This is a genomic window from Nocardia sp. NPDC059195, assembly GCF_042754695.1.
In the GTDB taxonomy this organism is placed as follows: domain Bacteria; phylum Actinomycetota; class Actinomycetes; order Mycobacteriales; family Mycobacteriaceae; genus Nocardia.
The window spans coordinates 1-93,576 of the sequence record NZ_JBHZBG010000013.1 but is presented as its reverse complement, the minus strand read 5'-3'; the positions used below and the strand labels follow the sequence as shown (position 1 = coordinate 93,576).

84 protein-coding genes and 1 pseudogene are annotated in these 93,576 nt (G+C 66.8%); 37 read left to right on the top strand and 48 right to left on the bottom strand.

What is annotated here, in order from left to right:
* Window positions 1–327 precede the first annotated feature (327 nt).
* The 3 genes from ACFXKN_RS18605 to ACFXKN_RS18595 all read left to right on the top strand — a co-directional run bounded on the left by ACFXKN_RS18605 (window position 328) and on the right by ACFXKN_RS18595 (window position 4,436).
* Window positions 328–1,680 carry a wax ester/triacylglycerol synthase family O-acyltransferase gene (locus tag ACFXKN_RS18605; RefSeq protein ID WP_379433459.1) on the top strand — a complete coding sequence of 451 codons (1,353 nt, stop codon included), beginning with the start codon at window positions 328–330 and terminating at the stop codon, window positions 1,678–1,680.
* A 44-nt stretch (window positions 1,681–1,724) separates the two neighbouring features.
* Window positions 1,725–2,843, top strand: a complete 1,119-nt coding sequence (locus tag ACFXKN_RS18600) for an NAD(P)H-dependent flavin oxidoreductase (protein ID WP_378947504.1) — start codon at window positions 1,725–1,727, stop codon at window positions 2,841–2,843.
* Between the two features lie 153 nt (window positions 2,844–2,996).
* Window positions 2,997–4,436: a threonine/serine exporter ThrE family protein gene (locus ACFXKN_RS18595; protein WP_379433458.1), complete on the top strand. Its 1,440-nt coding sequence runs from the start codon at window positions 2,997–2,999 to the stop codon at window positions 4,434–4,436.
* Window positions 4,437–4,445: 9 nt separating this feature from the next.
* Here ACFXKN_RS18595 and ACFXKN_RS18590 read toward each other — a convergent pair whose 3' ends face one another.
* Window positions 4,446–5,219: a GntR family transcriptional regulator gene (locus ACFXKN_RS18590; protein WP_378947498.1), complete on the bottom strand. Its 774-nt coding sequence runs from the start codon at window positions 5,217–5,219 to the stop codon at window positions 4,446–4,448.
* Window positions 5,220–5,516: 297 nt separating this feature from the next.
* On the opposite strand from ACFXKN_RS18590, the gene ACFXKN_RS18585 reads away from it, so the two are divergent.
* Window positions 5,517–6,353, top strand: a complete 837-nt coding sequence (locus ACFXKN_RS18585; protein ID WP_379433457.1) for a hypothetical protein — start codon at window positions 5,517–5,519, stop codon at window positions 6,351–6,353.
* A gap of 145 nt (window positions 6,354–6,498) precedes the next feature.
* Here the strand turns inward: ACFXKN_RS18585 and ACFXKN_RS18580 are convergent, their stop codons facing one another.
* The gene (locus ACFXKN_RS18580) at window positions 6,499–8,871 is read right to left on the bottom strand and encodes a flippase-like domain-containing protein (RefSeq protein ID WP_379433456.1); all 2,373 of its coding nucleotides are present in this window, start codon (window positions 8,869–8,871) and stop codon (window positions 6,499–6,501) included.
* Window positions 8,872–9,033: 162 nt separating this feature from the next.
* On the opposite strand from ACFXKN_RS18580, the gene ACFXKN_RS18575 reads away from it, so the two are divergent.
* Window positions 9,034–9,960, top strand: a complete 927-nt coding sequence (locus tag ACFXKN_RS18575; RefSeq protein WP_379433455.1) for an NAD-dependent epimerase/dehydratase family protein — start codon at window positions 9,034–9,036, stop codon at window positions 9,958–9,960.
* A gap of 15 nt (window positions 9,961–9,975) precedes the next feature.
* Here the strand turns inward: ACFXKN_RS18575 and ACFXKN_RS18570 are convergent, their stop codons facing one another.
* From ACFXKN_RS18570 to ACFXKN_RS18555, 4 genes are all read right to left on the bottom strand, one after another.
* Window positions 9,976–10,917: an MBL fold metallo-hydrolase gene (locus ACFXKN_RS18570; RefSeq protein WP_379433454.1), complete on the bottom strand. Its 942-nt coding sequence runs from the start codon at window positions 10,915–10,917 to the stop codon at window positions 9,976–9,978.
* A 320-nt stretch (window positions 10,918–11,237) separates the two neighbouring features.
* Window positions 11,238–11,624, bottom strand: coding sequence for an RNA-binding S4 domain-containing protein (locus tag ACFXKN_RS18565; protein ID WP_379433453.1), 387 nt, complete (start codon window positions 11,622–11,624; stop codon window positions 11,238–11,240).
* Between the two features lie 3 nt (window positions 11,625–11,627).
* Window positions 11,628–12,194, bottom strand: a complete 567-nt coding sequence (locus tag ACFXKN_RS18560) for a C40 family peptidase (RefSeq protein ID WP_378948202.1) — start codon at window positions 12,192–12,194, stop codon at window positions 11,628–11,630.
* 330 nt (window positions 12,195–12,524) lie between these two features.
* On the bottom strand, window positions 12,525–12,776 hold the full coding sequence (locus ACFXKN_RS18555; RefSeq protein WP_379433452.1) for a hypothetical protein: 252 nt from the start codon (window positions 12,774–12,776) through the stop codon (window positions 12,525–12,527).
* 109 nt (window positions 12,777–12,885) lie between these two features.
* Between ACFXKN_RS18555 and ACFXKN_RS18550 the strand changes: the two genes are divergently transcribed.
* The 6 genes from ACFXKN_RS18550 to ACFXKN_RS18525 all read left to right on the top strand — a co-directional run bounded on the left by ACFXKN_RS18550 (window position 12,886) and on the right by ACFXKN_RS18525 (window position 19,538).
* A complete protein-coding gene (locus ACFXKN_RS18550) occupies window positions 12,886–14,067 on the top strand; it encodes an AAA family ATPase (protein WP_378947475.1) in 1,182 nt (393 codons plus the stop codon).
* 258 nt (window positions 14,068–14,325) lie between these two features.
* Complete coding sequence (locus ACFXKN_RS18545) at window positions 14,326–15,276, top strand: alpha/beta fold hydrolase (RefSeq protein WP_378947472.1); 951 nt, start codon at window positions 14,326–14,328, stop codon at window positions 15,274–15,276.
* Between the two features lie 192 nt (window positions 15,277–15,468).
* The gene (locus ACFXKN_RS18540) at window positions 15,469–15,759 is read left to right on the top strand and encodes a hypothetical protein (RefSeq protein WP_378915991.1); all 291 of its coding nucleotides are present in this window, start codon (window positions 15,469–15,471) and stop codon (window positions 15,757–15,759) included.
* A gap of 237 nt (window positions 15,760–15,996) precedes the next feature.
* Window positions 15,997–16,836, top strand: coding sequence for a hypothetical protein (locus ACFXKN_RS18535; RefSeq protein WP_378948197.1), 840 nt, complete (start codon window positions 15,997–15,999; stop codon window positions 16,834–16,836).
* 30 nt (window positions 16,837–16,866) lie between these two features.
* Complete coding sequence (locus ACFXKN_RS18530; protein WP_378947469.1) at window positions 16,867–18,789, top strand: fumarate reductase/succinate dehydrogenase flavoprotein subunit; 1,923 nt, start codon at window positions 16,867–16,869, stop codon at window positions 18,787–18,789.
* A gap of 2 nt (window positions 18,790–18,791) precedes the next feature.
* Window positions 18,792–19,538, top strand: a complete 747-nt coding sequence (locus ACFXKN_RS18525) for a succinate dehydrogenase/fumarate reductase iron-sulfur subunit (RefSeq protein WP_378947466.1) — start codon at window positions 18,792–18,794, stop codon at window positions 19,536–19,538.
* A 321-nt stretch (window positions 19,539–19,859) separates the two neighbouring features.
* Here the strand turns inward: ACFXKN_RS18525 and ACFXKN_RS18520 are convergent, their stop codons facing one another.
* The 3 genes from ACFXKN_RS18520 to ACFXKN_RS18510 are packed head-to-tail and all read right to left on the bottom strand — an operon-like array spanning window position 19,860 to window position 21,168.
* The gene (locus ACFXKN_RS18520; RefSeq protein WP_378947463.1) at window positions 19,860–20,069 is read right to left on the bottom strand and encodes a DUF397 domain-containing protein; all 210 of its coding nucleotides are present in this window, start codon (window positions 20,067–20,069) and stop codon (window positions 19,860–19,862) included.
* Window positions 20,066–20,266 carry a DUF397 domain-containing protein gene (locus ACFXKN_RS18515; protein WP_378947460.1) on the bottom strand — a complete coding sequence of 67 codons (201 nt, stop codon included), beginning with the start codon at window positions 20,264–20,266 and terminating at the stop codon, window positions 20,066–20,068. Before ACFXKN_RS18515 ends, ACFXKN_RS18520 begins: the two co-directional genes overlap by 4 nt.
* Window positions 20,263–21,168, bottom strand: coding sequence for a helix-turn-helix domain-containing protein (locus tag ACFXKN_RS18510; protein WP_378947457.1), 906 nt, complete (start codon window positions 21,166–21,168; stop codon window positions 20,263–20,265). The genes ACFXKN_RS18515 and ACFXKN_RS18510 overlap by 4 nt, the downstream gene beginning before the upstream one ends.
* A 182-nt stretch (window positions 21,169–21,350) precedes the next feature.
* On the opposite strand from ACFXKN_RS18510, the gene ACFXKN_RS18505 reads away from it, so the two are divergent.
* Window positions 21,351–21,557 (top strand): hypothetical protein, encoded by a 207-nt coding sequence (locus ACFXKN_RS18505; protein ID WP_056824023.1) that lies wholly within the window; start codon window positions 21,351–21,353, stop codon window positions 21,555–21,557.
* A gap of 12 nt (window positions 21,558–21,569) precedes the next feature.
* Here ACFXKN_RS18505 and ACFXKN_RS18500 read toward each other — a convergent pair whose 3' ends face one another.
* Both ACFXKN_RS18500 and ACFXKN_RS18495 read right to left on the bottom strand, forming a co-directional pair.
* Window positions 21,570–22,517 (bottom strand): DNA-3-methyladenine glycosylase family protein, encoded by a 948-nt coding sequence (locus ACFXKN_RS18500; protein ID WP_379433451.1) that lies wholly within the window; start codon window positions 22,515–22,517, stop codon window positions 21,570–21,572.
* A 27-nt stretch (window positions 22,518–22,544) separates the two neighbouring features.
* Window positions 22,545–25,442, bottom strand: coding sequence for an FAD-binding and (Fe-S)-binding domain-containing protein (locus ACFXKN_RS18495; RefSeq protein WP_379433450.1), 2,898 nt, complete (start codon window positions 25,440–25,442; stop codon window positions 22,545–22,547).
* A gap of 195 nt (window positions 25,443–25,637) precedes the next feature.
* Between ACFXKN_RS18495 and ACFXKN_RS18490 the strand changes: the two genes are divergently transcribed.
* The 3 genes from ACFXKN_RS18490 (at window position 25,638) to ACFXKN_RS18480 (ending at window position 28,282) form a co-directional block, all read left to right on the top strand.
* Window positions 25,638–27,521, top strand: coding sequence for an ABC transporter ATP-binding protein (locus ACFXKN_RS18490; RefSeq protein WP_378947448.1), 1,884 nt, complete (start codon window positions 25,638–25,640; stop codon window positions 27,519–27,521).
* Between the two features lie 99 nt (window positions 27,522–27,620).
* Window positions 27,621–27,863, top strand: a complete 243-nt coding sequence (locus tag ACFXKN_RS18485) for an Arc family DNA-binding protein (protein WP_378947444.1) — start codon at window positions 27,621–27,623, stop codon at window positions 27,861–27,863.
* Entirely contained in the window at window positions 27,860–28,282 is a 423-nt protein-coding gene (locus tag ACFXKN_RS18480) for a type II toxin-antitoxin system VapC family toxin (RefSeq protein ID WP_378947440.1), read from the top strand. Before ACFXKN_RS18485 ends, ACFXKN_RS18480 begins: the two co-directional genes overlap by 4 nt.
* Window positions 28,283–28,452: 170 nt before the next feature.
* Here the strand turns inward: ACFXKN_RS18480 and ACFXKN_RS18475 are convergent, their stop codons facing one another.
* Window positions 28,453–29,448, bottom strand: a complete 996-nt coding sequence (locus tag ACFXKN_RS18475) for an acryloyl-CoA reductase (RefSeq protein WP_378947437.1) — start codon at window positions 29,446–29,448, stop codon at window positions 28,453–28,455.
* A gap of 107 nt (window positions 29,449–29,555) precedes the next feature.
* Window positions 29,556–30,623, bottom strand: coding sequence for a DNA polymerase IV (locus ACFXKN_RS18470; protein WP_378947434.1), 1,068 nt, complete (start codon window positions 30,621–30,623; stop codon window positions 29,556–29,558).
* Between the two features lie 104 nt (window positions 30,624–30,727).
* Between ACFXKN_RS18470 and ACFXKN_RS18465 the strand changes: the two are divergent.
* A pseudogene (locus tag ACFXKN_RS18465) lies at window positions 30,728–31,135 on the top strand (PaaI family thioesterase); the annotation flags it as partial.
* Between the two features lie 228 nt (window positions 31,136–31,363).
* Here the strand turns inward: ACFXKN_RS18465 and lon are convergent.
* On the bottom strand, window positions 31,364–33,931 hold the full coding sequence (lon, locus tag ACFXKN_RS18460; protein ID WP_378947431.1) for an endopeptidase La: 2,568 nt from the start codon (window positions 33,929–33,931) through the stop codon (window positions 31,364–31,366).
* A 187-nt stretch (window positions 33,932–34,118) separates the two neighbouring features.
* Between lon and ACFXKN_RS18455 the strand changes: the two genes are divergently transcribed.
* Together ACFXKN_RS18455 and ACFXKN_RS18450 are read left to right on the top strand one after the other, a co-directional pair.
* Window positions 34,119–34,526 (top strand): YciI family protein, encoded by a 408-nt coding sequence (locus ACFXKN_RS18455; RefSeq protein WP_378947427.1) that lies wholly within the window; start codon window positions 34,119–34,121, stop codon window positions 34,524–34,526.
* Complete coding sequence (locus tag ACFXKN_RS18450; protein ID WP_378947424.1) at window positions 34,523–35,671, top strand: RNA polymerase sigma factor; 1,149 nt, start codon at window positions 34,523–34,525, stop codon at window positions 35,669–35,671. The genes ACFXKN_RS18455 and ACFXKN_RS18450 overlap by 4 nt, the downstream gene beginning before the upstream one ends.
* A 6-nt stretch (window positions 35,672–35,677) precedes the next feature.
* Here ACFXKN_RS18450 and ACFXKN_RS18445 read toward each other — a convergent pair whose 3' ends face one another.
* The 4 genes from ACFXKN_RS18445 to ACFXKN_RS18430 all read right to left on the bottom strand — a co-directional run bounded on the left by ACFXKN_RS18445 (window position 35,678) and on the right by ACFXKN_RS18430 (window position 38,990).
* Window positions 35,678–36,772 carry an oxygenase MpaB family protein gene (locus ACFXKN_RS18445; RefSeq protein ID WP_378947419.1) on the bottom strand — a complete coding sequence of 365 codons (1,095 nt, stop codon included), beginning with the start codon at window positions 36,770–36,772 and terminating at the stop codon, window positions 35,678–35,680.
* Window positions 36,773–36,939: 167 nt separating this feature from the next.
* Window positions 36,940–38,013: a DUF3068 domain-containing protein gene (locus ACFXKN_RS18440; protein ID WP_378947416.1), complete on the bottom strand. Its 1,074-nt coding sequence runs from the start codon at window positions 38,011–38,013 to the stop codon at window positions 36,940–36,942.
* Window positions 38,010–38,180 carry a DUF2613 domain-containing protein gene (locus ACFXKN_RS18435; protein WP_378947413.1) on the bottom strand — a complete coding sequence of 57 codons (171 nt, stop codon included), beginning with the start codon at window positions 38,178–38,180 and terminating at the stop codon, window positions 38,010–38,012. Before ACFXKN_RS18435 ends, ACFXKN_RS18440 begins: the two co-directional genes overlap by 4 nt.
* Before the next feature lie 30 nt (window positions 38,181–38,210).
* Window positions 38,211–38,990, bottom strand: a complete 780-nt coding sequence (locus tag ACFXKN_RS18430; protein WP_378947410.1) for a hypothetical protein — start codon at window positions 38,988–38,990, stop codon at window positions 38,211–38,213.
* Window positions 38,991–39,073: 83 nt separating this feature from the next.
* Here ACFXKN_RS18430 and ACFXKN_RS18425 point away from each other — a divergent pair, with 83 nt between their 5' ends.
* Complete coding sequence (locus ACFXKN_RS18425; protein ID WP_378947407.1) at window positions 39,074–39,691, top strand: TetR/AcrR family transcriptional regulator; 618 nt, start codon at window positions 39,074–39,076, stop codon at window positions 39,689–39,691.
* Window positions 39,692–40,006: 315 nt separating this feature from the next.
* On the opposite strand, the gene ACFXKN_RS18420 is transcribed toward ACFXKN_RS18425, so the two are convergent.
* The 4 genes from ACFXKN_RS18420 to ACFXKN_RS18405 all read right to left on the bottom strand — a co-directional run bounded on the left by ACFXKN_RS18420 (window position 40,007) and on the right by ACFXKN_RS18405 (window position 47,403).
* Window positions 40,007–41,755: a serine/threonine protein kinase gene (locus ACFXKN_RS18420; protein ID WP_378947404.1), complete on the bottom strand. Its 1,749-nt coding sequence runs from the start codon at window positions 41,753–41,755 to the stop codon at window positions 40,007–40,009.
* Window positions 41,756–41,774: 19 nt separating this feature from the next.
* Window positions 41,775–44,612: a hypothetical protein gene (locus ACFXKN_RS18415; protein WP_379433449.1), complete on the bottom strand. Its 2,838-nt coding sequence runs from the start codon at window positions 44,610–44,612 to the stop codon at window positions 41,775–41,777.
* Complete coding sequence (locus ACFXKN_RS18410) at window positions 44,612–46,408, bottom strand: HSP90 family protein (RefSeq protein ID WP_379433448.1); 1,797 nt, start codon at window positions 46,406–46,408, stop codon at window positions 44,612–44,614. The genes ACFXKN_RS18415 and ACFXKN_RS18410 overlap by 1 nt, the downstream gene beginning before the upstream one ends.
* Window positions 46,409–46,527: 119 nt before the next feature.
* Complete coding sequence (locus ACFXKN_RS18405) at window positions 46,528–47,403, bottom strand: 3-hydroxyacyl-CoA dehydrogenase family protein (RefSeq protein ID WP_379433447.1); 876 nt, start codon at window positions 47,401–47,403, stop codon at window positions 46,528–46,530.
* Window positions 47,404–47,602: 199 nt separating this feature from the next.
* On the opposite strand from ACFXKN_RS18405, the gene ACFXKN_RS18400 reads away from it, so the two are divergent.
* From ACFXKN_RS18400 to ACFXKN_RS18375, 6 genes are all read left to right on the top strand, one after another.
* Complete coding sequence (locus ACFXKN_RS18400) at window positions 47,603–48,958, top strand: hypothetical protein (RefSeq protein WP_378947391.1); 1,356 nt, start codon at window positions 47,603–47,605, stop codon at window positions 48,956–48,958.
* A gap of 153 nt (window positions 48,959–49,111) precedes the next feature.
* Window positions 49,112–49,903 carry a TIGR03084 family metal-binding protein gene (locus ACFXKN_RS18395; RefSeq protein WP_378947388.1) on the top strand — a complete coding sequence of 264 codons (792 nt, stop codon included), beginning with the start codon at window positions 49,112–49,114 and terminating at the stop codon, window positions 49,901–49,903.
* Between the two features lie 334 nt (window positions 49,904–50,237).
* Window positions 50,238–50,915: a hypothetical protein gene (locus ACFXKN_RS18390; RefSeq protein ID WP_378947385.1), complete on the top strand. Its 678-nt coding sequence runs from the start codon at window positions 50,238–50,240 to the stop codon at window positions 50,913–50,915.
* Window positions 50,912–52,129 (top strand): L-2-hydroxyglutarate oxidase, encoded by a 1,218-nt coding sequence (lhgO, locus tag ACFXKN_RS18385; protein ID WP_378947382.1) that lies wholly within the window; start codon window positions 50,912–50,914, stop codon window positions 52,127–52,129. The genes ACFXKN_RS18390 and lhgO overlap by 4 nt, the downstream gene beginning before the upstream one ends.
* Window positions 52,130–52,199: 70 nt before the next feature.
* Window positions 52,200–52,673 carry an SRPBCC family protein gene (locus ACFXKN_RS18380; protein ID WP_378947377.1) on the top strand — a complete coding sequence of 158 codons (474 nt, stop codon included), beginning with the start codon at window positions 52,200–52,202 and terminating at the stop codon, window positions 52,671–52,673.
* A 10-nt stretch (window positions 52,674–52,683) separates the two neighbouring features.
* Window positions 52,684–53,268 carry a ribonuclease H gene (locus tag ACFXKN_RS18375; RefSeq protein ID WP_378947374.1) on the top strand — a complete coding sequence of 195 codons (585 nt, stop codon included), beginning with the start codon at window positions 52,684–52,686 and terminating at the stop codon, window positions 53,266–53,268.
* 89 nt (window positions 53,269–53,357) lie between these two features.
* Here ACFXKN_RS18375 and ACFXKN_RS18370 read toward each other — a convergent pair whose 3' ends face one another.
* From ACFXKN_RS18370 to ACFXKN_RS18330, 9 genes are all read right to left on the bottom strand, one after another.
* Window positions 53,358–54,122, bottom strand: coding sequence for a hypothetical protein (locus ACFXKN_RS18370; protein ID WP_379433446.1), 765 nt, complete (start codon window positions 54,120–54,122; stop codon window positions 53,358–53,360).
* Between the two features lie 129 nt (window positions 54,123–54,251).
* A complete protein-coding gene (locus tag ACFXKN_RS18365; protein WP_379433445.1) occupies window positions 54,252–55,430 on the bottom strand; it encodes an MlaD family protein in 1,179 nt (392 codons plus the stop codon).
* The gene (locus tag ACFXKN_RS18360) at window positions 55,427–56,515 is read right to left on the bottom strand and encodes an MCE family protein (protein WP_378947363.1); all 1,089 of its coding nucleotides are present in this window, start codon (window positions 56,513–56,515) and stop codon (window positions 55,427–55,429) included. Before ACFXKN_RS18360 ends, ACFXKN_RS18365 begins: the two co-directional genes overlap by 4 nt.
* Window positions 56,516–56,523: 8 nt before the next feature.
* On the bottom strand, window positions 56,524–57,624 hold the full coding sequence (locus tag ACFXKN_RS18355) for an MlaD family protein (RefSeq protein WP_379433444.1): 1,101 nt from the start codon (window positions 57,622–57,624) through the stop codon (window positions 56,524–56,526).
* Window positions 57,621–58,616: an MCE family protein gene (locus tag ACFXKN_RS18350; protein WP_379433443.1), complete on the bottom strand. Its 996-nt coding sequence runs from the start codon at window positions 58,614–58,616 to the stop codon at window positions 57,621–57,623. Before ACFXKN_RS18350 ends, ACFXKN_RS18355 begins: the two co-directional genes overlap by 4 nt.
* Entirely contained in the window at window positions 58,613–59,638 is a 1,026-nt protein-coding gene (locus tag ACFXKN_RS18345) for an MCE family protein (RefSeq protein ID WP_378947354.1), read from the bottom strand. Before ACFXKN_RS18345 ends, ACFXKN_RS18350 begins: the two co-directional genes overlap by 4 nt.
* On the bottom strand, window positions 59,635–61,131 hold the full coding sequence (locus tag ACFXKN_RS18340; protein WP_379433442.1) for an MCE family protein: 1,497 nt from the start codon (window positions 61,129–61,131) through the stop codon (window positions 59,635–59,637). The genes ACFXKN_RS18345 and ACFXKN_RS18340 overlap by 4 nt, the downstream gene beginning before the upstream one ends.
* Window positions 61,132–61,138: 7 nt before the next feature.
* Window positions 61,139–62,002: an MlaE family ABC transporter permease gene (locus ACFXKN_RS18335; RefSeq protein WP_379433441.1), complete on the bottom strand. Its 864-nt coding sequence runs from the start codon at window positions 62,000–62,002 to the stop codon at window positions 61,139–61,141.
* Window positions 62,003–62,005: 3 nt separating this feature from the next.
* A complete protein-coding gene (locus ACFXKN_RS18330) occupies window positions 62,006–62,860 on the bottom strand; it encodes an MlaE family ABC transporter permease (RefSeq protein WP_378947345.1) in 855 nt (284 codons plus the stop codon).
* A 490-nt stretch (window positions 62,861–63,350) separates the two neighbouring features.
* On the opposite strand from ACFXKN_RS18330, the gene ACFXKN_RS18325 reads away from it, so the two are divergent.
* Entirely contained in the window at window positions 63,351–64,019 is a 669-nt protein-coding gene (locus ACFXKN_RS18325) for a S1 family peptidase (RefSeq protein ID WP_378947342.1), read from the top strand.
* Between the two features lie 60 nt (window positions 64,020–64,079).
* Here the strand turns inward: ACFXKN_RS18325 and ACFXKN_RS18320 are convergent, their stop codons facing one another.
* Together ACFXKN_RS18320 and ACFXKN_RS18315 are read right to left on the bottom strand one after the other, a co-directional pair.
* Window positions 64,080–65,531: an MFS transporter gene (locus ACFXKN_RS18320; protein ID WP_378947339.1), complete on the bottom strand. Its 1,452-nt coding sequence runs from the start codon at window positions 65,529–65,531 to the stop codon at window positions 64,080–64,082.
* A 34-nt stretch (window positions 65,532–65,565) separates the two neighbouring features.
* Window positions 65,566–66,165 carry a hypothetical protein gene (locus tag ACFXKN_RS18315; protein ID WP_378947332.1) on the bottom strand — a complete coding sequence of 200 codons (600 nt, stop codon included), beginning with the start codon at window positions 66,163–66,165 and terminating at the stop codon, window positions 65,566–65,568.
* 256 nt (window positions 66,166–66,421) lie between these two features.
* Here ACFXKN_RS18315 and ACFXKN_RS18310 point away from each other — a divergent pair, with 256 nt between their 5' ends.
* The 7 genes from ACFXKN_RS18310 (at window position 66,422) to ACFXKN_RS18280 (ending at window position 74,584) form a co-directional block, all read left to right on the top strand.
* Window positions 66,422–67,582, top strand: a complete 1,161-nt coding sequence (locus tag ACFXKN_RS18310; protein WP_378948194.1) for a serine hydrolase domain-containing protein — start codon at window positions 66,422–66,424, stop codon at window positions 67,580–67,582.
* A 36-nt stretch (window positions 67,583–67,618) separates the two neighbouring features.
* Window positions 67,619–68,956 carry a cytochrome P450 gene (locus tag ACFXKN_RS18305; RefSeq protein ID WP_379433440.1) on the top strand — a complete coding sequence of 446 codons (1,338 nt, stop codon included), beginning with the start codon at window positions 67,619–67,621 and terminating at the stop codon, window positions 68,954–68,956.
* 317 nt (window positions 68,957–69,273) lie between these two features.
* Window positions 69,274–70,164, top strand: a complete 891-nt coding sequence (locus ACFXKN_RS18300; RefSeq protein WP_379433439.1) for a L,D-transpeptidase — start codon at window positions 69,274–69,276, stop codon at window positions 70,162–70,164.
* A gap of 150 nt (window positions 70,165–70,314) precedes the next feature.
* Entirely contained in the window at window positions 70,315–71,226 is a 912-nt protein-coding gene (locus ACFXKN_RS18295; protein ID WP_379433438.1) for a carbohydrate ABC transporter permease, read from the top strand.
* Window positions 71,223–72,089, top strand: a complete 867-nt coding sequence (locus tag ACFXKN_RS18290; protein ID WP_379433437.1) for a carbohydrate ABC transporter permease — start codon at window positions 71,223–71,225, stop codon at window positions 72,087–72,089. The genes ACFXKN_RS18295 and ACFXKN_RS18290 overlap by 4 nt, the downstream gene beginning before the upstream one ends.
* A 21-nt stretch (window positions 72,090–72,110) precedes the next feature.
* Window positions 72,111–73,439 (top strand): ABC transporter substrate-binding protein, encoded by a 1,329-nt coding sequence (locus ACFXKN_RS18285; RefSeq protein ID WP_379433436.1) that lies wholly within the window; start codon window positions 72,111–72,113, stop codon window positions 73,437–73,439.
* Window positions 73,440–73,507: 68 nt separating this feature from the next.
* Complete coding sequence (locus tag ACFXKN_RS18280; protein WP_379433435.1) at window positions 73,508–74,584, top strand: ABC transporter ATP-binding protein; 1,077 nt, start codon at window positions 73,508–73,510, stop codon at window positions 74,582–74,584.
* 4 nt (window positions 74,585–74,588) lie between these two features.
* Here the strand turns inward: ACFXKN_RS18280 and ACFXKN_RS18275 are convergent, their stop codons facing one another.
* The 5 genes from ACFXKN_RS18275 to ACFXKN_RS18255 all read right to left on the bottom strand — a co-directional run bounded on the left by ACFXKN_RS18275 (window position 74,589) and on the right by ACFXKN_RS18255 (window position 80,033).
* On the bottom strand, window positions 74,589–75,782 hold the full coding sequence (locus tag ACFXKN_RS18275; RefSeq protein WP_379433434.1) for a Fic family protein: 1,194 nt from the start codon (window positions 75,780–75,782) through the stop codon (window positions 74,589–74,591).
* Window positions 75,783–75,920: 138 nt separating this feature from the next.
* On the bottom strand, window positions 75,921–76,673 hold the full coding sequence (locus ACFXKN_RS18270; protein ID WP_379433433.1) for an MBL fold metallo-hydrolase: 753 nt from the start codon (window positions 76,671–76,673) through the stop codon (window positions 75,921–75,923).
* 71 nt (window positions 76,674–76,744) lie between these two features.
* Window positions 76,745–78,760 carry a M13 family metallopeptidase gene (locus tag ACFXKN_RS18265; RefSeq protein WP_379433432.1) on the bottom strand — a complete coding sequence of 672 codons (2,016 nt, stop codon included), beginning with the start codon at window positions 78,758–78,760 and terminating at the stop codon, window positions 76,745–76,747.
* 42 nt (window positions 78,761–78,802) lie between these two features.
* Window positions 78,803–79,168, bottom strand: a complete 366-nt coding sequence (locus ACFXKN_RS18260; protein WP_379433431.1) for a DUF397 domain-containing protein — start codon at window positions 79,166–79,168, stop codon at window positions 78,803–78,805.
* A gap of 10 nt (window positions 79,169–79,178) precedes the next feature.
* Complete coding sequence (locus ACFXKN_RS18255; RefSeq protein WP_379433430.1) at window positions 79,179–80,033, bottom strand: helix-turn-helix domain-containing protein; 855 nt, start codon at window positions 80,031–80,033, stop codon at window positions 79,179–79,181.
* 221 nt (window positions 80,034–80,254) lie between these two features.
* Here ACFXKN_RS18255 and ACFXKN_RS18250 point away from each other — a divergent pair, with 221 nt between their 5' ends.
* Complete coding sequence (locus ACFXKN_RS18250) at window positions 80,255–80,785, top strand: hypothetical protein (protein WP_378947289.1); 531 nt, start codon at window positions 80,255–80,257, stop codon at window positions 80,783–80,785.
* Between the two features lie 2 nt (window positions 80,786–80,787).
* On the opposite strand, the gene ACFXKN_RS18245 is transcribed toward ACFXKN_RS18250, so the two are convergent.
* Complete coding sequence (locus tag ACFXKN_RS18245; protein WP_378922077.1) at window positions 80,788–81,507, bottom strand: pirin family protein; 720 nt, start codon at window positions 81,505–81,507, stop codon at window positions 80,788–80,790.
* 247 nt (window positions 81,508–81,754) lie between these two features.
* On the opposite strand from ACFXKN_RS18245, the gene ACFXKN_RS18240 reads away from it, so the two are divergent.
* Entirely contained in the window at window positions 81,755–83,068 is a 1,314-nt protein-coding gene (locus tag ACFXKN_RS18240; RefSeq protein ID WP_378947286.1) for an MFS transporter, read from the top strand.
* Here the strand turns inward: ACFXKN_RS18240 and ACFXKN_RS18235 are convergent.
* Window positions 83,037–83,270 (bottom strand): hypothetical protein, encoded by a 234-nt coding sequence (locus tag ACFXKN_RS18235; protein ID WP_378947281.1) that lies wholly within the window; start codon window positions 83,268–83,270, stop codon window positions 83,037–83,039. The two genes, ACFXKN_RS18240 and ACFXKN_RS18235, sit on opposite strands and share 32 nt — an antisense overlap.
* A gap of 127 nt (window positions 83,271–83,397) precedes the next feature.
* Between ACFXKN_RS18235 and ACFXKN_RS18230 the strand changes: the two genes are divergently transcribed.
* Window positions 83,398–84,918, top strand: coding sequence for a DUF4185 domain-containing protein (locus ACFXKN_RS18230; RefSeq protein WP_379433429.1), 1,521 nt, complete (start codon window positions 83,398–83,400; stop codon window positions 84,916–84,918).
* Here ACFXKN_RS18230 and ACFXKN_RS18225 read toward each other — a convergent pair.
* The 7 genes from ACFXKN_RS18225 to ACFXKN_RS18195 all read right to left on the bottom strand — a co-directional run bounded on the left by ACFXKN_RS18225 (window position 84,887) and on the right by ACFXKN_RS18195 (window position 90,897).
* Entirely contained in the window at window positions 84,887–85,777 is an 891-nt protein-coding gene (locus ACFXKN_RS18225; RefSeq protein WP_379433428.1) for a biotin-dependent carboxyltransferase family protein, read from the bottom strand. The two genes, ACFXKN_RS18230 and ACFXKN_RS18225, sit on opposite strands and share 32 nt — an antisense overlap.
* 69 nt (window positions 85,778–85,846) lie before the next feature.
* Window positions 85,847–86,521 (bottom strand): allophanate hydrolase subunit 1, encoded by a 675-nt coding sequence (locus tag ACFXKN_RS18220; protein ID WP_378922046.1) that lies wholly within the window; start codon window positions 86,519–86,521, stop codon window positions 85,847–85,849.
* Between the two features lie 15 nt (window positions 86,522–86,536).
* Complete coding sequence (locus ACFXKN_RS18215; protein WP_379433427.1) at window positions 86,537–87,286, bottom strand: LamB/YcsF family protein; 750 nt, start codon at window positions 87,284–87,286, stop codon at window positions 86,537–86,539.
* Between the two features lie 99 nt (window positions 87,287–87,385).
* A complete protein-coding gene (locus ACFXKN_RS18210) occupies window positions 87,386–88,609 on the bottom strand; it encodes a sulfate/molybdate ABC transporter ATP-binding protein (RefSeq protein ID WP_379433490.1) in 1,224 nt (407 codons plus the stop codon).
* 209 nt (window positions 88,610–88,818) lie between these two features.
* Complete coding sequence (locus ACFXKN_RS18205) at window positions 88,819–89,673, bottom strand: ABC transporter permease (RefSeq protein ID WP_378947269.1); 855 nt, start codon at window positions 89,671–89,673, stop codon at window positions 88,819–88,821.
* Between the two features lie 76 nt (window positions 89,674–89,749).
* The gene (gene modA / locus ACFXKN_RS18200) at window positions 89,750–90,502 is read right to left on the bottom strand and encodes a molybdate ABC transporter substrate-binding protein (protein WP_378947265.1); all 753 of its coding nucleotides are present in this window, start codon (window positions 90,500–90,502) and stop codon (window positions 89,750–89,752) included.
* Window positions 90,499–90,897 (bottom strand): molybdopterin-binding protein, encoded by a 399-nt coding sequence (locus ACFXKN_RS18195; protein WP_378947261.1) that lies wholly within the window; start codon window positions 90,895–90,897, stop codon window positions 90,499–90,501. The genes modA and ACFXKN_RS18195 overlap by 4 nt, the downstream gene beginning before the upstream one ends.
* Window positions 90,898–91,035: 138 nt before the next feature.
* Here ACFXKN_RS18195 and ACFXKN_RS18190 point away from each other — a divergent pair, with 138 nt between their 5' ends.
* Complete coding sequence (locus ACFXKN_RS18190; protein ID WP_378947258.1) at window positions 91,036–91,851, top strand: hypothetical protein; 816 nt, start codon at window positions 91,036–91,038, stop codon at window positions 91,849–91,851.
* Here ACFXKN_RS18190 and ACFXKN_RS18185 read toward each other — a convergent pair whose 3' ends face one another.
* Window positions 91,852–93,315: a CCA tRNA nucleotidyltransferase gene (locus ACFXKN_RS18185; protein ID WP_379433426.1), complete on the bottom strand. Its 1,464-nt coding sequence runs from the start codon at window positions 93,313–93,315 to the stop codon at window positions 91,852–91,854.
* Between the last annotated feature and the right edge of the window lie 261 nt (window positions 93,316–93,576).

The following is a 93,576-nucleotide window of genomic DNA, read 5'->3' as shown; positions in this document are numbered from 1 at the left end:
ACCCACCCCCCTATCCCCTCCCGGCGCCCGGCGGGCCCCCCGCGCTAATAAACCCCGTTATTGTTCTCCCCCCCTCAAATTTAGGGGCGCGGCCCCGGGGGTGGGGGGCCCCGCTTCGTTCTCTTCACCTCCAGCATCCAGTACTGTTCCGCGAATTGAACATTCGGTGAACACCATGGATCTCGTGATGGTCTGGGCGTTCAGCTGACGCGATACCGAACGGCCGGGTAGCTTGGGTGTACGGCACGCAGGGGTGCCGTACCCGACAGCGTGGTCGATCGTCTGAACACTGAGCACCGACCCACTCTCGTCAGGGGGCGATCTGTCATGGATCTCATCGCGCCGTTGGATGCGCTGTTCCTGCTCGCGGAATCTCGTGAGCACCCGATGCACGTCGGCTCATTGCAGTTGTTCGAACCGCCGGAGGACGCGGGGCCCGAATATCTGCGCGAGTTCCGCGACACCTTGTTGGCCGACAAGACCGTTCGGCCCACTTTCAGTAAGCGACCTGCCACCTGGCTGGGCGCACCACAGATGGCATGGACCCAGGATGACGACGTCGACCTGGACTATCACGTGCAACGCAGCGCCCTACCCGGGCCGGGCCAATTCGACCAGCTGCTCGACCACGCGTCGACCTTGCACAGCTCGCTGCTCGACCGGCACCGCCCGATGTGGGAACTGCACTTCGTCGAGGGCCTGGCCGATGGACGCTTCGCGCTCTATTCGAAGATGCATCACGCACTGGTGGACGGTGTTTCGGCCCAGCGCCTCATGCGACGCACGCTCACCACTGATCCGTTCGCGACCGAGCTCATGCGGCCGTGGAACCTGCCGCGCAAGATCGGTCCCGCCCGCCCCGGCAAATCCCGGCTGGGCGGGCTGATCGACTCGGTCACCTCGGCGCGCTCGTCGACCACCGCGTTGATCAAGGCGACCCGCACCGGTCTGCTGCAACAGCAGCTCACCCTGCCGTTCGAGGCGCCGCGCACGCTGTTCAATGTGCCGATCGGCGGTGCCCGCAAGTGCGCGGTGCGCAGCTGGTCGATGGATCGGGTCAAGCAGGTGAAGAAGGCGACCGGCGCCACCGTCAACGATGTGGTGCTGGCGATGTCGGCGGGCGCGTTGCGGGCATATCTGCTGGAGCGCAATGCTTTACCGGACAAGCCGATGATCGCGCTGGTGCCGATGTCGTTGCGCGAGGAAGACGATGTCGACACCCAAGGCGTGAAAATCGCGGCGCTGCTGTGCAATCTGGGCACCGATGTCGCGGATCCGCTGGAACGTCTTCGGGTGGTAAGCGACTCGACGCGCCGCAACAAAGAGGTGTACCGCTCGCTCACGCCCACGCAGACGCTGGCGATGGCCGGGGTGATGTTGAGTCCGCTCGCGGCGATGCTGCTGCCCGGGTTCGCCTCGGTGGCGACGCCGCCGTTCAATATCGTCATCTCGAATGTGCCCGGTGCGCGCGAGTCGCTGTACTGGAACGGCTCGCGCCTGGACGCCACCTATCCCCTGTCGATCCCGCTCGACGGGCAGGCCGTGAACATCACGCTCACCTCGAACGGCGACAACCTCGATTTCGGCCTGGTCGGCTGCCGCCGCACGCTGCCCGACCTGCATCGACTGCTCGATCACCTCGAGGATTCGCTGGCCGCGCTGGAGGATGCCGCGCTGTAGAAATCGGGCATTTTCGACCAAACTAGAACATGTTACAGTTCGGTATGCGTACCGAATTCTGCGAACAGCTCGGCATCGAGTTCCCCATCTTCGCCTTCACCCACTGCCGCGATGTTGTGGCAGCGGTGAGCAACGCGGGCGGTTTGGGGGTACTCGGCGCGGTCGGCTTCACCGCCGAGCAGCTCGAGGTGGAGCTGGCCTGGCTCGACGAGCACGTCACCGGAATCTACGGGGTCGACCTGGTGATCCCGTCGAAGTACGAGGGCAAGGGCGTCGACGGACTCAGCCCCGAACAGCTGGAAAAGCAGCTGGCGCAGATGGTTCCGCAGGGTCATCGCGACTTCGCCCAGCAGATCCTCACCGATCACAACGTGCCCGCGCTGCCCGACGGCGAGCACCACAACGAGCTGCTCGGCTGGACCGCCACCACCGCGGGCCCGCAGGTCGACGTCATCCTGAACCACCCCAAGGCCAAGCTCGTCGCCAACGCGCTCGGCACCCCGCCCGATGACGTCGTCAAGCGCATCCAGGATTCCGGCCGGGTGATCGGCGCGCTGTGCGGCTCGGTCAAGCACGCGATGAACCACAAGGCGGCCGGCCTCGACTTCGTGGTGGTCCAGGGCACCGAGGGCGGCGGGCACTGCGGTGAGGTGTCCTCGCTGGTGCTGTGGCCGCAGGTGATCGACGCGATCGGCGATGTGCCGGTGCTGGCCGCCGGTGGCATCGGCAACGGCGCGCAGGTCGCGGCGGCGCTGGCGATGGGCGCGGCGGGCGCGTGGACCGGGTCGCTGTGGCTCACCGTCGAGGAGGCCAATGTGCCGCCCGCCCAGATGGACACCTACCTCGAGGCGACCAGCCACGACACCATCCGCTCGCGGTCCTGGACCGGCAAGCCGTGCCGCATGCTGCGCAACGACTGGACCGACGCCTGGGAGTCCACCGAGACCCCCGACCCGCTGCCGATGCCGCTGCAGATGATGGTCGCCCTCGACGGCGTCAAGCGCGGGCACCGCTACCCGGAGGCCGCCAAGGACGTGAACTTCAACCCGGTCGGCCAGGTGGTCGGCATGATGAACAAGGTCGAACGCAGCGCCGACGTGGTCAACCGCCTCGTCGAGGAATACGTCACCGCCTACGACCGCCTCACCCGACTCAACGGCTAGCCCGCCTCCCCGCGAACTTTAGCCAGGGCTCAGGTGCGGGGGTAGTTGGCGACGCGGCAAGCTTCCCAGCACTACACTCGGCGTATCTGACCTGCGGGGCGGTGTTCTGTACACCGCCCGCAGCATTGCCCAACGGTTGCGGACGGCGGTGGCATGGGTTCGGAGGAATACGCGAGCAAGACCTGGCAGGTGGCCAGGAACCGAGTGGCCCATGCCATCGCCAAGATCCGCGAGGGATACGCGAAGGCCCCGCCCCGGCCCACCGAGCACGAACCCGTCGACCCGCCCGTGCCCGCCGACCTGCTGAATCTGCTGTGCCGTATCGGCGTGGCGCTGGTCGGCGCGGACGAGACCTCCGCGCGGGTGCAGGCCATCCTCGACAAGCTGTCTCGGCGCTACGGCACCGACAACATCCACTTCATGGTGTTGCCCACCGCGGTATTCGTCCGGGTACGTGCCGACGAGAGCTCCGCGGTCGACATGCTCGACGCCCGCGTGGGCACCCTGCCGCTCGACCAGATCGATGGCCTCTACCGGCTCATCGACCAGATCGAGCAGGACGCGCCGCCGCCGAGCCAGGCATCGAGGGATCTCGACAAGATCCTCACCCAGAAACCCGGCAGTCCGCCGTGGCTGATCCTGCTCGGGCAGGTTGTGCTGACCGTCGGCGTCGGCATGATGCTCAATCCGGGGGCGCGGGCGCTGGTCGGCTATGTGGTGCTCGGCTTGGTCGTCGGCGCGCTGACCCAGCTGGCCGACAAGGTGAAGCTGCTGTCGCTGGCGTTGCCGGTGGTCGCGTCGGTGGTGGTCGCGGTGCTCGCGTACGGCTTTCCCGGCGCGCTCGCCGGCGGGCAGCCGCAGCAGTTGCTGGTTCCCGCGGTCGCGACGCTGCTGCCCGGCGCGATGCTCACCAACGGCACGATCGAGTTGGCGACCGGGTCGATGGTGGCCGGTGCCAGCCGCGTCGTCTACGGCATCAACATGCTGTTCCTGCTCGCGCTGGGTTCGTATGTGGGGATCAGCCTGCTCGGACCGCTGTCGGATCCGCCGGTGAGTAGTGCCCAATTGGGTTGGTGGGCACCGCTACTCGGGGTGCTGCTGATCGGTTACGGGCATTCGTGGCGGTCGAGCGCGCCCCAGAACTCCGTGGGCTGGTTGCTGCTGGTCCTCTACATCACCTTCGCGGCCCAGGTCCTCGGCAAGCACGTGTCCGGTCCGCTGACGGGCACGTTCCTCGGCGGGCTCGTCGCCGTGAACGCGGCGTATCTGATCCAGAGCCGCAAGCACGCGCCACCGACCCAGGTGGCGTTCCTGCCCGCGTTCTGGATGCTGGTACCGGGTGGGATCAGCCTCACCGGGGTCTCCGACCTGGTCACGCACTCTATTTCGGGGGTGTCGAGCGGCGGGCTGGAGGTACTGGTGTCGGCGCTGCTCTCGGTGATGTCGATCGCGCTGGGCGTGCTGGTCGGGTCTGGTCTGGCGACCGCGCACACGCCGCGGGTCAGGACGATCATCGACACTGTTGTGCCACACCATCTGCCGTGGCAGCACGCCGCGGGCGCGACAACGAAGAAGCCCGACTCAGACAGCTAGCAGCGTAGTTCAGACAGCCGAGCTCAGTGGCACGGTGTGGATCGGTGTCTCGCCGACGAGTTGACCGAAACGGGCGATCACCTTCTCGTGGTACAGCGCGAACAGGTCACCGAACAGGGCGAGTTGGGCGTCGCTCGGCGCGGATTCGGCGTCCCAGACCGCGAGCAGCGCCCGCCAGACGAGCACGTGCAGATCGGGGGCGACGGCGAAGTAGGCGGCGACCGCCTCCGGCACCTCGACGACCATATCGGCGATCGAATTCAGCACCGCGCGTTGCATACTCATCTCGAGCACGCCGAGGAGCTTGCGCACCAGCGCGATCTCGGCGGCGATGATGCGCGCGTGGTCGGGCACCGCGTGGCGCGCCATCGTCTCCAGCTCGTCGACGGCGGCGGCGAGCTCGGCCGGATCGAGCACCTTCTCCCCCGCGGTGTAGGCGAGCAGCGCCTCGCCCACGATGCCGCGCTCCACCTCGACGATGTCGGTGAACATCTCGGCGGCGACCGCGGGCGCGGTGATCGAGAACCGGAACAGGTGCCGGTAGACGTCCATGCCGCCCTCGACCCGCACATCGCGGATGGTGAACCCCTTGCCGCGCCGCGCCTCGACGAATCCGTAGGACTCGAGTCTGCCGAGGATGAGCTGGGCGGTGGCGCGGTTCATCCCGAACTCGTCGGCGACCTGGCGCACCGACGGCATCAGCTCGCCAGGTCGGTACTCGCCGGTGGCTACCCGGCGTGCCAGCTCATCGGCAACGTCGGCGACCACCGTCCGGGATCCCATCGAAAACACCTTTCGGTCATCATCTGGCTACGTCCCAGACAGTTTAGGTGGTGGAACCCCACCCCGCACACACCTGCGCACGCTGTGGGGTGGTTCACGTCACAGGCTGTTCATCCCCCGGAACCGACCGAACAGCCCGTTCGGCAAGCGGTGGGCAACCCGGTGAATGCCGGGGCACGCAAACCCCGAACCACAGATATTTCGCCGGGCAACGCGCACATCTGGATCAGACAGCATTGTGCGACACCGTGATTGAATACGCAGGCAACTGCGCAGCTAAACATTGTGGGAGGAATTGTGAGAACCACTCGGCTCGCCGCGAGCGCGGTCGCCGCACTCGCCGTGATCGCAGGCTTGTCCGGCTGTGGCAACGACAAGGAAGATCATTCGGCGCACCCGTCGAGCACCGCCGCGGCGACGACCACGGCGGGGAAGACCTCCGCGGCGAAGCTGACCGGCACCTCGGCGGCACCACTGCCTTCGCCGAGCCCAACCCATCCGCCGCACCCCGCGCCCCCGCCGCTGCAAGACGTCAACTGTGGCCAGGTGACCGGCGGCAACGGCGCCACCGCCGATGTGATCGTGTTCGCCTCCGACGCGGGCCGGGCCGGCTGCACCGAGGCTTTCAACGTCGTCGCCGACTATCTCGAAGTGCCGCGCACCGGCGATGCGGCGAATGTCGACGGCTGGGTCTGCGAACCACAGCCCGACGCGTCGGTGAAACACATCTGCGTCAATCAAGGCCTGACCATCGGCCTGCGCGGTGACGCGGCACCGGCCGACCCACCGTCACCCGCGCCCAGCCCGATTCGCACGGTCGACCCGACCAAACCCCCGGTCACCACCACCAGCAGCGTTCCGCCCGAACCGGACCCAGGCACCACGGTCGAGGACGTGAACTGCGGCCCGGTCACCGACGCGGGCGGGCACGCGCGCACCGTGATCGCGGTGGGCAACTCCGCGGGTCGCCCCGGCTGCACCGAGGCGATCACTGTGGCCACCACCTACGCCACCACGATCGGTCCCTCCGACGCGATGGTCGTCGACGGCTGGCAGTGCAACGCCCAGCCCGACGCCGCCACCCCATCGGTGTGCTCGAAGGACGGCCTCGTGATCGCATTGCGGGCGAACTGAGCGCTCGGCCGCAATTCAGGAAGTCTTGTAGTCGCGGCCCGCCCGATTCTGGACTGACTGAAGGGTGCGACGAAGGAGTGCCCGTAGGGAGGGAAGAATCGGGGCCCGAAGGGCCGCGATCCGAGCGCGCCAGCGCTCCAACAATTCAGATCATGTCTTTCTTATCTAGCCAACGCATGACCGGCCAGCCTAAAGCGACTGGGATCCAACAGGTCAGCACTCGGTAGAGCAGTACCGCGGGGACCGCGATCTCGGCTGGAACGCCGAAGGCCGCGAGACCACCGATCAGCGCCGCCTCGACCGCGCCGACGCCACCGGGTGTCGGCGCGGCCGAGGCCAGCGTGCCGCCGATCATGGTGACGATGGTGACGGCCACGAAATCCGTGCCACCGCCGAAGGCTTCGACGGCCGTCCACAGCGCCAGCGCCTGCCCGAGGGTGATCGCGCCGCAGCCGCCGACGATGACCACGAATCGCCTCGGATCCTTCGCGAGGTCGGCGAGTTCGCCCAGCACTTCCTTGACCTGCGGGCGTATCGAGTGATTCACCCAGCGACGCAGCGTCGGCACGAACATGAACGCGCCGATCAACCCGACACCGACGCCCGCGATCAGGTACAGCACCGTCGCGTCGGGCACGATGTGGGCCAGGTTGCTCGATGTTCCGGCCACCACGCTGAACACCACGAGCAGCACCAGGTGGGTGAGCACCTGCATCGACTGCTGCATCGCCACCGCGGCCGTCGCGCGCAGCGTCGACATGCCCGCCTTCTGCAGGAACCGCACGCTCAGCGCCAACCCGCCGACGCCCGCGGGCGTGGTCGTCGCCACGAAGGTGTTGGCCAGCTGCTCCACGAGCAGATAGCGCAGTTTGATCAGCCCGTCCGCGCAAGCACCCAGCGCGGCGGCGGCGCCGACGTAGGTCAGCCCCGAGACGGCAAGACCCGCGAGCGCCCACCACCAGTTGAGCGTGCGCAACTGACTGAAGAACGTCGGAACCTGGCTGAAGAACGGATACGCCACATAGACCAGCGCCATGAGCAGGACGAGCTGGATGAGCTGGTTGCGCGTGAAGCGGGTGATCTGTTCGGACTGGATGCGGTCGTGGCCGGTTTGCCTGCGCACCTCCTCGTGGGCGGTGGCCATCACCTTGGTCCACTGCGGCACCGACTTCCGGATGCCGATCGACATGGCCGATTTCGTCAGGCGCCTGGCCGCGTAGGCGACCTTGTCCTCGCCGAGCGCCTCGATCGCCGCCGAGACCGCCTCATGTTTGCCGTAGAGCGAGGTCGTGGTCACCAGCAGCTGGGCGATATCGGTCTGGCACTGCGCCTGCGCCGTACCGAATTCGGCGGCGGCGAAACCGCCGAACAGGGTGTCGCCCTGGCTGACTCGCACGAAGTCGGGTTGCAGATCGCCGAGGCTGATCTGGTTCTCGTGCAGGCGAAGCAGCGAACGCCACACCCCGGGCAGTACCTGCGCGGACAATGTCGCGATCTGCGTACCGCGAGGCATGGTGTGCGCGTACAGCATCCAGCCGCGATTCAAGCCCGCCACCGCGACCTGATGACTGTCGGCCATCCCGAGGTCACCGATCGCGATGCCGAGCAGCGCCCGATGTTCCACCGCGCGGTGCATCGATCCGTGCAGCGGTGCGGTCTCGCTGGAGCGGAAGGTGATCCAGCGCCACACCTGCCGGATCGCGCCGAAGCTGCGCTGATTCTTGCCGTACAGCTCGACGACGATCTCGTCTTCTGGCCCGTCGACCTCGGTGGCTAGCAGCAGTGGTCCGCGCCCGGCAGGCCGGTCGACCCGGAAGGCTTTCACGGTGTATCCCCGCCCGGCCAGCACCCGGACCGCGGCGTCGAGGGGCACCTCGAGCGCGGGCGTACCGACCAGCCAGACGATCACCGCGCCGACCAGCCAGCCGACCGCCAAGCCGAGCATCGCCCGCGCGGGCACCACCGAGCTGACGAACAGGTGGATCGGCGCGAACATCAGCAACAGAAACCACATCCAGCGCCGTGGCCGCACCGGCAGCCACGGGCTCGACACGGTGAGCATGGCCGCGAGCATCGCGATCCAGCGTGGATCGTCGAGGAATTGCGACAGGAAGGTGTCGAAGCGGTCCGGGACCGGCAGGTGCCATTTCGGCGTGGAGATGCCGGCACCGGTGATCGACAGGGCGAGCGCGGCGAGCAGGCCCGCCGCCGCGTACCCGGCGAGCAGCTTCCACTGCGCGCGCAGCACGAGTTCGATGAGGATGGCGAACGGCAGTGCCAGGATGAGCATTCCGTAGATCAGGTAGACCATGGTCGCCTGGTCCTGGCTGAGGAACCCGACGATATTGGCGACCGAGCGTTCCAGTGCCAGCCATTCCGGCCGGGTGATCAGCGAGCCCGCGACCACGACGGCAACGCCTATCCCCGCCAGCACTACCCGGACGATGTCACTGGTTCGCCGGATCAGCGGTTGCAGGAGTTTCCCCGTGACCGGGATCTCCCGACCGTCGACTCGCATGAGCCGCACGATACACACCGACACGCCGCAGACCCGCCGTGACATCACCCAATCAGCACGGTCGTTCCCACATGGCGTGAAGCCGATCACAGGCCGTCACAAACACTGGCGATACCCCGTCCAGAGGGTAGGGAAACACCCACTCAGCCGGAAGGAACGATCATGCAGGTTCTGCTCGCAGGTGCCACCGGTGCCATCGGACGCCCGCTGATCCGCGCGTTGACCGCGAATGGCCATACGGTGTCGGCGCTCGTCCGCGATCCGGGTGCGTTCCCGCTCGTGCGCGAGCTCGGCGTCACCCCGGTCACCGCCGATGTGCTCGATCGCGAGGGACTGCTGCGCGCTGTCGACGGTCTGCGCGCCGATGCCGTGATCCATCAGGCCACCGCCTTGCGCGATGCGAAGGTGCAGCGCCGGATTCCGGCCGACGATCCGACCGGGCTGCTGCGCACGGTCGGCACGGCCAACTTGCTCGACGCCGCGGCGGTGGTCGGTGCCGGGCGGTTCGTCACCCAGTCGCTGATCCTCGGCTACGGGTACCACGATCACGGTGACCGGCTAGTCACCGAGCGCGATCGGTTCGGGGTGTACGGCGGCGGGGTGGCCGACGAGGTGGTTCGCGCGTGCGTTTCCGGCGAAAGTCAGGTCTTCGACGCACCCGGCGTCGACGGAATCGCGTTGCGGTACGGACTCTTCTACGGTCCCGGTGCGTTCAGCGATCTGTTCGCGGACATGATGCGCAAGCACAGTCCGGTCGGGCCGTTGGGCGCCGGCGGAGTCAATACCTGGGTCCATGTCGATGACGCGGCCGCCGCGACCGTCGCCGCACTCGAACGCGGCGCACCCGGGCGCGCCTACAACATCGCCGACGACAACCCGATCACCTGGCGGGAGTTCTTCGCGGAGGTGTCCCGTAGCCAGCAGACCCCACGCCCGATCCGCTTGCCCGCGTGGATGATCCGACTGGCCGTCCCCTATATCGGCGCGCTCATGTCCGAGACCTCGATGCGAATCTCCAGCCGGCTCGCCCATGATGAATTGGATTGGCGGCCACGGTATTCCAGCGTCGCCGCCGGTCTCGCGGGCTGACGTTCCGGGCGGTGATCATGGTGCGGTTCGGGCAGTGACGGCGGCGCGGTCGTGGCCGGGGATCACTTCGATCTCGGCAGGCAGGGCGTGCAGGCGGTGGATGGTTTCGAAGGCCCGGTCGCGGTCGGCGTCGAGTAGTTCGCCGAGCAGCGGCGCCTTTTCGCGGAGGAGGTCGATTTGCAGGGTGCTCCAGACCGCGTCGCCCGCGAGCAGAACGCGGGAGCCGTCGTCGACGGCGAGGAGGATGCCGACACTGCCGGGGGTGTGTCCGGCCAGGTCGACGATCAGGACGGAGCCGTCGCCGAACAGGTCGTGGCTGCGGGCGAAGGTGAGGACCGGCGGGCCGTCGAGTTCGTAGAGGTCGAAGGCGCGGCCGCGCAGTGGTCCGCGGGCGACGCCGAGCGGTGCGTGCGAACCGGCCATCGCCCAGCTGTATTCGGCGGCGGGCACCCGGATCGGGATCAGGCCGGGCAGCTCGTACAGCCCGGCGACGTGGTCCCAGTGCAGGTGTGTCGGGAGCACGAAGTCGATGTCGTTTCCGGTGAGGTCGTGCGCGGCCAGCACTTCGCTCAGACCCCGCACCGGACTGTCGGGACCCACCAGCAGCGGCACCGGAAACGGCAACTCGGGCAGTACCCGCTCGTGCACGCCCGCGCAGATCGCGGGGTCGACCAGGAAGGTGGCGTCCGGGTGGCGGATGAGGAACGTCGACATGGTGAGCTCCGTCGACCGCAGCGTCCACACCCCCTCGGCGACGATCGTCGTTGGCGCGGACAGCTCGGCCTGCGCCAGCGCGGTCAGACCAACGGTGTTACGCGCGGGAGGAACGGGAGCGACCTCTAGCCCGTCCAGAAAAGCGGTATCGGCACCGCGTGGCCAGAGCAGCCGCGGCCCCGTGGCGACGGCAGCAACACAGCAGGCGAGAACAGTCGATAACATCGTCGTGCGCTCACCCATACGTGCCACCGTAGGCGATCGCCCACACCCCGACCACCGGACCAGGTTCACCTGCCGCAAACCGACACCGATCGGCTAACCCAGAACAACATCTGACGACCTATCCGGGCCGGGTAACCCCTGATATGTCTCTACCCAAAGGGGCCCGCCCCGATCTGGACTGACCGGAGGGTGCGACGAAGGAGTACCCGGAGGGAGGGAAGATCGGGGCCTCAGGGGCCCCGCTCGAGCGCGCCAGCGCTCCAAAAACACAGCCACCAAACGACCCGGGGCGGGCAACCCTGATATGTCTCTACCCAGAGGAGCCAGCGCCCGATAACTCAGTCCGACCGACCCATCAACCGATCAGTCTCGCGCCGTTCGCGTTTCGTGGGGCGACCGGCACCACGCTCACGCTGGGGCAGCGTGGCCAACACTTCCTTCGGAGGCGGCGGCGGGCTGCGGTCGATCAGGCACTGAGCGGCGACCGGCGGGCCGACTCGCTTGTGAATGATCCGCTCGACCACGACGATGCGCTCGAGACCGGCATGTCGAACCCTGATCTCGTCACCGGGGCGGACGGTCAGCGCCGGTTTCGCGGTGACCCCATTAACGCGAACATGCCCGGCGCGACAAGCGACTGCCGCGGCCGAGCGTGTTTTGAATAGGCGCACCGCCCAGATCCACGCATCGACGCGGGCCTGGGTTTCGGAGCGCTGGGGGGTCACCCCTTAGACAATACGGCGAGCCGTGACGACGTCGTCGGCGCTGAGGTGGGTGTAGGACACCGGGGTGCCCGACTGCACGGCGTTGAGAAGCTGACCGTTGCCCGCGTAGATACCGACGTGGCCACCACCGTTGGTGATGACGATGTCACCGGCCTGGAGGTTGTCGAAGGAAACGGGAGCGCCGACATGCGACTGCTCGAAGCTGGTACGCGGCAGTTCGACACCGGCCTGGCGGTATGCCCACTGCACGAGACCGGAGCAGTCGAAGCTCGCCGGGCCAGCGGCACCCCAGTTGTACTGTGCGCCCAGCTTGCCGCGAGCGGCGTCGAGGGCGATGTTGCCCGCGGACTGCTGCTGCGGCTGGGAGAACGGGTTATCGAAGTTCACGCTCGGGAGCTGCGGTGCGGCCTGGCCCTGAGGGGCGACCATCGCCTGCAGCTGCTTCTCGACCTGCTGTGCCGGCTGCTCGAGCTCTGGCGGCAGATCGAAGTTACCGAGACCGGGGATGTTGATCGTGGCGGCCTGCGAAATCGCGGGCATCGCACCGGTTGTAGCGGCCACCGCGCCCATGACGAGGGCACCCTTGACGGAATTCGGCAGTCGAGAATCCCGCTGCAAGCTGTGTTTACCCACCGAGACGAGTCTCCGATCTTGCTACTCTCCCGCCGCTTCGACGCGAATCGCTTGGCGATCACGACTATTCGGCGGTGACCCAATGGCGCCGCTTCTCTGACGAACCGACAGACTCCACTAAGTCACGAGAAGATTACGGCCTGTGATGAGCGCTGTCCAGCGAAGCACGCAAGTTGTTTTCTTCCGACCGGAAAAGCCCAGAACAAGGGCCATGGCACCGGCGTGTCGGTGCGGGTAACGATTTCATCGTCCCGGCCGCACGGTGCGTTACCGATCGCGCAGCGCGCGCTCGAGTTGGTCGATGCGCGTTCGGGCGTCGGCCAGGTCGATCTCGAGCCTGCCCAGCATGATCAGCACCGGCCCCATCGCCAGGGCGGCGACCGTCTCCGGGTCCAGGTCGTCGAAGCCCGCGTCGAGCGTGGCCAGCAGGTCACGCCGGATCGTGTCGGCTAGGTGCGCGCCCTGCGGCAGCGGCCAGCTCGCGACGATCTCCGCGGTGGTCTGAGGTTGCTCGAACATCGGGCTCCATTCCGGCTTCGACAGCAATTCTCGGTTTCGCTAGCAGTATCTAGGACACAGCCGAGAGTTGCCGAGATTCTCCCGTGCACACGCGCTACGGTTATCCGGCATGGACCCCGTGCGCAATCCGTATGCACCCGGCGCCGGTCAGCGTCCGCCCGAATTGGCCGGACGCGACAAACAACTCGCGGCGTTCGACATCGTCCTCGAGCGCATCGCCCGCGGCAGGCCGGAGCGCAGCGTGATGCTCACGGGTCTGCGCGGTGTCGGAAAGACCGTGCTGCTCAATCAACTTCGCTCCGCCGCCATCTCGCGCGGCTGGGGCACCGGCAAGATCGAGGCGCGGCCCGACCAGGATCTGCGCAGGCCGCTGTCCTCGGCGCTGCATATGGCGGTGCGCGCGATCGCGATGTCGGCCCGCAATTCCGAACAGGTCGACGATTTCCTCGGCATCCTCAAGGCCTTCGCCCTGCGCGCCACCGCGGACAAGGGCATGCGCGAACGGTGGCAGCCCGGCATCGACGTGCCCGCGGTGACCGGCCGTGCCGACTCGGGCGATATCGAGATCGATCTGATCGAGCTGTTCAAAGAGGCTGCCGCACTTGCCTCCGACATCGGTGTCGGCATTGCCATCTTCATCGACGAAATGCAAGACCTCGGCCCCGCCGACGTGTCCGCGATCTGCGGCGCCTGTCACGAATTGAGTCAGGACGGCGCCCCGCTGATCGTCGTCGGCGCCGGCTTACCTCATCTGCCCGCGGTGCTCTCGGCCTCGAAAAGCTACTCGGAGCGACTGTTCAGTTATCACCGCATCGATCGACTCGACCGCGAGTCGGCCGACCTGGCACTGATCGCCCCCGCCGAACGCGAGGACGTGAAGTTCACCGAAACCGCGCTCGATTCGCTCTACCAAAGAGCCGACGGCTACCCGTATTTCGTACAGGCCTATGGCAAGGCCGCCTGGGATCAGGCACCCGAGAGCCCGATCACCGCCGAAGACGTCGCGGTGGCCTCCCCCGCGGCCGAAGAGGAACTGGCGGTCGGCTTCTTCGGCTCCCGCTACGAACGCGCGACCCCCGCCGAACGCGAGTACATGCGCGCCATGGCCGACCTGGCCGGCGACGATGCCCCGGTCGCCACGTCGGCGGTGGCCGCCGAGCTCGGCCGCAAACCCGCCTCGGTCTCCCCCGCGCGCGACGGCCTGATCAAGAAGGGCCTGATCTACTCGGCCGAACGCGGCACGATCGGCTTCACCGTCCCCCACTTCGGCCGCTACCTCCGGAGCGTATGAGCGTATTCGGGTTTCTAGGACATCACCTAGAGAGTCGAAGAAAGTCAGGTAGACGCACCATTCGGCAGCAATCTACAAATTTCTAGTACGAGCGCTAGATAGCCGAAGACTTTCCTGGGTAACGGTGCGGGCCTGCCCGGGATCGTTTGCGCATCGGGTGGATAACGCGAGGGTTGACCGGTTAACACGCTGGAAACCTTCTCCGAAAAGCCCAGCAGGACGCTTCAGGTGCGTCCCGCCGGACCGGAGGAGGCCGCAATGTCGAAGACCTTCCCTTTCACCGACACCGATGGTCACCGCTACACCGTCGTCGCCGATGACGGTGTGCCGATCGCGGTGCGCAGCTTCGGCGCCACCGATGCGGCCCTGACCGTCGTTTTCGTCCACGGCCACTGCCTGCACACCGAATCCTGGTCATTCCTGCGCGAGCACCTGCTGCGCGACTGGGACGCCGGCACCCGCATGGTCTTCTACGACCACCGCGGCCACGGCGAATCCGGGCACGCCCACCACGCCACCTACACGATCGACCAGCTCGCCACCGATCTCGACGCGGTGCTGCGCGCGGTCGCACCGACCGGGCCCGTAGTGCTGGTCGGTCACTCGATGGGCGCGATGGTGGTGCTCGCCTACGCCCGCCACTATCCGGCGGCCATCGGTCACCGGGTCGCCGGGATCGGCCTGATCGCCGGCGCCGCCGGCGGTATCACCGAGGTCGGCCTCGGCCGACTCCTCAACCGGCACGCGGTGGCCTCGCTGCAGCGCGCCGTCGTGCACGCACCCCGGGTGATGCAGGCCTCGAAGCGTTTCTCCCGCTGGATCTTCGGACCGCTGATCCGCGAGGCGAGCACGGGCACCCGGCGGATGAATCCGCGCGTGACGGCCATCGCCACCGCGGTGCTCAACGAGACCGCGCTGCTGACCATGTCCGGCTTCCTGAGCTCGCTGCTCGACTTCGACGAGGCGAACACGCTCGCCCGCTTCGGCGACCTGCCCGCTCTCGTACTGGCGGGCTCGGCCGATCTCATGGTGCCGTTCGCGCACTCGGTGGTGCTGGCTTCACAGCTGGCGGGTGCGGAGCTGGTGCGGATCGAGGGCGCGGGTCACAGTGTCATCCTCGAACGCGCGGAGGAGGTCGCCGACTCGATCACCGCGCTGGTCGACCGGGCGAGGACCGGCGTCCGCGCCCGCTACGCCGTCGCGGGGTGAGCCCAGCAGTTACCGGACGGCAATTCAGCGGTCTCCCGCAACTTCGGGCGTAAACCGAAAAGATCCGTTATTGTGGTGGAGATCACGTTGTGTGGTGAGTCACACGGCTCGGTGCAGTGCGGCCCGGGGACTTTTCGGGCGTACCCGTGATCCGGCGAGTCGGTATGCCCGCCATATACACAGGAGGTAACGATGACACGCAGCGATATCGCGGAACTGCGCTACGCGGTCGGCCAACTCCGGCAATCGATCGGTGCACTGCGCTCCAACTACGGCGACGCGGCCACCATCCGTCGCCTGGAGAACGACCTCGAGCGGCTCGTCATCGACGCCGAGGATTTCGAGCAGGCACCACCGCCGGAACTCGCCATCCCCCGTAGGTCGGAGCCGATCTACGTTCCCGACAGCAAGTCCGACGAAGCAGCATGGATGGGCGCCCAGGACGAAGGCCTCGGCTTCCACTCCCGGCCGAGAACAAAGTAGAACCTGATCACCGGCGCGGCGGCCCTGCCAACAGGGTCGCCGCGCCGACCCATGCGCCACCTACGTCAGCGTCACAGACGTCATGGCTGTGATCGAGATCACCGGCGTGTGCGGGGACCGAGTGCGTGAGACCCACGGCGAGCGGCGCGAACACAGGCGTATGGTGCTCCACATCACAATCCATCGCGGTGGGTAATGATCACCGCCGCAGACCCGAAGATCAGCGAGGCATCCACCGTGAGTGCCGCACCGACCGCCTCCCCCGCTTCACACTCCGCGGGCACCGGCGTCTTCAGCAAAACGCGTGCCCGTATTTCCGCGCGCACCCTTCGCACCGACCGCTGGTGGCTACCGCCGCTGTTCACCGCGCTCGGACTATTCGCGTTCGTCGTCTACGCGACGATCAGATCCTTTGTCCGGACGGCCTATTGGGTGCCCGAGTTCCACTATCTGACCCCGTTCTACTCGCCGTGTCTGAGCGACTCGTGCGTACCGGGATCGGCGCATTTCGGTACCCCGTTCCCCGAGCTGCCGATGTGGATCCCACTGGGCTTCGTGGTGCTGCCGTTCCTGCTCGGCTTCCGGCTGACCTGCTACTACTACCGCAAGGCCTACTACCGCTCGGTGTGGTTCTCCCCGCCCGCCTGCGCGGTGGCCGAGCCGCACGCGCGCTACAGCGGTGAGTCGCGGCTGCCGTTGATCATCCAGAACGCGCACCGCTACTTCTTCTACGTCGCGCTGGTGGTCACGTTGATCAACACCTACGACGCGATCACCGCATTCCACGGCAGCAGTGGTGGTTTCGGCTTCGGTCTGGGCAATATCGTCCTGCTCGTCAACGTGATCGGGCTCTGGGCCTACACCCTGTCGTGTCACTCGTGCAGGCACATCGCGGGCGGGCGGCTCAAGAACTTCTCCGCCCACCCGGTGCGGTACTGGTACTGGACCCAGATCTCCAAGCTCAACACCCGCCACATGGCGCTGGCCTGGACCACCCTCGGCACCCTCGTGCTCACCGACTTCTACGTGATGTTGGTTGCGAGCCACACCATTTCGGACCTGCGGTTCGTCAACTGAGCCGCGACAACGCGAGGAGCTTGAATTTCAATGCCAGACGTGGAACGGCACGACTACGACGTCGTGGTGATCGGAGCGGGCGGCGCGGGTCTGCGAGCCGTGATCGAGGCACGCGAACAAGGGCTTTCGGTGGCGGTGGTGTGTAAGTCGTTGTTCGGCAAGGCACACACCGTGATGGCCGAGGGTGGTTGCGCGGCGTCGATGGGCAATGCCAACGAGAAGGACAACTGGCAGACGCACTTCAAAGACACCATGCGCGGGGGCAAGTTCCTCAACAACTGGCGCATGGCCGAACTCCATGCCCAGGAGGCACCCGATCGGGTGTGGGAGCTGGAAACCTATGGGGCGCTGTTCGATCGAACCGCCGATGGGCGAATCAGCCAGCGCAACTTCGGCGGCCACACCTATCCTCGGCTCGCGCACGTCGGCGACCGGACCGGCCTCGAACTGATCCGCACGATGCAGCAGAAGATCGTCTCGTTGCAGCAGGAGGACTACGCGGCGACCGGCGACTACGAGGCCAGGATCAAGGTCTTCGCCGAATGCACGATCACCGAATTGCTCACCGACGCAGGGGCGATCGCCGGTGCGTTCGGCTATTGGCGTGAATCCGGTGGTCTCGTGCTGTTCAAGGCACCCGCGATCGTGTTGGCCACCGGCGGAATCGGCAAGTCCTACACGGTGACCTCGAACTCATGGGAGTACACCGGCGACGGTCACGCGCTGGCCCTTCGCTCCGGCGCGACGCTGATCAATATGGAGTTCCTCCAGTTCCATCCCACCGGCATGGTCTGGCCGCCGAGCGTGAAGGGCATCCTCGTCACCGAGGGTGTGCGCGGCGACGGCGGCGTGCTGAAGAACTCCGAGGGCAAGCGGTTCATGTTCGACTACATCCCGCCGGTGTTCAAGGGCCAGTATGCCGAGACCGAGGAAGAAGCCGATCAGTGGTTGCGCGACAACGATTCCGCGCGCCGCACCCCTGACCTACTCCCCCGCGACGAGGTCGCCAGGGCGATCAACGAAGAGGTGAAGGCGGGCCGCGGCACCGAGCACGGCGGCGTCTATCTCGACATCGCCTCCCGGATGCCCGCCGACGAGATCGTGCGCAGGCTGCCGTCGATGCACCATCAGTTCAAGGAACTGGCCGATGTCGACATCACGGCCGAACCGATGGAAGTCGGCCCCACCTGCCACTACGTGATGGGCGGGATCGAGGTGAACCCCGATTCCGGCGCCGCGGTCGTACCCGGATTGTTCGCTGCCGGTGAGTGTTCCGGTGGCATGCACGGCTCGAACCGGCTCGGCGGCAACTCGCTGTCGGATCTGCTGGTGTTCGGCCGCAGGGCCGGGCTCGGCGCATCGGCGTACGTCCAGCAGCTGACCGACAAACCGACACCGTCCGAGACCGATATCGCGGCGGCGACGAAAATCGCACTGGCCCCGTTCGATTCACCCGCAGACGGCCCCGGCGAGAATCCGTACACCCTGCACTCCGAACTCCAGCAGACGATGAACGACCTGGTCGGCATCATCCGCAAGGAACACGAGGTACGCGCGGCGATCGACAAACTCACCGAGCTGCGCGCCCGCTACGCCAACGTGGCAGTGCAGGGCAAACGACCGTTCAACCCCGGCTGGCACCTGGCCCTCGACCTGGCCAACATGCTGATCGTCAGCGAATGCGTTGCCAAGGCAGCGCTGTTGCGCACCGAGAGCCGCGGCGGCCACACCCGCGACGATCACCCCGGCATGAACCCGGACTGGCGCAACACGCTGCTGGTCTGCGCCGTCGATCCGGCGTCGGAAGCCCAGATCCCCGACGTGACCGTCACCCCGGCCGATCAGACGCCGATGCGCGATGACCTACTCGCCCTGTTCGAACTGAGCGAGCTCGAAAAGTACTACACCGAGCAAGAATTGGCTGCGCACCCGGCAGCCGAGGGAAAGGCGTAACCATGGGATACGACGCCCGGTTCCGGGTCTGGCGCGGAGACATCGACGACGGCGGCCTCGAGGACTACACGGTGGCGGTGAACGAGGGCGAAGTGGTGCTCGACATCATCCATCGCCTCCAAGCCACCCAGACCCCCGACCTCGCCGTGCGCTGGAATTGCAAAGCGGGCAAGTGCGGTTCGTGTTCGGCGGAGGTGAACGGCCGCCCGCGCCTGCTGTGCATGACGCGCATGTCCACGTTCACGCCGGAGGAGGTCATCACCGTCACCCCGATGCGGACCTTCCCGATCATCAAGGATCTGGTCACCGACGTCTCGTTCAACTACGAGAAGGCCAGGGAGATACCGTCATTCGCGCCGCCGGCCGGTCTCGCGCCGGGCGACTACCGGATGAAGCAGGTCGACGTGGAGCGCTCGCAGGAGTTCCGCAAGTGCATCGAGTGCTTCCTGTGCCAGGACACCTGCCATGTGGTGCGCGATCACGAGGAGAACAAGCCGGCCTTCGCGGGCCCGCGCTACCTGATGCGCATCGCGGAGTTGGAGATGCACCCACTCGACACTCGCGATCGACGCGAAATGGCCCAGGAGGAAGCAGGTTTGGGCTATTGCAATATCACCAAGTGCTGCACCGATGTGTGCCCCGAACACATCAAGATCACCGACAACGCGTTGATTCCACTGAAAGAACGGGTGGTGGATCGTCGATATGACCCGATTGTCTGGCTCGGGAATAAATTGTTCAGGCGGTAGGAACTGATGACGCTGCGGGGTGCGAAACCCCGCAGCGTCTGCTGCCTACAAGACAGCTACAGTCCCCACAGCGACTAATCCGACCAGTAATCCGATGAACAGCGCCGACAGCAAAGAGCTGGTGAGTACGTAGATTCCGATCGCCGATACCGCGAACAGCAGTATCACGATCAGGCGTTCCACCCCGTCCTCAGGCGCTAGCCTCCGGTACCGGGGTGGCATTTTCTTCAACCCTCGGTCCATATACCTGGGCTACCCGACCCGGCTCCGCATCAAACCTCGGTCTATGCCGAATATCTATCGTTCTGTGATCTAGCGTGATCAAGGACGGTCGAACTCGCCGTCGTGCACGCCCGCGGTGAAGGCCGTCCATTCACTCGGGGTGAAGATCAGCACCGGACCCTCGGGATTCCTGCTGTCGCGCAGGGCAACGTACCCCTCGGGCAGCATGGCGACCTCCACGCTGCCGTCGGTGGTGCCCGCCCGCAGCCAGGTGGCATCGGTGGTGTCGATGTCGCGCTTGGTGTTCACGCGAACGCGCCGTTGTCGATGCCGCGGGTGAAGTCGTCCCAGCTCGCGCCGTCGAAGACCAGGGCGGGACCGGCGGGATTCTTGCTGTCGCGCACCCCTACGTGCCCGCCGAACAGGAAAGCAACTTCGACGCAATCCTTGCCCGCACCACTGCGTGTGCTCTTGAACCAGTGTGCGTCGACGAGATCGAAACTCATGCCACATACTCCTTCGCGACCTGCCGCAACAGGTCTCTACTCGGTGGGATATCCAGCGCATGACGCTGGAGGCATTCGTGAGCCTGGTCGTACCTTCGAACATCTGCGTGTCGTTCCAGGTAGAGGTCGCCGGTAAAGCCTTCGGCGTACACCACCGGTGGTTCGATCGGTTTCCCCTTGCTGTCGGTGCCGAACTCGAGAACCGTGAAAGGTCCGGTACAGACCCCGAGCGGAACACCGGCGGCAAACGGCAGGATGCGCAGTGACACGTTACTTCGAGTACTCGCGTCGGCAAGGTGTCGCAGCTGCGCAGCCATCACCTTTGCATCACCGACGACGGTACGCAATACCGATTCGTGCAGAACCACATCGATCTCGGCGGGCGAATGCTTGCGGGTGATCAAGGCCTGGCGTTGCAGCCGCAGCGCGACGCGGCGATCGAGCTCGTCGACCGAATCCTTGGGAAAGCCCAAATGATTCAGTGCCCGTGCGTATTCCGCGGTCTGCAGCAGACCGGGAACCAGCGCGGACTGATAGGCACGCAACCGATGCGCCGATGCCTCCAAACCCACATAGATATCGAAGTTTTCGGGAATCAGATCCCCGTAGGCGTGCCACCAGCTCTTGACAGCGGCCTGCTGCGCGAGACCGGCGAGACCGTCGGCGAGATCGTCGGGAATGCCGTAGATCCGGCACAGTTCGTGGATGTCGATGGTCCGGATGCGGTCGGCTTGGCCCTTCTCCAGTCGCTGGAGGGTGCTGGCGCCCCACTCCATCAGCCGGGCCGCCTCGGCGATGGTGAGCCCGGCCTGGGTGCGCCAGTCACGCAGGTAGCGGCCGAGCTGGCGGCGCGGCAGGGTCGAGGAGGCACCCGCGTGCCCGTACGTTCCGTTCGATGCCACAGCCCCGCTCCTTCTGTGTCGCACACCGCCACCCGCTCCAAGCCCCGCAGCGGCGGTAGAATTCGTCCACTGTGGGGAATCCTGCACTCCCCCTTGGATGTCGTGCTGGGAATTCGAGGTAAATCTATCCGATCGCGCGTGTACTCACCGTTAGCCGGGTGTTAGCGTGCTCTGCTTGGTTCATGCAATTGAGCGAAGTGAACATGCGCGTCGCCACAGCACTGCTGAGTTGCTCCACCGACCCGGGCCCGATGGAGCCCGAACAAGCCCATGCCGCAATGCAATTGCACCTCGACTGCACGGTCGAAGAGTGCCGGGTACGCCGACGGGCGCGCAACACCCTCGTCGAAGCGGGCCGCTGCGTACTGGACGCGCGCGCCACGCGGTAGGGCAGGCGCGCCTCAGTGGTGGCGATGATCGGTGATCGGGTCGCGCGGGCCGAACTTCGGTTTGCGCGCCTGCCCGCTGAGTCCGAGCAGGCGCACCGCGCGGTAGCGGTGGGGTTGTAGCGGTCGCAGGTATTCGATCATCGCGTCGTCGTCGATCGGGTGGCCGAGCAGGCTCCAGCCGACGACGGCGGCGAGGTGGTAGTCGCCGACCGAGAGGGCATCGGCGTCGCCGAAGGCGCGTTGCGCGGTCTCGGCCACCGTCCACACCCCGATGCCGGGCAGGCTGCGCAAACGTCGCGCCGCCTCGATCGGGTCGAGGGTGGCGGTGCGTTCGATCGAGTCGGCGACTCTGGCGGCGCGCACGATGGTCTGCGCGCGCTGCGGGCCGACATTGGCACGGTGGTATTTCCACGACGGGATCAGTCGCCAGGTGTCGGCGTCCGGTGCCACCATCAGGCCGGTCGGTGCCGGGCCAGGGGCCTTCGTCCCGAATTCGCGGACCAGGGTGCGCCACGCCGCGAACGAGGACTTCGTGTGCACCTTCTGTTCGAGGATGGCCGGGATCAGCGACTCGATCACCAGGCCGGTCTTCAGCATGCGCAGGCCGGGGACCGTGCGATGGGCTTCGACCAGCTTGGGGTGTTCGGGGGCGAAGTCGTCGAGGTTTTCCTCGAGGCAGAGCATGCGGTCGAGACCGGCCAGGAACTCCTCGGCTCCCGGGCCCCAGGCGCGGGCGGTGGCGCCGTCGCGGCCGTCCTGGGAGAGGCGGTAGGTGACCACGCCGGTCGGCATGCGCGAGGCGTGCCAGTGGGCGCCGTCGGGGCCGACGTGGTGGCAGGGGTCGCCGCCGCCGCGGCGCAGTGGTGACACGGTGATGCCGACGTCGAAGGGCCTGCTCGACCGGACGGTTCTGGACAGCCCGGCCGAGGCCAGGTCCGGGTCCAGGGTCTGATCACGCACCCGACCATTGTGCGCCTGTGATCGGCGTCAACCGATAGCCGGTCCGGTCTGGCAATCGAGCAGGTACCTGGCCAGATGCAGACCGGGTGTGCCGGCGAGTTGGTCGGCTTGGGTTCGGCAGGAGAAGCCGTCGGCAAGGAAGACAGCGTTCGGTGGGGCATTTCTCAGCGCGGGGAGTAGGGCGTTTTCGGCTACCGCGACCGAGATGTCGTAGTGGCCGCGCTGCATGCCGAAGTTGCCTGCCAGGCCGCAGCACCCTGCCAGTTCCCCGACGGTGACGCCCATCGCGGCCAGGATTCGGCGTTCGGCGTCGAAGCCGCCTACGGCGTGCTGGTGGCAGTGCGGTTGGACGACGACGGTGTCCTGCGGGCGCCGGGGTGGTTGCCACGCGGGGTGCTCCAGCAGGAACTCGGCGAGGGTACGAATCGAGGCGGCGACCTGGTGTGCCCGCGGGTCGTCGGGGAGTAGTTCGGGGAGGTCCGCGCGGAGGGTGGCGGTGCAGGAGGGTTCGAGGCCGATGATCAACCCGCATGCTGCTACGTGCTCGGACAGTGCGTCGAGGGTGGCGCGCAGGCGGGTGCGGGCGCCGTCGAGTTGGCCGGTGCTGATCCAGGTGAGGCCGCAGCAGACGCGATCTTTCGGGATGCTGACCCGGTAGCCGAGCTGTTCGATCAGTTGGGTCGCGGCTATGGCATTTTCGGGGTCGAACGTGTCGGTGAAGGTGTCGATCCAGAGCATCACTTCACCTGCGCGCAGATCGTCGGCTGTCGCCGGTGTGCGGGCCGACCCCGTCTCGACAGGCGCGTCGGCTCCGTTGCGGCCCAGGACTTTCGATAGCTCCTCGGCACGTTCAGCACCGCCGAGCTCGGCCCAGATCCGGCGCAGCGGCTTCGGGGCGAGCCGCGGTGCCGCGCGCCTCGGGTCGATTCCGGCTAGTCGCATGCCTGTTCGACGGAGGCGGGGACGGGTGGCCAACGCGTTGGCAAGGCGGGGGAAGTGTTGGGCGATGGCGAGCCAGCGTGGGAGTCGGCCGAGGACATAGTGATCCAGGGGGCGTAGGCGGCCTTCGTAGCGGCGGTACAGCGCCTCGGATTTGTAGGTGGCCATGTCGACGCCAGCTGGGCAGTCGGAGGCGCAGGCCTTGCAGGACAGGCAGAGGTCGAGCGATTCTTCGACTGCTGGTGCGCGCCAGTCGAGTTCGCCGCGGACGACCTCCTGGAGCACTCTGGCACGGGCCCGCGTGGTGTCCTTCTCGTCGGCGGTGGCCAGATACGAGGGGCACATGAAGCCGCCGGAACCACGAGTATCCGCACGGCACTTGCCGATTCCTACACATCTGTGCACAGCTGTGGATAAATCGCCGGAGTCTGTGGACAGGGCGAAACCCCGCGACGGGACCGGCGCCAGTGCGGCTACTCGCAGGTCGGCGTCGACGGGGTTCGGGGCGACGAGGACGCCGGGGTTGAGGATGTCGCCGGGATCGAACAGGGACTTGAAGCCCGCGAAGGCCGCACGCGCGGCCGGTGAGTACATGACTTCGAGCAGTTCGGATCTGGCGCGGCCGTCACCGTGTTCGCCCGACAACGATCCACCATGCCGCACAACGAGTTCGGCGGCGTCGAAGAGGAAGGTGCGGAATCGCTGGGGTGCGTCGGCGATCGGGAAGTCGAGGCGGACGTGGATACAGCCGTCGCCGATGTGCCCATACAGCAGCCCACTCACATCGTATTCGCTGGTGAGCGTGGCGAATTCGCGGAGATATGCCCCGAGATTCGCCGGTGGAACTGCGGCATCCTCCCAACCGGGCCACGCCGGTTTCCCGTCGGGGGTTCTCCCGGCCAGACCGGCGCCGTCGGCACGGATGCGCCAGAGTGCTGCTGTGACAACGGGATCGGTGACAATCCGGTGGTCATCGGCGTTGCTCACCGTGCACAGTCGCCGGGCCACGGCCAGCGCCTCGGCCGGGGTCGCTCCCGCGGTTTCGACGAACAGCCATCCGCGACCCCGCGGCAACTCTGGCACTGTCCCTCGGTGTGCGCGGACCACGTCGACGAGGCCGGCATCGATACCCTCCACCGCGATCGGCGCGCACCCGGCCACCGCCGCGATATCGTCTGCGGCCGAGGCGATATCGGGGTAGCCGAGCACCGTGAGCACGGTCGCGGCGGGCACCGGCGTGAGCGCGACCTCCGCTTCCAGGAGTAGTCCACAGGTACCTTCGGAGCCAACGAATGCCTTCGCGGCCGACGAACCACGTTCCGGCAGCAAGTGTTCCAGGCCGTAGCCGGATGCCTGACGATCGAACCGCCCCAGTTCGGTGCGCAGCACAGCCAGGTTCGCGGTGGTGAACTTCGCCAGGCCGGGCACCGCCGTCAGGTCGGCACCCAGCGTTCGCCGCGCCCCCGTGCCGTCGAGAATGCGCAGCTCACGCACGGTATCGGCGGTGCGCCCCCAGGCCAGCGCGTGCGGTCCGCACGCATTGTTGCCGATCATCCCGCCCAGCGTGCAGCGGTCCTGCGTCGACGGATCCGGCCCGAACCGCAACCCATGCGGCCGTAGCCGCCGTTGCAGATCCGACAGCACCACCCCCGGCTGCACAATCGCCGTTCGCGCCTCGACGTCCACCGCGCGCACCGCGTTCATGTGCCTGCTGAAATCCAGCACGATGCCGGGTCCGATGGCATTGCCCGCGACCGAGGTGCCAGCGCCGCGAGCGGTGATCGACAGCCCGTTCTCGCGCGCGAAGGTCACCGCGGCGGCGACGTCGTCATCGGCGCGCGCGAACACCACCATGGCGGGCCGGACGCGGTAGTTGGACGCGTCGGCGGAGTACTCGACGCGCCTGCGCACCGACGCGTCGACCGTGCAGCCGACCTGCCTGCGCAGTGCGTCCGCCAGCAGTTCCGCGCTCCGGTCGTCGTCCACGGAAACCAGCCTATTCGCGTCACCGAGCAGATCGCCTCAGCCGTCCGCGCGACTGCCGTTGGGTGTGATTCGGCGGCTGGTTTCGCTGTGCGCGTAAAGCGGGGTCAGCGGAAAGCATTTGCGATCAACCTTTGTTGAGGTTTTAGTGTCGGTGGGCAGGAGTTCAATGGGCTCCGAAGCCTTGAGGAGAGTGCAGTGAGTATCGAATCCGTGGCCTACAGCCAGATGTACCGGCGTGCGAACGCGCCGGAAGAGCAGCGCCCGTTCAGCACGGTGACAGCGCGGCGGATCCTGCGGTTCGCGCAGCATCATCGGCGCCGGATCGGCGGGTTCCTGATGCTCAGCGTGGTGGCCGCGGTGCTCGGGGTGGCTACCCCGGTGCTGGCGGGGCGCGTTGTCAACGGGATCGTCGAAGGTTCGGCGGCGCGGACCGTGGTGCTGCTCGCGCTCGCCATCGCCGGTCTCGCGGTGCTCGATGCCGCCCTCGGCATCGCCATTCGCTGGCTGTCGGCGCGGATCGGTGAGGGTCTGATCCTGGATCTGCGCACCGCCGTGTTCGATCACGTCCAGAAGATGCCGGTCGCGTTCTTCACCCGCACCAGGACAGGTGCACTGGTGAGTCGGCTCAACAGCGATGTGATCGGCGCGCAGCGCGCGTTCAGCGACACCCTCTCCGGCGTGATCACCAACCTCGTCACCCTGCTGCTCACGCTCGCCGTGATGCTCAGCATCTCCTGGCAGATCACCCTGCTCGCCCTCGTACTGCTGCCGGTGTTCGTCATCCCGGCCCAGCGAGCAGGCAACAAGCTCGCCGCCATGCAGCGCGAAGCCGCCCAGCTCAATGCCGCCATGAGCACCCAGATGACCGAGCGCTTCTCCGCGCCGGGCGCCACCCTGGTGAAGCTGTTCGGCAGGCCGAAGCAGGAGTCGTCGGAGTTCGCGGTGCGCGCCACCCGCGTGCGTGACATCGGCGTGCGTACCGCCATGCTGCAGACCACCTTCGTCACCTCGCTCACCTTGGTCTCCGCGCTCGCGCTCGCCTTGGTCTACGGCCTCGGCGGCTGGTACGCGCTGCGGGGCAGTCTCGACGCGGGCTCGGTGGTCGCGCTCTCGCTGCTGCTCACCCGCCTGTACACCCCGCTCACCGCGCTGGCCAGCGCCCGCCTGGAGATCATGTCGGCGCTGGTGAGTTTCGAGCGCGTCTTCGAGGTGCTCGACCTGAAGCCGCTGATCGAGGACGCGCCGCACGCCACCCCGGTGCCCGACGGCCCGGTCGCGGTGGAACTGGACGCGGTGAACTTCGGTTACCCGTCGGCCGACAAGGTCTCGCTCGCCTCGCTGGAAGACGTCGCGACCTTGGACCGCCGTGGCGGCGTCGAGGTGCTGCACGAGGTATCGCTACGCGCCGAACCCGGCCAGCTCATCGCCTTGGTCGGCTCCTCAGGTGCGGGCAAATCCACTATCGCCCAGCTGGTTTCACGTCTCTACGATGTCGACTCCGGCGCGGTCCGTCTCAACGGCTCCGACGTGCGCGACCTGACCACCGAATCCATCCAGCGCACCGTCGGCCTGGTCACCCAGGACGGCCACCTGTTCCACGACACCATCCGCGCGAACCTCCTGCTGGCCCGGCCGGAGGCCACCGAGGAACAACTGTGGGACGCCCTCGGCCGTGCCCGCCTCGGCGACCTGGTCGACTCGCTCTCCGACGGTCTGGACACCGTCGTCGGCGAACGCGGCTACCGCCTCTCCGGCGGCGAACGCCAACGCCTCACCATCGCCCGCCTGCTCCTCAAGCAACCACGGGTGGTCATCCTCGACGAGGCGACCGCCTCGCTCGACTCCACCTCCGAAGCCGCCGTCCAGGAGGCCCTCACCGAAGCCCTGACCGGCCGCACCGCCCTGGTCATCGCACACCGTCTCTCCACGATTCGCGCCGCCGACCAAATCCTGGTCCTCGAAGACGGCCGCATCATCGAGCGCGGCACCCACGCCACCCTCCTCAACGCCGACGGCCGCTACGCCGAGCTCTACCGAACCCAGTTCGCCGACGACCCGGTGGTCCCGGCGGTCGTATGAACAAAGAACCTGGTCAAGCCGCTTCCCAACTGCTAGCATTGCTGTCATTGCTAGCAGTTGGGGAACTGATTCGGGGGGTGCGTTATGGAGGTTTCGACCGTGGCAACAGTGACCGTGCGGGGATTGGACGACGAACTACACGCCAGACTTCGCTTGCGTGCGGCCCACAACGGCCGCTCGATGGAGGCCGAGGTGCGGGCGATTCTGCAGGAGCAACTCGCCGAACCGGACGAATACGGGTGGGGGAGTCGGATCCACGCACGATTCGCCGACATCGGCGGCGCGGAACTCGATATTCCGCCACGTACCGACCATCCGCGAGCGGTCGAGTTCGGCGAATGATCGTCCTCGACACCAACGTCCTGTCGGAACTGGCACGTCCGAAACCAGAACCCAGGGTTCTCGCCTGGCTTGATCGGCTCCGAGCGAGCGAGATCGCAACCACTGCTGTCACCGCCGCGGAAATGTGGGTAGGCGTCAGCCTGCTGCCCGACGGACGCCGCAAAACCGAGCTGGCCGTCCTGGTCGACGAAATCCTCAACCAGGACCTGCGAGCGCGGGTCCACCCCTTCGACCTACCCGCAGCAGCTCGCTACGCCCACATCGCGTCGACCTGCCACCGAGCCGGCCGCCCCATCGGCTTGGCCGACGGTCAGATCGCCGCGATCTGCTTAGCCCGCGGCGCTACCCTGGCCACCCGCAATACCAAGGATTTCCTCGATACCGGGGTCGACCTCATCGATCCGTGGGAACAGAGCTAGCCGCTGCATCCGCGGACTACTTTTCCTGTTCGGGGCCCTTCCTGTCGAAGTAGGTCGTTCTCGGCGCGCCTCCGCCGATGGACTGACCGAAGGGTGCGACGAAGGAGTGCCCGTAGGGAGGGAAGAGGCGGAGTTAAGCGCCGAGAACCGCGGCGCCAGCCGCAAAAAACTCAGAACTCGTTGGCTATGCCGATCACGGTGCGGCCGGAGTGGGTGCCGGCCTTGATGGACTGTAGGACGGTGCCGACCTCGGTGATCGGGGTGAAGGACTCGATGGTCGAGAGGTGTTGTGGGCGAAGCTCTTTGCCCAGGGAGGTCCACAGGGAGCGGCGCTTCTCGATCGGGAGCTGGACCGAGTCGATGCCGAGCAGGCTGACGCCGCGCAGGATGAACGGGAGCACGGTGGTGGGGAGTTCGGCGCCGCCGGTGAGGCCGCTCGCCGCTACCGCGCCGCCGTAGCCGATGGCGCTGAGGACGTGGGCCAGCGAGGCGCCGCCGACGCTGTCGACCGCGGACGCCCAGTTCGCCTTGTTGAGCGGGCGGGGCTTGGCGTCGGGGTCGAGGGGGAGCCGGCCGATGACCTCGTTGGCGCCGAGTTCGGCGAGCAGGTCGCTCGCGTCGGTTTTGCCGGTGGAGGCGATGACCTCGAAGCCGAGGCCGGAGAGGATGTCGATGGCGACGGTACCGACACCACCGGTCGCGCCGGTGACCAGAACGGCGCCGTCGTCGGGGGTCAGGCCGTGATCGAGCAGGGCCCGCACGCTCATCGCGGCAGTGAAGCCCGCGGTGCCGATGGTGGCGGCGTCACGGGTGTCGAGGCCATCGAGCTTCACCACCCATTCAGCGGGCACCCTGGTGTATTCGGCGAAGCCACCGTTGCGGGAAACACCCAGGTCGTAACCGTGCGCAATGACCTGATCGCCGGGGGCGAAGTCATCGGAATCCGAGAAGACCACCTCGCCGGTGAGGTCGATACCGGGCACGATGGGATAGTTGCGCACCACCCCACCGCGCGGCGTAATCGCCAGCAGGTCTTTGTAATTCGCGCTCGAATAGTGGACCTTGATCGTCACGTCGCCGGTACCGAGGAAATCATCCCCCACCGTTTCGCGGGCGAGAACGATCCCGCCGTCAGCTTCCCGGGCCACCATCGCTGAGAACTCCATGCCCTGAGCATACGAGCCACCCCGGCCACGACAACCCAGACACAGACAGCCGTCCACGTGCCCGCAGGTCATCGCACCAGAAGCTGCCGCAACCCGAAACCGGGTGATCAAGTGTCCAGTAGCTCCAGGCGGACGCCGAGGAGGCGGACCGGGCGGTCGAGCTCGAAGCGGGCGATGATCGCGAGGGCGGTGTCGACGATGGTGGTGATGTCGTCGGTGGGGGTGGGGAGTTTTTGCTGTTTGCTGCGGGTGTAGAAGGTTTTGGTGCGGACGGTGACCGAGACTCGGGTGCTGATGCGGTGGTGGTCGCGCATTTCCTCGGCGACCTCGGTGGCGATGCGGGCGACCTCGCGGTGGATTTCTTCGGGGTCGGTGAGGTCGTGGGGGAAGGTTTCGGATTTGCTGCGGCCCACCGGGATTCGTGGGGTGGTCGAGAGTTCGGTGTCGCCTTTGCCGTGGCCGAGAACCCACAGGTAGGGGCCGGTGTTCGGGCCGAATTCGGCGGCCAGGCGCTGGCGATCGGCGGACATGAGGTCGGCGATCGTGGTGATGTCGAGGTCGGCCAGGCGTTTGGCGATGCGGGCTCCGACGCCCCAGAGCGCGTCGGTGGGGCGGTGGCCCATGAGTTCGGTCCAGTTGGCGGCGGTCAGTTCGAAAATCCCAGCGGCCGCGCCCTCGTCGTGTTCGGGTTCGGCGGAGGTCTTGCCGGTGGACTTGGCGAAACCGGTGGCGAGTTTCGCGGTGAGCTTGTTGTCGCCGATGCCGACCGCACAGGTGAGCCCGAGTTCGCTGATGGCGGTACGGATTTCGGCGGCGAGTGGCCACGGATCGGCATCGGTGGCGACGAAGGCCTCGTCCATCCCCCAGACCTCGACCGCACCCGCCACCCGGCCCAGTGTCGCCATGATCTCCTCGGAGGCCACCTCGTAGGCGGCCATGTCGACCGGCAGGAAAACGCCCTCCGGACACTTGCGCTGCGCCATCTTCAACGCCATCCCCGCATGCACACCGAAGGCCCTCGCGGGATAAGAAGCACAGGTCACGACCTTGCGAGGCTGTTCGGGATCGCCTTCTCCGCCGACGATAACCGGCTGACCGCGCAGCTCAGGGCGACGCCGGAATTCCACCGCCGCCTGGAATTGGTCGAGATCGACATGCAGGAGCCACCGAGGCACTGTTCCGTCATACCGCATGGCACCGACAATCCGGCGTAACCGGGCGTGGCAATATCCGTAGCGCGCCAACCGATCACGACTGAGCTCGAAGAACGGAACACCCGATGCCGACCGAAGCCACCACCCTCGACCTCGACCTGGCGCGCCAGGTGCTCGCCGCGCAGCCTTTCGCCCGTCTGGTCGGCACCGAGCTCACCGAATTCGGTGATGGCGCAGCCACTCTCGTCATCGATATCCAGCCGGAACACGGCCAGCAGTTCGGCTTCGTGCACGGCGGGGTGCTGGCCTACGCCGCCGACAACGCCCTCACCTTCGCCGCGGGCACAGTCCTCGGCCCCAACGTCCTCACCGGCGGCTTCACCATCACCTACCTGCGCCCCGCCCAGGGCGAGCGCCTGCGCGTGCACGCCACCGTCCTCGGCGCCACCCGCCGCCAGGCCGTCACCCACTGCGACGTCTACGCCGAAACCGAGGGCGAGGAACCCATCCTCTGCGCGGTCGCCCAGGGCACCACCCGCCGCGTCGAAAAGGACCTCGCCCCCTCCAACGAGGAAGACGCGGACGTCGAATTCGACGACGATGCCGAATTCGACGACGACCAGGACAACTACGACACCGACCAACTGGCCGTCATCACCGTCGACGGGCCGGTACTACCGCCGACCGTCAGCCGCTAGACCGGCGATCCCGCGCTACGACGAACGGGCCGCGCTCGGTGCGCGGCCCGTTCCCGGTACCTGTCAGGCGCTGACGGCGAAGGTCTTGCTGTCGGCGGCGGGTTCGGCGATGGGTTCGATGGCGTAAGCCAGGATGTCTGCCACGTCACCGACGGGGCGGACTTCCAGGGCAGCCAGGACCTCGGCCGGGACCTCGTCCAGATCTGGTTCGTTGCGGGCCGGGATGAAGACGGTCTTCAGGCCGGCTCGCTGGGCGGCGAGGAGCTTCTGTTTCACGCCGCCGATCGGCAGGACGCTGCCGTTGAGGGTGACCTCGCCGGTCATGCCGACATCGCCGCGGACCGGGCGGCCGAGCGCCAGCGAGACCAGGGCGGTGACCATGGTGACGCCTGCCGAGGGGCCGTCCTTGGGGACTGCGCCCGCGGGGAAGTGGATGTGGATATTGCGGTCAAGGACCTTGGGTTCGATGCCGATTTCCTCCAGGTGCGAGCGCACGTAGGTGAGGGCGATCTGGGCGGACTCCTTCATGACGTCGCCGAGTTGGCCGGTGAGCGTGAGGGAGCGCTCACCCTCGGCGCCGTTGGCCTCGATGTAGAGGACATCGCCGCCTGCTCCGGTTACCGCGAGGCCCGTAGCCACACCGGGGACGGAGGTGCGTTCCATCGAGTCCGGGGTGAAGCGGGGGCGGCCGAGGTAGTCGGCGAGGTTGTCGATGTCGACGGTCAAGTTCGTCACCTGACCGGCCGGTTGTGGGCCGGACTCGATGTCGATGACGTTGTCGTACCCGAGTTCCGGGTCGTAGCCGAGCACCGCACCCTCGCCGAGCGAGCCGTTGTCGACCAGCGCCGTGTCCTTGTCGAGCGCCGCAGCGTTGCCGAGCTCAGCGCCGTTGCCGAGCCCAGCAGCGCTGCCCAGCCCGGCGCCGTTGCCGGGCGCAGCATCCTTGTCGACACGGGCGGAGTCGCCCGCCACCAGGCGAGTTGCCGCCTTACGCAAGGCTTTTGCCACCAGGCGCTCCATCTGACGAACCCCGGCCTCGCGGGTGTAGTTGGCGGCGATCTCGCGCAGTGCCGCGTCGGTGATCGAAACCTCTTCCGCGGTCAGCGCATTGCGTTCCAGCTGGCGGGGGACCAGGAAGTCGCGGGCGATGGCCACCTTGTCGGCCTCGGTGTAACCGTCGACGGTGATGAGCTCCATGCGGTCGAGCAGGGGACCGGGGATGGTGTCCATGACATTGGCGGTCGCGATGAACAGCACATTCGACAGATCGAGGTCCAGGTCGAGGTAGTGGTCGCGGAAGGTGTGGTTCTGCGCGGGGTCGAGGACCTCGAGCAATGCCGCCGCCGGATCACCACGGAAGTCGGAACCGACCTTATCGATCTCGTCCAGCAGGACAACGGGATTCATCGAACCCGCCTCCTTCACCGCGCGCACGATCCGGCCCGGCAACGCGCCGACGTAGGTGCGGCGGTGGCCACGGATCTCGGCCTCGTCGCGCACGCCGCCGAGGGCGACGCGAACGAACTTGCGGCCCAAAGCCTTTGCGACCGACTCACCCAGCGAGGTTTTACCGACACCAGGCGGACCGACTAGTACGAGCACCGCACCGGAACCGCGTCCACCGACGACCTCGAGACCACGCGCGGCCCGACGCGAACGCACGGCCAGGTACTCGACCATGCGGTCCTTCACCTCGTCGAGACCGTGATGATCGGCGTCGAGCACCGCGCGAGCGGCCGAAACATCGGTGCTGTCTTCGGTTTTCACCGACCACGGCAGATCGAGCACGGTGTCGAGCCAGGTGCGGATCCAGCCCGATTCCGGGCTCTGATCGCTGGCGCGCTCCAACCGGCCGACCTCGCGCAGCGCCTCGGCGCGGACGTTCTCTGGCAGGTCAGCGTTCTCCACGCGGGTGCGGTAATCGTCGGCACCGTCGGGTTCGTCCTCGCCGAGTTCCTTGCGAATGGCGTTGAGCTGCTGGCGCAGCAGGAACTCGCGCTGGCTCTTCTCCATGCCGTCGCGGACGTCTTCGGAGATCTTGTCGGTGACCTCGACCTCGGCGATGTGGTCTTTGATCCACTCGAGCTGACGGGTCAGCCGCACGACGACGTCGGGGGTCTCGAGCAGCTCGCGCTTCTGCTCATCGGACAGGTACGGCGCGTAGCCCGCGGTGTCGGCGATGGCCTCCACGTCGTCGAGCTGGTTGACGATGTCGATGATCTGCCAGGCCTCGCGCCGCTGCAGGACGGCGACGACCAGCTTCTTGTACTCGGCGGCGAGTTCGGTGGTGTGCTGGTCGGGTTCGACCGACTCGACGAGTTCGGCCTCCACCCACAGCGCGGCGCCGGGCCCGGTGACCCCGTGCCCGATCCGCGCCCTGCGCTCGGCCTTCAACACGGCCGCCGGCGCGCCACCGCGCATCCGGCCGACCTGTTCGATGGTGGCGACGACGCCGTAGGACGCGTACCCCTCGTCGAGGCGCGGCGCGACCAGCACCGAGCCGGTTTTGGCGGCCTGCGCGGCGTCGATGGCGGCCTGCGCGGATTCGTCCAGTTCGATGGGCACGACCATGCCCGGCAGCACGATCGGATCGGTCAGGAACAGCACCGGCAGGTTCTGAGCTGAAGTCATGTCGACCCTTCCAAAGTTGAGCTTTGTTGACTCAACATGGACCCCCCACTGTTTGTTCCTGCAGGTAGCGCCGTTCACTCACGGCGAAAAAATTCTCCGAAATTCTTTCGCCGCGGATGTCGAGAACGCGCGAACGGCTCCGTCCCAGGGGTACAACCCACGAAGAACACGAACCGAGGAGAACATCATGGCCAAGTACCTGCTGCTCAAGCACTACCGTGGCGCGCCCGCATCGGTCAACGACGCGCCGATGGATCAGTGGACGCCGGATGAGGTGTCCGCGCATGTGCAGTACATGGTGGATTTCGCCGATCGACTGCGCTCGACCGGCGAGTTCGTCGACGGTCAGGCACTGTCCACCCAGGGCACGTGGGTCCGCTCGGACGGCGAGGGGCGCCCGCCGGTCACCGACGGGCCGTTCGCGGAGACCAAGGACCTGATCGCCGGGTGGATGGTCATCGACGTCGAGACCTATGACCGGGCGCTCGAACTGGCCGGGGAGCTGTCGGCGGCACCAGGCGCAGGGGGCAAGCCGGTGCAGGAATGGCTCGAACTGCGGCCGTTCTACGCGGAATTGCCCACGGTGACCGAATGAACGACGCGCTACTGCGCGAACTCGTCCCCGCGGTGATCGCGATTCTCGTCCGCCGCGGGGCCGAGTTCGCCGCGGCCGAGGACGCGGTGCAGGAGGCGCTGATCCGAGCGCTGGAAACCTGGCCCGAGGATCCACCGCGCGATGCGAAGGGCTGGCTCGTCTCCGTCGCCTGGCGAAGGTTCATCGATGCGGCACGGGCCGAAACATCCAGGCGAGGCAGGGAATTCGCCGTCGATGCCGAGCCCGAAGCCGGCCCCGTACCCGCCATGGACGACACCCTGTGGCTGTATTTCCTGTGCGCGCACCCCTCGCTGTCTCCCGGCTCGGCGGTCGCGTTGACGTTGCGCGCGGTCGGCGGCCTGACGACCCGGCAGATAGCGACGGCGTACCTTGTTCCGGAATCGACTATGGCGCAACGGATCAGCCGAGCCAAGAAGCGCATCACCGGCTTACCGCTCGATCGGCCCAGCGAGCCGACGACCGTGCTGCGCGTGCTCTATCTCGTCTTCAACGAGGGCTACAGCGGTGACGTAGACCTGGCCGCCGAAGCCATCCGGCTCACCCGCCAGCTCGCCGCCTGGACCGACGAACCCGAGGTGTCGGGGCTGCTCGCGCTGATGCTGTTGCACCACGCTCGCCGTGCGTCGCGCACCGAGGACGGTCGTCTGGTACCGCTCGCGAAACAAGACCGCTCCCGGTGGGACACAACACTTATCGCCGAAGGGGTGACGATCCTGCAGGCCGCGCTGACTCGCGACCGGCTGGGCGAATACCAGGCCCAAGCCGCGATCGCCGCCCTGCACGCAGACGCCCCGAGCACCGCCGAAACGGACTGGATACAGATCGTGGAGTGGTACGACGAACTACTGCGACTCACCGACAGCCCGATCGTGCGCCTCAACCGCGCGGTCGCGGTCGGCGAGGCCGACGGCCCCCGAGCCGGCCTGGCCGCACTGGCCGACCTGGACCCAGAACTGCCTCGCCACACCGCATCCCGCGCCTACCTACTCGAACGCGCGGGCGACCTCGAGCAGGCTGCCACCCTGTACGCCGAGGCGTCACACGCCGCCACCACCGTGCCAGAGCGCGACCACCTCACCCGCGAGGCGGCCCGAGTACGGCAATCCCATCAGGGCTCCAGATAGTCGCCCTCACCCACGCGCGATGGGAATCATGCCGCCGATGTGTTCCTGCGACTCGATCAGACCCTCGTCCGAAGGCTTGGCGCCTGCCTCGAAAACGCGCTGGTGCTGCTTGGCGCGCAGATCCTGGTGGGCCTGCTCCGGAATGTCGTAGCCGTAGCGGGCCTGGGCCTCGCGCGGAGTCATGGTGGTCTGCTCGACGGCGGGGATGCCGAGGGCGACCGGCGCGAGCACCGCGGTGGTCGTGGGCGCCATCAACCCGATGAACCAGAACTTCAGGGCCGGAACACGGTCGAGCAGGGTGTGCAGCACCGTCAGCGGGGCATTGATCGCCATGTCGGTGCCGCGGCCCTGGGTCAGGCCGAACATCTTTCGCACGTAGGCGGGGTAGGTCGAGATAACACCCTTGCGCAGCAGCCAGATGACGGGCGCCATGGCCAGCCGGGTCCGGCGCGGCAGGTCCGGCGGCAGCGCCACGTCGAGCTGAAGGATGTAGTCGACCATGTCCTGAGCATCCTCGGAGGCGGCCAGGCGCGGACGCCACGACTCGAAGAACTCGATCACCTCAGCGCGCGAACGCGGGACGGTGGCCGGGTCGATCGTCTGGAGCTCGGCGGCCAGCGCGCAGTCGGCCCAGAACTGGTTCTCCTCGGCCTCGCTCAACCGGCCGGGACCGAACTTCTCGTAGCAGTACAGGATCGAGTGCCACGCGGTGACATGGATCCACAGTTGCGAGTCGGGCCGGTTCGCGTCGTAGGTGCCGCCGGTGACCGGGTCGTTGCCGATTGCCTTGGTGTGGATCTTCACCAGCACATCGGCCGCCTTGGCGGTTGGCTCGGTGGCGCCGAACGCCACGAGCGCGAAGTAGTGGATGGTGCGTGCGTATCGCGTATGGGTGCGGGTACGAACGCCGCCGGACTGCACCACAGCGGCGGCGAGATTGGGGTCGAGGTGCTCGATGGTGACCGCCCGTGCGAACCCGAGGACATAGGAGGTCGGGTAGCTCCACACCTTCCACGTCACCGACCCGGGCCCGAAGAATCCGTTGTCGGCTGGGGCCTCGAACTGATTGGCGATCTGATCCCGAGATTTGATGCCGAACATGAGCCAGCTCCGTCCTACAACGATGTAGATTCTGCCCCCTTAGTGTAACTCCAAGTTGCAGGAAGGGCACCGACTCCACGCATCGATGTTTCGAAGACCTGCCCGGAAAACAGCTCGGCCTCCCCGGGTTGAGGACCGGGGAGGCCGAGTGCGTTGGGACAGTTGGTCTACAGGTTCGAGGAACGAATCCGCTCCGTCGGGGGATCGAACGGGCGGCCCGAGGTGGAGCCGGCGCTCATGAATCCCAGGACAGCGCCGCCGATCAGGAAGAGAGCGGCGAGGATGCCCAGGATGATCGGCAGGGTCTTGCCGAACAGGTCGAGCTTGTCGAGGCTCTCCTGAGTGATAGCGAGCTGGGCCTCGATGGTCTCTTCGTCGAAGACGAGGTTCGACTTCAGCACAGAGACGTCGACCTGCTCGGCGCTACGGCCGTAGTACATGTGGATCTTCTCGCCACCCTTGAGGACCGCGCCGGTCCTCGGCTCCACCCACACGTCGCGGGTGTTGGTGTAGAAGCGGGTCATGGTGACCGGCTCGGTGCCCTCGAGGCCCCACTTGGCGGCGGGCAGGGCGAGCTGATAGGACGGGTGCTTGACGACGTCCCACATGTTCGTCACCGGGATGTCCTGGCGGAAGTGGTAGACCGGCACGCCGTTGATCTCCGACTCCTCGATGAAATCGATGTCGTAGGTGGCGCGGGCGTTGAGGTCGAAGTACGGGTACGACTTCTTCTCGGTGCCGATCGGGAAGCGGTACTGCAGGCCGCGCCGCTGCGACTCGGTGGGGATCGCGGCGCCCGACTTGGGATCCTGAGCCACGGCGATCGAACCGTTGGGCGAGGCGTCGATCGGCTCGCCGGTGACGCGGTCGATGGTGACGCGGTCGACCGAGGCGGTGAGCAGGCCTTCCTTGGGATCCATGTCGGCGCGAAGCAGGGTCTGGCCGGCCTGGATGGTCATCTCATCGGCGTCCGAGGGCTCTTCGACCGTCAGGAAACGCTGCGAAACGAGCGGCACATTGGTGTTCACCGTGGCCGAGCCCTCGGGCGAGGTGAGCGACTTCGCGTCGAGCACAAGGCTTTCCTCGCCGGGCACGCTCTTGGCGATGGTGGTGACGCGCAGATCGAGCGGGGTCTTGCCGACCTTGCCGACCGTGTAGGTGGGGATCATGATGGCGGCCGCGAGCAGCAGCGCGCCGAGACCGACGAGGATGCAGGCGATGAGCCTGCGCACGTTGCTCATCGCGAGCCGTACTGCACGTCGCCGAGCAGCGACGAGCCCGGGTCACCGGACTCCTCGGGCGCCGGGATCGAATTCTGTTGCGCGCCCGCGGTGATGCCGAGTACGGCAATCACCCCGAGGACCGCGCCGGTCAGGCCGCTGACCAGGCCGGGGACGACAAACTTCATAGATCGAACTCCAATTGCGTGGTGCGAGACTCAGCCGACAGTGAAGAACCCGAGGGTCGGGGCGAACGAGCAGGTGCGGTCACCATCGGCGGTGGCCGTGGTGAGCGAACCGGTGATCACGGCAGCGACCCGGCCGGGACCGGTGTCGGCGATAGCGGTGAGGGTGGCCGGGCCGTCGGCGTTGATACCCGCCTCCGTGGTGAGCGGCTGGGTGCCGGTGCGGCGGTTGTCGAGGTTGACCCACTGCACCGTCATCGGCGGATTCTGCACGACCGTAGCGGTTTTCGTGCCGAGCGCGGTGAAGACGAAGCCGGTCTGGCCCGCGGCCGGTCCGGGCGGCGGCAGCTCGGCGGGGCCGGGTACGGCCAGCGCGGTGCCGACGGAATCCGACGTCGGGCCGATGCAGCCCTTGCCGATGGTCGGGTACAGGAACTGCGCGATGCGCGGACCGTCCGAAGGCGGCAGTTCGGGACCGCCGCCGCCACTGCCGTCGAGGAAGGTGATGACCTTTTCGAGGGTGGCCTTGACCTGCGCGGGGATGCCGGGCGTGGCCAGCAGCACACGAGCCTGGGCCAGGATCGCGGCCTGTCCGCTGTCGGCGATGGGGGCGGGAGCGGAGATGGCGCCTACGATCGTCGGTGCCAGCGCGGCCAGCGTCCCGGAGGGGACGTTCTCCGCGATGGCGGGGACACTCGGCTGCGTCGCGGCGGACTGCGGGGCAGCCATCACCTGCGTGGGTGCCACGAGTGCCGCACCCGCCGCTAGTACGAGGGCGGACAATGCGGTCCGCGATGCTCGGGTGCTCAGCACTGGTCGGCCGTCCTTTGTTCGGTGGATAGATGAAGCGACCCGAAAAGGTACATGTTATTTCGGGTTTCGGATACTTTGGAGAGGTGACTACAGCGGACAGGCGGTATGGGGGTCGTACGGTCGTCGCGCGAAAAGCCGAGCGACGACTGCGATTCCTGGAAGCAGCGACGCGAATTTTCGCGGAACGCGGGTACGCCACGTGCTCGCTCGCCGAGGTGTGCGCGGCGGCCGGGCTGTCCAAGCGGCAGTTCTACGAGGAGTTCGAGACCCGCGAAGACGTGCTGGTAGCGGCCTACGACCGGATCCAGGACGACGCGGCGGCCGCGGTGGGCACCGCGCTGATCGCGCTCGGCTCGACCGATCCACAGCTCGCGCTGCGGGCTGGTTTCGGCGCCTACCTGGAGTCGCTCGGCTCGGACCCCTATCGCGCGCAGGTGGCGCTGATCGAGGTCGTCGGAGTGAGCGATCGGATGGAGAACCATCGCCGGACTCGCAGGCACGCCTGGTCGGCGCTGATCGAGGGGGGCTTGGAGCAGGTCGGCGTGCGGTTGCGTGGCGATGCCGAGCTGACCACCGGGTTGATCACGGGCGCGGTCAACGGCGTGGCGCACGAGTGGCTGCTGCGCGAGTCGCGCCCGCCCGTCGACGAGCTGGTCGATCTGCTCACCGGCGCGGCCCTGGCGCTGGTCACTTTCGACTGACATCAGGGCAGCCTTCGGGAGGGTGGCAACCACGCGCACCTGCCGCCTGCTCAATCGACTCCCTTTCCCGACATTGTGAGACCGATCGGCTTCACAGTGTGGGCGAGAGTTTGACATATTAGTGACCCAGATCGCAATGCGAGAATTTCTGAGACCGGTGTCACCTGGGGTGATGCGGTATCGGCGGCCATTCCCCAGTTCCTCTCCACGGGCTGACGCGGGCGATCAATCCTGGACAAATGACCGGCTGCGTCCGTACCAGGGTAACCATAGGCAATCCGGCGGCAACCTGTTCCAGTTCGGTCGGAGTGCATGTCAGCCTTTACGCAGGGAGCCGGCGATGGTGCCACCGAGGTAGCCGGGAGTTCGATAGGCGAGCGTGCCGTCGGATTGCAGGGTGACCGTCGAGGTGGCGCCCTGGTCGATGCAGCCGCTCCCCGCGGTGAGCCTGGCTCGGAAGGTGAGGTGGTTGGTGGTGGCCTCGGTCAGGGTTTCCGCACGGTCGCAGCGGTCGCGGGAGAAGGTGCCGGTATTGGCGGAGGTAGCGACTTCCTGACCGACGGCGCCGGGGGTGATGGTGAGCTCGATGTCGAACTGGACGGGGCCGTCGTTGGCACGCCCCTGCCACGTGCCGACGAACTCCGACGGGACCGTCGCGCTGGCGGGAGCCTCGGTGGTCGAGGTGGTGGCGGAGGGGACGGTGGCCGAGTCGGTTCCGGCGAGAGTGGTCGTCGCAGTGGACTCCGTGCCCAGTTGGGTGCCGATGAGATAGGCACCGCAGGCCACCGCCACCGCGACCGTCGCGGATGCGGCGATCAGGAGGGTGCGGGTGCGCCGCGATGCGCCGGCGGGCTGCGGGCGGCCGGTGGACGCGGGCTTGTGCGCGACCACAAAGGGCGGCGGAGTGAACTCGCTGCCCATCGCGGCGGAATTCTGTCCCGCGTGGGTGGCGACTTGCCAGGGCAGCTCGGTGGGACCGGGGGTGAATCCGCCGGACTGTATATAGGGACTCGGCACCGATCCACTGGCCGCGGTCGGCCGGCTCGGTGTCGAGGAGCCGGTCCGAGCGGTTTGCGTCGGGCTCGTGCTGGGCAGGTTCGGTGCCGAGACGGCTGTCGACCAGCCTGGTGCTGAGGTAACCGCAGCGTCGGGATACGAGGCACCGGGCGGGTCGGCGGGGCCGGAATCCAGATCGAGCAGGCGGACGGCACCGGCACTGATGTGCGCGACTACTTGTGGTGGTAGCCAACCGGAGCGTTCGGGAGCACCGATGCTCGCCAGCTCCGAAAGGACTTGTTGCGGTGTCGGTCTGGCGGCAGGATCCTTGGCCAGGCAGGAGGAGACGAGTGGTCGCAGGGACGGGGGGATGGCCTCGATGCGGGGTTCCTCGTAGACGATGCGCCACAGCATCTGCATGACCTCGGCGGTGCCGAAGGGGCCGTGGCCCGCGGCGGCGAAGGTGAGGACGCCGCCGAGAGCGAAGACATCGCATGCGGGACTCAGGGTTTCGCCGCTCACCTGCTCGGGGCACATGAAACCCGGTGAACCGAGGAACTTTCCGGTGGTGGTGAGTGCGGAATCCGCGATCACTCGGGCGATGCCGAAATCGATCACCTTCGGTCCGTCGATCGCGAGCATCACGTTCGACGGCTTCAGGTCGCGGTGCACGATGCCTGCCGCGTGCACCGCGACGAGCGCTTCGGCGAGCCCGTACGCCAACGCTGACAGCGCGGGCTCGCCGAACGGTCCGAACTCGGTCACCGCGTCCGTCAACGAGATCCCGGCGACGTAACCGGTGGCCAGCCACGGCGCTTCGGCATCGACATCGGCGTCGAGAACCGGCGCGGTGAACGCACCGCCGACGCGCTGGGCGGCCGCGACCTCCCGACGGAACCTCGCGCGAAACTCACGATCGATCAGATCGGGGCGGATCACCTTCACCGCGACGGTGCGCCCACCCGGATTCCGGCCCAGATACACCTTGCCCATGCCCCCGGCACCGAGGACGCCCAGCAGTCGGTAGTCGCCGATCCGCCGAGGATCGTTCGGGTCGAGCGGTCGCATCGCGGGTGGTTCCTTCGGATCAGGTGAGCTGAGCTCGGGTTTCGGCCAGTAGCTCCGACAGCATCGGTCCGGCGGCGTGATCGTCGGCCAGTTCGGCGACGGCCTCGGCGAGGATCTTCTCGGCGTCGGCGGGGCGGTTCAGCTCGATCAGGAGGACGGCGCGCTCGTAGTCGGCCCGGGTGGCCTGGTCGGTGGCATCGATGGCGCGGAAGCCGTCGGCAGCGGCGTCGGCGCGCGGGAGAGCGTCGGCGGGGCGTTCGGCTCGACGCAGGATTCGGGCGGCGTTGTGGTTGTGCCGGGCTGTGTGCCAGGTCAGCAGTTCTGGGTCGGGGTCGGTGGCGGCGAGCTGCGTGATCGCGTCGTCGGCTACCGCGATGGCGGCTACCGCGGCGGCGGTGTCGCCGGTCCAGTGCAGCGACAGCGCGGCGCTGTAGCGGCAGTAGGTGACGCGAATCGGGTCATCACCGAATTTCTCGGCGGCCTCGGCGGCCAGCGCGTAGCGCTCGGCGGCCTCGGCGTCGCGATCGAGTCGGTCCAGCAGATCGGCGGTTTCGGCGAGGGCATAGGCCTCGCCGCCGAAATTTCCGGTGGCGCGGTCGAATTCGATGATCTCGTCGAGAACGGTGAGAGCCTGTTCGTCCTCGTCGAGCTCGCGGTGCAGATCGACCAGCAGGAAGCGGCAGCTCTGGGCCTGCGCTCCGGCACCGGCGCGTTCCAAACCAGCGATCGCCTCTTCGGCCTGTTCTGCGGCGTCGAGGAATTGGCCGTTGGCGCGGTAGGCGACGGCCAGATCCCACTGCACGTACGGCACCTGCGCACTGCCCGCCGCAGTGGCGATCGCGATCGCGGTCAACAGCTCGCTGACCGCCTCCTCCTCTCTGTTCAGGTGGATGAGCAAGGACCCGCGCCTGGCGTGCAGAACAATCCGCAGGCCCTCGGGGAGGTCGGCGTCAGCCTGGCCCACCGCCTCATCGATCATCGTCAGCGCCGCTGCCGCATCGCCTGCGTCGCTGTGAATTCCGGCGAGGTACTGGGCCGTGTCGGCCAACCGCCACCCACGACCGGCCCGTCGATACGCCGCGACGGCTGCCTCTCCGGCGGTCACGGCTTCGGCGAATTCAGCGTTGTTCTGGTGCAGATACATTCGGTGCCTCGCGGCATCGCCGAGCAGGGCGTCGTCGCCCGCTTCGGCGGCGTCGACCGCGGCCCGATCGAGCAAGGCCGGCAGCTCGGCCGCGTCGTCATCCAACAGCAGGCCGCGATCGAGCAGTGCGAACAATCCGCCGGAAAGGTGCAGCGTCGCAGTAGCTCTGATGTGCGGATCGGCGGACTTCGCCAGGTGCGACACAGAATCACGCAGCAGGCCAAGGGCTTCCGTCGCGTCACCATGCCTGCAGAACAAAAGGCCGAGGCGACTTAGATCCGTCTGGCGGCGATCTTCCTCGCCTGCCGCGGCGAAATACTCTGCCGCCCGGCGCAAGAGCGACTCGGCACGATCGTGATCGGTCGCCAGCAAGGCGGCTCCCGCCAGGACGGAGGCGTGTCGACCCGCCAGGCCCGGATCCGTCGGCTCCGGCTCGGACTCCAGCCGCTGCGCCAAGGCTCGCAGCTCGGCCAGCGCGTGCTGCTTGTTCGCGTGCTCGGCGCGTTCGATCAGTTCGGTGGTGGTGAGCTCGGGGATCTCGACGACCGTCATGGTCGGACCCGGCTCGACCGGCACCCGGTGCGCGGTGGCCGCGGACAAGGGCAAGTAGTCGACGATCGGCCGGCTCGTCAGCTTCGCCTCGACCAGCGCGGTCTGGTGATCGGTGCCGTTGCGCTGGTCGAAGCGGGCGGCGATGGCGAGTGCTTCGTCAGTGAGCTCTGCTCGCAGTGCGCGCGCGGTGGATTCGGCGGCGGGGCGGTCGGCGTCGGCCGGGCGGCGGATCGCGGTATCGCCGTTACCGGTGTCTACGAGGGTGCGCAGGAGTAGCGCCGCGGAGCCGAGGAAGGTGAGCGCGTCTCTCGGGCTCGGTGCGCGATCGAGCCAGGAGAAGTGACGATCCAGCAGTTCCAGGCCGCGCACCTGATTGCCCGACAGCGCGCAGAACTCCAGGTGGTCGCCGATCGCGGCGAGGTCTTGGGGTTTGGTGCGTAGGACACGGTAGGAGCGGCGATGCGCGCTGCGCGCCTCATCGAGTTGCCCGGTGCGCAGGTAGGGCAGCAGTAGTGCGGTCAGGATCAGCTGCGGTTGCTCGGAACAGCCGAGTTCACCAGCGAGGACCGGGGCGGCCAGCTCGACGGCTTCGATGTCGCGGCCCTGGCTCGCCAGCCAGGCGACGCGGTTGGTCGGATCGCAGCCTTCGCAGTCGGAATTCTCGTCACGCGGTGTGGTGCACCATCTTTCGTACCACTCGGTGGCAGCGGCGAGGTCGCCGACGTGGACGGCCACGCGGTGCCTGCGGCCGTAGACCGCGTTCAGGCTCTGCCCCTCGACCCGGTAGCGCCGTTCCATCTGATCGAGGGCGGCCAGCGCCCGATCCATCGGCACCTCCGGGAATTTCGTCATCGCGCCCACCGCGGTCTTGAACTTCCACCGCAGCGAGGGCGCCACCCACGACTCATGGGTGCCGGGGTCGCGATCGTATTCGGCCAGGCAACGGGCGAACGGCACGAACAACTTGGCCGGGCTCATCCCGTGGCCGTACGCGTCGACCATCGCCATCCGAACGTGGAACGCGAGCGCGGTGTGCGCACCCGCCTCCGCATGCCGCAGAACCTGTTCCAGCAGTGCGTCTTTAGCGTCGCCGTAGGGCATGTCGTACGCCTGGAAGAGCAGCCTTTGCAGGTCGTCGGGCGTGTTGGCGGCGTCCGGCATCAGAGCTCTCCCCGCGGATCGTGAACCGCCCAGTCGAGCAACCCGACAAACGATTTGTTCAGCAGCGCGGTGTCGACCGGCCGCATCGGATGCTGACCGAGCAGCAGCGCCTGGCTGTAGAGGGCCTCGACCGCCGTCGTCACCAAGCGGGCATCGGCGAGCCCGGTGATACGGCGTACCAACGGGTTCCGGTAGTTGAGTACCAGCTGCGGACGGTCGCCGGCCTGGTCGGTATCGAAAGCGCCGAGAACGTCGGCCCACAGTTCGTCGGCGACCTCGCGGGTGGCGCGCAGTTCGGCGCGGTGCTGGGCGTCGCGGTCGAGCAGGTACAGCGCGGCCAGCGACGGCGGATCGAAAGTACGCAGCACGACTTCGCATTCCAGGCGGTCGAGCACGCGCTGGGCGGTGCTCAGGAATGGACGAAGCGCGAGCTCGGTGGCCGGATCGACGAGGTCGAAATGGGTGGCCAGTTCGGCGGGATCCAAACGGAGCACCCGAATTTCGGGATCGATCGCGGGCAGGCGCTCGAGAATGTCGGTGATGTAGGAGTAGCCGCCGTTCACCAGGCCGATGCCCGCAGCGCTCGCCACCGCGGCGAGCTGGCGGAACTCCTCCACCGACGGGGTGTAGCGCACGGCGCCGAAGCGGCGGCGGAATTCGGCGAGCGGGATCTGGCCCGCGTTGGTCTCCACCGGCAGCCAGCGGTCGACCAGGCGCAGCATGTCGTCGTCGTGCAGGGCGAGGGCCTTCACGCCGAGATCATGGATGCGCAGGAAGCGGTGCAGCGCGGACGGATCGGAGGTGGACAGTTCCACCAGCCAGTCCCTGATCCGGTTGCCGAGCGCTTCCCTCGTGCTCTCCAGCAGGTCATCCTCGTAAAGGGCTTCGCGGCTCGCGGTGGGGCGCAGTTCGGTGGTATCGACCACGCAGCGGACGAAGAAGGCCCACTCCGGCAGCAGTCCGGTGACGCTCTCCGCCAACAGCATTCGCTTCAGATACACCCGATGCCCGGTCTTGCCCGCCGGGTTGACCGGCTGCGGGAGCACGAAAGCCACACCGGTGACGCCGGATTCGGCACAGGCGAGATCGAAGGTGGCGAACGGGGTGAACCCGAAGGTGTCCTCGGCGTACGCGGCGAGTGCGTTCGAGCGATCGGAGGGAGTGGGATGGGTTGCGCGCCAAGGTACTTCCGGCTCGGTGATCGACTGTCCGTCGACGGTGACCTCGAAGGGCAGCAGGCTACCGAACAGCCGCGCCAGTTCGACCACGGTCGTCGGGGTGAGCCACTGCTCGGCGCCGCGGCGGGGTGCGAGGATCACGGTGGTGCCGGGTTCGTCGCGTTCGGATGCGGCAGGCTCGACGCGGTAGCGCCCGTCGGCGAAACCGGTCCAGCGCACGGTCGCGCCACCGCGTGCCGACCGGGTGAGAACCTGGGCCTCGTCGGCGACCAGGAAGCACGACAGCAGGCCGATGCCGAACTGGCCGAGGAACTCGTGCCGGGCGAAGCCGAGATCGTCGCGCTTGCCGCTGCGGCCGATGGTGGCGAGGAAGGTGTGCACTTCGGCTTCGGTCAGGCCGACACCGCTGTCGTGGACGCGGATGGTGCCGTCACCGGTGCTCGCGGGTGTCTCGATCCGCACCTGCGCGCGAGCCTGCGGGTCGATGGCGCGGCGGGCGGTGATCGCGTCGACCGCGTTCTGCAGCAACTCGCGGACGTAGACCCGTGGACTGCCGTACAGGTGATGACTGAGCAGGTCGACGATGCCGCGTAAGTCGACCTGGAATACCTGCTCCACCGGGTTCCCTCCCCAAAACACTGACCACCTGCCTGGTCACTGTAACTGGATCTCCGCCGGCTGGCGCCGCAGTTCTCGGGCACTCGACTCCAAGGCCGACAGGCGGCGCGTTTCAGGGCTCAGCCCTGACCCGGCCCCGGGTAGTCGTCATAGAATCCCTCGCCGGTCTTCACCCCGAGCTTGCCCGCGTCGACATATTTCCGCAGCAGCTCGACCGGGCCCTTCGGCAGGTTCGGGTTCTCCTGCTCGTAGTGCTGCTCGATATCGAGCACCACATCCAGACCCACCTGGTCCATCATCCGGAACGGACCCGCCTCGGTGCCGAAATTCCGCGAGAACATCTCATCGATGTCAGTCGGTGTCGATACACCCTCGTAGACCACCTCGAGCGACTCGCGCTTGATGGCGGCCCAGATGCGGTTGAAGATGAAGCCGGTCGATTCCTTCCGTACCAGGAACGGGTGCAGTCCGTACTCCGGGAAGGTCTTCATGACGAAGTCGAGGGTCTCCTCGGAGGTGTTGCCGTCCGACATCACGTCGAGCGCCGTCGACTGCGGCGGCATGTAGAAGTGGGTGTTGAGCATCCGGTCGTTGGTCTTCAGGCCCTGGGTGAACAACCGGCTCGCGTACGACGACGAGTTCGAGGCGACGATCGCGTCGGCGTCGGTGTCATTGTCGAGCTGGGCGAAGACCTTCTTCTTCAGATCGAGGACCTCAGGGACTGCCTCGACCACCAGCCACGCGCCCTTCACGCCGATGGCTTGGTCGGGCACATACTCGGCGGTGCCCAATGTGCCGTTCGGCACCGTGGCGGCCACCTCGGGCAGCTGATTCTCCACGAAGCCAACGGCCGCGTTGCCGACCTCGCCGTTGGGATCGATGATGCGGACCTCGCCACCCCTGGTGGCGAACATCAGCGCGATCCGTCTGCCCAACGTGCCACCGCCGAGCACAGCGACCGGACGCTCGAAGTGATTTTTCGGAACAATGCTCACAGCGACTCCCTTTGCACAGGCGACGGGGAAGAATTCGGTGACGCATACGACAGCCTCGCCAGCGTAGCGCCGACGGCGGATCACCAGGCCCCCGGACGCCCCGACTTGCGTTGACACCCCGTCACGCCCGGGCAGAATATGGTTGCCTTATCCTCACGTTCTGCACATTCTTCGCGCGTCAGCACTAGGGGGCTCCTCGATGACCACACTGGCCTCCGGACTGTTCATCGACTGGGAACAGCTGACGGGGCAGTCGAAATTCGTCGTCGAGCTGGTCAGTTTTCCGATCTTCAGCGCGCTCGCAGGCTGGCTCACCAACTGGACCGGCGTGCTGATGCTGTTCTGGCCGCTGTACTTCAAGGGCTTCCGGGTTCCGCTGCTGCACGTGCTGTATCCCTATCTACCGCGACGCGTCCAGGTGCTGCCGACGTTCTCCGGCGACGGCCGCATGCTCGGCTTCCAGGGCTTCATCCCGGCACGCGCGGAGAAGATGGCGAGCATCTGCGTCGACTCGGCGCTGCTGCGGATCGGCAGCCCGCGCGACTTCATCCACGAACTCGACCTCGACGGGATCGGCGACTATCTCGCCGAACGGGCGCGCGACCAGGTGCAGCCGATCGTCGACGAGATCATGTACCGGGAGAATCCCGACCTGTGGCGCTCGCTCCCTCGGCAGGTGAAACAGGCCGTCTACCAGCGGGTGGACCGGAACCTACCCTCGCTGTGCCGGCGCGCGTTCGAGAGCCTGGGCGACAATATCGACCAACTGCTCGACGTGAAGAACTTCGTGATCAGGTACCTGGAGAAGAACCCGGCCATCCTCAAGGACCTGACCACCACCATCGCCGCGCCCGAGCTCAAGTTCATGGCGCGAATCGGCCTGCTCGGTGCGCCGTTCGGCCTGATCCTGGCGCTGTACCTGCACGTGCACTCGCAGATTCCCTACTTCGGCGCGATTCCGGCCTGGGTGATCGTGCTGTTCTCCTCGGCGATGATCGGTGTGACGGTGAACGTCATCGCGATCAAGATGGTGTTCGAACCCGGCGACCCGCAGCCGCGCTACAAATATCTGTGGCGCCAGGCGCTGCTGGCCAAGCGTCAGCCCCAGGCCGCCACCGACCTCGCGCATATCCTGGCCTACCAGGTACTCACCGTGGAGAACCTGTCCATCGAGCTCTTGGAAGGACCGAACGGGGACAAGACCCGCCAGCTCATCGAACGGGTGGTGGCGGAGGAGATCCACAAGCAACTCGGTGCGACCGCGTTCATGGTGCGAGCCGCGCTGGGCAAGAAGCAGTTCGAGAATCTGGCGGTCTCGGGCGCCGGTGCCGGGCTGGTTTCGGCGCGCACGATGATCTCCGACCAGCAGTTCGTGCTGGAACAGGCGAAGAAGATCGACGACTTCGCCGCGCGCAAGCTACGGACACTCACGCCCGGCGAGTTCATGGAGATGTTCTACGCGTCGGTTGAACAGGACGCGTGGTTGCTGTACCTGCACGGTGGGGCGCTCGGTATCGGCGTGGGCGCACTCCACCTACTGACCTTCGGCTGGTAGCAGTATCTTTTCGCGCTGGCGCGCGGTTCTCGGCCTATTAACCTCAAGAACAAATAACAAGCACGCGTGCTTGCATTTTTTGACGGTCGCTGCGACTCTTGGTGACGACGGCGCACCGCTACCGGGTCGCGCCATGATCGGCAAGGGAACTCCATGGCTGACCTCGCAGCGCTGCTCGACGATTTCGCCGCCGAATGCGCGGATCTGGAAAACCTGGTCGCACCGCTGACCCCCGAGCAGTGGAAGACGCCGACGCCCGCGCCACGCTGGGATATCGCCACCCAGATCGCCCACCTGACCTGGACCGACGAGGTATCGGTGATCGCCGCGACCGACGGCGATGCCTTCACCGCGTTCCTCACCGAGGCCGCGTCGCGGGCATTCACCCTCGTCGACGACGGTGCCGAGGAAATCGCTCAGACACCCCCCGCCGACCTGCTGGTGCGCTGGCGCGCAGGCCGCGAGCAGCTCATCGCCGGACTGGCCGCCGTCCCCGCGGGCACCAAACTGCCGTGGTTCGGCCCGCCGATGAGCGCCGCGTCGATGATCTCGGCCCGCATCATGGAAACCTGGGCCCACGGCCAAGACGTCGCCGACGCGCTCGGCGTCACCCGCGTCCCCACGGCCCGCCTGCGCACCGTCGCCCACATCAGCGTCCGCGCCAGGAACTACGCCTACCTGGTCAACGGCGAATCCGGCCCCGCCGAGGAATTCCGCGTAGAACTCACCGCCCCCGACGGCACCCCCTGGACCTGGGGCCCCGAAGACGCTCCCCAGCGCGTCACCGGCCCCGCCATCGACTTCTGCCTGGTAGCCACCCAACGCCGCCACCGCGAAGACACCGCCCTGACAACCACGGGCCCCGACGCCGACCACTGGCTCGCCATCGCCCAAGCCTTCGCAGGCCCGCCCGGCTCCGGCCGCACAGTGGGCCAGTTCGCCTGAGCCGGGGGTACGAACAGGCGAGCGTCAGTCTCAGAGCGCCATTCGTGCCGACTGCCCCGGACTTCATTGGCCGGGGTTGACCGCCGTGGCAGTCGTGAATGACGCTCGCCTGCTCCCTTCAGGTACCCGCTGGGCGGTGTGAGAAACACTTACCCATGCGAAAACCCGCCCCGACTAGGAGTGATACAGCATCGTTTCGGATGTGGCTCTGATCTCACGACGGTGGAGCGGTTACTGTGCGGCCTACCACGTAACGTGGAAACAGCACGTGGCTTTCAACGATGCGGGCCCGTTCAACTCGGGTATACCCACAGCCACAGGAGGGAACCGCATCGTGACCGCACATCGACCCGCTCAGCTCGTGCGCCTGTCCGCGATCGTCTTCTCCGGCGCCGCCAGCCTATGCCTCACCGTGGCCGCGGGCGCCTACATCGTCAATCACATGCCACCGCCGCCCGCGCGGGAATACGCGGGACCGGTCGCGACGCCGAACCCCGGCCTGCACCGGCCCTTCTCGGTCGAGGACTCCGCCCCACGCGCCTACGGCGTCGAGTTGGCGATGTCCTCCGGGCCGACGCTGGCCACCGAGCGCTCGGCATCCGCCGCCACGCGCACGCCGATCACCACGCTGCAGTCCGGAGTCGGTGTGCGACCGGGCAATTCGCCGCTGGCCGGGCGGGTGGGGATCGGCGGCACCTATGTCGGCGCGCAGGTGGCACCGCCGCGCAACGAAGGCTTGGCGTTCACCGTCGACACGAACCTCGTGACGGTGGCGGCGAAATACCTCGGCCTGACCGTGGATCCGGCCGCGGTGACCGCACTGCACACCGAGTTCGACGCGCGCCGTGGAGAATTGGTGTTCGTGCTGTCGGACCCCGGCCTCGGCAACCACACGCTGCGGGTCGAGGGAGCACCGTCGGACACCGAGACTCCGGCACCGGCCGAGGTCGATAATGAAGCCGAGGCACCGCGGTCGTCCACCGAGGAACTGCCGACTACCGTCGGCGTGTGACTCCTCGCGACACCCCCAGCGGTGCGTACGACTTCTGTGTGGTCGGCGGCGGCATCGTCGGCGTGGCCACCGCGCATCGACTGCTGACCGAGTATCCCGAGGCGAGCCTGGTACTCATCGAGAAGGAAGCCTCGCTCGGCACCCATCAGACCGGGCACAACAGCGGCGTCATCCATTCCGGGATCTATTACCCCCCGGACAGTTTGAAGGCACGGCTGTGCCGGGCCGGTGCCGAGTGGACCAAGGAATTCGCCGCGGCCCATGATATTCCGTTCCGCGAATGCGGAAAGTTGCTGGTAGCCACCGATTCCGCGGAACACGAACGAATGCTCGCGCTGTACGAGCGCTCGATCGCCAACGGCGTGGAGGTCGAGGCGATCGACGCGGCCGAGCTGCGGCGACGCGAACCCCGGATCACCGGTGTCGGCGCACTGTTCGTGCCCGCCACCGGCATCATCGATTACACGAAGATCACCGCCGCACTCGCCGCTCAGGTCGAGGCGATGGGCGGGGAGATCCTGCTCGACACCCCTGTCGACGCGATCACCGAGAACGTCTCAGCTGTCACGGTTTCGGGCCCGACGGGCTCGGTCACCGCGGGCACGCTGATCGTCTGCGCGGGTTTGCAAGCCGACCGGATGGCACGAAAGGCAGGGATACACACCGACTTTCGCATCGTCCCGTTCCGTGGGGAGTACTATCGGCTCCCCGCCGAACGGTCGGATCTGGTGCGCACGCTGATCTACCCGGTGCCCGACCCCGCGCTGCCGTTCCTCGGCGTTCACCTCAGTCCCACCATCGACGGCGAACTCACCGTCGGCCCGAACGCGGTGCTCGGACTGTCGAGAGAGGGTTACCGCAAGGGCAGCGTGAACCGGCGGGACGCTATCGACGTGCTGAGCTTCGCCGGCGTGCGGCGGGTGGCCCGCGACCACCTCGCCACCGGGGTGCGCGAGCTCCGTAATTCGGTGTTCAAGCGCGGCTATCTCGCCGAATGCCGCAAATACTGCCCCGAACTCACCACCGGCGACCTGCTACCGCACCGGGCGGGCATCAGGGCCCAGGCGGTGCTGCGCGACGGGACGCTGGTGCACGATTTCCTCATCGAACGCACGCCGCGCTCGATCCATGTGCTCAACGCACCCTCCCCGGCCGCCACGTCGGCGATGCCGATCGCGGAATACCTGGTCGAACAACTCTATTCCGCCAATTAAATAGGAGATTTGTAGTACTTTTGACTCCTGTACGCGTTGGGTGACAACCCATCCGGAGCAGGGAGGGCCGATGGGCCACATCAGGTTTGCGTGTGACGTCGGCGCACCGGTCGACGCCGCCTTCGCCTACGCCGAGGATTTCCGCCACGGGCCGCAGTGGATGTTCGGTGTCACCGGTGTCGAGCCGCTCGGCGAGCCGGACCAGGGATTGGGCGCCGCCTTCGCGGTGAAAGTCCGGTTGTTCGGACTGATTCCGCTGCGATCATCGGTGGAGATCACCGAATACCGGCGCAATGCCGTTATCGGGTATACCCTGCGTGGGCGGGTATACGGAACCGTTACCCTGCGATTCGATCCACTCGGCTACGAACGGTCGGTGCTGACCTCCGAAGCCGACTATCCACCACCACGCGGCATGTTCGGCCGCCTGTGCCACGGCCTCGTCGACGCGGCCGCGAAATCGGCACTGCGCCGAACGGAATCGCGGTTGCGAAGGGAGATAGAGGCATTCCACGGTACCGATCTTGTCGGCCGCATCGCCTAGGGTGGCGGTCATGATCATCGTGAGCACCGACGGGTCCTGCCTGCGCAATCCCGGTGGTGCCATCGGCTGGGCATGGGTGAATCATTCCGGGCCCGCCGACAGCGGCGGCGCGGCCAGCGGCACCAACCAGATCGCCGAACTCCGCGGCGTACTGGAAGCCATCCTGGCCCACCCCGGCGCCGAACCGATGCTCATCGAGAGCGACTCCCAGTACGCCATCAAGTGCGCCTCGGAATGGATCACCAGCTGGCGACGCAATGGCTGGCGCACCTCCACCGGCGGCGCGGTGAAGAACGTGGAGATCATCAAACAGATCGACCGAGCCATCACCGGCCGCGAAGGACCGGTGCGTTTCCGCTGGGTGCGCGGTCACGTGGGCAACTACTTCAACGAACAAGCCGACAAACTGGCAGGCGAGGCCGCGCGGGCAGTCCGCGACAACCCGGCTCTCGGCCGCGAGGCGGCGCCCATCGAGCAGGAACAAGCGAGGCTTCGGCGCCGCGAACCCGTGGCGCCTGCCCTCACGAACACGGTCTCCACAGGGAAGTCGGTCGCAGAGCACGCGCCGGTGGCAGGGACTCTCACCCTGTTCTAGGTGCGGTGCGACCGGAGTGGGACCGCGCAACGAAACGCCGCGGGCGATGAATCTGCCCGCGGCGTTTCGGTTTGCTCGGTTCCCGGTACTCAGTTCCCTGGTGTCGGGGCAGGGGCCGGGGCAGGCGCGGGGGCCGGAACCGCCGCACCGGGTGCCGTACCGCCCGCGGCGCCGCCGCCGCCGTTCTTGAGCAGCGGCGAGTCCAGCTTGCTGACCAGCCACTTGTCGCCGGAACGCTCGAGGCTCATCTCGATCGCGAACATCATCCGGTCGGGCTCGGTCTGGGTGAAGTTGGTGCGGTACTGGGTCATGGTGACCATGGCCTTGACGTCGTCGGTGCTGCCCGACATGTACGCGCACTGCACGTCTTCGCCGGTCGACTTGACCTGGGCCTGCACCATGGCGCCCTTGAGCGCCTCGCTGGCATCGCTGAACTCCTTGAGGTAGTCGCCCGTGGCGCCCGCCTTCATCGACTCGATGTAGCCGTCGAGATCCTTGGAGTAGTCGTAGTTGGCCAGGATGGCGCCGTAGTCGCAGGCGGCCTTGGTGGACTCGGCGATGGCGTCGAGCTTCTCGGCCTTGTTGTTGTTCTGCAGGAAGAACACCACACCCGCGGTGATCGCGCCGACAGCGACCACACCGGCCACACCTGCGGCGATCCAGCCCGTCGAGCTCGATGTCGCGCTCGGGGCAGCGGCCGGCGCCGGCGCCTCGGTCACGGTCTGTGCTTTGACAGTCGGCTGATCGACCTCGGGAGTCGCCGCCGCACCCTTCACGGTGTCGTCGGCCTTGGCCAGATCGGGCTTGTCTGCCGCGGCAGCATCGGACTTGCTCTGGGCATCGTCGCTGGTCATCGAATCAATCCTGCTCTTTCCCGGCGCACATATCGCACCGATTTTCCGATTATGGTCCGTGAGCCGGGCCACACGTCTTCCCCGCGAGTATGCCCGGTCGAGCTGTGAACAGCCTGGCCGGGCATCACCTCACTTGGCGGGAATCGGCGTCCGCTCCTTCGGGTCGACACCCGGAGGCATCTGCGCGCCGTTATTGGGCACGTTCGGGCGCGGGGCGTTGGCCGAACCACGGATCTGCAGGTCGGAGGTCGGGTTGGTGCAGTAATTCCACTTCGGAATGCTGCCGTCCTGGACCTCTTCGTTGCGCCGGTACTCGGTGTCGTAGTTACACGTCGGACGCGGCCAGACGTCGAGGATGGTGTGGAATTCGCCGTCGTGCGCCGGGGCGCCGATCGCCCCGAGTCCCAGCGCCAGCGACGGGAACAGCAGCCGCATGGCAGGCGTACGCAACTGCGCCGCCCTGGTGATGGCCACGAAGTTGGCCGCCAGCGAACTGATCGGATCGGCCGTCGAATCCAGCACCGCGCCAAGGGTTTCGAACTGAGCGGGCGCGTTGTCGAGCACGCTCTGCAGCTCGGCGTTGGCATTGTTGAACTGCGTGAGCAGTGCACCCGAATTGCTGGTGAGCGTCTGCAGGTCCGGCTGGGCGTTCGAGGTGGTCTCGGCGATCACCCGCAGGTTGGCGATGAGGTTCACCGTCTGCGGAAGCAGATTGTCCAGACCCGCGACCACCAGGCTGACGCCGTTGATCAGGCCACGCAGCTGGTCGGGACCGGCACCGAGCGCGATGTCGAGCTCGTCGAGGATGACGCTGAACTGCTTCGGATCCACCGAGCCGATCAGCGCGCTCGTGTCGTCGAGCACGGCCCACACGGGAACCGGCGTCTGGATCTGCTCCGGGTTGAATTTGATCACCGCACCGTCACTGAGGAACGGGCCGACATCGCTGCGAGGACGGAAGTCGATGTACTGCTCGCCCGCCGCCGACAGCGCCGCCACCTGGATCATGGTGTCGACCGGGATCTTGAAGTCCTTGTCGATCTGCGCCTTGGCGGCGATGGCCTCGCCGTCGTTGATCAGTTCGATCGAGGTGACCTTGCCGATCCGGAATCCGCGCATGGTCACGTCGTTGCCCGGCTGCAGACCGCCGGAGCGGTCCAGGTTGACGGTGACGTCGTACTCGGACCGCAGCGGATTGACCCGCATCACGTTGACCAGCAGGTACGTCCCGCCGAGCAACAACACGACTACCAGCGCGCAGTTCGCCAGCAAGATCTTGCTGCCCGCGAACTTCTTCAGCCTGCTCATCGGTGGCCTCCCACTCGGCCCTGAACGACCTGCAGCACCTGAATGAAGCTGCCGACGAAATCGTTCACATCTTTCATGTCCCAGAGCTTGCTGTTCGCCGGGTCGGTCAGCAGACCCACGTCGAGGTTGGTCAGCGTCGCGTACGGCGCCAGACCCTTACCCTGGAAGGTCTGGTTGGCGCCGGGCCGGATCGCGTGCAACTGGTCCATCACATAACCGAAGTCGCCGCCGGTCGCGGCCAGCGCGTTCATCAGGTTGTCGAGATTGGTGAGCAGTTCGGACAGCTGATCACCGGTGGTGTTGGAGTAGTCACCGATGGCAGCGGTGGCCGTGGCCAGCTTGGTGAGCAGATCACCGATCGCCCGGTTGTTCTCGGCGATCGCGCCGATGGCCTGGGGGAGTGTGTCGGCCACCTGGCCGAGCTGACCCTTGTTGGTCTCGATGGTGTTGGCGAGGGTGTTGAACTCGGTGAGCACCGAGTCGACCTTGGCGCTGTTGGCGTTGAGTTCGCCGATGACGCCGGTCATCTCGTAGATCAGATGCCCCAGCTCACCGCCGTGCCCGTTGAGGATCGAGCCGAGTTCGGTACCGAGCCTGCTCAAGCTGGCGACACCGCCACCGTTGAACAGCATCGACACCGAGATCAGCAGCTCTTCCACCGTGGCGCCGGCCGAGGTGGCGTCCAGCCCGAGGGTCGCGCCCGCCGGCAGGGTCTCCGCGCTGGTGATGTTCTTCGGCTGGTTCAGCGAGATGAAGACGTCACCGAGCGGGGTGGCCTGGCGCAGCTCCGCGGTACTGCCCTTCGGCAGCTTGAAATCGGTGCTGATCTCCATATCGACCAAGGCGGTGAAGTCCTTGGTCTTGATCGACGACACCACGCCGACATCAGAACCACCGACCTTCACCTTGGCCTGGTCGGGCAGGTTCAGCGCGTTGTCGAACTTCGCGTGCAGGGTGTAGGTCTCGCCGCCGGTGCCCGGCTTGGGCAGCGGCAGATCCTCTACGGTGAAGCCACAGCCGGTCGTGATCGTGACCGTGGCCAATGCGGCCGCGGAGAGCAGCGCGCGGCGGGCCTTCATCGTCATTCGCTGGTTCATTTCGTCAGTCCGAGCAGTGCGGCGGTGAGCCCGTAGTCGGGGCCGAAATCCTGGACGTTTCCGGAGCGGCAACCATCGGCCCGCATCTGGATCCGCTCACAGAACACGCTGACGATCTCGCCCGAGAGAGCGGTACCGATCAGCGCGTGCAGGCGGACGAAGCCCTTTTCCTTGTTGATGGCACCGTCGATGTTCTGCATGAGCAGCGGCACCACGTCGACGATCTCGACCAATGCGCCCGAGTTGGCCCGCAACTGGTTGGTGACGGAGGTCAAGCCGGTGAGCGAGGCCGCCAGTTCTTCCTGATGCCCGGCGAAGGTCGTCGAGGTGTTGTTCAGGAACTGGTTGAGCTGGTCGAGCGTGGCCTGCAGACCGGGTGCCTGCTCGGCGAGCAGGCCCGACATGGCGGTCATTCGGTCGCTGAAGTCGCGCACCGACTGATCGTTGTCGGCCAGCATCGTCGTCAGCTCGTTGAGCTTGATGATGATGTTGGAGATGGCGTCCTTGTTGTCGACACCGACCTTCAACGCACCCGAGAGCGCGTCGAGGGTTTCCCTGATCTTCTGGCCGTTGCCGTTGAGCACCGGGTAGAGCACCCGGCCCGACAGCGGGCCGAGACCCTCCTGGCCGGGTTCGGGCTTCAGGGCGGCGGCGAACTGGTCGATGGTCTTGATCATCGTGTCCAGCTCGACCGGTGTCCTGGTCCGCGCCTTGGGCAGGTGATCGCCGGACTTCAGTGTCTCACCGCCGGTGAAAGGCGGGCTGATCTCGATGTGCCGGTTGGTGACGATCGACGGCGAGATGATCGCGGCGATCGCTTCCTTCGGAATCTTCGTGCCCGCGTCGATGGTCATGTGGACCTCGACGTAGGTGCCCTTCGGCACGATCTTGTCGACCTCGCCCACCGCGAGGCCGAGGACCATGACCTCGTTGCCCTCGAACATGCCCGCGATGTTCTCGAAGTCGGCGGTGATCTTGGTCGAGCGGCCGAGCGCGTCGTCGAACTGGCTCGGCAGCAGTGAGCAGCTACCGAGGGCCAGCGCGGTGGTGGCGATCATCATCGTCCGCGCGATGCGGAGCTTGTTGGTCAGTTTCATCCTTGGCACCCCTGGATCACCTGAACGAAGCACAGCCAGTTGTCCGGGAACAACCACGGCAGTGCGACCGAACCGTAGTTACCGTTGCCGAGCGCGTTGTTGAAGTAGCGCGCGGTGGGCTGACCGATCTGCAGCAGCTTGTCGAGATTGTCCTTGTTCTTCTGCAGGCCCTCGGCCATGGTGTTGAGCTGGCTGATGGTGCCGCCGAACTGGTCGCCGTTCTGGGCGCCGATCTCCTCCAGCTGACGGGTCAGCGTGGCGACGTTGTCCAGCAGCTGGCGCAGCAGACTCTGCCGTTCCATCACCCGGTTGGCGATGGCCTCGCCCTGGGTGATGACGAGCAGGATCGAGTTGCGGTTGTCGGCGAGCAGCTGCGTGACCCGGTTGAGGTCCTTGAGCAGGCTGTCGACCTCGCCCTTGCGCTGGTCGACGACCTTGGCGACCGCGCCGACGCTGTCGAGCGCCTGGGCAACCAGCTCCGGCGAATCGCCGAGCTGGGAGTTGATGGTGTTGAGCGAGGCGGCGAGCTTCTTGGTGTCGAGCGCCTCGAACTTCGGCGTACCGACCTGCACCACATCGGCGATGTCGTACGGCACGTCGGTGTTGCTGCGCGGGATCGTCTTGTCCTTCAGGCCCGATCCGTCGCCGGGCGTCAGGTCGACGTAGCGCGCGCCGAGCAGGGTCGCCATCTTGATCGCGGCGTGCGCGTCGGGACCGAGCTTCACCGAGCTGTCCACGTCGAGGGTGATCACCACGTGATCGCCCGCGAGCTTCGCACCGGAGACCGTACCGACCTGCACACCGGAGACCGCGACCTTGTCACCGGTCTTGATTCCCGCGGCCTGCACGAATTCGGCGTCGATGGACTGCTTTCCGAGCCCGATCAACTGGAAGATGCCCGAACCGACCAGCAGCAGCACGATGCACAGCGCACCGACCACACCCAGCCAGAAGTTGCGGTTACCGACGAAGGCTGACTTGATCTTGCTCATCTGCACACCTCGGAGTGGCCGTTGCCACCGATCTGGCTGAACAGACCGCGCGGGAACAGAACCCCGTACAGCGAGATGTCCAGACCACACAGGTAGGCGTTGGCGTGGGTGCCTTCCGATGTCATCCGGCCGAGGTCGGCGAGCATCGAAGGCATGTCGATCGCGACCTGGTCGAGCTTGGCGCCGTTGGCCAGCAGCAGATTCAGCGCCGCGGTGGTCGAGTTCTGGGTCGCCGCCAGCTTCGGCTGGATCTTGGTCATCATCCCGACCAGGGCGGTCGTCGAATCGGCGAGGGTAACCGTGGACGCCTGCAGCGACTGCCCCTGGTCGTAGAGTCCGCCGATCAACGCCCTCGTCTGGGTAACCAGGGTCTCCAATTCATCCCCTCGCTTTGCCAACCCGGCCATCACACCGGACAGGTTGGTGATCACGTCGGACAAGATCGCGTCGCGACGCTGGAAATCGGTGGCCAGCTGGGCCGCCTGAATGATGAACGCCGACAGCGAAACCCCGTCGCCCTGCAGCGCCTGGATCAGGGTCTCCGACATCGCGTTGACCTCGGCGGGCTCGAGCGCCTGGAACAGCGGCTGGAAACCGTTGAGCAGGGCCGAGATATCGAACGAGGGCTCGGTGCGCTCGAGCGGAATGGTGGAACCGCTCTTGAGTGCCTCCGGGCTCGGTGCCGCGCCCGGGGTCAGCGCGACGTAGCGCTGACCGATCAGGTTCTGGTACCTGACCAGGGCCTTGGTGTCGTTGAACAGTGTCTGGTCGCTCTGCACGATGAACGACACCTTGGCGTCGTTCTTGCCGTCGAGCTCGATGTTCTCGACCTTGCCGACGCGCACGCCGGCCATCCGGACATCGTCGCCGGGCCGCAGCCCGAGGACGTCAGTGAAGATCGCGGTGTACTTGCGGGTGTCACCGTCGACCGTGCGGGCCAGTGTGTTCCACACGACCACGGTGACCAGCAGTGAGACGAGCGCGAAGATACTGAACCCGATCAGTGGCTTGCGGATACTCATGCGCCACCCCCGTTTTCGGACACTTGCAGGGTTCCGCCCTTCAAAATCGGACCGAGCAGCAGATATTCGGACGCGTTCGGCTTGCGACCGAGCAGCTGAGTCATCGCCGCGTCACCGGTGTAGGAGATCGGTGTGGCGGCAGGCACCGTCGCCGGAGCGGGCGCCGCGGCCGGAGCGGCCGCGGGAGCGGGCGCACCACCCAGCCCGGGCAGACCCGGAATCTGGATCGACGGGACGAGGCCCTCGAGCGGCGTGCCTTGGAACGGCTTGATCTCGGTGCCGTTGGCCGTGTGCATCGGCGCGACACCGGGACTGGTCAGACCCGGAATATCGGGCATGCCGGGCAGCGAGACCAGCGGCGGTAGGCCTGCGGCCGCGTCGAGCTTGCGCGGACGCAGGTTGTCCGGAATCGGCGGCAGGGAGACCTCAGCCGGTGCGGTGAAGCAGCTCGGGCCGAGCAGGTCGCCGTAGCGCGGGCAGTCGGCGGCGGTGTTGGGCTTGTACGGCGTCAGCGTGATGCCGGCGTTCCACACCATCTGCTTACCGCTCGGGCCACCGTGGAAGGTGGTGTTGAGCTGAGCCAGCGAGGGACCGAAGACCTGGAAGGTCCTGGTGATCGACGCGGGGTCGGCGGCCAGCGCACCCAGGGTGGCGTTCATGCCGACCGTAGCTTCCTTGCCCACATCGGGATTCGATGCGAACAGGTCGTTCACCCGGTCAGTGGTGGCGCTCGCACCGGCCAGCAGCGCGATCAGCTGTTCACGCTTGGTGGCGATGGTGTTCGCGGTCTGCACCGAGGAGCCGAGCACGTTGAGCAGTTCCGGCGCCGACTGGTTGAGCGCGTGCGCCGAGTTGGCGAAGTTGTCGAGCATGCCGCCCAGGTTCGGGCCCGCGTCAGCGACCGTGGTGAGCCAGTGGTCGAGGCGCTGGATGGTCGAGCCGGGGACCCGGCCGCTGCCGTCGAGTGCCTGGGTGAGCGTGCCGAGCACGCGTCCCAGCTGCACCGGGTCGACCTCGTTGAGGATGTCGCGCACCGTGGTGAGCGTGTCCTGCAGCGCGATCGTGCCCTGGCTGCGGTCCTCGGCGATCTGCGAACCTTCCTTCAGGTGCTGGCTGTTCGCGCCGTTGTAGACCAGCTCGACGGAGGTGACCGCGAACAGGTTGGACGGCACCACGCGTGCGGTGACGGTGTTCGGGATGCCGTCGGCGAACTCGGGCTTGAGCTCGATGTTCACCTTCTGCTCGCCGCTCTTGCGGATATCGACGTTCTTCACGACGCCGACGAGCAGGCCGCGGAACTTCACGTCGGCATTGGACGGTAGGCCGTCACCGGTGGTCGACAGGTTCGCGACCACATTGACCTTCGGGACGAAATATCCCTGGTACCTGGCGGTGAGGAAGCCGAGGATGATCGCGAAGACGATCAGACCGGAGATACCCGCCACGTACAGCTGTTTCATGGTGGGCCCGCGCCCACTCGGATCGATGATCATCGCGCCCCTACCCCGAGATCCTGATGCCGGGGTCGATGCCCCAGATCGCCAATGTCATGACGAGGTCGGCGAACACGACCAGGATGATGCACATCTTGATCGCGCGGCCGGCCGCAACGCCGACGCCTTCGGGACCACCCGAGGCGAAGAAGCCGTAGTAGCACTGGATGAACGTCGTGATCATGACGAAGATAATCGCCTTGAGCAGCGAGTAGAGCACGTCCACCGGTACCAGGAATTGGTAGAAGTAGTGCGAGTAGGTGCCCGATGCGGTACCGCCGATCAACTGCACGGTGACCGAGCAGGACAGGTATGCCATCGCCAAGCCGAGGCAGTACAGCGGCACGATCGCCATCACCGCGGCCATCATCCTGGTGCTGACCAGGTAGGGCAGCGGGCGGATGGCGATCGATTCGAGCGCGTCGATCTCCTCGGAGATGCGCATGGCGCCCAGCTGAGCGGTGAATCGACAGCCTGCCTGGGTGGCGAAGGCCAGTGCCGCCAGCAGCGGGCCGATCTCACGGGTGGTGGCGAAGGCCGAGATCGCGCCCGTGAGGGGGCTCAACCCGAGCAGGTTCAGCGAGGTGTGGCCCTGAATAGCAACCAGCATGCCGCCGAAGGCACTGATGATCAGGATGACGCCGATGGTGCCACCACCGACGACGATATTGCCGTTACCCCAGGAGACGTCGGAAAGCAGACGCCAGATCTCCCTCGGGTACTGCTTGAAGGCCAGCGGGATGGAGCCGACCGAACGCAGGAAGAAGAAGACTTGGTGGCCCAGGCGCGCGAGCAGGCCGCCGGGCGCCTTGCCCGCCTTCTTGAGCGTGTTCAGCGGCCGCAATAGCGGCGGTACGTAAGTAGATGACATGGCTCAGACCACCTGGGGAGGGAAGACGACGGCGTAGATCTGGGTGATCACCACGTTGACACCGAGCAGCATGACGGTGGAGCTGACCACCGCGGAGTTCACCGCGTTGGCGACGCCGCCGGGGCCACCGCGCGCGTTGAGGCCGCAGTCGCAGGCGATGATCGAGGCGATCAGACCGAAGATGACCGACTTCAGCAGCGCCACCGCCAGGTCGCGGGTGACCGCGAACGAAGCGAAGGTGCTCATGTAGGAGCCGGGCGTACCGCCCTGGGCGAAGATGTTGAACATGTAGCCGGTGAGGAAGCCGACGAAGACAACGAAGCCGCAGAGCAGGAAGCTGACCAGCATCGCGGCGCCGAGGCGGGGAGCCACCAGGCGGCGCAGCGGGTCGACACCCATGACCTTCATCGCGTCGATCTCTTCACGGATGGTGCGCGAGCCGAGGTCGGCGCAGATGGCCGAACCGACGGCACCCGCGATCATCAGCGCGGTAACCAGTGGGGCGCCCTGCTGAATGATGCCGAGGCCGTTGGCCGCGCCGATGAACGAAGTGGCACCGACCTGACCCGCGACCGCGCCGACCTGGATGGAAACGATCACCGCGATCGGGATGGCGACCAGCAGTGTCGGCGCCGCGGCGACACTGGACATGAACGCGGACTGCCGAACGAACTCATCGAAAGGAAAACGCCGACGGAAGATCGCGACGAACAACTCCGTGATCGCTTCGATACCCATCGTGATCTGTCGACCGAAGGTTTCCAGCGACTTCTTCGGATGGTCGTCCCAAAGGCCCTTCGTCCAGTCGGCAGCCTCACTGACTCGTGAACGTGTGGGCGGACTCTCGGTCGACTGCACTGCATAACCCCTCTCGACGCCGGACCCTCAACGCCCCGGCGACTTGTTTGCTTGACGCACCTTACTACGGAGTAGCCCAGAACACATCACCGACATGTGAGCGCAGTCATAGATAGAGGTCACTGTCCGAAACGGCTATGAAACCGGCCATAGCGGACCCTACAGTCCGTAATTCCGGGATTCCAGGGATTACGCGCGAAGGCCTATTCCCGCACGGTTTCCCCGTACCAGCGGTCGCGGTAAAGGAATATTGCGGAAGTTTGTCATTCATAACGAAACCCTCTTCGAATTATCCGAACACATCACGCGAGAAACACGAACGACGCGCTGCGGCAAGATTGCAATAGGGAATCGCTATGACAGCGCCTGCTCGGCGGCGCGCGCGACTCGCCCAGCAAACGCACCGGTCCGGAGGCGCGCCCGGGACCGAATACAGGCACGATAGACAGACCGTATTGATATCGTCCGAACTTCCGACATCTGGAGGGACATGTTCAGCAAACTCGCCAAGGTGGCCAACACCGCCTTCGCTCTAGCCCTCGGTGCAGCTCTGCTCGGCACCGGTGCGGCACACGCGCAAGCAGGCCCCCCGGTGATCGGCGGCGGCTCCGGCATCGTGATCGACAACGCGTTCGAGTGCACCGTCACCACGGTCGGACACGACGGCGCAGGCAGGCTGGTCGGCCTGACAGCGGGTCACTGCGGCGACGCCGGGGCCACCGTCAGCGCGGAGGTGGATCGCGGCTACGGCGAGATCGGCCGGTTCGTACACAGCGATGCCGAACTCGACTACGCGGTCATCGAGTTCACGCCCGGCCGGATCACCCCGGTCAACCGGATCGGCAACGTCACCATCACCGGTATCGGCGGGCCAGCGCAGTTCCCGACGATCGTCTGCAAGGAAGGCCGGACCACCGGCAACACCTGCGGCATCACCTGGGGCGACGTCTTCGCGACCAACACCGAGACCTGGTCGCAGATGTGCGTGGTCGAGGGCGATTCCGGCGCGCCGGTCGTGGTCGGCTCCACCCTGGTCGGCATGGTCAACGCCTACCTGGCCCTGGCCTGTGTCGGGCCAGAGGTCGGGACGAACATGAACTCGATCATGGACGACATCAACGCCCGCGGCGGTGTCGGTACGGGTTTCCACCCGATCTAGCGCCTTTCAACTCCCCGGATGTCGAGCGGGTCGCGTGGTTGTCCACGCGGCCCGATTTTGTTATGTGGCAAGTGATTTCGGCGCGATCGCGGGTCCGTCGGCGCCCGCGCAGTGCGGCAGGCAGTCGACACGTTCGGGCTGTGGCGGCTGACGCGGCACGCGAAGCAGAACCGCGGCGATCCCCGCGCCGATCAGGAGCAGCAGCGCGCACCAGCGCATCGCGGTGTCGAAGCCGGCGGCGAAGGCCACCGGATTGTCGAACGCACCGGACAACCCGGCCAGCCCGGGCAACGCCGCCACGGCGAGTAGCTGTGCCGTTCGCGCGACGGCGTTGTTCACCCCGGACGCGATGCCTGCCTCGCCCGCGCGCACCGCGGCGAGCACCGCGCCGGTCAACGGCGCTACCAGCACCGACAGCCCGAGCCCGAAGACGAATACGCCGGGCAGCACATCGGTGAGATAGACCGCGCCGGGTCCGATCCGCTGCAGCGCGAACACCCCGCCCGCGGCCAGCAGCGGACCGATCGTCATCGGAATCCGCGGCCCGTGCCGCTGCGCCCACCGTCCCGCCGGTGCCGAGAGCACCAGCATCAGCAGCGTGACGGGCAGTCCCGCGGCGCCCGACGCCATCGGCGAGTACCCGGCGACCAGCTGCAATTGCAGGACCAGCAGGAAGAAGACGCCACCGAGCGCGGCATACACGAGCAACGTCACCAGATTCGCCGCCGTGAACACCCGCGACCGGAACAGCGACGGCGGTACCAGCGGATTCCGGCTGCGCAGTTCCACCAGCACGAAACACACCAGCGCGGCCACCCCGACCGCGACCAGCACGACCCGGGAATCGATGAGCCCCAGCGTGAGGGCGCCGAGCCCGAGGGCGACGATCACCGCGCCGGGCACGTCGATCCGCGCGGGCGCCTCCGGATCACGACTCTCCGGCACGTATTTGAGCGTGACGACGGCGACGACCAGCGCGAGCGGCACATTGAGCAGGAAGATCGCCCGCCAGCCGACCAGATCGATCAGCCCACCACCGAGCAACGGCCCGAACGCACCGGCCACCCCGCCGAGACCGGACCACAGTCCGATCGCACTGCCCTGATCGCCTCGATCGATCGACGCCGAGATCAGCGCCAGACTCCCCGGTGTGAGCAGCGCGCCTGCCACGCCCTGCAGCAACCGCGCGCCGACGAGCATCTCGATGTTCACCGCGACCGCGCACAACAGCGAGGTGATCGCGAATCCGATGATCCCCCAGATGAATACCCGGCGCCGGCCGAGCCGGTCGCCGAGCGAACCGCCGAGCAGGATGAACGAGGCGAGGGTGAGGGTGTAGCCGTTGACGGTCCACTGCAACCCGGCGACATCGGTGTGCAGTGATTCGCCGATGCGTGGCAGCGCCACGGAGACGACGGTGGCGTCCAGCGACGCCATCGAGGAGCCGAGGATGGTGGCGAGCAGAATCCACCGGCCCGTGGCCGAGTTCAGCCGAACCGTCTGGGGCACCACCCCAAACTAGCCGCCACCGGCGTCTTTCGTCGGACTACAGGCTCTCCACGCAGACGACGACACGGCGCTCGGCGTATTTGAAGCCCGAATCGGCGGCGTCGGGGCAGTCGTCGACGCTGTCGGAGTCCTTGTTGATCGTGATCACCTTGACCGGTTCGGTCCCGCCCTCGCTGCACTCGATGCGCTTGGGTTCGTCGCCGCCCACGTCGATGCAGCCGCCGATGACCCAGTCGATGTCGAGGCACAGCGCGCCGGTCTCGATGCCGTTGAGCGTCTCGGCGTAGAAGTTGTCGCGGTCGCCGACGCAGCCGTTGCTGGTCTTGGCCTTGGCGATGACCTTGTAGTTCGACGAGCGGCTACCGCACGCGGCCTTCTCGATGGTCGCGTCGTTGACCGTGCCGCCGAGCGACACGCAGTCCCCGATATTGGCCTGGAAGTCGGTCTTGCCGCCCTTGCTCGACGTCGGCGCCGGCTTGGTGGTGGTCGACTTGCCCGGCTTGGTGGTCGGCGTCGCGGTGCTGGTGGCGGGGACGACGTCGATCGCGGGCTGGGCGTAGCCGTCGATCTTGCCACCGCAGGCGGTCGCGACCAGCGCGGTTACCGTGATGGCGAGCGCGCCGACGAACCGTCCCACTACCTTGCGCCGACCCGATCGAGCATGCGACCGCGACGGTGCGGAGGGTCGGCTCTGGTGCAAATCTGCGAACACCCATTGTGAATACACCACCGGAGCCACCCCCGTCGACTCGAGTCCGATCGCCGGGTCACTGCGATACCCTTGGGATTCCGGTCGCCACGTGCGGCGCAGGCCCCCGATCGTGTATCAGGAGGTCACCGTGAGTAGTACTCCAGCACCAGTACCGACCGGCGATTTCGCGGCGCCACGGCAGATGGTGGTCGATCCGCGCTTCATCCGTCTCGCCGATCATTTCTTCGGGATGTTCGCCCAGCCCAATCGCGGTGGCGGTGCGCTGGCCATCTATCTGGACGGCAGCCCGGTCGTCGATATCTGGGCCGGCTGGGCGGCCAAGGATCAGCGCTGGACCGGCGAGAACGTCGCGCTCACCTTCTCCACCGGCAAGGGCGTCGCCGCCACCGTGCTGCATCGGGTGGCCGAGCGCGGGCTCATCGATTACGAGGAGCCGGTGGCCACCTACTGGCCGGAGTTCGGGGCGCACGGCAAGGACGACATCACCGTGCGTGACGTGCTGTCCCATCGCGCGGGCCTGCACCGGGTGCGCGGGCTGGTGCCCGGTCGCGAGGGCATTCTCGACTACGACGCGGTGGTGACCGCCCTCGCCGAGAGTCCCGCCGACCCGCGCCGTCTCCGTACCTCGGGCTATCACGCGATCACCTTCGGCTGGCTGGTGGCCGAGATCGTGCAGCGGGTCACCGGCGATCCGTTCACCGAGGTACTGCGCCGAGAAGTGGCGCGGCCCTTGGGAATCGACGAGTTCTGGTTCCAGGTGCCGCCGGGCGAGCGGTATCGGATCGCGAAGATCTTTCCGCATCTGGCGCCACCGGGAATCCGCTGGAACACCGCGTCGTCGGTGCTGTCGTGGGTGCGGCCCGCGCGCGGGCTGGCCGAGGCGGGCATGCCGGAGGGTTTCGACGAACTCGTCCGCGATCCACGGGTGCACGATGCGGTGATGCCCGGCTGGAACGGGGTGTTCTCGGCGCGGGCGCTGGCCAGGATGTACGGCGCACTCGCCAACGACGGGCAGGTGGGCGAGGTGCGGTTCCTGCGGCCGGAGACGATCGAGACGATCAACCGGACCCAGCAGACCAGCAGCCGCGACTATGTCCTCGGACTACCGCTGCGATTCACTCTCGGCTATCACCGGCCGGTGCTGATGACCAAGCAGCAACCGCGCAATGCCTTCGGTCACTACGGTGTCGGCGGTTCCGGTGCGTACGCCGATCCCGATCTGGGAATGTCGATCGCGTTCGTCACCAATCGGCTGGGCGGGGCCCTCACCGCGCTCGGTGACGCACGCTTGGCCAAGTTGGCGGCGATCGCGCAGGGGACCGTGCGCACGGCCCGTTCCTGATCGAACCACCGGGAGGAGCCCGCCGTAGTAAAGGACATGAGTTCGCTGAACCCCGCGCCCGCCGCGCCGCGCTTGTCGTTGCTGCACGGCCTCGCCGCTGGGCGGGATTTCGGCGGTTACCTGCGACGACGCGCTGCCCGCAGTGATCCGTTCGCGGTCGGGTTCCCCGGGTTTCCGGCGGTGCTGTTCACCGGAACGGCCGAGGGGGCGCGCGAATTGTTCCGGGCGCCGGTCGCTCTGCTCGAGCCGCCGCTGCCCAATCCGATCGAGCCGATGGTCGGGGCAGCGTCGCTGATTCTCAGTTCCGGGACACGGCATCGCACGGATCGCGCGCTGCTGGCGCCCGCGTTGCACGGTGCGCGGGTGCGGTCGATGGAGAAGGTGATCCGGGATGTGACGCTGAACGAGATCCGTTGTGGCGCAGACGGTCCCTGGCGAATCGGCACTCGGATCGATGCGCTCAGGGCCGCGCGCACGATCACCCTGCGGGTCATCCTCGCCACGGTGTTCGGGTCCGATTCCGATCGTGAGGCCGAATACGGCGGTGTGGTAACCGATTTCCTCGCCACGTTCACCACCCCACTCATGGTGGCGCCCGTATTACGCCGTGGCATAGGTGGTTTCGGTCCGTGGGAGCGGTTCACCGCGGCGCGGGCGCGGCTGGACGAGCTGCTCCTGGCCGACATCACCCGACGACGCCGCACCGGCCCCGCCGGCGGCGACCTGCTCGACCTCCTGCTCACCACCCGCTACGACGACGGCAGCAGCCCTACCGACACCGAACTGTGCGAACAGCTACGCACGCTGCTCGTCGCGGGTCACGAAACCACCGCGACCACCCTGACCTGGGCGCTCTACCACCTGCACCGCGAACCCGGCCTGCTCACCCGCCTGCTCGCCGAGCTACCGACCGCAGGCGAGGACCCCGCCGAACAGGCCCGGCTACCGCTGCTCGACGCCGTCTGCCAGGAAACCCTGCGCCTGCACCCCCCGGTACCGATCGTGTTGCGCACACTGACGGAGCCGCTGCGCTGGCGCGGAGTCGACGTGGCGGCGGGCGCCACCATCGGCCTTGCCGTGGGCGTACTCCACCGCCAGCCCGCCACCTGGCCCGCACCGCACCTGTTCCACCCCGACCGATTCCTCGATCGCACCGTCACCCCGTTCGAGTTCGCGCCGTTCGGCGGCGGTCACCGGCGATGCATCGGCTCGACGCTGGCCGACCACGAGCTGCGGATCGTGCTCGCGACGCTGCTGACCGAGGTCCGGTTGACCCTCGAGCCCGCACTGGCACTCGGTCGCCGACCCCGCACGGTGCCCCGCAATATCGCGACCGCGCCGGATCGGGCGATCCACTTCACACGGACCGGGTGATCTGCCTCACGTGACGTTTGAGAGTCACACCCCTGTGCTTCCCGGCTGTTCGTGCGCACCGCTATCGACTCGCCGCTGTGAGCGCGGCGTTTGACGAAAGCCGATGAATAACACCGCGTTATGTGACGCGCGGCACATAGTTGCCGCTCTGTTATCACCGCGCAACGCGGCTGGCACCTGTCACCTGGTGCGGGTAGTAATGGAGGGTCAGGGTCGGGGAAGTCGTTACCCCGTAGAGACCCGTTGCGGCCTCTGCGTCAAAGAGAACGAGCGTCACTGAGTAGATCTCGCGCGCCGCACGCGGAACGAGAGATGGAATGGACGAGAAACCTATGCACTACCAGGCAAATATGCGGCAATCGCACTGGCTTCGCCGGGGTCTGCTGCTGTCGGCAGCGATCGCAGCGACCGGCGCGTTGATCGCCGTGCCCGCGCAGGCTCAGCCGAATCTGCCGTTCTTCGACGGCGGTTCCAGCCAGCCCGCGGTGAACGAGCCCGCGCAGCAGGCGCCCTTCGCGCCGCCGAACATCAACATCGCCGACGGCGAGACCGTCGGCGTCGCGCAGCCGATCATCATCACCTTCAAGGAGCCGGTCGAGGACCGCGCCGCCGCCGAGCGGGCCATCAAGGTCACCTCGAGCACGAACGCGCCGGGCTACTTCTACTGGACCTCCAGCAAGCAGGTCCGCTGGAAGCCCGCCGAGTTCTGGCCCGCCAACACCAACGTGACCGTGGTCGCGGGTGGCACCACCAGCGCGTTCCACATCGGTGACGCGTTCGTCGCCACCGTCGACGACGCCACCAAGATGATCGTCGTGACGATCAACGGTGAGGTCGTGCGCGAGATGCCGACCTCGCTCGGCAAGCCCGGCTACGAGACCCCCAACGGCACCTACATCGTGGGTGAGCGGCTCGAGAAGATGACGATGGACTCGTCGACGTACGGCGTGCCGGTCACCGATCCCGAGGGCTACAAGCTCGAGGTCGAATACGCGACCCGCCTGTCCAACAGCGGCATCTTCGTGCACGCCGCCCCGTGGTCGGTCGGTCAGCAGGGCTACTCCAATGCCAGCCACGGCTGCCTCAATGTGAGTACCGCCGACGGTAAGTGGTTCCTGGAGAACACCCGTCGCGGTGACGCGGTCATCATCACCGGCACCAAGGGCGGAACCCTCAGTGCGGGCGACGGTCTCGGCGACTGGAACTGAGCAAAACCCGCTGAACAAAACCCGAACAATACGATCAATCCCGGTCGTGTTGTTCGGGTTTTTGCTGTAATCGGTGCTGTGTGCCCGATGTTCAGGAAATCGGCGGGCAGGGTTAACCAACGGTTCGCCATGCGCCGTAAAGCTGCCGCGGTGCGAAAGAGTCCAGAGCGGGTGCTCCCCGGGAGAAGCCGTCGGTGGCAGGACTACGCACTGTTCGCCGTACTCGTGGTGCCGAACCTGGCGCTGCTCACCCTGTTCGTTTACCGGCCGCTTGCCGATAACATCCGGCTATCGTTCACCGACTGGAACATCGCCGATCCGGTGGCGAAATCGGTCGGGTTCGACAACTACATCGAATGGTGGCAGCGCGACGACTCATGGAAGGTCGTCAGCAATACGGTGATCTTCACCGTGTCGGCTGTCGTGGTGAGTATGGCGCTCGGTCTCGCACTCGCCATGTTGCTCGATCGAAAACTGTTCGGACGCAATGTAGTCCGCTCGGCTATTTTCGCGCCATTCGTGATTTCGGGCGCGGCGATCGGCGTAGCTTTTCAATTCATCTTCGATCCGAGTTTCGGTCTGGTACAAGACGTCTTGCACCGGCTCGGCGTCGACAATGTGCCGGATTTCTATCAGGACCCGGATTGGGCCCTGTTCATGGTGACGCTCACCTACATCTGGAAGAACCTCGGCTACGCCTTCGTGATCTATCTGGCCGCGCTGCAAGGTGTGCGCGCCGAATTGCTCGAAGCGGCCGAAATGGATGGCGCGAGCAGTTGGACCAGATTCACGAAAGTCCTTCTGCCCCAACTGCGCCCGACGACATTCTTTCTGTCGATCACCGTGCTGCTCAACTCGCTGCAGGTCTTCGACATCATCAATGTGATGACGCGCGGCGGACCGCTCGGCAACGGCACGACGACGATGGTGTTCCAGGTGTACGAGGAGTCGTTCCGCAATTTCCGGGCCGGCTACGGCGCCACCGTGGCCACGATCATGTTCGTGGTGCTGCTGGTGGTCACGTTGGTCCAGGTGCGTGTGATGGATCGAGGTGAGCGATGAAACATGTAGGGCCCGAGACGCTTTCGTACAAGCGACGCGAACGCGCCGTCACCCTGCTCGGCTATGCGGCGATGGTGTGCGTGTTGATCATCGTCGGGGTCCCGCTGTTCTGGATCCTGATCACCTCGCTCAAGGACCGCTCCGACATCTACACCCAGCCCGCGGTCTACTGGCCGCACAGCTGGCATCCGGAGAACTACACCCACGCCACCACCACGGTGCCGTTCTGGACGTTCCTGCGGAACTCGCTGATCGTCACCGGCGTGGTGTCGGCGGTGAAGTTCGCGCTCGGTGTGTTCAGCGCGTACGGGCTGGTGTTCCTGCGCTTCCCCGGCAAGAACATCGTGTTCCTGGTGATCATCGCGGCGCTGATGGTGCCCAACCAGATCACAGTGATCTCCAACTACGCCTTCATCGCGCAGCTGGGCTGGCGAAACACCTTCCAGGGCATCATCATTCCGCTCTGCGGCGTCGCCTTCGGCACCTTCCTGATGCGCAACCACTTCCTGTCGCTGCCCGGTGAGGTCATCGAGGCGGCGCGGATGGACGGCGCGAACTGGTGGCGGCTGCTCACCAAGGTGGTACTGCCGATGTCGGGGCCGACGATGGTGGCGTTCGCGGTGGTGACGCTGGTCAACGAGTGGAACGAGTACCTCTGGCCGTTCCTGATGGCCGATTCCGCCGACGTCGCGACACTGCCGGTCGGCCTCACCCTGCTGCAGAACACCGAGAACCCCAGCGTCACCAACTGGGGGCCGGTGATGGCGGGCACCGTGCTCACGATGCTGCCGATCCTCATCGTCTTCCTTGCCCTGCAACGTCACATGATCAAGGGCCTCACCTCCGGTGCGGTCAAGGGCTAAATCTCGAACAGGAGTTCGCCAGTGTCCAACTCACGATTCCCGGCGCTGAGTCGCCGTGGCTTCCTCGGCCTGACCGGCGGCGTTGCCGCTGCCGCAGCCCTGACCGCGTGCGCGGGCACCGGCGGCGGGTCCGGCGATTCCGGCGACGCCAACACCATCACCTTCTGGTCCAATCACCCCGGCACCTCCAAGGAGCTGGAGCTGGAGCTGATCAACCGCTTCCAGGCCAAATACCCGGATCTGACGGTGAACCTGGTCGACGCGGGCAAGAACTACGAGGAGGTGGCGCAGAAGTTCAACGCCGCGCTCACCGGTGGTGAACTGCCCGATGTTGTTGTGCTGTCGGATGTCTGGTGGTTCAACTACGCGCTGAGCAAGGCCATCGAGCCGCTCGACGGGCACTTCGGTGCCGCCGGTGTGCAGCTGGGCGACTACGTCGACTCGCTCGCCGCCGACTACCTGTTCGACGGCAAGCACTACGCGCTGCCGTACGCCCGCTCGACGCCGCTGTTCTACTACAACAAGAACGTCTGGGCGAAGGCCGGTCTGCCCGACCGCGGCCCGAACTCGTGGCAGGAATTCGACGAGTGGGGCCCGAAGCTGCAGTCCCTCGTCGGCGCCGACAAGTTCGCGCACGCCTGGGGTGACGCCAAGAACTACCTCGGCTGGACCTTCCAGGGCCCGAACTGGACCTTCGGCGGCGCCTACTCCGATCAGTGGCAGCTGAAGTTCACCGATCCGGGCTCGATCGCCGCGGCCACCTACCTGCGCGACTCGATCAACGTCAAGAAGTACGCCGCGATCCGCCCGCAGATCGCGGTCGACTTCGGCACCGGCGTCGCCGCCTCGACCATCGCCTCCACCGGCGATCTCAAGGGCATCAAGAAGAACGCCGACGGCAAGTTCGAGGTCGGCACCGCGTTCCTGCCGCACCCGAACGGTCCCGGCGTCACCACCGGCGGTGCGGGCCTCGCCGTGCCGTCGCGCATCTCGGATGCGCGAAAGGTGAACGCGCTCAAGTTCATCGAGTTCATCACCAACGCGGCCAACACCGCGTACTTCACGCAGAACACGGGCTACATGCCGGTGCGCAAGTCGGCCGTGACCGACCCCAGCGAGATCGACTTCCTGGCGAAGAACCCGAACTCCAAGGTCGCGATCGACCAGCTGTCGGTGGCGAAGTCACAGGACTACGCCCGCGTGTTCGTGCCCGGCGCCGACCAGATCATCGGCACCGGCTACGAGCAGATCGGCCTCCAGAACGCCGATCCGGCAAAGGTTCTCGCGAAGGTCGCCGCCGACGTGCAGGCGATCATCGACCGGCAGATCACGCCCAAGCTGCCCAAGTAGTTCCCCGCGGGCCGGTGGTCGCTTGTGATCGCCGGCCCGTTTCGCTTTCCCTCGTAGGAGAATTCGCCATGGCGACAGTGCAGTTCGACGGTGTGACCCATCGCTATCCCGGCGCCGACGCCCCCGCCGTCGACGCACTCGACATCGACATCGCCGATGGTGAATTCCTCGTGCTGGTCGGCCCTTCCGGCTGTGGCAAATCGACGAGCCTGCGCATGCTGGCCGGGTTGGAATCCGTCGAGGCGGGCACGATTCGGATCGGGGAGCGCGATGTCACCCACCTGCCGCCGCGCGCCCGCGACGTGGCGATGGTGTTCCAGAGCTATGCGCTGTACCCGAATATGACCGTCGCCGAGAACATGGGCTTCGCGCTGCGCAATGCGGGAATGTCGAAGTCCGACACGCTGGTTCGGGTGAAGGAAGCCGCGGCGATGCTCGAACTCGAGCCGCTGCTCGATCGCAAACCGGCCAAGCTCTCCGGCGGCCAGCGTCAGCGCGTCGCCATGGGCCGCGCCATCGTGCGCCGCCCGCAGGTGTTCTGCATGGACGAGCCGCTGTCCAACCTGGACGCGAAGCTGCGGGTGAGCACCCGTTCCCAGATCGCCGCGTTGCAGCAGCGTCTCGGCACGACCACGGTCTACGTGACGCACGACCAGGTCGAGGCGATGACGATGGGTCACCGTGTCGCGGTGCTTCGCGAGGGCACCTTGCAGCAGATCGCTTCTCCGCGTGAGCTTTACGACAACCCGTTGAACACCTTCGTCGCCGGGTTCATCGGTTCGCCCGGCATGAATCTGCTCGAAGCGCCCGTGGTCGACGGCGAGGCTGTTCTCGACGGCTTGCGAATCCCGTTGCCCCGCAGCATTTCCGGTGCCCGCGCGATTCTCGGCATCCGCCCCGAATCCTGGGAAGTCACCACCGACCCCGCCGGGATCACCGTCGTCGCCGAACTACTCGAGGAACTGGGCGCCGAATCGTTCGTCTACACCCATGGCGCCGGCACCGACTGGTCCACCCGCTCGGGCAAGATCGTCGTCCGGGTGGACCGGCGCTTCCAGACCACCCTCGGCGAAACGCTGCACCTACGGCCGAAGCCCGAAGAGGTGTTCTTCTTCGATGCGGACACCGAACTGCGCTTGCGCTGAGCTATCAGGACACCGCCTCGGCGGAGCGGCGGCCGATGGCCGCACTGAGTGCGTCGAGTTCAGCGAGCACGTCGGTGGCCGCCCAGACGCGGTTTCGTTTGGACTCCGAGAGCACCTCGAGAATTCCAGCCTCGACGAGCCGGTCGAGGGCGCGATAAGTGGCGGACTCGGTGGTGCCGGTCAGGCTGTGTGCGATGTCGATGTTGAGAATCGGATAGTCGAGCAGGTGCATGATCAGCATTTCATCCGAGGACTTTGCCCGCGGCCTGGCGACATCACGCCAACGAGCAGGCAAGTCGGCCAACGAAAGTGCTGAGTCGGAGGCCGCCGCGCTCGAGTGCACCGCCGCCAGCGCGACGTACTCGACGAACTGGTCGACCTCGCCCGCGCGATACGCGGTCAGTTCTGCGAAATAGCGCCGGGTGTCGGCGAGCATGACCGAGGCGAGTGGGACCGTGACCCGGTCGGTCAGGCCGCGACGCCGAAGAATCGCACTGATCAGGGCACGGCCGATCCGGCCGTTGCCGTCGTCGAACGGGTGGATCGACTCGAACTGTGCGTGCGCGATCGCGGCCTGGGCGACGATCGGCAAGTCGCTGCGTGCGGCGAAGATCAGCAGGTCGTCCATCAGTTCGGCGACAAGCTCCGGCGGTGGTGGCACGTACAGCGCGTTGAGCGGGGTGTAGTCGCTGCCGCCGATCCAGTTCTGAACCTGCCGGAACCGGCCCGACTCGCGGGCCGCGTAGTAGTCCGGGCTCATGAGGAGGCGGTGAGCATTGAGCAGACCGGCCTTTGTGATCGGCCCCGCGCCTGCTGCATCGACCAAGGCGACCAAGGCCTGCACCGCCGCGAGCTGCGATTTTGCCTCGTCGCTCGCCTTCGCGCCGCCGACCGCCCGTCCGAACGCACGCCAGCCGGCGTCGATGTGCTCGATCTTTGATGACGCCACAGATTCACTGCGCAGCAGGAAATCCGCGAGCGGTGCCAGGTAGTGACCGTGCCCAGCTTCCAGCGTGGTGACGGCGATCAGCGCGGCCTCGTTTGCGCTGGCTACCTGGCCGCTCACGTGGTATTCGAGATCGGCGATGCGCGGTGGGATCGAGACGTCGACGTGCTCTCGCATTCGGTCGTCTCGGGAACCCTGTCGACGCTGCGGAGTCCACGTACGTTTTTCGACGCGATGCGGCGGCCATGTCATCTGCGGCCGCGACCAAAAAGTACAGCAACCATGCCCATACTATACTTTAGATACAACAAACGCGACTACGGTTCTCCCTTTTCACGTTTTAGGGCTTGAAGTACAGCAACCACTTGCTTACTGCATCTAGTCCCCAGCTCAACGCAGAAGGGTCGCGGCATGCTCGCGGGCCTGTGCGACTGCCTCGGCGATGCCTTCGGTGAAGGGGTCGCCGTGGCCGGGGAGAACCAGGTCCGAGGCGAGGGACTCTAGAACTTCGAGGGCTGCCAGGGTTTCCGGGGTCGAGTGGTTGAAGAAGTCGGGAAGTAGCTGGGGGCCTTGGATTTTCGAGGTGGGATGGGCGGTAACCAGGGTGTCGCCGGTGGCCACCGCGCCTGCCGCTGGGAGAGAGAAGGCGGAATGTCCCGAGGTGTGTCCCGGGGTCGGGATAGGCGTGGGGTGGCCGGGGAGATCCAGCGCGCCTTCAGTAGGGAAGGGCTGGATGTGGGGGACCGGATTTTTGCGGAGGCCGCCCGCACGGGTGATGCGCAGAGCCCAGCCGCAGGTGGAGACGTCGGTCAGGCGTTTGATGACGTCGAGTGGCGTGGCCGACTCGTGGACTTCGCCTTTGGCGTGGGACACCTCGATCGGGCTGGTGTATGCCGGGATGCCGTACTTCGCCTGGAGGTGGTTGAGGGCGCCGACGTGGTCGAGGTGAGCGTGGGTCAGCAGGACCGCTCGGATGTCCTCGGGGCGGTGCCCGAGGGCTGCGATGGTGGCTTCGATCAGCCCGGCGTCGCCGTACCAACCCGCGTCGACCAGCGTCAGGTCACGCCCTTCGCGGAGCAGGACCATGTTCACATCTGTGCCTGCGATGGTGAAGACATCGTCGGCTACCTGCTGATAACGCACTGATCGAACCCCTTCTCGAGCAACGGGTTCCGACCCTACCGGCGATCGGCTCGTCGGCAGGGTCGAGCACGTCACCAGATCGTCACGCGCTCCGCGGGATCGAGGTACAGGGCGTCGGCGGGGGTCACGTCGAAAGCCTCATAGAAGCTGTCGATATTGCGGATCACCGCGTTGCAGCGGAACTCCGGCGGGGAGTGCGGGTCGACGGCGAGGCGGCGGATGGCCTCCTCGGTACGTGCCTTGGTGCGCCAGACCTGCGCCCAGCCGTAGAACACGCGCTGCAGGCCGGACAGTCCGTCGATGACCGGTGCTTGCCCGCCGTCGAGCGAGATCTTGTAGGCGGCGAGGGCGATCGAGAGGCCGCCGAGGTCGCCGATGTTCTCACCGATGGTGAACTCGCCGTTCACGGTGTGCTCGTCATCCAGGTCGGCGGGGGAGAGCACGTTGTACTGGTCGATCAGCGCCTTGGTGCGCTTGCCGAACTCGGCGCGGTCCTCGTCGGTCCACCAGTCCTGCATGTTGCCGTCGCCGTCGTACTTCGCGCCCTGGTCGTCGAAGCCGTGGCCGATCTCGTGGCCGATCACCGCGCCGATCCCGCCGTAATTGGCGGCATCGTCGGCGTTCATGTCGAAGAACGGCGGGTGCAGAATCGCCGCGGGGAACACGATCTCGTTCATGCCGGGGTTGTAGTAGGCATTCACGGTCTGCGGGGTCATGAACCATTCGCCGCGATCTACCTCGCCACCCAGTTTGCCCAGGTCGCGATCGTGGTCGGCGGCGTGGCCACGGCGATAGTTGCCGACGAGGTCTCCTGCGTCGATCTCGACCGCGGAGTAGTCACGCCACGTGTCGGGGTAGCCGATCTTGGGGGTGAACTTCTCCAGCTTGGTCAGTGCGGCGGCGCGGGTGTCGGGGCCCATCCACTCGAGGTCGGCGATATTGCGCCGGTAGGCCTCCTGGAGGTTGGCCACCAGTTCCACCATGCGGGCCTTGGCCTGCGGCGGGAAGTGCCGGGCCACATACAGTTTGCCGACCGCTTCGCCGAGCAGTTCCTGCACCAGCGACACACCGCGCTTCCAGCGCTCGCGGTTCTCCTCGGCGCCGGTGAGGGTGCGGCCGTAGAAGTCGAAATACTCCTCGACGATCTCGTCGGTGAGGAACCCGGCGCGCGCGTGCAGGACCTGCCACGCCGTCCACGTCCGCCAATCCGCTTGTGGTACTTCGGCCCACGCGGTGGCGAAGGCGCGCAGGTAGTCGGGCTGACGGACGACGAGCTCGGCGAACAGGGCCTTGCCGTCACGGTCGAGACCCGCGGCGACACCGTCTACCCAAGCGGCCCAGTCGAATTCCGGGTTCTCGGCGACCAGGTCGGCGAAAGTCGTGAGGTTGTAGCTCTTCTCGGCATCACGGCGCCGCACGACATCCCAATGGCCCGCGGCGAGTTTGCGTTCCAGTTCGAAGATGCGACGGGCGGCCTCGGCCGGGTCCGCGGGGAGCAGTCCATCCAGGGACGCGTCCCCGGCGGCGATGGTGAACATCTTGGTGATGTGGGCGATGTAGGCGTCGCGGATCCCCGCGAATTCCTCGGAGCGGTAGTAGGACTCGTCGGGCAGCCCGATGCCTGACTGGGTCGCGTGCACGAGGTAGCGGGTGGAGTTCTTGTCGTCGGTGTCGACGTAGTAGGCGAGCGCGCCACGCACTCCCGTGCGCTGCAAGCGGCCGAGCAGCGCGGCGAACGCGCTCGGGTCGGTCACCTCGGCGATCGCGCGCAGCTCCTCGGCGATGGGGGTGAACCCGGCCGCCGCGACCACGTCGGTGGCCATGAAGCTCGAGAACAGATCCCCGATCTTGCGGGCATCGGCATCGTCGGCCGCACCGGACGCACTGTCGGTGATGATCGCCTGCACATCGAGCTCGGCCTGGTCGTACAACGTGCGAAACGCACCGTCGACGGCCCGGTCGGCCGGGATCTCGTACCCGGCCAACCACTGCCCGTTGACATGCGTGAACAGATCGTCCTGCACCCGCACATCTTGATCGCGGAAGGACAGATCAATACCGGAGGGAGCACTCAGATCAGAAGTCACGCGGTCCAGTATGCCGAAACACCGGCGGCTGTCGACGTCATCTCACACGCAGGCGAACTCGTTGTCTCGGGCGCCGGCTACGAAGGCTTGCCATTCGGCGGCGGTGAAACGCAACAGGACGTCTTCGTGGCAGAGGGTGGTCGATCCGTCAGGGGAGACGTGGGCGATGAGGTCGGGGTGGTGATGTTCGGTCAGGAGAGAGTGCAGGAAGGCTGTCCACACGGGGGCGTCGACGGTGATGATGGGCTCGGCTGCGCCGGTGTTCATCGGGTTGCGGCGGAATTTGCTGTCTCGTACCTGGACAACGTTTCCATCGAAACGAACCTCGACACATTGGTTGCCGTTATTGGAGCGTGACGAGGTGAACCAGCCGTGTTCGGCCGGGCGGCGGCGAGCGGTGGTGGACATACCCCGAATCTTACACGCTCGCATACTCCCTGATCAGGGCGAGAGAATCGGTGCGGGAAAGGGATTGCTCGCGAGCACGCACGTAGGCGAAGCCGAGATCGCGGACCTGTTCGGCGTCGTCGACATGTCCACCGAACACCGCGCTCTCGGCCCAGGCGAAGGTTGGTAGCTGATCGCTTGCGAAGTCGAGCAAATGGAAGCTGGAACCGCCGAGCACGGCACCTTCGGGCGCGCTGAACGGGATGACGCGCACATCGACGGTGTCGAGCTCGCGCACCAGCGCGACCAGGTGCCGCAACTGCTCGCGCAGCACCTCGCCGCCGCCGGTTTGCTGACGGAGCGTGGCCTCGCCGAGCACCGCGGTGAGTTCGAGCGGATCGGGTTCACGCAGCCGTCGCTGACGGCGCAGCCGGATGGCGACTAATTGGTCTACTTGAACCGGCCGGATCATCACATCGGCGCTGATCAAGGCCCGCGCGTAAGCCTCGGTCTGCAACAATCCGGGCACTATCATGCTGTCGTAGCTGCGGATGCTCTGCGCGCCCGCCTCCATCCCGTACAGCCGCTGCAACTCGGGGCCGATCAGGGCCGAGGAGGCCGTCGCCCACCAGCCACGCTGCTTGCTCACCTCGAGCAGGGCGAGCAGTTCGTGGCGTTCGTCGGGCGTGACATCGAGGACATCGAGAACCGGTTCGATGGTGGTGCGGGTGAGCACCCGCCTGCCCTTCTCGACGTGGGACCAGTTGGCGGGCGTGAACCCGACGCGGCGGGCGAAACCGGCCGAATCGAACCCGCGCTGCTCGCGGAGTTCACGCAAACGCAGGACGAGTTCCCACCGCGCGACGGTCGGCGAAACGGGAGCCATGGGCAAATATCGTACGCCGATCGACACGCCAGCTACTGACTATTGTCAGCATGGTTGTGCGGCTATAGGCTGTGCAGAACGGTCTTTTTCTCTCACGTCCTGCCGTTATGAAAAAGTTTCCCGAGCCACCGGGTCGTGATGCTTCAACTCTCACCGAGATTCGCCCGGATCGAGCGAACTCACAGCTACATCGAACCAGCGTCGACAGAGACGAGGTCGTGATGAGCACGTTGCGCACTGACGAGGACAAGGGCGGGTATACGGCGGCCGAGGAATACTCGGCCATCCAGGACGCTTTGGCGCGCTGTCGCCAGTACCGCAAGCACCATGGCCTCTACGGCGTCGTCGACGCGGCGCTGGGACGGATCGTGCTCGAGATCGGCGCGGTCGGCGCGGTGGTGATGCCATCCACGCTGGGCGAACGGGTCCGCGGGCTGCTCGTCACGCGCGGTATGCGCTGCGGGCCGATCATCGCCCATCCACGCTCCGGTCGCTGGACCTTCCTCACCGGGCCGGTCGACAACTCCTACCTCGACACCGTGCTGTTCGCCGAGCTGTTCCGGGTGTGCGCCTCGGTCGCCTTACCCGGCAGCGATATCGTGCTGCCGTCGCCGGCCGACGAGCGCAGCGGGTATCGCACCTGGATGCAGGCGCCCGACGGTGATTTCCGGCCGGATTTCGCGCAGATCGTCGCCGCTACCCGGTCCAATGCCAAGTCGGCGACCCTCTTGCGTCAGCCGGGTTCGGCCTGAGGTCACTGTCCGCCGAGACGCGCGTGCATCTCCCAGACGAGCACCTCGGCATCGCCGTGCGGACGGATCAGCTGGCCGCCGGAGCGGGTCAGCCGGACCGCGTCGCCCTGGGACAAGGTGCCGAGTCCCTCGACGTCGATCTCGCCGCGCGCGACGAAAACATGCAGGTAGGGCGCATCTGGGATAGTCACGCCGGGGCTGTCGGCCGTCATCCTGGCGACGTGCATGGCCGCGTGCGAGGAATTGATCGCGATGGCGGTGCGGTCGCGATAGCGGGGTAGGCCGGACGCGACCGTCACCAGATCGCCGCGCGCGAGTTCGTCATCGATCTCGAGCTGCTGGTAGCCGGGGTCGACACCGGGCTCGTCGGGGACCACCCACATCTGCACGAAATGCACGGGCTCGTCATGGGACTTGCCGTCGAGGCGCCACGAATCGTTCTTCTCCGAGTGCTGGATGCCGGTGCCCGCGCTCATCCGCTGGGCCAGACCCGGATAGATCACACCGTTGTGGCCGAGCGAATCCTGATGCACGAGGCTGCCGCCGAGCACCCAGGTGACGATTTCCATGTCCCGATGCGGATGGGTGTCGAAGCCCTCGCCGGGCAGCACCACGTCCTCGTTGTTCACCAGCAGCAGCCCGTGATGGGTGTTGTCGGGATCGTAGTGCTCACCGAAGGAGAACGAATGCTTCGAGTCGAGCCACGGGATCCGCGTCTTCATCCGGTCGCCACCGCGGTGCAGTTCGATCCGCGGGGGTGTCGTCGATGTGGGCGTCACCGTTCAATTCTGGCACCAATAGTGAAGGTGTACAGCCCACGGGTGTGCGGCGGTTCGCCTCGGCGCCGGTGATGGTGTACTGCTCACGGGTATGAGTGCTCACCTGGACGGTTCTCCTTGGCACTATGGTCATGGCGTGTCGACTCATCCCTCTGACGGCTCGAATACGGCGGATGAGCAGCCGATCTCGATGAGACATCTGCTTCGCGACACCCGCGCGGTGATCCGCCGTAACCCGCGGATGCCGCGCCTGGCCCTGCTGCGGCTGGCCGCGCAGTTCGGTGACGGGATGTTCCAGGCTGCCCTGTCGGGCGCGATCCTGTTCAACCCGGAACGCGAGACCGATCCACTGGCCATCGCCGCCGGTTTCGCGGTATTGCTGCTGCCGTATTCGATGCTCGGGCCGTACGCGGGCGCGCTGCTGGATCGGTGGGATCGGCGCAATGTGCTGTTGGTCGCGAGTGTGGCGCGGGCCGTCTTGATCGGCGTGGCCGCGATCGGATTGTTCGTGGGCGTGGGGGAGACGCCGCTGCTGGTGCTGGCCTTGGCGACGGTGGGGATCAGCAGGTTCGTCCTGGCCGGTGTGTCGGCGGCGCTGCCTCGGGTGCTCGAACAGCGCTGGCTGGTGCCGATGAATTCGGTGCTGGCGACGGTGGCCTCGGTGTGTGCCGGGATCGGCGCGGCGGCATCGGTGGCGGTGATCGCGCTGATCGGCGCGGGTGACGCGGCCTCGGCGGTGGCGGTGGCACTCAGCGGGATCGGCTCGCTGGTCGGTGCGGTGCTGGCACTCGGGTTCCGCCCGCAGGTGCTCGGGCCCGATCGCGGTTCGGCCGGGAGCGAGAGCACCGTGCACGCCATCGCGACCGGTCTGCGCACCGGCGCGCGGGCGGTGTGGCATTCGGTTCAGGTGACTACGGCGATGATCGGAATCGGCGCACATCGGATCGTGTTCGGGATGAACACGCTGATCATGGTGCTGGTGCTGCGTCAGCCCACCGACGGCGCGCAGATGAGCGGCGGGTTGGTCGGCTTCGGGGTGGCGATCGGGTTCGCGGCGGCGGGCATGCTGGTGGCCGCGATCGGAACGCCGATCCTGATTCCCCGTCTCGGCAGACCGCGCACCGTGCTGCTCGGCCTCACGACCGCGGTGATCGTGCAGCTCACGCTCGTGACACCGATCGCGCTGGCGACCGGCTCGGCGATCGACAACGCGCACCGGCTCCTGCTGATCGGCGCGTTCGGGCTCGGCCTCGCCGGTCAGACGATCAAGCTGACCGGCGACGCGAGCATGCAGATCGACATTGACGACGACCAGCGCGGACAGGTATTCGCCCTGCAGGACACGGTTTTCAACGTCTGTTTCGTGTTGGCGATCGCGGTGGCCGCGCTGGTGATTCCGGCCGACGGACGCTCCATCGCCGTGGTATTGGCCGGTGCCGGGGTCTACGCGCTCGGCATCGTGGCCATCGCGCTCAACTCCCGTCGAGCCAGGGTGGCCTGCTGAGGGTGCCCGCGGGTTCCTGCGCCAGGACCGTCCGATGGTCGACGGTGGCCAGCGGGATGTCGGGGAGGAAAGTGTCGTCGATGCCGGAGTCGTAGTCGATCCATAGGGCGTCGAAGGCGCTCGTGTCGGCCAATTCGTCGTGGCTCGACCAGTGGTGCACGACCGCGTCGCCGGTTCCGAAGACGTACTCGATTTCGTTCACATCTGTTTGGACGCACGGCAACAGCGATCGGTTCCGGTAAGTTCACACAGATCACAGGTGTTCCTCGCCGACACCGATTCCAGGGAGCCAGATGCGCGCAAGACCGGTATCGCACGGAACTGCCGTCATGGGTGTGGCGCTGTCTGCCATCCTCGCTGTGCCCGCGCAGGCGGGTCCGCTGCCGTGGCTGCCGCCGCCGGTAAACATCTGCGGGGAAACGGGATTCGACCCGGTCAACCGGCTGCCGGATCCCGCCGCGCCGCCCGCGCCGCCCGCGCCGGTCGTGCCGCCGAGCATCGATATCCCGGTCTGGGTGCCGGAGCTGACGCCGGTGCCGATTCCCGACCCGCCGCACGACAACACCCGCGTCGCGCAGGTTCCGCTGCCCTCGGATCCGTGCCGCAATCCGTGCCCGGAGGTGCGAGACACGCCGGAACCGGAACCGGAAAATACCCACGAGACAACGTCGACCGGTTCGGCGACCGGTTCAGGGACCGGTTCGGCCACCCCGTTGCCCCGGATCAGGATCAAACCGGAGATCGAGCCGATCCCGATCCCGGTACCCGGAGGCGAGGGCGAGCCGGCCCAGGAAGCGCCCGCGCCGCTGGTCCGGCCGATCGAGCGTGGCCCGCTGGCGGCGCCCGTCGTGCCCGCGAAGGTGGAATCCGTGCGGCTCGTCGAACAGGTCACCGGGCACGGCTCGGCCAACCGGACCGATATGCGCTGGCAGGTCGACGGCACCGACCTCGGGCTGTTCTGGGAAACCGAACCGGGCAAGGTCGCCATGGTTTTCGGCGACACCTTCGGCGAGGGCTGGGCCTACGGCGGCGCGGGCGCCGATACCGCCGACTGGCGGTCGAATGTGCTCGCCTACAGCACCGACACAGACCTGAGCGACGGGATCACCATCGACTCGATGGTGCAGGACAGCCCCTGCCATGCCGCCGAACTCCTCGGCAGCCGCAAGATCAAGAACTGGGAGACCACCACGATCCCGACCTCGGGGTTCGCGCTCGGGAAAAGGCAGTTCCTGAGCTACATGTCGGTGAACCACTGGTCGAAGATCCCCGGCATGTGGCTGACGAACTACGGCGGGCTCGCCTACTCCGACGACGGCGGCCAGACCTGGACCAAAGATCAGCATGCCCGCTGGGAGAACATGTTCGGGCTCGGGCAATTCCAGGTGGCCGCGATGGTGCCGCACGGGGATTACGTCTACATGTTCGGCACGCCCAACGGCCGGATCGGGATGATCGGGCTGGCCAGGGTGCGCAAGAACGACGTGCTCAACAAGACGGCCTACCAGTATTGGGTGGACGGCAGTTGGGCACCCGCGGCGCAGAACTCGGCGACACCGCTCGTGCACGGCACCGCCAGTGAGCTGTCGGTGCGGTTCGACGAGGAGAGCCAGCAGTGGCAGATGGTCTACCTCGATTCGATCGCGAGCCAGATCGTGTTGCGGACCGCGAGTCAGCCGCAGGGCGCGTGGACGTCGACGGTGCCGCTGGTGTCCACCGAGATGTATCCGAAGGGGTACGGCGGTTTCATCCATCCGTGGTCGACCGCGCAGGATCTGTACTTCACGATATCGGCGTGGGACAGCTACAACGTGTACCTCATGCACGCACGATTGAATCCGCCGCGCTGATCGCCGGAGCTGCCACGAACAGCAGTTTGTCGCCCGGGCGAGCCTGCGCGACACGGTCGACATCGGCATCGAGGACGACGGCGATCACCGGGTAACCGCCGGTGATCGGGTGATCGGCCAGGAAAATGACCGGCTGACCGCTCGGTGGCACCTGCACCGATCCCAACGCCACACCCTCCGAGGGCAATTCGCGCGCGACCGAACGCACCAGCGGTGGTCCGTCAGCGCGATCCAGGCGGGCGCCGACGCGGTCCGTGTCGGCGGAAACGACCCAGGACCCGCGAAACAGCTGGTCCGGATCGGCGAACCAGTCGGCGCGTGGGCCCGGACACGCGCGGACCGTCAGAATTTCCGGCGGCTGCGGAACCGGCGCGAATTCCACAGTCGGCAAGGTGCGCGGCGGGGGACCGACAGGTAAGTACATGCCGACGAGCAGCGGGTCCGGTCCGATGCCCGACAGCGTGTCGCGGCTGCGCGACCCCAGCACTTTGGCCACATCGATGCCGCCACGCACCGCCACATAACTACGCAGACCGGTGCTCGCCAAGCCCAGTCGCAGCACCTGACCCTCGTCGAGTTCGAGCACGCTGGCATGGCCGACCGGGGTGCCATCCACGGTGGCGGGGGCGGGGGCGCCGGTGACCGCGACGGTGAGGTGACCGTCGGCGCGCAGCGCCAGCCCCCCGAGTAGCACCTCGATGGCGGCGAATTCCTCCGGATTGCCGACCAGCCGGTTCGCCAGCCGTAGTGACCCGCGGTCGGCCGCGCCCGCCTGGCCGACGCCGGAGTCGAACCAGCCCTGTCTGCCCAGGTCCTGCACCGTCGCGAGCGGCCCCACCCGCTCTATCAAGATCAACATGCGATCTCTCCCCGATTGGTGAGTCGAGGCGGCGCACCGTTGAGCAGCCATTGATTTTCCCCGAAGCAGCTATTCCTCGGAAGCGACGAACCTGATCGCCGAACCCGCCCGCACCAGCGCGGGTGGATCGCGGTCCACCGCCCACATTCGCAGATCGGTGGTGCCGATCAATTGCCATCCGCCCGGTGTGCCGCGCGGATAGACCGCCGAATACCCGCCCGCGAGTGCCACCGCGCCCGCCGGGATCGCCGTGCGGGCCCGAGTGCGCCGGGGCACCGTGAGCCTGCCGTCGGGCGAGGTGAGATAGCCGAAACCGGGCGCGAAACCGACGAACGCGCAGCGCCAGACGGTGCCGGTGTGCGCCGCGATCACCGCCGGAATCGACAGGTCGAGCAGCCGGGCCACCTCGGGCAGATCCGCGCCGTCGTAGCGAACGGGAATCTCCACGACAGGCTCGGTATCGGGCACTGTTCCACGGGAAACATCCGGCGAATCCGCTTGCGGCGGCTCGTGATCCAGCCGGTCGAGCAGCGCGACGAGCTCGCGGCGGACCTGCACGCCGTAGCTCACCGAATGCATGGTGACCAGCACGGTTTCCGCCGCGGGCAGCACATCCTCGACACCGGCGATCGCGTGCACACGCAGCGCGGAGGCCAAGCGCTGCACCGGGCGCGGGTCGTCGAGGGTGATGAGCATGGCGCGGTCACCCGCGGGTCGGATCCGCGCGTTCCAATCGATGTCCATCCTGCCTCCCGCCCCTCAGCTGAACGGCTCCACCGGTATCCCGGCTTCGTCGAGCGCCCCCCGGATCCGGCGGGCCATCTCGACGGCCGCCGGAGAGTCGCCGTGGACGCACACGCTGGCCACGGACACGGCGACCGTACCGGGACCGTCTACGGTACGCGCGGTCCCTGACAGCGCAAGAGTTGTCGCCTGCGACACGGCGTCGTCGGGCGACAGCACCGCCCCGGCAACTCCGCGCGGGGCCAGCGAACCTGTTGCAGTGTAGGCCCGGTCGGCGAATCCCTCACCGATGAAACGCACTCGCTGCGCGGCACGTTCCAATTCGGTACCCGCCGGACCGAGCAGCGCCAGACCCGGTTCGGCCTCGGCCACAGCGGCGACAAGGGCCTCGGCGAGCAAACGATCGCGGGCCGCCGCGTGATAGAGCGCGCCGTGCGGTTTCACATAGCGCACCCGGTCGCCCGCCGCCCGCGCGAAGGCCGCGAGCGCGCCGATTTGATAGAGCACCTCGTCGCGCAGGTCGGCCGGGGAGATGGCGATATCGCGGCGGCCGAACCCGACCAGGTCGCGATAGCCGACATGCGCGCCGATCCGCACACCCTTCGCCACCGCGAGTTCGCAGGTGCGGCGCATGATCGTCGGGTCGCCCGCGTGGAAGCCACACGCGATATTCGCGCTGGTCACGATATCGAGCATGGCGGCGTCGTCGCCCATCCGCCACGGGCCGAAGCCTTCGCCCAGATCACTGTTCAGGTCCAGCGGCATGCGATGCCCTCCGGTCTTCGCGGGTCACTCGCCGGGTAGGTACCCCGGTAATTCGAGCATGAACGCACAGATTCATACCGTTATCACCGGGGGCGTGGTTCAGCAGGCGTAGACGCGGACCTCGGTGGCCTTCACGGCGAAGTACACCTGCGCACCGATGGTGAGGTGGAGTTGGGCGACGGCCGCCGGGGTCAGATCGGCGCACAGGCCGGGTGCCTGCGGTGCGTCACCGCGGACCCGGACGATGCCGCCACGGTCGGTGATCTCCGCGATGTCGACGGTGAAGACATTGCGTGGGCTGCCGCCGGGCCGGGTACGGAACACCGATACCGCGGCCGGTGAGAAGACCGCTGCCGCGCGGGCGCCGGGGGCGAAATCGCCGACTACGCAGCCATCGACACCGAGGCCTTCGACGAGCACGGTCCCGAAGGTCGGGGCGCCGAAGTGGCCGGGGTGAGCCCGCGGCATCGAAGGTTCGCCGGCGCTGTGACGGCCCGCCGAACTCCGCTGATCCCAGGTCGGGGGTCCGGACTCCGGCCGGGCCTCGGCCGACGATGGAAGGAGCGCGGACTCGACGCCGGTACCGCGCAGGAGGTTGAGGCCGGCGATGCGGGCGGCGAAGGGGTTGCGTGGGTGCGACATCACCTCGGCGACCGGGCCGGAATCGACGACGCGGCCTGCCTCCAGGACAACGAGGCGGTCGGCGAGGGTGATGGCGTCGATGATGTCGTGGGTGACCAGGACAGCGCAGCGGGGATGGTCGCGGCCGGGTTCGTCGCGCAGGACGCGGCGTAGCAGGGTGCGCATGGCCGGCGCTACGTCTACGTCGAGGGCCGACATGGGTTCGTCGAGAAGCAGCAGGTCCGGGTCGACGGCGAGGGCGCGGGCCAGGGCGACCCGCTGGGCTTGGCCGCCGGAGAGCGCGCCGGGGTGGCGGTCGGCGAGGTCGGTGGCGTCGACCGCTGTCAGCCAGTCTTCCGCGGCTTTTCGGGCAGTTCGGTTGTTCGCGCCTCGGCTACGTGGACCGAAGGCGACGTTGTCGCGCACGCTGAGATGGGGAAATAGGAGGGGATCCTGGGCGAGGAGGGAAACTCCGCGTCGATGTGGAGGTAGTGCGATACCTCTGGCGGTGTCGGTGAGGGTGCGATCGCCGAGCCGCACGTGTCCCTCGTCGGGGACGACCAGCCCGGCGATCACCTGCAGGAGGCTGGATTTGCCCGCGCCGTTGGGACCGAGCACGGCAAGGACCTCGCCTGGGGCGACGTCGATACGCATGTCGAGATCGCGGGCAGCGATCCGCGCGGATACTGATAGACCGATCAGACGGCTCGACGCCTCAACAGGCGAAGTCGCAGATACCGACAGGCCGGTCGAGTCACTCGACGCCTCAGCAGGCGCGGTCGCGGAATCCGACGCGCCTGTCGCCTCGCCCGGCGGATTGGCAGGTGCCCCCTGCGAACCCAGCGATTGGCCCATACCGCGCGGAACGTCGGCCGGTCCGGTCGCGGGGGCCTGCTCGCGAGAATCATCTGTCACTTCACGCCGCCGATCGCGCTCGGGGCACCACTGCGCAGCTGGGTGCCCGGGATCGGGCTGGTGCGACGGTAGGCGAGTAGAACTATCAGCACGGCGACGATGATGAGCACTACCGACAGGGCGACGGCCGCATCTGGATCGGCCTCGCGCTGGAGGTAGATCTCCAAAGGCAGTGTGCGGGTACGACCCTGGAGGCTGCCCGCGAAGGTGAGCGTGGCGCCGAATTCGCCGAGGGCGCGGGCGAAGGCGAGGACCGCGCCGGAGATCAAGGCCGGGCGAAGCAAGGGGAGGGTGATTCGCCACCAGACCGTGCTCGGCCCCGCACCGAGCGTCGCGGCGATCTGCTCGTAGCGACTACCCGCCGTCCGCAACGCCCCTTCGAGGGTGAGCACCAGAAAGGGCAGCGCCACAAAGGTTTGCGCCAGCACCACCGCGCTCGTACTGAACGCGATGTGAATTCCGGCGGCCTCCAGATGTTCGCCCAACAGTCCACGCCGACCAAAGGTGTAGAGCAGCGCGATACCACCGACAACCGGCGGCAACACCAAGGGCAGCAACACCAGCGCCCGCAACATCGGCAGTCCACGCCATCGAGCCCTCGCCAGCACCGCGGCCATCGGCACCCCGAACACCAGACACAACACCGTGCTCGCGGTCGCCGTCCGCAAGCTCAACCACAGTGCGTCCCTGGATGCTTCGGTACTCACCAGCTCGACGAATCGCCCCCACTCGACCCCCAAGGCCAACGCCGCGAGCGGAACCACCACCAGCCCGAACCCGATGACGGCGGGCACCAGCAACCACCGAGGCAGCCCAGCGGCACCGACCCCCGGACCACGAAGGAACTTCACGACACCAGCCAACCAGCACGAACAGAGCCGGTCCGCGCAACACGCGGGCCCGGTTCGCCTACGCCGCCGACGCCGATCACGGTGCGCCGAACCCCGCGTCGGCGAGGGCTGCTCGGCCGGTGGGCCCGGTGACCAACTCGGTGAACTTCCGCGCATTCGCGGCCTGTTTCGAATCAGCTACCACCGCAATCGGATACGAATTCACCGCAGCCGAGGACTCGGGCACCGGGACGGCGGTCACCTTCGGGCCCGCACCTGACGCATCGGTGACATAGACGAAGCCCGCGTCGGCTTGGCCGGAGGTCACCTTGGTGAGGACGTCGGCCACGGAGGACTCCTCGCTCACGGGGTGCAGCGTGGCGCCCGCGGCATCGGCGACCTTTTTCGTTGCCCGGCCGCACGGGACCTGGGGGGCGCAGACGACCAGGGTGGCGTCGGCGAGGTCGTTGATTCCGTTGATGCCCTTGGGGTTTCCCGGCGCGGTGACCAGTGTCAGGACATTGGTCGCGAAAGTCGCTGGTGCTGCGGTAATTCGGCCACTTTTGACGGCCTTGTCCATGGTCGGCTGGTCGGCCGACGCGAAAACATCAGCGGGAGCGCCAGCTTCGAGTTGCGCGGCCAGATCCGACGAGCCCGCGAACGAGAACTGCACGTCCACACCGGGATTGGCGGCTTCGAAGTCCTTCTCCAGCCCGGTGAAGACGCTCTTCAACGAGGCCGCGGCGAACACCGTCAGCGTGGATTCCCCGGTGGCACTGCCGTTCTCAGCACCACAACCGCTGGCCGTGAGCACCACCAGCACGGCACCGACCGCTACCCGGCGGATCATTCGGCGGCCTTCTCGACCACCACAGTCGTCGCCTTGACACTCGCCAACGCGACGCTGCCCGGCTCGAGCCCCAGCTCGCGTACCGATTCGCTGCTCATCAGCGAGACCACCGTGAAAGGACCACATTGCATCTGCACCTGTGCCATCACCGTGTCCGACACCACGCGGGTGACCAGACCGGGGAACCGATTACGTGCCGAGCTGGCACTACCCACCTGGGTGTGTGGCGTGCGCGCCTGCTCGACGGCGTGTTCGGCCAGCTCTCTGCCGTCGAGTACCAGGCGGCCCGCGGCATCCTTGGTCGCGGTCAGCGTGCCCGTGTCGATCCAGCGACGCACCGTGTCGTCGCTGACGCCGAGCAGATCGGCCGCTTCCTTGATTCGCAGTTTCGCCACGCGGTCAGGATATATCCGCAGATTCGGACATAACAAGAAAACAACTCCGCACTTTCGGAATCAGCCGGTCGTGATGTCCCATAATCGGGTCACACTTCGTGGCCACCGGAGATTCGGCCAAGTACGCTCGGTGCCATCATGGCCACGTATTTCGATCCGAAGTCCTGGTCACTGGCGGGCGCTGTCGATATGGGCAAACGCCTGCTCGACCCCTCCTGGATCGACCAGTGGCTCGGCTTCACCACGTCCTGGGCCGACCCCGTCGCCGACCTGGGTTCCGGCACCGTCACCGCGCTCATGCCCGATGTGCTGATGACCGTGCTCAGCGAGGGCATCCTCAGCCGTTTCGGCGGTCAGGAGATCAGCGCCACGCTGCTGGGGCACGACCTCACCGCCACCCTCGACACCTTCAAGGTGCGCAGACGCGGCGCTCACTTCCAGAGCAAGACGGTGCTGTCGAACCTGGTCTGGGACTCGCACCCCTTCGACACGGTCACCGTGGTCGCGCACGGCGTGCGGCTGATTCCCGGTGTGCCGACCAAGGTCCGGGTCCAGCAGCTCGATATCGAGGGCACCATCGGGATCGGCGCGATGACGGACTGGGTGGACGCCCAGAACCTGGACTGGCGGGTGCGGCTCGACGATCGCGGACAGATCGTCGCGACGCATCGCACGCGCAAGATGCGGGCGGTCGTCGACGGGCAGGTCTACGACAACCTGCTCACCCTCGACATCCGCAAGGCCAGCTGGTACGGCATCCGGCTCCCCAAACGCGTCGTGCCCGCACCCGCACTGCTACTCGACGACCTGCCCAACCGGGCGAGCATTTCCTACGCGCACCGTCGCGGCGACGAGGTGAAATTCCGGCTCGAACTGCCGGAGACCACCGGCTCGTTCGACCTGACCCAGATCCGCGACGCCATCATCGCGGGAACAACGCTGATCATCTTCTGATCAGGGCTGGGTACTCCACCATTCCTGGAGGGCTTCTTCAGCTTCTTCCCTCGTCATCGGACCGCGGTCCAGGCGCAGATCCTTCAGGAACTTCCACGCCTTACCCACCTGCGGACCCGGCGGCAGCCCGAGCAATTCCATGATCGCGTTGCCATCGAGGTCCGGCCGCACCCGCGCCAGATCCTCCTGCGCGCGCAGCGTGGCGATCCGGTCCTCCAGCTCGTCATAGGTCGAGCTCAGCGCGGCAGCGCGGCGCTTGTTGCGAGTGGTGCAGTCGGCGCGCACGAGCTTGTGCAGCCGATCGAGCAGGTCGTCGGCGTCGGTGACATACCGGCGCACCGCCGAATCCGTCCACTGCCCCTTGCCGTATCCGTGGAAACGCAAGTGCAGAAACACCAGGCGCGCAACCTCTTCGGTGAACGCCTTCGGATACTTCAGCGCCCGCATCCGCTTGCGCACCATCTTCGCGCCGACCACCTCGTGATGGTGGAAGCTGACGCCGCCCGCGGGCTCGTTGCGCTTGGTGTCGGGCTTGCCGATGTCGTGCAGCAGCGCCGCCCAGCGCAACACCAGGTCGGGGTCGCCTTCCTCCTGGTCGATCGCCTGCGAGAGCACCGTCAAAGAATGCTGATACACGTCCTTGTGCTGGTGGTGCTCGTCGATCTCGAGCTTCATCGCGGGCACCTCGGGCAGCACCCGCTGCGCCAAACCTGTGTCGCACATGACGTTGATGCCGTCGATCGGGTGGTCGGCACCGATCAGCTTGTCGAGTTCGGCGCGCACCCGCTCGGCGGTGATCCGGTCGATCTGATCGGCCATCTCGATGATCGCCGCACGCACCCGCGGCGCCACCTCGAACCCCAGCTGGGCGACGAAGCGCGCGGCTCGCAGCATGCGCAGCGGATCGTCGTCGAACGAATCCTGCGGCGCCGCAGGGGTATCGAGCACACCATCGAGGAGCGCGTCGATCCCGTTGAGCGGATCCACGAATTCCAGCGACCCGTCGGCAGCGATCTTGACCGCCATCGCGTTCACCGTGAAATCGCGCCGCACCAGGTCGCCGTCGAGGGTGTCACCGAAAGTGACCTCCGGATTGCGCGAGACCCGGTCGTAGGTATCGGCGCGGAAGGTGGTGATCTCGAGCTGCTGATCATCCTTGGCCGCGCTGACCGTGCCGAAAGCCAGGCCACCGGTATCCCACAGGTGATCGGCCCACCCACGCATCAACTCCTGCACGACCTCCGGCCGCGCATCGGTGGTGAAATCCAGGTCGTTGCCGAGCCGGCCGAGCACCGCGTCACGCACGCTGCCACCGACCAGATAAAGACTGTGCCCCCGCTCGGCGAACATCCCACCCAACGGCGCCAAAACATCGTTGAGCTGCCCCAAAGTCACCGCCGCCCCCGCCAGCAGGCGAGCACGACGATCCGCCACAGCATCAGGGACAACATCGGGAGAAACCACAAAGGCACTTTACCGACCCCGTCGAATCCGTTCCCCGCAGTCCGCCATCACCACCTATCCCCAGCCACCCCCACCCGCCATGACCACACCGCACACCGTCGAGTCCGCCATAACCGCACCCCAAACCACACCGTGCACCCCAGATCCGCCATGACCGCACCCCCAGCCCCGCACCCGCGACCCCTGGGGAGCGGCGGCCACGAAGTGGCCGGTCCGCGGCCGGGTCGCCGATCAGGGCTCGAAAGCGCTACGCCGAAGGCG

Bases quoted from the DNA above. Each gene is read 5' to 3' on its own strand.
- ACFXKN_RS18530 (WP_378947469.1), top strand. From the start codon at position 16,867: ATGCCAGACGTGGAACGGCACGACTACGACGTCGTGGTGATCGGAGCG.
- ACFXKN_RS18440 (WP_378947416.1), bottom strand. From the start codon at position 38,013: ATGAGCAACGTGCGCAGGCTCATCGCCTGCATCCTCGTCGGTCTCGGC.
- ACFXKN_RS18190 (WP_378947258.1), top strand. From the start codon at position 91,036: ATGGCCACGTATTTCGATCCGAAGTCCTGGTCACTGGCGGGCGCTGTC.
- ACFXKN_RS18310 (WP_378948194.1), top strand. From the start codon at position 66,422: ATGGTGGTCGATCCGCGCTTCATCCGTCTCGCCGATCATTTCTTCGGG.
- ACFXKN_RS18225 (WP_379433428.1), bottom strand. From the start codon at position 85,777: ATGTTGATCTTGATAGAGCGGGTGGGGCCGCTCGCGACGGTGCAGGAC.
- ACFXKN_RS18300 (WP_379433439.1), top strand. From the start codon at position 69,274: ATGGACGAGAAACCTATGCACTACCAGGCAAATATGCGGCAATCGCAC.
- ACFXKN_RS18595 (WP_379433458.1), top strand. From the start codon at position 2,997: ATGGGTTCGGAGGAATACGCGAGCAAGACCTGGCAGGTGGCCAGGAAC.
- ACFXKN_RS18445 (WP_378947419.1), bottom strand. From the start codon at position 36,772: ATGTTCGGCATCAAATCTCGGGATCAGATCGCCAATCAGTTCGAGGCC.
- ACFXKN_RS18450 (WP_378947424.1), top strand. From the start codon at position 34,523: ATGAACGACGCGCTACTGCGCGAACTCGTCCCCGCGGTGATCGCGATT.
- ACFXKN_RS18600 (WP_378947504.1), top strand. From the start codon at position 1,725: ATGCGTACCGAATTCTGCGAACAGCTCGGCATCGAGTTCCCCATCTTC.
- ACFXKN_RS18515 (WP_378947460.1), bottom strand. From the start codon at position 20,266: ATGAGTTTCGATCTCGTCGACGCACACTGGTTCAAGAGCACACGCAGT.
- ACFXKN_RS18455 (WP_378947427.1), top strand. From the start codon at position 34,119: ATGGCCAAGTACCTGCTGCTCAAGCACTACCGTGGCGCGCCCGCATCG.
- ACFXKN_RS18560 (WP_378948202.1), bottom strand. From the start codon at position 12,194: ATGGGCGCGGTGGCCGCTACAACCGGTGCGATGCCCGCGATTTCGCAG.
- ACFXKN_RS18290 (WP_379433437.1), top strand. From the start codon at position 71,223: ATGAAACATGTAGGGCCCGAGACGCTTTCGTACAAGCGACGCGAACGC.
- ACFXKN_RS18525 (WP_378947466.1), top strand. From the start codon at position 18,792: ATGGGATACGACGCCCGGTTCCGGGTCTGGCGCGGAGACATCGACGAC.
- ACFXKN_RS18435 (WP_378947413.1), bottom strand. From the start codon at position 38,180: ATGAAGTTTGTCGTCCCCGGCCTGGTCAGCGGCCTGACCGGCGCGGTC.
- ACFXKN_RS18415 (WP_379433449.1), bottom strand. From the start codon at position 44,612: ATGCCGGACGCCGCCAACACGCCCGACGACCTGCAAAGGCTGCTCTTC.
- ACFXKN_RS18240 (WP_378947286.1), top strand. From the start codon at position 81,755: ATGAGACATCTGCTTCGCGACACCCGCGCGGTGATCCGCCGTAACCCG.
- ACFXKN_RS18420 (WP_378947404.1), bottom strand. From the start codon at position 41,755: ATGCGACCGCTCGACCCGAACGATCCTCGGCGGATCGGCGACTACCGA.
- ACFXKN_RS18480 (WP_378947440.1), top strand. From the start codon at position 27,860: ATGATCGTCCTCGACACCAACGTCCTGTCGGAACTGGCACGTCCGAAA.
- ACFXKN_RS18370 (WP_379433446.1), bottom strand. From the start codon at position 54,122: ATGACCAGCGACGATGCCCAGAGCAAGTCCGATGCTGCCGCGGCAGAC.
- ACFXKN_RS18305 (WP_379433440.1), top strand. From the start codon at position 67,619: ATGAGTTCGCTGAACCCCGCGCCCGCCGCGCCGCGCTTGTCGTTGCTG.
- ACFXKN_RS18275 (WP_379433434.1), bottom strand. From the start codon at position 75,782: ATGACATGGCCGCCGCATCGCGTCGAAAAACGTACGTGGACTCCGCAG.
- ACFXKN_RS18255 (WP_379433430.1), bottom strand. From the start codon at position 80,033: ATGGCTCCCGTTTCGCCGACCGTCGCGCGGTGGGAACTCGTCCTGCGT.
- ACFXKN_RS18280 (WP_379433435.1), top strand. From the start codon at position 73,508: ATGGCGACAGTGCAGTTCGACGGTGTGACCCATCGCTATCCCGGCGCC.
- ACFXKN_RS18245 (WP_378922077.1), bottom strand. From the start codon at position 81,507: ATGAAGACGCGGATCCCGTGGCTCGACTCGAAGCATTCGTTCTCCTTC.
- ACFXKN_RS18230 (WP_379433429.1), top strand. From the start codon at position 83,398: ATGGGTGTGGCGCTGTCTGCCATCCTCGCTGTGCCCGCGCAGGCGGGT.
- ACFXKN_RS18375 (WP_378947374.1), top strand. From the start codon at position 52,684: ATGATCATCGTGAGCACCGACGGGTCCTGCCTGCGCAATCCCGGTGGT.
- ACFXKN_RS18505 (WP_056824023.1), top strand. From the start codon at position 21,351: ATGCAATTGAGCGAAGTGAACATGCGCGTCGCCACAGCACTGCTGAGT.
- ACFXKN_RS18395 (WP_378947388.1), top strand. From the start codon at position 49,112: ATGGCTGACCTCGCAGCGCTGCTCGACGATTTCGCCGCCGAATGCGCG.
- ACFXKN_RS18325 (WP_378947342.1), top strand. From the start codon at position 63,351: ATGTTCAGCAAACTCGCCAAGGTGGCCAACACCGCCTTCGCTCTAGCC.
- ACFXKN_RS18550 (WP_378947475.1), top strand. From the start codon at position 12,886: ATGGACCCCGTGCGCAATCCGTATGCACCCGGCGCCGGTCAGCGTCCG.
- ACFXKN_RS18475 (WP_378947437.1), bottom strand. From the start codon at position 29,448: ATGGAGTTCTCAGCGATGGTGGCCCGGGAAGCTGACGGCGGGATCGTT.
- ACFXKN_RS18350 (WP_379433443.1), bottom strand. From the start codon at position 58,616: ATGAGCAAGATCAAGTCAGCCTTCGTCGGTAACCGCAACTTCTGGCTG.
- ACFXKN_RS18605 (WP_379433459.1), top strand. From the start codon at position 328: ATGGATCTCATCGCGCCGTTGGATGCGCTGTTCCTGCTCGCGGAATCT.
- ACFXKN_RS18355 (WP_379433444.1), bottom strand. From the start codon at position 57,624: ATGAAACTGACCAACAAGCTCCGCATCGCGCGGACGATGATGATCGCC.
- modA (WP_378947265.1), bottom strand. From the start codon at position 90,502: ATGATCCGCCGGGTAGCGGTCGGTGCCGTGCTGGTGGTGCTCACGGCC.
- ACFXKN_RS18540 (WP_378915991.1), top strand. From the start codon at position 15,469: ATGACACGCAGCGATATCGCGGAACTGCGCTACGCGGTCGGCCAACTC.
- ACFXKN_RS18575 (WP_379433455.1), top strand. From the start codon at position 9,034: ATGCAGGTTCTGCTCGCAGGTGCCACCGGTGCCATCGGACGCCCGCTG.
- ACFXKN_RS18335 (WP_379433441.1), bottom strand. From the start codon at position 62,002: ATGTCATCTACTTACGTACCGCCGCTATTGCGGCCGCTGAACACGCTC.
- ACFXKN_RS18570 (WP_379433454.1), bottom strand. From the start codon at position 10,917: ATGGGTGAGCGCACGACGATGTTATCGACTGTTCTCGCCTGCTGTGTT.
- ACFXKN_RS18590 (WP_378947498.1), bottom strand. From the start codon at position 5,219: ATGGGATCCCGGACGGTGGTCGCCGACGTTGCCGATGAGCTGGCACGC.
- ACFXKN_RS18215 (WP_379433427.1), bottom strand. From the start codon at position 87,286: ATGCCGCTGGACCTGAACAGTGATCTGGGCGAAGGCTTCGGCCCGTGG.
- lon (WP_378947431.1), bottom strand. From the start codon at position 33,931: ATGACTTCAGCTCAGAACCTGCCGGTGCTGTTCCTGACCGATCCGATC.
- ACFXKN_RS18545 (WP_378947472.1), top strand. From the start codon at position 14,326: ATGTCGAAGACCTTCCCTTTCACCGACACCGATGGTCACCGCTACACC.
- ACFXKN_RS18380 (WP_378947377.1), top strand. From the start codon at position 52,200: ATGGGCCACATCAGGTTTGCGTGTGACGTCGGCGCACCGGTCGACGCC.
- ACFXKN_RS18340 (WP_379433442.1), bottom strand. From the start codon at position 61,131: ATGATCATCGATCCGAGTGGGCGCGGGCCCACCATGAAACAGCTGTAC.
- ACFXKN_RS18250 (WP_378947289.1), top strand. From the start codon at position 80,255: ATGAGCACGTTGCGCACTGACGAGGACAAGGGCGGGTATACGGCGGCC.
- ACFXKN_RS18400 (WP_378947391.1), top strand. From the start codon at position 47,603: ATGACCACACTGGCCTCCGGACTGTTCATCGACTGGGAACAGCTGACG.
- ACFXKN_RS18365 (WP_379433445.1), bottom strand. From the start codon at position 55,430: ATGAGCAGGCTGAAGAAGTTCGCGGGCAGCAAGATCTTGCTGGCGAAC.
- ACFXKN_RS18220 (WP_378922046.1), bottom strand. From the start codon at position 86,521: ATGGACATCGATTGGAACGCGCGGATCCGACCCGCGGGTGACCGCGCC.
- ACFXKN_RS18360 (WP_378947363.1), bottom strand. From the start codon at position 56,515: ATGACGATGAAGGCCCGCCGCGCGCTGCTCTCCGCGGCCGCATTGGCC.
- ACFXKN_RS18260 (WP_379433431.1), bottom strand. From the start codon at position 79,168: ATGTCCACCACCGCTCGCCGCCGCCCGGCCGAACACGGCTGGTTCACC.
- ACFXKN_RS18345 (WP_378947354.1), bottom strand. From the start codon at position 59,638: ATGAGTATCCGCAAGCCACTGATCGGGTTCAGTATCTTCGCGCTCGTC.
- ACFXKN_RS18555 (WP_379433452.1), bottom strand. From the start codon at position 12,776: ATGTTCGAGCAACCTCAGACCACCGCGGAGATCGTCGCGAGCTGGCCG.
- ACFXKN_RS18580 (WP_379433456.1), bottom strand. From the start codon at position 8,871: ATGCGAGTCGACGGTCGGGAGATCCCGGTCACGGGGAAACTCCTGCAA.